This is a genomic window from Rhizobium cauense (assembly GCF_019511525.1).
GTDB lineage: Bacteria > Pseudomonadota > Alphaproteobacteria > Rhizobiales > Rhizobiaceae > Rhizobium > Rhizobium cauense.
Genome location: NZ_JAEUAT010000002.1, coordinates 447,253 through 555,320, shown reverse-complemented (window position 1 = coordinate 555,320; position 108,068 = coordinate 447,253). Strand labels below are relative to the sequence as shown.

Below are 108,068 nucleotides of genomic sequence, written 5' to 3'. Positions count from 1 at the left end.
TTCCAGAACTGGTGCTGGCGAAGCATGCCCCGCGTATCGCGGCCCGCAGAGCCCGCTTCCGAGCGGAACGACGGCGTCAGGGCCGTGAAGCGGAGAGGAAGCTTCTCCTGCTCGAGAATCTCGCCAGAGACAAGGTTGGTGAGCGTCACCTCGGCGGTCGGGATCAACCAGCGTCCATCCGTCGTCTTGAAGAGATCCTCCGCAAACTTCGGCAACTGGCCAGTACCAAACATGGCGTCGTCACGAACCATCAGAGGCGAGCTGACCTCGGTGTAGCCGTGCTCGTTCGTATGCAGGTCGATCATGAACTGGCCAAGCGCGCGCTCAAGCCGAGCCAACGGACCGGTCAGTACGGTAAAGCGCGAGCCTGAGAGCTTTGCAGCGCGCTCGAAGTCCATGTAGCCGAGTGCCTCGCCGATTTCGAAGTGCTCTTTCGGCGTGTGGTTCCAACGGGGCTTTTCACCGACGATGCGGGCCACGGTATTGTCATGCTCGTCCTTGCCGACCGGCACGTCGTCGTGCGGGACGTTCGGAATGCGCGACAACGCGTCGTTCAGTTCCTCCGTCGCCTGCCGCTCGTCCTCTTCAGCGCTCGGAAGCAACACCTTCAGGTCGGCCACCTCCGCCTTGAGCTTTTCGGCAAGCTCGCTGTTCTTCTGCGCCATCGCCGCGCCGATCTCCTTGGAGGCGCTATTGCGGCGGGACAACATGTCCTGGACCTTCTGGATGGCAGACCGGCGCTTTTCATCGATCGCAATCAGGTTCTCGGACAAAGGCTCGGCACCGCGCTTGGCAAGTGCCGCGTCGAGCGCTTCGGGATTCTCACGGATCCATTTGATATCGAGCATCGTCGTTCCAGGTCGTTGTAAAAAGGGATAGTCCGGTCAAAGCCCGGCTAGGCCTCGACCGGATATTCGGAAAGCGTTCGTTGAGAGAAGTCGCTTAGACGTTGTCCGTCTTGGCAACGTCCGTGGTTTCTTCAGCCTCTTCGACCGCCTCACGGGCACGCTGACGCTCCACGAGTCGCGCTGCGTAGATGGAGATCTCGTAGAGAAGGATGGTCGGCAGTGCAAGACCGATCTGGGACATTGGATCGGGCGGCGTCAGCACTGCGGCAACGACGAACGCAAGCACGATCGCGAACTTGCGCTTTTCCTTGAGCCAATCCGAGGTCAGCAGCCCAACGCGGGCCAGCAGCGTTGTGATGACAGGAAGCTGGAAGACCAAGCCGAACGAGAAGACCAGCGTCATGATGAGGCTGAGATATTCGGAGACCTTCGGAAGAAGCGAGATCGCGACATCGCCTTCTCCCGGCGCCTGCTGCATGGTCAGGAAGAACCACATGACCATCGGCGTGAAGAAGAAATAGACGAGCGAAGCTCCGAGCAAGAACAGGATCGGAGATGCGATCAGAAACGGCAGGAAAGCCGCGCGCTCGTTCTTGTAGAGCCCGGGCGCGACAAACTTGTAGACCTGCGCCGCAATGATCGGGAAGGCAATCACCAGGCCGCCGAACATCGCGACCTTGACCTGCGTGAAGAAGAATTCCTGCGGCGCCGTGTAGATGAGCTGAGCCTTCGACACGTCGAGGTTTGCCCATGTGACCGCCCACTTGTATGGATAGACAAGCACGTTGAAGAGATGCTTGGCGAGCGCAAAGCAGACGATGAAGGCGACGAAAAACGCGCCGATCGACCAGATCAGCCGGGTGCGCAGCTCCATCAGATGTTCGATCAACGGCTGCGGCTTGTCTTCGATCTCACCGCTCATGCATCGTCCTTCTTTTTCTTCGTTGCCGTCTTCTTCGGAACGGCTGTGGCGACGGCCGGAGCCTTCTTGGTTGCTGCGGCCTTTGCAGGCGCCCGCCTCGGCTTCCCGACCGGAACAACGGCGATGGCCGCTGCGGCATCAGCCTTGTCCGCCGCCTTGGCGCGAGGCTTGCGCGCAGCCTTTGGCTTTTCCGCAACGGCAACTCCCGGCATTTCAGCCGCCACCGCAGCTTGAGGCGTGGGAGGCGACATGACTGGAGGCGTTTCAGGCAGGCTCATTGACGGCTCCGGAGTAGCCATCGCGGTCGGCGGAACTTCGGTCTTGTTCTCGACCGTCGTCGCTTTCTGCAGATCTGCCTTGATTTCGTTGCCCATCTGCCGAAGCGGGTTCATGGCGTCGCGCAGACTGTTGACGGGGTTCAGCTTCTGGGCATCGGTCAACGTCTGACGCACCTCGTCCAGATCGGCTTCACGCAGCGCCTCGTCAAACTGAGCGCGAAAATCGCCCGCGACCTTGCGCGCGCGCTGAGTCATCTTGCCGAACGCACGCAGCATCGGCGGCAAGTCCTTGGGACCAACCACCACAATCAGTACGACCGCGATGACAAGCAGCTCGGTCCAGCCAATATCGAACATTCAAGGCTCCTGAGCGGGAAACGTGGGGGCTACGTTTGCCCGGAGGTGATTACTTCGTTTCGTCGGCCTTGTGATCGACGGTCTTGGCAGTCGTGGACTCGGGCGCGTCTTCGTCGTTCATGCCCTTCTTGAAGCTCTTGATGCCCTTGGCAACATCACCCATCAGTTCCGGAATCTTGCCGCGACCAAACAACAACAGCACGATGACCAGAACGATCAGCCAGTGCCACATGCTAAAAGAACCCATTACGCTAACTCCCTGTTACGATGTTTCCAGATGTAAGAGCTTCTTACACCAATTCCAACATCAAAGTTCCCCTTGGATTGTCGCTTAATGTCACGGTATCGGCCTCTGTGACAAGAGATTACACATTCGAAAAACCGTGATCGACATTGTTTTCGCCATGCGTGGCGGAACCATCGCAAATCCGACTAGTCTTCGGACGCGCCGCCCGGCGCTAGCAGGCCGAGTTCCTCGAGATCGAGCTGCGTTATGGGATCTTCGTCCTCGGTCAACTCGTCGTTCATGAGAGGCGATGGTATATTGAAATTGGCCGGTATGCGACCGGACAGCAGTCCCGCGCCCTTCAACTCCTCAAGCCCCGGCAGATCGCGCAATTCTTCCAGGCCAAAATGGTCCAGAAAATCACGGGTGGTGCCGAGAGTGACCGGTCGGCCCGGCGTTCGCCGGCGGCCCCGAAAACGGACCCACCCTGCCTCCATCAGAACATCAAGCGTTCCGCGCGATGTTTGTACGCCTCTGATGTCCTCAATCTCGGCGCGCGTCACCGGCTGGTGATACGCAATGATCGCCAACACTTCCAGCGCCGCTCGCGAGAGCTTTTTCGTCTCGTTCTCATCACGGCGAATGACGAAGGAAAGATCGGCCGCCGTGCGGAAGGCCCATGCGTCATCCACCTGCACGAGATTGACGCCACGGTGTGCATACTGCTCCTTCAGGCGCAGCATGATTTCGCGGACATTGTGCGCGCGAGGCAAGCGGTCTGCAATAAACCCTTCCGATACCGGCTGAGAGGACGCGAATACCAGCGCTTCGGCGATGCGCTCCGCCTCGGCTTCCGCACGGATATCGTCGTCTGAATCTTCCACCATCACGCTATCGATGTGCTCGTCTTCAAGATCGGTCACGCCGGCCGCTCCCTTTCGACCACCTGCAACGTCGCATGCTTCGGACCACGCCGCATATAGAGCGGTTCGAAAGCTCCGTCCTGCCGGATTTCGAGCTTGCCCTCGCGGACGAGCTCGAGGGAAGCCGCGAACGCACTGGCGATCGCCGTCACCCTGTCTTGGGGCGAGGCCATGTAGCGCAGGAGATAAGATTCAAGTGCAGTCCAGTCGCCGATCTCGCCGATGATGCGCGTCAGAAGCTCGCGGGCGTCCGTCAGGGACCAGACATTGCGACGAGCAATTGTCACCTGCGTCACCGCCTGACGTTGCCGAAGCGACGCATAAGCCGTCAGCAGATCGTAGAGGCTCGCGTCGTAGGCCGAGCGATGCCTGTCGGGGATGTGTTCGGGTGCACCTCGAGCAAAGACATCGCGACCCAAGCGGTTCCGGTTGATAAGACCGCTCGCGGCCTCACGCATCGCCTCGAGGCGCTTCAGGCGAAAGGCGAGCGTTGCCGCCATCTCCTCGCCCGAAGGACCATCGTCCTTGGCCTGCTGCGGGATGAGAAGGCGCGACTTCAGATAAGCGAGCCACGCCGCCATCACCAGATAGTCCGCCGCAAGCTCAATCCGGATCCGCCGCGCACTCTCGATGAACTGCAGATATTGCTCTGCCAGAGCGAGTACCGAGATACGGGACAGATCGACCTTCTGGTTGCGGGCAAGATAGAGCAGAAGGTCGAGCGGACCTTCGAAACCAGCGACGTCGATCAGCAGCGCAGGATCGGTGCTCGCACGCTCGGCACCGTTGTCCTGCCACAACCTATCCATCGGCGTTGCCGCCGATTGCGGCCATTCCGTGCCTCTGACCGTACTCACCCTGCCCTGCTCCTTTCGCGATCAGACAGTCGCAAACATCTCGTCGAATTCCGCGCGGATTGCGCTTTCATCGGCCGCATCGGCCGTTGGGAAGCCTCTCAATACCGCTTGCGTACGCTGCAGCGACTGGCCCTGCAAGAGCGGCACGTTTGCAACGACCTGCTGCATCTCGTCCATGTGGCCATTGCAATGCAACACAATATCACATCCACCGGCAATGATGTTGGCCGCGCGCTCGCCGATCGTGCCGGCAAGAGCATTCATCGATGTATCGTCGGAAAGCAACAGCCCGTTGAAGCCGATATGCTGGCGGATAATGCCGTCGATCACTTTGCGCGAGGTGGTAGCAGGACGTTCGGCATCAATGGCCGCAAACACGACATGACACGTCATGGCCATCAACTCGTCCTTCAGGGCGATAAACGGCGGAAAATCGTGCGCCTCGAGTTCCGCGCGTGAAACCGTGACAACCGGCAACTCGTGGTGGGAGTCCGCGAACCCGCGCCCGTGGCCCGGCATATGCTTCATTACGGGCAGAAGGCCACCAGCCTTCAGGCCCGCAGAAGCAGCTCGTCCCATGTCCGTCACCGTCACCGGATCGCCGCCATAGGCACGGTTGCCGATCACGTTGCTGCTACCCTCAACCGGCACATCCAGTACCGGAAGGCAATCCACGTTGATCTCAAGCTTGGAAAGATCGAATGCGTGCAGACGCGACATCAGCCAGGCCGCTCGGAGTCCCTTCTCCCGGTTCTGCCTGTAGATGTCGCCGAGCTGTTGTCCCGAGGGATAATGCTGAAAGATTGGCGGTCGAATGCGCTGGACGCGCCCGCCTTCCTGGTCGATGAGAACGGGTGCGTGCCACCCGACAGCGTCGCGCATTTCCGCAACGAGTTCGCTGATCTGCTTCGGCTCGGAAATGTTGCGCCCGAAAAGAATGAAACCCCAGGGGCGCTCGGCGTTGTAAAACGCCTTTTCTTCGGGAGTGAGGGAAAGGCCGCTACAGCCAAGGATCATTGCTTTCGATTCGGTCATACCCGAATCATAGAGGTGCCGCGCGGAAATACGAGCGGCGTCAACCAGCATTCACAAAAAAAGCGGCGGACCGTCAGGCCCGCCGCTTCGATAACGCGACCAGAAGTTACTTGGAGATAAGGCAACTACCGCCTGCGGCACGGTACTTTTCGCATACGGCCGCAGCTTCATCCTTCGATCCCACCGGGATACGAACGCGATAGAATGTTCCCTTGCCTGCAATCTCGGCCTTGCGGATCTCATAGCTGCGACCGCCAAGCACGCTTGCGAATTTCTTCGAAAGGCTTGCATAGGACTTCTTCGCCTCTTCCTCGGAGGGAAGCGATGCGATCTGGACGCCGTAGCCACCAGCTGCGGCGACCGGTTGAGCCTGTGTCGCAGCCGGCGAAACAGCAGCAACGTCCTTGGGCTTCTGGGCTGCCGGCGCCTCGACGGGCGGGGTAGCAGCTTCGGCGGCCTGCACGGTCGGCCGCTGAGCAGGAGCGGGCGCGGTGTCACTAACAGGGGAGCTCTTCACCGCCCGGACCGGCGGGTCAACGTTGGCGGGCGTCGCTGCGGCGGCCTTGGCCAGCGTGCTCTCCGAAGGAGCCTGTGCCGCCGTAGGCTTGGTTTCTTCAACCGGGGTCGACCGTATGTCTGCAGAAGCGACCTGTGCTGACGCCGGGAAGCTTGCGGCAGATCCACCCGCAGGCTTGGCGCCAGCCGTGATCTTCTGCGTTTGAACCGAAGTAGCCTTCGGCAGGCTTGGAGCAGTCGCTTCCGGAGCCGGCTCTTCCCGGGCAACGAGCGTGCCATCCGGCCGAACAATCATCGTACGAACCTTTCGGGCAGCGACCGAAGGCGCCTGGTTCGCATCGGCGTCATCAGCGGCAGCCGTATCCTGGCTCGGCAACAGGCGCGGATCCTGAGTATCACCGACCGGTGTCGACATCGGCGCTGCGATATCGCCATCATTATCCTCAGGCAGCGTCTCCGGCGTCAGCGTACGCTGCACAACGTCGACCGGCTGCTCGTCACTTGATACCAGGGCCTTCTGCTTCGGCGCTTCGGCGGCCGCACCACCGACGCTGTCGTAGACGGCCTTGTCCTGGTTGGGGACAGTCTTGCCGCCCGGATTCTCAGGCACGACCTTCACAGGGTCCTTGTCCGCGACAATCACGCGCGGCTCACCGGAGGCTATACCGAGACCTCCGTCACGCGCCAGGAACGTATAACCGGCGTAGGCGACGCCACCAAATACCACGATCGCCGCAGCGGCAGCCAGCATCCGCTTCATCGAGCGCGCACGGCTCATGTCCTCAGCTTCGCTGGCCGATTGAATCTGAACCTGCGAGACGTTCTCGCGGCGCTGGACCGGCTCATTGACGCTGCGCCGGAAGTCTTCCTCGAGAGCTCGCTCGAACTCGTCGAAACTCTGCAACGGCGCCTGCTTGGCTACCGGAGCAGCTGTCATCGTGCTCGGCGCTACGGAAATCGGCGCACGAGTACGCCATTCCTCGACGGCAGCCTTCGCCGGTGCTTCAGCCGGCTTCGCCGGAGTGAGGAGATTTGCGATCTCGGCATCAACGTCGAAATCGAAATCGGAGGTCGCAACGACCGGCTCCGGCTGCTCGACCGGCGGCAGCACAGGCACGTGCATCTCTTCGACCGCTTCCGGATGATATTCCGCATCAGAGATCATGGATGGGTCAAACGGGAGGTCATCGCCGGCGTCTGCCGAGAAGGCAGGTGTCGCCGGCTGTCTGGTGACAGCTACCTGTTCGGGGGCCTGTCGGATCACAGAGGCGGGAGCGACCGGAGCGGCTGGCTGGAAGGTAGCGATCGGGGAAGCTGACTGCGGTGCAACGCTGTCGATCTGAACCTGAGATCTTGGCGGCTCGACAGGCTGCGACTGCGCCTTGACCGGATCCGCAAAGTCAAAATCGGCCAGCTCCAGCTCGATACCTTCGAGATCGAGTTCGAAGTCATGACCGGCGAAAGGATCGTCGCCTTCGGGCTCGCTCTTGGCAACTGCGGCAGGCACAGGCTGCGCAACCGGTTTCGGCATCGGAGCAACCACGGGAGTGACCAGGCCGACAGGCTCAGGTGAACGCGGCGTCTCGGCGAGGTCCTCGCCTGGCGCGACCTGACGTTCCGGAACAGGGTATTGCGACACGTCCGCGAGGAGTTCGTCGATATCGAAAGCGATATCGTCGATTTCGGTCGGAGCCGCTTCCGTCAGCGCTGCGTCTGCCTGGACGACGCCATCTTTCGTGGCCGCGGCCAGATCGAAGGCGCTATGATCGATAAGAGGCTCGACAACCGCCGGGGTGGAGGCCGCTTCCGGCTCTTCGTGCCGATCGATCTCAGCAGGGAATCCTGCTGCGACCGGCATTTCAAACGCGGCAACACTCTCCGCCGCATCAACGGTCGGCTCGACCGCAACAGGCGCCGGAGCAACAATCGGCGGTGTCGGTTCATCGCGACGCGCGGGATGGAAGTTTGCGATCGGTAGCCGGATGCTGGCCGCTGACCACTGCGGCGCCTTGGCAGACGGAGCGTCCGGCGTGACCGGAGCCGGCGACGCGCTGATCGACATCTCAAGCTCTTCGATCAGATCGCGAGCGCCGCCTGTGACTGGCTCCGACTGACGGATGGCATTCGACGCCCAGACAGCAGATGTCAGGTTGGAGGCGGCTTCCGGCGACTGGCTAACCGGCTCGACGACAGCCTCGGGCTCGATGGGAAATTCGGGCTCAACCGAAGCAATCGGAGTGACATCGACGTCACCCCCCGGAAGCGCAACCGTTTGCTCGAATGCCGGCTCGGGCATACGATCAAAAGCTGCGACCTGAGGTTCATCGTAGCGCTCAAACTCGCGCAACAACTCATCCTCAAGATTGAACGCTGGCTCCTGCCGGGGCGCATCGTCAACGGTGTTGGCTGCTACTCTCGGTTCGAAGCCGACGATGCGGGCAAGTTCCGCCAAAGGATCATCGTCGGCAAAGAGGTCCGTATTCTTACGCGTGTCATACGCCCGCTGCTTGTCTGCCATACTCATCCCACTCGCAACTGCTAAGGTTTATGCCAGAGCATTGTGGGTAAATGGTGACGCTACCGCATCTCGTCCGGTGCAGCCGTACCCGCAATGGCAAGTCCCGACTTCAAAACCGACGCAACGGCGTACACCAGCCCTAATCTGGCTATACTCGATTCTCGGTTCTTATCGTTAATAAATCGTAAGTCTACTTGATCCTTGCCTTTATTCCAGTGCGCATGGAAAGAACTAGCCAGATCATAGAGGTAAAATACGACGCGATGCGGCTCCTGTGACTGTGCCGCCGACTCAACCAAGCGTGGAAACTCCGCGGCCTTCGCAACCATTTGCAATTCCGCGGGATCCGAGATGCCTGCAACCGCTTTCGCAAGGTCGGCGGGGGTAACATCGAGGTCAGGAAACGCCTCTTTCGCCTGACGGAAAACAGACATGCAGCGCGCATGCGCATACTGCACGTAGAACACCGGATTATCCTTCGACTGCTCCGTTACTTTGGCGAAATCGAAGTCCAGCGGTTCCGAACTTTTCCGGTAGAGCATCATGAAACGAACCGAATCGCGACCGACTTCCTCGACGACATCGCGGAGCGTCACGAAGTCACCCGAGCGCTTCGACATCTTGACCGGCTCGCCGTTGCGGAACAGCTTCACGAGCTGGCAAAGAAGAACCGTCAGCTTTGCCTTACCTTCGGAAACGCCCCGAGCGACAGCCTCCAGGCGTTTCACATAGCCGCCATGGTCGGCACCGAGAACATAGATCATCTCGTTGAAATCACGGTCAAATTTGTTCTTGAAGTAGGCGACGTCAGCAGCGAAATAGGTGTAGGAGCCGTCAGACTTGATCAGCGGCCGATCCATATCATCACCAACTTCCGTGGAGCGGAAAAGCGTCTGTTCGCGATCTTCCCAATCCTCCGGCAGCTGGCCCTTCGGCGGAGGCAGCGTGCCCTTGTAGACGTGCCCCTTGAATGTCAGGTCGTTGATTGCCGTACGGATCGCGGCTGCGCCGTTTGCATGCAGCGTGCGCTCCGAAAAGAAGACATCATGATGCACATTCAACGCATCCAGATCCTCGCGGATCATCGCCATCATCGCGTCGATAGTGCGATCCTTGACGAGCGGCATCCACTGGTCTTCCGGCATGTTGTGCAGCTTTACACCGTAGTCACGGGCCAGTGACTGCCCGACCGGAATGAGGTAGTCGCCCGGATAAAGTCCAGACGGAATCTCTCCGATCTTCTCACCAAGCGCTTCGCGATAACGCAGGAAGACAGAGCGCGCCAGGACGTCGATTTGAGAGCCGGCGTCGTTGATGTAGTATTCCTTTACGACCTCGAAGCCGGCGAAGGAAAGCAGATTGGCCAACGCGTCGCCGACAACAGCGCCGCGGCAGTGGCCGACGTGCATGGGCCCGGTCGGGTTGGCCGATACATATTCGACGTTCACGCGCTTGCCGGCGCCGAGCTCAGAGCGCCCGTAGTCCGTACCAGCCTCGATCATCGAAGCGAGCAGGCGCTGCCAGTAGCCGACGGAGAGCCTGATGTTGATGAAGCCGGGGCCAGCCACCGAGACATCAGCAACGTCGGCGTCTTCCTTCAACTTCTCCGTGATGATCTCCGCGAGAGCGCGCGGATTTGTCCCGAGCGGCTTTGCCAACACCATCGCGGCGTTCGTCGCAACATCACCGTGGCTTGGATCGCGGGGCGGCTCGATCGCGATGCGGCCGAAATCCAGCTCGGATCGCTTCTCCTTGACCAGATCGATCTGTTCAAGGGCGGTTTTAATCCTGGCGTCGAAATCGGTAAAAAGGTTCATCGCACTCTTCCATGCATAGGCTGTGCCACAAGGCATTTGTCCGGTCTTGGCCGGGCGACCGCTGCCTATCGCAAATCCGGAGTGTGGTCAAACAATCGCCTGTGGGCGCTGATCGCGTAGGTGTCGGTCATCCCCGCCAGATAATCGCCCACATGGCGCGCCCTCGCCGCTTCGGCAAGTCCAGCGATATGATCCACCCAATAGTGGCTCTGCATCTCCTGCGGATTGGCCATGTAGGCACCGAAGAGATCAGTCACGATCTGCGCGGCACCGGCACGGATGCGCATGATCTCGGGATGCCGGTAGATGCGTTTGAAAAGCATCGCCTTGATCTGCCGGTCGGTTTCCGACATTTCGTCGGAGAAAGTCGCGATCACCCGATTGGCTTGGCGAACATCCGTCGCGCTTTTCGGCTTGATCTCCGCAAGACCACGCTGGGCAACGGAAATGACGTCCTCGACCATGCGGGTAATCTGGCGGCGCATGATCTCGTGTGTAAAGCGGCTGGCCTCGAGATTTGGGTGGCGCTCCCGCACCTCGGCCATCAGCCCCGCCAGAAACGGGATCTCCTCCAGCATATCGAAGGTCAGGTAGCCGGAGCGAAGCCCGTCGTCGATATCATGCGTATTGTAGGCGATATCGTCGGCGATCGCGGCCACCTGCGCCTCAAGGCTTGCATAGGTATCCAATTCCAGATCGTGGATCTCGCAATAATCCAGGATCGGCTGAGGAACCGGCCCGCGCGTGCCAACACCATCCTTCGTCAGGAGCGGGCCGTTGTGCTTGACGAGACCTTCCAGACTTTCCCACGTCAGATTGATACCGTCGAAATCGGCATAGCGGCGCTCAAGCTTGGTGACGATACGCAACGACTGGGCGTTGTGATCGAAGCCGCCATAGGGCAGCAGAACCTCGTGCAGCGCATCCTCGCCGGTATGGCCGAAAGGCGTGTGGCCAAAATCGTGCACGAGCGCCACGCCTTCCGCGAGGTCCTCATCCAGCCTCAAAGCCCTCGCAAGCGCTCTCGCCACCTGCGCAACCTCGATCGTGTGTGTCAGCCGGGTCCGGTAGTGGTCACCATCCTGGGCGATGAAGACCTGCGTCTTGTGCTTCAATCGCCGAAATGCGGTCGTGTGAACAATGCGGTCGCGGTCACGCTGGAACTCGGAACGAGTTGGGCTGAGATCCTCGGGATAGAGCCTTCCGCGCGTCGCCCAGGGATCGGACGCATAGACCGCCGTGTCGCTGTTGCCGTATCCCAAAGCATGCCTGTCGATCGTCATTCGTCACCGTTGCCCGATATGCAGCCGCCCATTGACGCCGCGTTTCGCTCTTCATACCTATAGAGAGCATAAACGGCAAAGTGATGCTTTCGCAGTCATTTTGCCCGAACCTTCGCTTTCGTGGTATAGAGCGTAAGTAGCTTTGAAATCAGCCGTTTGAAACCAGCGGCTAACAGGTATTCTCTCCGGATCTTGACCCCGGCAGGAGCAAACATGACGGACGTAAGTGTAACCCTTTCCGATGCCGCGGCAAAACGAATCGCGGCAATCGTCGGCACCGAACCCGGGAAGAACGCGTTGCGCGTTTCCGTGGAAGGCGGCGGTTGTTCGGGCTTTTCCTATAAATTCGACCTTGCCGATGATGCGCAGGACGACGACACCATCGTTGAAAAGAACGACGCGAAGGTGCTGATCGATAGTCTCTCACTGGTCTACATGGCCGGATCAGAGATCGACTTCGTCGACAATCTCCTCGGTCAATCCTTTCAGATCAAGAATCCCAATGCGGTTGCAAGCTGCGGCTGCGGCACAAGCTTCTCGATCTAGCCCCTCTCCCAGGTATCCACATCGAACCGGCCGAAGAATTCCTTCCGGCCGGTTTATAGTCTTGTCCGCGCTAGAAAGACCGCGATACAAGAAGCCGACGAAGCGGAACAGGACACTCCATGAAGATCGCGACCTGGAACATAAACGGCGTCAAGGCGCGCATCGACAACCTGACACAGTGGTTGAAAGACTCCAATCCCGATATCGTCTGCCTGCAGGAGATCAAGACGATCGACGAGGGATTTCCGAGGCTCGAAATCGAAGCCATGGGCTATCACGTAGAGACACATGGCCAGAAAGGCTTCAATGGGGTCGCGATCCTCTCCAAGACCAAGCCCGATGAAGTAAGTCGCGGACTGCCGGGCGATCCGCTCGACGAGCAGGCCCGCTTTCTGGAAGCCGTCTTTTCGCTGCCGGGCAATCGGGTGGCGCGTGTATGCTGCCTTTACCTGCCGAACGGCAATCCTGTTGAAACGGAGAAATACACCTACAAGCTCGCCTGGATGGAGCGCTTACGCGCGTTCGCGGCCGAGCGCCTGGCCTACGAGGAAATCCTGATCCTGGCCGGTGACTACAACGTCATCCCAGAGCCGCACGATTGCTTCGATCCGAAAGTTTGGGAGAACGATGCGCTGTTCCTGCCGCAGACACGCCAGTCTTTCCGTCGACTTGAAGCGCTTGGATTGACCGATGCCGTTCGCGCGACAACGGATGCCACGCAGCTTTACTCGTTCTGGGATTATCAGGCGGGCGCATGGCAGAAGAACAACGGCATCCGCATCGACCACCTCCTGCTTTCGCCGGAAGCTGCCGACCGCATGACGTCATCGGCAATCGAGAAACATGTTCGTGCCTGGGAGAAGCCGTCGGACCACGTGCCCGTCGTGGCCTACTTCGATTTTGCGGCCTGACTCTAGTCGGTGCCGCTAGCAGCGATCTTGTGAGAAAGCGCGACAGCCGAGCGGCGGTCACTTTCCGTTGCGACCGAGAAAGCCTGTTCCTGCAGCGACTCCATCCAGCTGCAGTCCTTCGGCTTGCAGCGGTCGAGCGCAGCGGTCATCAGGGCGAGCCCGTTGGCAGCCTGCCCTTCCTGAAACAGGATGTTGCCGAAGACAGCCATGGCACCGGGATGGCCGCTCTTGCGGGCCTGATTGAGCCACTTCTTCGCCTGCTGTGTGCTGGTGCCGCCGCCCTGGCCAGCCAGCATCATCTGCGCCAGCTGGAACTGCGCCTCAGGCACGCCAAATGTCGAAGCAACCTGGAAGTAGAGCTGACGCGCCTGGCTGAGATCGGTCTTAATAGGGCTGCCGGGAATTCCGTGCTTGTAATAGTTGGCAAGCGAGAGCAACGCGTTGACGAAGAAGCCAGTATCCTCGGAGCCGGGTTCGACCCCCTGCTGTGCGATCTCGCTGTAAATCTTGAATGCCTCGAAGTCATCCTGCGCGACGCCGTCGCCGTCTGCATACATGTTCGCCAGCGCCCAGCGGGAACCAGTATGCCCCTTCTCGGCTGCATACTTATAAGCTTCGACCGCTTCTTCCTTCTGACCATTCTTGTAGGCCTTGAAGCCGAACTTGAAGAGATCGAAGGGGCCGGACTCCTTCGAAACGCCCGACTTGATGTCAAATGCGCCCGCCGGCGAAGCAACCGCCGCCGAACAGGCTATGCAAAGCCCCGCAAGCATCAATCTGAAAGGTCTGAACTCGGACGTCAGCATTTCACTCGGTTTCTTTCGCTTCCACCCGCATGGCCTTTGGCCCCACAGATGCATTCCTCCCGGCGAGCGATCCCGCGGTGAGCTCTGAGGCCCCTTTGCCCGCGTCGCATCCAGCCTTCAGTTCTCCTTCGAGAACGTCAATTCCAAGCGCATCGATCTTTTCCGCCCGCTGCCCGGCGCGGTTCATTCGCGATGCCATTTTCCTCGCTCCCACGGCCAGGCGATGCGCCTTTTGGCCGTCAAAGAAAAGGTAATCACCAATTGTGACCAAACCTGTGTCGATGTTACCGGAAGCCGATTCCGATGACGCCGGCCGATCTGAAAACGAGGGGAAAGAGAAATAGGGAAGCGCAACGTCAGAGCGAACTTCTGCGGCGGAATCGCCTTGCGGGAAAAGGAAAACGGCGAAAGCGGCGGCATCTCTGCCGTACCCTTCATCGATCCTGACTGCACCCGCCACAAACTCGCTCATCGTACTCTTTTACGCACACCCTACGCCTGTCATTCCCTCGCCCGCATATAGCGCTGCGCCTAGTTTGTGGCGGGAAATGGACAATTTCATCGTGAGATCATCTTACTCAAATGCTGGTAAAAAACTGTTGCTGAATCGTCACAAAATGAGACGCCAAAACGGCATGCTTAACGAGCCGTACATAAAGAAAAGCCCGGCAATTTTGCCGGGCTGATCTGAGGCTCATCTTTGAAACTTAGAATTTCACCTTGATGCTGGTCGAGACGGCGGCCACGAGATCGTTGCCGAAGTCGTAGGAGACGTCATTGCCGTAGGTGACGCCATCTTGAACCAGGACACCTGAGGAGCCGCTCGTCAGGACACCAAGGGCGCCGGCAAGACGCCATTCGATGTTCTGCGTCGGGTTGTAGGCAGCACCAACACCAACGGTCCAGCTGTCTGTCTGCGCACCGTAGCCATGGCTCGTGCCGCGATCCCAAGTGAGACTGACAGCACCGGTCCACTGTTCGTTGAACTTGTGACCAATGCCGCCCGTAATAGTCCAGCCATCCTGATACAGCAGGTCAAGCGACGTGAGCTTTGCGCGGCTGGAGGGCGTGCAAGCAATCAGCCCCTTCGTGGACGTCGGGCACAGTGGGATGGATTGTAGGACACTCCAATTTGTCCACTTCACGGATCCGAAGGCTAACCAATCGGGCGCAATACCGCTCTGAAGCTTCAACTCGAGGGAGTCGGGCGCCTCAGCGGAACCGTACACATCTGTCTTTCGACCGAGGAAAAGATTGGTCGGATCGACGGACCGCGGCACTTGCGTAAGGTCGACCACTCCCTGGAGATCGTCGTACTTTACCCTACTGTTGTATACGAGGCTTGCCCGCATAGCATACTCGGGTATTTCGTATGCAACGCCCGTTCTCCATCCATATCCGTCGTCATCCAAGTCGAGGCGACCAACGCCGCTAAAGAGCGTTGAAGCGGGAAACGGAATGGGAGCAATCAGCTTCTCCTGGAAGCCGTCAATACGCTGATAGAAGCCGCCGCCAATGAGGCGTAGCTGTCCCGGACCGACGTCAAACTTGTAGGAACAGGTCGCAGCGTAGTTCTCGCTGTTGACCTTCGTCTCTACGTTGTTGTTGGCACCCGCCCAGTTTACGCCAGGATTGGTGTGAGCACCGAACGGCTCGGAATAATCGAACAGGCAGTCGACGCCTTCGTATCCTGCCTTGAATCCGACGTACGGCACTGCATAATTCTCAGTGTCGTCCGCCGTATGGGATCTACCGTTCAGATCTCCGCGCTGGTTGGGATTGTCCTGCACATTCTTCAGTTCACGCTGCGGCATGACGTAGATCACGGCCGACTGTGCCGAAAACCGCGACTGGTCGAAGAGCAGATCGATATTATAACCACCGCGCTCCAGACCGCCCGCGAAGGACGGCTGCGCCAGGCTTGAAAATAGGGCAAGCGACAGAACGCCGGCCGATGTCATACGAGATGCCAATGTGTCTCCCCCACTCAGGCAATTGCGATGGCGGGACTGTGCAGGCGATGCCGACAAATGGCAACTTTGTGACCGGCCGTGATTGGAAACTGAGCTAACGTATGTTTTACGTAAATAATTGACGGGCACGTCAATATCTTGGCAAATTAGAACAAAATTCCACAGATAGCAAACCTAACCAACCAATTCAGGTCGGTCATTCCACGAGCCTCCCCTCCTGTAACACGGAAACAACACTCATATTTTTCGCCGTCAGGCGCCAGAAAACGTGTGAAATCAACGTGCGACGTCGGGAATATCGGGGAAAATCGATCCCACCTCCGCAGAGGCAGGTCCGTTCGCAACAAAAAGCGCCCGATTCGGGATCGGGCGCCTTGGAATTTATTACTACTTTTCGTTGATTTTACGCCGCTTCAGATACACGCGACAGTGCGATCCGCAAGCTAGCAATCTGTCCCTGCAGCTCCTCAAGACGATCCCGCTCGGCGGCAACAACGTCCGGGTTCGCATTGGCAACGAACTTCTCATTGGAGAGCTTGCCGTTGATGCGGGCGACCTCACCATCAGCCTTGGCTATAGCCTTCTCCAGACGCGCCTTTTCCGCAGCGAGATCGATGAGCGTGCCGAGCGGCAGGCAGGCTGTTGCTTCGGCGACCACGATCTGCGCGGCACCCTTCGGCGCTTCGCCGGCAAGCGAAATACCCTCGACGCGGGCAAGGCGCTTGATCGCTGCGTCGTGCCGGATCAGACGCTCGCGCGTCAGGCTGTTCGCACCGACGACGACCAGCGGAGCAATCGCGGACGGCGGCACGTTCATTTCGGCACGTACCGAGCGGATCCCGGAAACGAGGTCGATCAGCCAGTTGATCTCATCGGCGGCAGCATCATCGGCATAGGATGGTGCCGGCCACTCGGCATGGCAAACCAGCGTATCGCGCTCGATACCTTCGCCCGCTGTATGCGCCCAGAGTTCTTCCGTCATGAACGGCATAAAGGGGTGCAGGAGCTTGTAGATCTCCTCGAGGATGTAGGCCGCGCAGGCCTGCGCTTCCTTCTTGGCTCCCTCGTCCGCCCCACTGAAGACAGGCTTCAGCAGTTCGAGATACCAATCGCAGACCTGGTTCCAGACGAAGCGATAGAGTGCGCCCGCCGCGTCGTTGAAGCGGTAGGATTCCAAGGCTTCCGTTACGTCACGTTCCGTACGGGCAAGTTCCGTAAGAATCCAGCGATTGATCGTCAATTCAGCGGCTTCAGGCACGAAATGCGGATCGCTCTTGGCACCGTTCATTTCTGCAAAGCGCGTGGCATTCCAGAGCTTGGTACCGAAGTTGCGGTAACCGGCGATACGGGCCGGATCAAGCTTCACGTCGCGGCCCTGTGCTGCCATGATCGCCAGCGTGAACCGCAGCGCGTCGGCACCGTACTCATCGATCAGCTCCAGCGGATCGATGACATTGCCCTTAGACTTCGACATCTTCTGGCCGTTCTTGTCGCGAACCAGCGCATGAACGTAGACGGTGTGGAACGGCTCGACCGGAACGCCGTCATCATCCTTCATGAAGTGGAGGCCCATCATCATCATACGGGCGACCCAGAAAAAGATGATGTCGAAGCCCGTGACCAGAACGTTGGTCGGATAGTAGCGCTCAAGTTCCGGAGTCTTGTCAGGCCAGCCAAGTGTCGAGAACGGCCAAAGCGCGGAAGAGAACCAGGTGTCGAGTACGTCTTCGTCGCGGGTCAGGATTTCTCCCGGTTTGAAATTCTCCAGCAGATCCTCGACGTAGGCCTTCATCGGACCTTCGTGCGACAGGTAGTGCTGAATTGCGGCTTGCAGGGCTTCCTCTTCGGTCTTTTCGACGAAGACCTGGCCATCCGGGCCGTACCAGGCTGGAATCTGATGGCCCCACCAGAGCTGGCGCGACACGCACCAGGGTTGGATGTTTTCCATCCATTCGTAATAGGTCTTGTCCCAGCTACGCGGGACGAGCTGAGTGCGGCCCTCGCGAACGGAAGCGATTGCCGGTTCCGCAAGCGTCTTGGCATCGACGTACCATTGCTCGGTCAGGCGAGGCTCGATCGGCACGCCGCCACGGTCGCCATGCGGGACTGTGTGCTTGTGGGGCTCGACCTTGTCGAGCAAGCCGCCTTCTTCGAAGATGCGAACAATGATCTTGCGCGCCTCGAAGCGGTCCTTGCCTTCAAGTTCGTCCCAAGCGCCGTGCAGTGCCGCGGCATCGGGAATGCCTTCAAGGAAATCCTCGTTGTCCTTGATCGTGATTCTGGCATCGGCCGTCAACACGTTGACGATACGAAGGCCAGCGCGCTTACCGACATCGAAGTCGTTGAAATCGTGTGCCGGCGTCATCTTGACCGCACCGGTGCCTGCCGTCGGATCCGGATACTCGTCGGCGACGATCGGAATGCGGCGACCGACGATCGGCAGGATGACATTCTTGCCAACCAGTGACTTGTAGCGGTCATCCTTCGGGTTAACGGCCACGCCGGTATCGCCGAGCATCGTTTCCGGGCGGGTTGTCGCAACAACAATATAGTCGCGCGTTTCCCATTCCGTCGGCTTGCCCTCGTCGTCGAAGGCAACAGGATGCTGGTACGTGACCCCAGGCTCCAGCGGATAGCGGAAATACCAGAGGTTTCCGTTGACCTCGTGCTGCTCCACCTCGATGTCTGAAATCGCCGTTAGAAGCTTCGGATCCCAGTTGACCAGACGCTTGTCGCGATAGATCAGGCCTTCCTTGTAAAGAGTTACAAAGACTTCAAGAACGGCAGCCGAGAGACCTTCGTCCATCGTGAAGCGCTCGCGCGACCAGTCGCAGGATGCGCCGAGGCGCTTCAGCTGGTTGAAGATCAGGCCGCCTGATTCCGCCTTCCATTCCCAGACCTTCTCGATGAAGGCCTCGCGTCCCATGTCGCGGCGGCCAGGCAACTGCTTTTCCATCAGCTTGCGCTCGACAACCATCTGGGTGGCGATACCGGCGTGGTCCATGCCCGGCTGCCAGAGCACGTCCTTGCCGCGCATGCGCTCGAAGCGGACCATGATGTCCTGCAGCGTGTTGTTCAGTGCATGGCCCATGTGCAGCGAGCCGGTCACATTCGGCGGCGGGATCACGATGGTAAAGGTCTCTGCGCCCGGCTTGGCATTGGCGCCCGCGCGGAAGGCGTCTGCCTCATCCCATTTTGCAGCGATTTTCGGTTCAACGGCAGCGGAATCGTAGGTCTTGTCGAGCATTTGGGGACCAAAATCTGGAGGTTCTTAGATGCGGGTTGTAAATAGGATGGCTACGGGCAAGTCAATAAAAAAGCCGCCCCGGAGACCGGAGCGGCTTTTTGAGAAAAGGCGTTTCCGATCAGCGGCGCGGGCCGCGCGCCACGCGTTCGATCTCTTCGCGCACGAGACGTTCGACGAGGGTTGGCAGGTTGTCGTCCAGCCATTCGCGCAGCATCGGACGCAGCATGTCTTCGGCGATCTCGTCGAGAGAGCGACGCTCGGCGCCATCGATGGCAGCAGCAAGTTCCTCGAAAGAACGAGCAATCTGAAGCCCCGCGTCGGGAGACAGCAACGATGGAGGAGCAGCATCTTCGATACGGCTCGGCAGCGAGACCTCAGCAGCAGGCTCCGCAAAGAATGGAGTGGGCGCCTCTGCCTGGACGGTCACCGACTGCAGCTCCGCAAGACCTGCCTCAGGCATCTCGAATGGTACTTCCACGGGAGGGCGTACTGCGACAACCTTCGGCGCGGGGCTAGAAATCGGAGCGGTGGCGGCTTCAACAAACTGTTTCTCGATCGCGACGAGAGGAGGCGTCTCCGCGAGTTGCGGTGCATCCGCCCTGATTTCCGGAGCTCTCGCTTCCGGCTGCCGGAAGGTCGGCGGTGCTTCGCGCGACAACTGGGCAGCGTTGCGCTCGGATGCCGCGCGAACACGCGCAGCAACGTCGGCGAGCGACATGGCCCGCGGCTGCGCCTCGGGCACAGGGGCCGACCCTGCAGAGTTGGCCGCAACAAAACGGGGGTCGGGCTGGCCAGCGGGCTCGGGGAACTCCACTCCGGCGTAAGCTTCATCGACCGTCAGATGAATGCCCGAATTGCCTTCATCCTCGTCTGCGCCATAAACCGCCGGCAACGACGCTGAAAGCGCCCTTCCCGCACCGGGGTCATTGCTCTCGATGATCTGGCGGATGGACGCCAGGATCTCTTCCATGGACGGTTCACGCGCTACGCTTGGCTGAGCCATATCTATCCCCGTTATTCCGAAAAACGACCGGATTGCGTGGAGTGGGCATCCGAATCACCCATACCTTAGGATAGCCCAAGATCGAAAAAAATCATCGCGAATCAAATGAATGTGGCCATGCACAGCTTTCTGCCGCCCTTGCGGACGTGACAATTCCTTGGCCAAGAAATGAAAGCGGGCGCCGATGGCGCCCGCTGAAAAATCTTACGATACGCCAGGGATCAGAAGACGAATTCGCGTGCCTTGGTGAACCCCGGAAGTGGCTTGACGGAGGCGTTGAAGTAAACGTTTTCCGAAACCGTGCCACGCTCGTTCACGAAGACCTTCGCGCGCGCCGAACCACCGTAGCCCTGAACGGTAACAAGACGGCCACCGTCACGCAGCTGCGACAGCAGGGAGGAAGGAACCTCCTCGACCGAGCCATTTACAAAAATGAGATCATAGGGAGCGCCGGACGCATTCCCTGCACTGAGCGGCCCTGTGACGACCGTTACGTTTGCGTAGTCAGCAAGGTTGGTCTTGGCTTCCGCCGCGAGCGTCTCGTCCTCTTCTACCGCAACCACCGTGCCGGCGAGGTGCGAAAAAAGAGCCGATACGTAGCCACTACCAGCGCCAATCTCGAGTACAACGTCATCCTTTGTGACGCCCGCAAGCTGGAGCAACTTTGCAAGCGGCGACGGCTGCATCAGGTAGCGAGCCGGCTTGCCGGCAGCTGCAGGACAGATTTCGACGTCACGATCGATATATGCGAGCGCCCTGGCCTTTTCAGGAACAAACGCCTCGCGCGGGACCGTAATAAAGGCCGTCAACACGGAATGCGAGGTGACGTCCGTCGTCCGGAGCTGGTTGTCGACCATATTTGCGCGTGCTGATTCAAAATTCATCATGTCCTCTCGCCCGGTGAAAGCGGCTTTGTCTGCACGTCTCTTAATCTCAGCACTCTGGCCTTTCAAGGCTTCGCGGATGCCTGCGGCAAGAATTCAGCGCGCGAACCTCTCCTGAGAGCTCTTCCTTCATGGAACAAACGATCGACCTGTGATATTATTGCAACCGGAGGAATAGAGGAGGAGCAGGTCGTGCCTGACATCATCGCATATCTCACTTTGTTCGATTTCTTCATCATTGCAACGCTGCTTGGCATTTTCTGCTGCGGCCTGTTTGACGGCGAAACGAGGTAACGTCACTCTTTCAGGCCATTGTCAGTTTTTCGCTCGATACTGAGGTTCCCTTGGAATCGACGGAGAGGACATGGCGGTCAAACCACTCATGCTCGGCAGCTTTTTCATCTGTGCGCTGCTGGCGATCATACTCGTTATCCCCTTTGTGAGGGTCGGCGCTCCCAGTGTCGCGACAGTCGGCGTATCACCGATGCCGTCATTGCAGCGGATCAATTGAACGCAGGCATGAGCGTATGTCGTAGCAAGCTGCGCCGAAGCGGCCCCTACTGCAGCTCAGTCTCCTCTTCAATGTCAACGAGAATGCCACGGCGCAACGCATGTTCCTGGGCTTCCTTCAGGGCATCCTCGATCAGGATTACAAGCATTTCGGCGTGAAGTTCACTCTCCGCCATTTCTCGCGCCACACTTAGGGCAAAGATCAGTTGCGGCATTTTGGTCGCCGGCATCGCAGGAGCTCCTCAGAACTGAAACGAAGCCTAGCTGTCCGCCGAAACCTCAGCAATTGCCTATTTGGTTATTGAAGGTGTGCAACTGATCTAGCGCCTTGCGGATTTTCACTATGACGATGGAGAAAACGCGGCCTTAGCTACCTGAAGTATGGCGCGGCAGCTTCCCATCCACGCGCATCAAACACGCCCGCTAGCAAATCAATAGCTTATCGACTGGGAGTAAATTGGAGGCCTCGCCCGGAATTGAACCGGGGTACAAGGATTTGCAGTCCTCTGCGTCACCACTCCGCCACGAGGCCTCACGACGCTTCATGACCGAAGCGTTGGCGGGCATTTAGAATGAATAGAAATCGAGTGCAAGAGGGTTGTCGAAAAACCGGAGGAATTCGGATCGCCGTTCCACCGGTTTCTCTCGTTTCATCCTAGTACGGCGAGTTGCACTGGCGTCTCGGGCCGTAATTGGGCTGATAGGTGTTGTCATAGGCCCGATACGACCGGTAACGGCTGTAGCACCAATCGACATGCGTGTCGCCAACGGGCCTGGCCTGGGGCTGCGAGGCAATAAGCCCACCGATGATCGCACCAGCAGCAAGGCCCCCAAGCAGCGCGCCGGCATCATTGTCATTTCGACGATAATAGCCGTCGCGATAATAGCGATCTCCGCGATAGCGATCCCTGTAGTAGCTATGGCGGTTGCCGCCACAACGATAGACGTTGCACCGATTGTAGCTGCGGCTGTTTCTCACACCGGAGTCTCCAAACCCGCCACGGCTCTGAACCGAGTGCTGATCGCCGGAATTCTCGGCAAACGACGGACCGACTCCACCGAGGCTCGTCGCGATTGCCAATACCAACACCGCAAGTCTTCTCATTCCCTTACCTTTCAATTCCTGCATCTCTCGCGTCACAAGCGCTTGCTGCATTAACGTGTGGAGCAGGCGCCAAGTTCCCTGCGGCCTTTGCAATGCCTAGCCGAAAAGAATCCCGGCCTGTGCAATTGTGACACTTTTATTGCAAGTCCCGCTAATTTATGACGGGCTCCTAAAAATTCTTACAGGATGGATGGAATGCTCAGCTGGTTTCGTAAACTTCTGCCGCGGGAAGATAGGTTCTTCGACCTTTTTGCGCAGCATTCCCGAACGATCGTGGGCGCAGCGGAGTCGCTGAACGAGTTGCTGGCGGGCCACGATACCGAACGCCATTGTGATCGGATCGTCGCACTGGAAAACGACGCCGACAACATCACGCGCGAAGTGCTGCTCGCGGTTCGCCGCAGCTTCATCACGCCCTTCGACCGCGTTGATATCAAGGATCTTATCCAGTCAATGGATGACGCGATCGATATGATGCACAAGACAGTCAAGACGATCCGGCTGTTTGAGCAGACGCAATTCGATCCTCGCATGCAGGAAATGGGTATGGCAATCGTACAGGCTGCCCATCTCATCGCTGAAGCCATTCCGCTCCTGGACCGGATCAACGCCAACGCCCCGCGCCTGATGGCGATTGCCGAGGAGGTGACCCGCGTCGAAGGACGTTCCGACGACCTGCACGATCAGGGCCTGAAGGAGCTTTTCCTGCGTCATGGCGCCTCGAATGCAATGGCTTACATCATCGGCAGTGAAATCTATGGCGAGCTCGAGAAGGTCGTCGATCGTTTCGAGGACGTTGCCAACGAAATCAGCGGCATCGTGATTGAGAACGTCTGATGGACGCCACCCTCGCCTTTCCGTTGCTGATCGCCCTGATCGCCATTGCGCTGTTCTTCGATTTTTTGAACGGGCTTCACGATGCTGCGAATTCGATTGCAACGATCGTTTCGACGCGTGTGCTCAGGCCGCAATATGCAGTGGCCTGGGCGGCGTTCTTCAATTTCATCGCGTTCCTGTTTTTTGGTCTGCACGTGGCCGAAACCCTGGGAACGGGAATCATCGACCCCAACATCGTCTCGCCGCTGGTTATCTTCGCGGCGCTGATGGGAGCGATCATCTGGAACATCGTCACCTGGATCTTCGGCATCCCTTCCAGCTCCTCCCACGCGCTGGTGGGCGGTCTGGTCGGTGCGGGTCTCGCGAAGGTCGGCTTCAGTTCGATCGTCTGGGGAGGATTGCTGAAAACAGCAGGCGCGATCGTCATGTCGCCGTTGATCGGTTTCATGCTCGCGCTCTTCCTGGTGCTCGTCGTTTCCTGGATCTTCGTCCGGCAAACGCCGTTCGCCGTCGACCGGACATTTCGCGTCATGCAATTCGCTTCCGCGTCGCTCTATTCGCTCGGCCACGGCGGCAATGACGCGCAGAAGACGATGGGGATCATCGCCGTGCTTCTCTACTCGCAGGGTTATCTCGGTGGGAGTTTCCACGTACCGTTCTGGGTCGTTCTTTCCTGTCAGACGGCGATGGCGCTCGGAACACTCTTCGGCGGCTGGCGAATCGTCCACACGATGGGATCGAAGATCACGCGCCTCAATCCGATGCAGGGGTTCTGTGCTGAAACTGGCGGGGCGCTGACGCTCTTCGCAGCAACTTGGCTTGGTATCCCAGTCTCCACGACGCACACGATCACCGGCGCGATCATCGGTGTTGGTGCGGCACGCCGTGTTTCGGCCGTGCGCTGGGGCCTGGCAGGCAACATCGTCGTTGCCTGGGTCATCACCCTGCCGTCCGCTGCACTGATCTCAGCGCTCTTCTATTGGGCTGCAGGCCTATTCAGCTGATAATGTTCCAACTGGTTCAGGGGGCGGGTTTCCGCCTCTTGCTCCACCAGACGGAGAATCGCCGTCGCATCCTACGGATGGGATGCAGGTCGTGCGAAAGGACGATGAACCCCAGCGGTATCATCCAGAAGCCGAGAACCGGCAGAAACCCGAGAATCCCGCCGAAGATCAGGACAACCCCGATTGTCAGCCGGGCAAACCGTGACTGGGGGAGCGGGATGCTTACGGAGCCTAGGACAAGACGACCGGTCGTGTGGTCGATTCCAAATCGCTTGGCCTGCGGTTTTCCAGTGGTATCATGTGCTTCAGTCATCCACAGGAGATGGGGTTATACAATCCGAATACAAGCAGATGTCATTTTTTTGAAAAAACCGCTTGGCAAATCGGACAAGCATTTGTATTAGGCCACTCACACCGCGGCGAGCGGTGATCCCTGGTAGCTCAGCGGTAGAGCATTCGACTGTTAATCGACAGGTCGCCGGTTCGAATCCGGCCCGGGGAGCCAGATTCAGAAGGGCTGCGTCACAAGCGCAGCCCTTCGTTTTTCCAGCGTTAGCAAACACTTAGCACCACCCCATAAAGTCGCCCGAAGAGCAGCGATCAGGCGCCTCTTGCCGTTTTGGCTACATTTTGGGATACATTGCGGACTACATCGGGACCAAAGCGCCGAAGGAAGCCCGCCCCTCATGGCCAATGACGATATCTCGCGATACGTGGTCAAACATCCGACCAGCGGCATCTACCGGTACTACAGGCGCGTTCCGGTCGAGGTCGCGCCACACGATGGCCGGGTCCACGTCAAGCAATCCCTGAAGACGAAGAATCACAAGGAAGCGCTCAGTCGCGCAGAGAACGTTCACCAGGCGCTTGAGACGCTGTGGAAGGCTCTTCTGCATGGCGAGGGCAAGGAATCGTCTGTGGCGCGCTACGAGGCCGCGCTGAGGGCAGCACAGTCGCTAGGCTTCACCTACAAGCCGGCGGCCGACGTTGGAGAAGCTGACCTCGCCGAATTCGAGCGCCGCATCGCCGTGGCGGAAGATGCGTTCGGCCAGTCCGAGACGATTGTTGACGCGGTCATGGGGACAGCCGACGAGCCGGCCCCTACACTGAACGACGTCTGGAAGCTCTACGAAGAGCATAATGAGGCGGGGATGACTGGCATGTCTCCCGACCAGTTGCGCAAGCATAAGAACTCACGCCTGCGAGCCATCGACTACGCCAAGAGCCAACTCGGCGATGATATGGAACTCGGCCGGATCGTTCGGGCCGACATTCTGCGCTATCGCAGCTGGTGGACGCAAAAGGTGAAAACCGAGAACCTAAAGGCCTATACGGCGAATCGCAGCTTCAGCGACATGCTTGGCATGCTGACCGTGATCGATGAGGCCCTCCACACGAACTACAAGGAAGTCTGGACGAAGAGCCGGATCAAGGAAACCAACGCCAACAAGCTCGACAAACGCCGCCCGTTCTCGGTGGACTGGATACAGAGCAAGATCCTCGCCCCCGACGCGCTGCAGACCATGAACCTCGACGCGCGGTGCATCGTCTACATCATGATCGAAACCGGAATGCGACTCGGCGAGGTTTGCAACCTCCGCCCTCAGGATATCGTCCTCAATGACGAGGTTCCGCACCTGGAAGTCGCGGAGCGCACCGATCGGCGCCAGAAGACGGAATACTCAATCCGCCGTATTCCGCTCGTTGGTGTCGCCCTATGGGCAGCGAAGCAGTATCCGGAGGGCTTCTCGCGCTACCAGGACAAGGCTGACGTAGCATCTGCCCTGATCAACAAGATGATGAAGAAGGAGGAGCTGCGCCCTACCCGGCTCCACACGCTCTACTCCTTCCGCCACACGTTTCAGGATCGCATCGAGAACGCCGGTGTTTCCGATCGCATGCAAGCCGATTTGATGGGGCATGAGTTTGGCCGGCCGGTCTACGGCGATGGCTCAGAGTTGAAGCGACGCCAGGCGCTGCTGGAATCGATCAAGTTTAAGTGGGTGGGGCAATGATTTGGACGGCACTTAACAAGCTTGCGATTCTGAAATCGCACCGCAGAAGGCGCAGGCTTGAGCGCTGGCAAAGTCATGGGCGCAGAAGACAAGACCGATTCTCGTCGAGCATTGAAAAGTATGCTCTCATCGTTTCGACGTTGGTGGCATTGGTTTCCGCTGCAATTGCAGGCGTCGCCGCATATGCGACCTACCGACAAACAATATATGCAGAAGCTTCGCTAAGAGCAGAGCCTCGCAACCGCGCCTTCGAAGAGTTGGTCAAGTCCCTCGACGGCTACTGCAAACAGATGAGCACCAACTCCTTCCTCTCATTATTGCCCCCCGGCGAAGGAAAGAAATACAAACTTACTCGTATCACCTTTTTCCTAGACGATAACGACAACCCGGACGATGAAGGACTTCCAGCGGCGCGTCGGCAAGATGTGCAGCAGGACTTACTTACGAAGATCTCCGCATTCAATCTCTGGCTTTCAGACTACGAGCTTGAGACATTCAACAATCTGGAATTGGAACGCGTACTTCTTTCAACGATAAGCGGATCGTTAGAGGAAATTGGTGGCCCTTCCCGCAAGCTTGCCGCCATCGCGGACGCAACATGCCAAATAAAGGCGGTTTCGTTGGTGAAATGGAACCGCAACCCAGCGGCGTACGAGGTTCCCGAGCGCATCTCGGTGGACGATTTCGATTACGAGGAAACTAATCCGGTGACCCTCATTAAAAGCATTTCCAGGCTTTTGAAGAAATCAAGCCACTCCGTGCCGGGTGATCGTCCTTAAAAATACTGTGTCTCTTTATCTACGACCGCAAGCACGGAATAGGCCGCGTCCCACGTCCCGAACGGCGTTGCCTCCGAAGAACCCAGCAAAACCGGGGTAAGCGCATCGAGTTTGTTCGCGCCTGTTCCGCCTCTGTCCGGCGAAGCGGTCCGCAAACGGTCCGGCATCACCGATGAAAAGGACCCGACAAAGTCGAGAACCATCGTAACGCACAGTTAGCCTCTAGGGCCGAAATCAGGTCACGCGGAAGCCAATCTTCCAACCACCATCAAATAACGTGGCGAGTGCGACTAAAGATCAGCGATCTCATAAGTCATCCTACCAGTCGCTGGCTTTAGTTGTCGTAGCTTGCACGACGGGTATCGCTCGGCAACAAGCTGCTTCACTTCCTCGCGAAAATCCTCCGTCGTCCTTGAGCCGAATATGACAGCCTCCAGATCATCCACACTGAACTCAACAAACTCTCTTTCCTCGTCTGGCTTCCATCCGCAACCAGCGACAATCCTCCATTCGCGCTCGTAAGCCCAGTCTGCAGTCTTGGTGTAGACAACCTGGGAAGAGACGTCTGTATCGGCGAAGCCTCGGCGCCCTGACAACCAATCAATGAAGCCTTGATCATCGAACAATACTGGCTCGTGTTCCACGTAGTTAACCGGCCGCGCCGTCAGAAATATGCTATCGTCGGAGCGAGGTGAGAACTGCAGCGCTACGCCTTGGATGTTTTCGGCGTAGTTTCCCCACAATGGGGCAACCGTAGGAGAACTGGAGAGGCAGAGTACTTTGAATTTTGCCGCCTCGGCCGCCAGCGCATCTGAGAGCTGCTGCAGCATTTTGTTCCGATTAGCGACCAGATCTTTCACCGCCGGGCGAAGCGCTTCTTTGAATTCGCCGGGCTCAGGCTTCCATTGAAGCTGCCGCATGATGAGCAGGAGAGCGCCGAGCCGGTTACCCGGCAAAAACGACGTAGAGCCGTACGCTCCATCATACATCTGTTCCAATGCTCGCTCTATTACGATTTCCTCGTTTATATTTAAGGCGAGCGCAATTCGAAGATCGAAGCCGTCATTGAACAGTCCAGGTCGAGAAAACTGCAGTGTCCCGCTCGCCAGCGTAGCGCGAGCCGCAGCTTGGGAACAATACTTGTAAAGGCTCTGGGGAAGTTCCGGATGCGGTTCAAAGCTCATGAAGGGTCACCACTCAAATAAGGTGATCTCCTTATACATTGGCGACCTATAGGAGAAATAGTCCTCTGGTGTTTGCTTAAACTCATCTTGAGAAGCCGAGCATGAGGCGGTAGCAGTGTAAGTGGAACGTAGGCGAGTTACTGGAGGAAAAAGTGAAGGCCGAGCTACTCACTGCAGCCTTGCTGTGTCTTTCGACCGGCTTGGCCGGCGCCGATGAACTTGTTGACCTTGGAAACGACTTTACCATGTGTCTCAGGTTAGAGGCTTTAGACTATGGCCTTAAGAGCTGTTTGCCGCCATCTGAACTGATCCCGGCTGTTTACCACTCCTGCAAAAACTACCAGGATAAGGTTCAAGAGTACGTGGCGAAGGAACGCTCGGCTGCGGTTGTCCAGACAACCATGGACCAGGTAAGAGGGGCGCTCCTGCCAGAGCTCACTGGCATCATCGTTGACGCACACATCAAACGTGGATGCCCGTAGGCCCCGTCCCGAACGGAAATATAGAAATGTTACCCAGAGCCGGGCCAAGGAAATTGAACCAAAACAATATAGTTAGCGGCTAACTGGACACTCAATGTTGCTACGCAATCATTATGCTTTTCCGGAAAGTGTCCAGCCAATTTGACCCGCCGTGAGGATGATTTTGGCAGCCTAAGCAGATCGCCAGTTGATATGGATTTGCAAACGAGGTGTACTGCATCGGGCTGGAGGCAAAATGACTACAAAGAAAATCTTACTGCGCTCGATCGCTGTCGTCTTTTTTGCCCTCGCGGCTATTCAATGGTTTTCCTACAACACACTGCCGATCAACGATCAGTCGATCATAAAATCGACAGCGGGATGGCTATGGACGATAGTTATTGCCGCCCCCGGATTTTTGCTCTGGGGTTTTGCGCGAGGGGAAGGGTGAAAGTTGAGATACGCCTTGGTAAATGGGGAACGCCAAGAAGCGACACAATCTAAGCTTCGAGGAAGCTGTCCGAGCTGCGAGCAAGAAGTCGTGGCCAAGTGCGGCCCGCTCAAAATATGGCATTGGGCGCATAAGGGAAAGCGCAATTGTGATCCCTGGTGGGAACCGGAAACGCCGTGGCACAGAGCGTGGAAGGACCATTTCCCTGCCGAATGGCGTGAGGCCATTCAATGGAGCACGTCCGGCGAAAAGCATATAGCCGATGTCCGAAATGCCGCAGGACTCGTCATCGAGTTCCAGCGGTCTGCAATCTCACCACTGGAACGAATGGCGAGGGAAGCGTTCTACGAACACCTGATTTGGGTAGTCGACGGAACTCGGTTGAAAAATGACATCCCAAGATTCGAGCGAGGCGCCAAGGATCTGCGAGGTGCTATTCGATCGGGGTACTTTATGACACGCTTGCCGGAGGAATGCTTCCCCCAGACGTGGATTGCATGTTCAAAACCGGTATTCTTTGACTTCGGAGGGCATGACGGCGATCACGACAGACGATCCCCGATGGCGTCGGGAGGGAACCTCTGGTGCCTCTTGCCGGGTCGCGTGGATGGTAATGCTGTGATTGCGAGGATGTCAAAAACTCAGTTTCTCGAAGGCGCGCACCAATTTGCGCAAGCTTTCCCCAATCATTCAATCCTTGAAGAGATCGCGGCGGACATCACCGCGCGGCGCGAAGCGGAGCGTCAGGCGCAGATAGAATACGCGCGGCGGGTACGTTTTTTCAATGCGACTCGCCGGCGACCACGGTTCTAGTCCCCCGTCTCGAACGGCAGCGTCTCATTTCGTTGGCGTGGCGCTGGTGAAGGGGATTGAACTTTCACCGTGCTAATTGTTTTACTTGGGTAATTTTTGTCCCAAAACTACCGCTGGGGCTCAACGAGCGGAACGAGTTTTCCAACCCGGAAGATCACTTGGTGACAGCCGACATGAAGTGGCGACCGAAATCAGTGAGCCGGAACTCCTCTAAGACCCGCGTTCCCTTTTGTGTTCCATCAAGGTTCTTAGTAGGCTCCTCGTGCACCTTAAAGGCCGCAGCGATCCCCATCGAATACAAGTGCTGAAAATAGAGGTCGAAGTTGTCTGGATAGTGCAACTGCTCGAGGTTCAGTTCATCAAGTTCGATCTTGACGTTTTTCCAGGCAGGAGGCGGCGGAGTGTTTAAATCCATACTCGTTCGGCGCTTGGCCGGTGCTCCAGACTTTTCAAAGCTAGATATTTCGAGAAGTAGGACGGCCTCGTCACGGCTAAGTTGCCTGATAATCTGGGGGTAAGACGGGTGTGCGAGGTGGATGTACTGGCTATCCATGCCCTTGGATAAAAGCTGGGAGAACATCTCATCGAGTGGCGTGCCAGCCTCTTCATACTTCAGACCTTCAAAAACAGGCCCCGCGATTTGAGGCGGAGGGGACACCCGGCGATCTTCAGGAACACGGCGTATCGTGCGGTCGAGAAAATCACGAAAGCGATCCTGAAGTGCGGCCGTGACCTGGATGGGAGCCAGCGCCAAGCGTGCGGTTTTCGCGAGATCTTCTAGTAAGCCCCCGGCCTGCCTAAGTGAAGGAGCAACGCCGTCTGCATAGGCCTCCTTTGAAATTTCCTTAGCCACCTCCGTGGCCACAGTTAGAGCAACATCCGTCCCGTCGGCCACCGCAAACCTCCTACTCGAACTCTCCGGCTATATCATCTCCCCGAGAGGTTGGGAATGGCGCCAGATGGGGCTTCTTGAACCCCCGTCCCGAACGGCGATTGCTACCGCAAAACACTGAAAAACCGGAGAAGGCGCATTCTGTCTGTTCGCGTTCGTTCCGCTTCCGCCTTACGAAACGGTTCCGCAATCGGTCCGGACAGATTAGTACCCACGTCGATCGACCGATCAGTAATTCAAGTGAAGTCACGTCTATTTATGCTAGCAAAACGTAGCGACACAACACTATCGTTCGTTGCTCGCGATTCGAGTGACAATTCAAACGGGAAGAACGATTGATGCCTGACACCAGCCTTACCTTTGCCGAACGCCTTATACTCTCCAACCAGTTCCGGATTTTGGGACTATTGAACCCCAGTGACATTGAGCACTACCGGCAGGCCGGCGAGATCGTCGAGAGTGGTTATGAGTTTCTCTACTCGGAAATCAGCCCTGCCATGAACTTGGAGCCGATCAGCTCAGAATTTGGACAGGAAGTATACGATATTCTTGATCTCTTTCGCGCGATTGAGGGGTCGGCAATGGATCTAAATAAAACGACCTCTGACCTGCATGCTAAGTTTGAGGGCTTCGACGGCAATAACGACGACGACCATTTCGGCTTTGCAAAGTTCGTCCGCCGTGACCTTGGACGTTGGTCGGAGCTTGAAAAGTACCCGCACAACTCACACAGCTCGGCCTCTCTCCCTCGCTACAGGAAGATGCTTCAACGTTGGCAGAGCATCGGCAAGCCTTTCAAGATGACGGAAGACCAAATCGCCTCTCTCGTTGCATGATCAATAGCGAGGGGCACTCGCGAGAGTGCCTCCAGCTAAGAATAGGAGGCAACCCTTGGCGCGCATTCGTTCAAAGCCGTCCAGAAAGCCTGCAACTGCGCATACTGGATTGATTAATGACCCTCTATCTATGTGGGAAAAACTCGTCTGGGACGTGGAGGTCTTCAGAGACATCCAAGTAAGCTACCCTGAGGAGCGCCAGCCGCTCGCCTACGCGGCCATCAACGTGTGCATCGCGGCCTGGAGTTTAGCGCAATGGGTTTTTACCGCGGCGAAGAGGGCCTCGAGGGAACAAGGAGTTGCCTTTTCAGACGGTCTGTTTTGGGCGGACGTACATCGAATCGTCCCTGAACAAGCAAAGTGCGAGGCGATCGCCGACACAGCCAAGCATTCGAAGCATGAGGACAAAGATTGGCCAGGGGGCGAGGTACGGATCGACTGGATCGATGGCGATGAGGATGAACCACCAGGCTGGCATTTCCGCCACGTCCACGACGACGGGCGCGAAGGCGTATTGGCATTGAGCACTTTTCAATCTCTTTGCAATAACTGGTGGCGCTTCCTGGTGGAGCATGGCTATGCTGTCGGTAACTACCACACGCCGCGCTGGCTCAATAACAAACTAGCGAGAATGTTTGGGGACCGTCCGCCATACGTCGGCAAGTCAGAGGGATAAGATATGAACCGGCTATCGACAAGCTTAGTTCGCGGTCCCGATGGAAGAATGGCCATCAAGATCGACGCTTATCCGAACGCGTCGAAAATAGCCGAGGTTTCCGGTCAGCGTGCCAGACGGCTGTCGTCTCTTCGCCTTCACCATGCAGTCTTGGAGGAGTGTGAACGGGCCATGCAAGAATGGCTAGCCATACCGGAGACGAACGCATCTGCTCGCTCCTTATTAGTGGCTGGCGTTGCCACCAAATACTTTTCTTGCTTTGGACGGAATTCGGCCAGCGGCCCTTTGAATGCTGCAAAAATTTTTGGCTCCGACTCAAATGCAATGGAATGTTTTGATTTCTGGAAAGCGGTTAGAGATAACCATATTGCCCACGACGTCAGTACCCTGTCTCAGCCTCAAAGCCTCGTCGCAATCGGGCCGAACGGCGAGTTCGTAGACGTTGTCTCCCTTACCATTCGCGCAAACATCGCTTCCGACTCGGAAACCAACAACGTTTTGTACCAGTTGATCTGGCGCACAATGAAGTGGGTCGAGACAGCCATCGAAAAGGCAGTTGAAGGCCTCCGGGAGGAAGTCGCCGCGATGACTGACGAGCAAAGACTAGCCTTGAAGGAGGCTCGCTACACCGCACCCAGTGGTCCGCACTCCCATAGATAATGGCACCACATGCCGGAGTACTGCATGTGAGCAAAAACAAAACCTTGCAGAATTGTGAGGCAGAACGGCCGCCTACAGGATCGTTATGCTTTGATTCTAAAATGTCTCACGGTTCGTCTGGGATTTGGTAGACCGCAGCGTTGTCTTGCACCTCGCGCAATCCTTTGTACGAGGCGTGCCGTAGCTTTCCGTCATGCGTCCAGGCGCGATACTCTATCTCTGCGATCAGCGTCGGCTGCACCCAAACGAGGTTCTTGCGCCGGCCTTCGTATTTGACCGGGGGTGTCTTTCGCTTGATCCGGTCGAGCGTCTTCCGAAGATACTCAGCGCTTCGTTCGTTGAAACCGGTCCCGACCGAGCCGACATACACCCAGTCACTTCCCTTCCGCGCTGCCAGGAGCAAGCTGCCGATCCCCGACCGAGCCACCATGGAATGCTCATACCCAACAACAATGAAGCTGTCGGACTGGATGCACTTGACCTTCACCCACTCGCCAAACCGGCCAGAGCGGTAAGGCGCATCCTTGAACTTGGCAATGATGCCCTCAAGGCCATGCTCGCAGGCAGCGGTGAAAATTTCACGACCATCCCCGTCGATTGCCTCAGACAGGCGAATGGCGCCTTGCTCATTTTTCAAAAGGGACTGGAGGAAGTAGCGCCTCGCCATCAGATCGAGACTGCGAATGTCATGGCCGTCGAAATAAAGAAGGTCGAACGCATACATCATGGCTTCGCCCGCAGGCAGCTTTCCGCCCCTACCGCCAAGCGAGTTCTGCAGTCTGCCGAAATCCGACCGGCCTTCCTCGTCGAGCACGACTGCTTCGCCGTCCAGAATGGCAGAGCCCACGCCTAGGCGGCTGGCAGCGTCCTCGATCCCGGGGAAGCGATGGGTCCAGTCATGACCACCGCGAGTGAGGATGCGGACGTGGCCGTTGTTCAGGTGAATGGCTATCCGGTACCCGTCCCATTTCACCTCGTAGATCCAATCCGGCCCGATCGGCGGCCGAGGCTTGAGAAGTGCCAGGCACGGTTCGATGCGCGCCGGCATAGGGTCAAAGGGAAGGTTGGGCTGAGACGGATCACGCGGCTTTCGAGCTTTGCTGCGAAGCGGCTTCTCGTCTGCTAGAAGAGGCTTGGAACGCGGAGACTTTGCCATCACATGATTACATCAGGCAAAGCTTAAAAAGACAATTAACTAAAATGACGAAGACTGAGTATCAGCCGAAGTACAAATGGCGGGAAACGTGGCCTGGCGAAACCGGTCTCGATGGAAACCCATTACAGGACTTTCAGGGATGGGATGGCGAAACCCCGGTTGGCCGGATACGGATGGAAGAGTCAGGGCCGAAGCGCGGCTCGTGGCAATGGAGCGGCCACGGTCCGAGGGTGAGGCAACGACTGGTGCCTCACCAAGGCTTCGAGTTGACAGCCCGCGAAGCATCGAAAAAGGCGGAAGACTACTACGACCGCCTATTGGCTCACGAGACCTCCATCAAAGCGCGTGGGTAAAAAGTGCCTATCGACTCTCGATTTAAAATCATGCATCCCTTCCCCATCAAGGGAGGGGGATCATGAACGTCAGACGTGTTTTCTACATCGCCGCGATTTTCTTGGTCGGGATACCAGCGTACGCAGTTAGCTCCACGGAAACCTGCAGCGCAGTCGGGGAGACAGCTAAGAGCGTCATGGACGCCCGGCAAAAGAATACTGACATGTCAAAGCTGATGGAGATCATGGATAGAACGGGCGATGGCGACGAGGGGACCCAGGAATTCTATCGGAAAATCGTGATACTCGCCTACAAGCGGCCGGCTTGGCACACCCAAAAATTACGGGACGAAGCTGTCGCTCAGTTCTCGAATGATATCCAACTCGCGTGTTTTCAAAACGCCGAGAAGTAGTACGTCAGTCACTTGGCAAGCCGAGCGAGATCAACGCGTATATCACGGACTGCCCCCGTCAAGTCCTCCACTTCCTTGGAGAGTCCTTCAATTCGGCGGCATAGCATGTGCGCATTGTTCTTTGCCTCTTCCTGCCCGTCTGTCATCACCTCAGCGAGCTGCTTTACCGCAACTGTCGCACTCATGAGAGCGGTCGGATCGACAATAACCGAGGCAATGGTGGCGCTCGATGGTCCGGCCTTGTCTGCAGAAATAAGACCGAGATAGCGAGCGGCAAAGATAACGGCCAATGTCGCGCCGAGGGTGATGAGCGCAGGCGTTGGCAGATCAGCGAGCTTTTCCATTCCGTGCTTCCCTCTCGTCGTGCGCGGCTCGTTTGATGTTGACCAGCTCGCCTATTGCGAAGAGCGGATAGATGGCGAGCCAGGTCGAGACGACGTTCGAGGATGCGTAGCAATATGAGATGCCGACCCAGATGAGGCAGCCTATTGCAGCAGAGACCTGCCGTATGCGCGGCGTCACGTGTTTGCGTGCGCCATTCACGATCAGTCCGATAATCCTCAGTATGCCGAGGGCCACCATTAACCAGCCCAAAAGGTCCTCGCTTCGAAAAATATCCCGAAACGTTGACCAAGCCGGCTGATCAAAGAGCGGCACGGGCATCAACAAGACATATCCCCAGAGAGCCGTATGTCCTGCGAGAAACCATTCCATCATACGCGGCCCAAAGCGGTGCTGGATGCGCACCCAGAGGCCAGGACCGATATAAGGCGTACTTCCCATCACGGTCACTTCCTGCAGGCCGCGTCTTTGCGGCACTGCTGATTGTTAGAGGAAATAGCCGGGCCTGCCAAAGGATCTTGCGAAGCTGCTTTCGCGGTCTCGGCGTTCTGGAATCGAACGAATTGGTATCCGCTTCCCTCAGTCGCAGGCGCTGCCTGGCAAGCCGCTATCGCGCATGAAAACGAGGCAACGACTGCGATCCGAAAGTTTGCTGAAGCTCGCATTGTTCTTCTCCAGAGTATGAATTCGATTGAGGGCTTCCTTCGCGGCCTCGATCTCGGCAGCCTGTCGCCCTTCGTTGCGGCCAATAATTTTGGCGGGATAGAACGCCACCATGGCGCCAATCAAGGCACCGGCGACACCGATCGCCGGCAACTTGAGTTCGTCAGGTATGAGCGTGCTGAGAATCATTGCTCGACCGCCTGACGAATGTCTTTAATCGCGCCAATGATCCAGTGTCGAAGTAAGAGCGCCAGCAAGAACGTGACAAGCGCGAAGGCGCCGATCGCAACGATCGCCCGCCAGTCCATGCCACCAAGGAAGCCGATACCGGTCCCGAGGCTGGTTCCGAGACCTCCGATCCAGCCAAGCAGGTTGAACTTCTTTTTCACCTGCGTTTCGACGGCGGCCGGCACGACGGGCTTGTCAGCGACGACAGGCGCCGAGATGAAGCCTTGTGCCGGCATTGCTCCGGACATGGCCAGCAGCTCGGTATGCAGGGCTGCGCGGGTCTTTGGACCAACGTCGCCGTCCGCAACCAGACCCTTCGACGCCTGAAACTCCCGGATCGCTGTCGGCTTCAGCCCGAGCATCACCAGCGTCAAACGTGCAAGGTTCAGTACACGATCGTCAAAGCCATTCATGCCGCCGTTGACCCTCTTTGTGATGGTCTCGGTGTCGCCCTGATCAGCGAAGCGGTTGAGCTTGCGGCTGTCCCAATACCAGAGCGGCACCATGCCTTCCCATGGGTCGGTATTGACGAGATCCGGATTGGCGACGAAATCAGGCGGGTTGAAGCCCATCTCCACGCACCAATCATAGAACGCCCGGTAGTTGTTCTTGCCGGTCAACTGCATTCCGGTCCGGCCCATGTACTTCTTGCCGTCGCCGTCGATGGCAGGCGTATTGCCGAGATCCGTGCGCGTGTCATAACGCGCCTGCGCCGGCGTCGGTCCCCAGATCTCGCGATCGAAGCGGAAATCACCGCTTTCGTGCATCAGCTGCGCCAGGTACTGGATAACGCGGTGCACGCGGTTCATGCCGAAATCATCGCCATACCGATCGAGCGCGATCAGGACTGAATTCATATTCGCTTCGTTGACAGGCTTGAGAGCGGCCGCACGAATGTGCTGGGCCGTAACGCGTACGTCCATTAGAAACTCTCCAGATTTCTCGCTTAAAGGTTGGCCCGCCTACTCCTATTGGAGGAAGTGTGATCGACGGCCGGTTGTGTTCTTATGACGCCGACCGAATATTGATGCGGTCTGCTTCAGTCAGTAATGCGTTCAAGGAAGCTCGCCAGGCGCTCCGGCGAGCTTCTTGCTGTTCAGGGCCAAGCCACCGCAGAAGCGGCCGCCTCCGCGTCTTCGGCAGTTCCTGCCGCCTCGATTGCCGCTTTCGTCCCAAGGCGAACGGCTTCGATCGCGCCTCCGATGATCTGCCACTGAAGGAATGCACTATTCACCACGGCCGCGACATCCGCGAGCGTTGCTCCGGTGATCCCGACCTCAGCGTACAGAAGCGGATAATCTGATGGGGCGATAACACCACCCTCGGCAGTGGTTGCCAGATACCGCTTCGCCTCGTCCGATTTCTGTTGATAGGTCATCGCCTGCCCAGCGCCGCCGGTGATGTATTTCAGGCGTTCGAGTTCGGCCGCGACGTCGATCGCCGCCTTCAGACGAGCCTTCACGACATCGAGCGCAGGCGGCTCGACCGAGCCGTCAGCAATATTTCCCCAAACTCTCGGAGCCATGGTCTTTCCTTACAGTTGCTGGAGAACAACGCCTGAGGCGATGATCGCTTTGTTGGTGAGCGTCTTGAGACGCCATTTCATCGATGAGCCGGATGGCTGTCCTGTCAGTGACGTCTGGCCTTCGTACATTTTGACGCCCGCGAAGGCCGGCAGGGTCAGGGACATTGTCACCGCCGTCCAGGTCGTGCCGCCGTCGCGTGACACTTCCACAGTGAAGTCTGTTCCTGGTGTCAGTGTCAGACTATCGGCAAGCTGCAGGGCGATGCGACCGCTAGAAGGTACGGCGCCCGCCGGGTAAGCTGCCGATACGAGCGTCATGTTCTGGGTGGCCTGCAGATAGCTGACGCGCAACGGAAACACGCCAGCGCCGGCAGCCGCCAGCGTAAATCCAGCATTGTCGTTGCCGACCGATTGGTCGCCAATCTTGTAGGCCATTTGCGCCGCACCTGCTGGCGCAGTCGATCCGCCAGGAACGGCCGAGACAAACGCAGCCATGTACAGGATGGGAGCGGTGGACGGTAATGTGAATGGAACCGGCAAGGTGACATCCAGCCATCCGTTGCCAGGGTGCACGAAGGCAACATCATAAAGAATGTCGTATTGCGTCGTGCTGTCTGCCTGGACGAGTTTCAGCTTGCCGGTGCAAGCGACCGTCGAGTAATAGCCAATCTTCTGGATCGTAAGCCCCGGTCCGAGAGACACGTCTCGATTGACGACCGTGTAGCCCTGAGAAGGCCACGGGGCAGCGCCGACCGGGTTCACAGTCCCCCAAACGACACCTGTCACGGCGGGCGAAAAGCAGTCATTGACCGCGTCGTAGGTGTAGCCAAACGACCCGGCAGGATCGACCGAATACGGCACCGCTGCAGGCGTGAAGTTTGCCGCATATCTGCCGATCTTGGAGATGCGATATTCCTCAATGTTCCCGTTAGGATTTCCTGCGCCAGTATAGTCGCACCCAATCCAAATCGCTGTTGGCGGAGCGACGTAGTTCCCGCCATCGACGTAATCGACCCCCTCCTTGACGCCGTTGACGAACATTCGGGTCGTTCCGCTCACGCGCGAAACGGCGATGTGGTACCAGGTCCCGGCAACCAGCGCGGTCGTGCTCGTGATACGGTTGATGCCCGAGGTCAGGAAAACCATATTCTGAGCGCCATTTAAGTAGATGGCTGGGTTTCCCGGATTTGCCGCGTTGCGACTTTCATAAAAGATGCAGTTCTGTGTCGTCTGGGTGACGGCTATGCGGACCCAAAAATCAATCGTGAAATCTCCGGTTCCGAAGGCGAATTCGGACAGGTTGTCCACCGTAAAGAGATAATCGCCCGCCCCATCGAGCAGGAGGCTCGCGCCACCGAATTTTGATTGCCCGGTCCCGATCTGGGCGTCGCCGGCGCCGAGCCACGCGCGAGGCCTGACACCGCTATCTTGAAAGTATCGTGAGCCGGCAGCGCCGTCGAAGTGGAGCAATGCGTAGGCGTAGTTATCAAGGCCGTAGACATTGCTTGCAGGTGCGCCGTCGTAGATGCCAGTCGTGTCATCGAAGCTATCCGCCACGCCGCCGACCATGCCCATGCGCTGGCCCTTGAGGTCAGCAATCTCAATCGCAAATAGTGCGTCGTTCTTGCCGCCGTTGCTTGCCAACGCATTGATTGCCGCCTGCACGCTCCCAGGCGCGCCAGCGAGGTTTGCCACGCTGTTGTCAAACGACACATCAAGCGCGGTGTATGCCAGCAGCGTCTTGACCTGCGAGGGCGTGAGAGCCTTGATCAACTTGCCGGTCGTGCCGTTGTAGGCCGCGATCGCGCCATCGGTTGCACCGGCCGGACCCACAACATCGCCGGTGCCCGTTCCGTCTTGCCCCTTCTGGGCGAGAAGTTGCCACCAGGTGTTGCTCGTTGCCGGTAGCGTCGGTGGCGGGTTACCCGTCGTCGGGGCGACAGCGACGAAAGACGAGCCATTGTAGAGCACAGCATCGGTCGCCGCGTAGGCCGTCGCATTGTCGTAGTTGCCCCGAGGATTGACGCCCGTCAGGCCCGTTGCGCCACGTGTCGCCAGCACCCCCCAGGTCGCTCCCACAGCTGGAGCTACGTTGGTATTTCCAACGAGAGCGATATACGACGCGCCGTTATAGCTGACGGCATCGTCCTGACTGTAGTTGGTCGCGTTGTTCCACGTACCTCGCCAGACGAGGCCCTGCGGACCGGTGATATAGGCGGGATCACTCCAGTCACCGGAAGCTGCTGTCACCTTCGAATAGATCGCGGCGCGGCCGTCGCCGACGTCAGACACGAACACCGCGTAGCCGGGGATCTGCAGATCATAGGCAGCGCGATCCGTAAGGGTGTCCACCTGGACATCATAGCTGACGCCCTGTGTTAGATCCTGACGCGTGAGCAGGCCCATGTCGCCCGGTCCCGTGAAATATGGCACGGTATCGGGCTCGCCATTCAAGCCAGTGAAGGCGGCGATGTTGCCGTTCATCAGCTGCTGCAGCAGCTGACGCGTCGACATCGCCATGCGGGCGTTGTCACTCTGCAGCATGACCTCATAGGCAGCATCGACCTGCGTCGGGCCCGGCCACGGGTTGGCAAGCGTCAGGGCGCCATTGCCCTCAATCGAGGCAATGCGGATGGCAACACCTTTGTGAACGCCGAACCAGTCGCCTGGCAGGATCGGATTGCCCTCGCCGTTCGGGTTGCCCCAGAAGGTATTGGTGCCTGTCACCGCCGTGCTGCCATTGGCAACGGAGACGGTGCCCTCCTTGTAAGAGGACGGAAGAATTGCGGCCATCAGGAGCCCCTTAGTTTTCTGATCGTTCGACGGTGATTTCTGCCGGCGTCGGTGGCGGGTTAAGAACAAGGTAAAGCTGCCGCTCGAATTCGGCCGCGTTGGTCTCAGCCGCGAGAAGGCGCGCGGCGAGGTCCTCGACTCTCCGCGATAGCTCGGCGTTGCCTTCGTTGCGCTCATTGACATCGGCCTGCAGCGCGGCAACTTCGTCAGCCTTGTCGTGTAGGAGCTGCGACAGCATCAGCACGCGTTGCTCAAGGAACCCTTTCTGCGCCGCCACCTCGACAAGCTGGACCTGCGGCGAAATGGTAATCTTGTTCTCTTCGGACATTCCAGTTCCTAGACGAGTTCGTCGAACGCGTACCAGGTCACCACGTGGGCAAACCGGGTGGAGATCGTGATGACGAAGCTGTTGACGTTGATGGTGGCCCAGAGGTTCGGATAGCCCGGCACCACGCCAGACTGCGACTTGAGCAAAATGAAAGGCGGGTAGCTGTAGGCCTTGGTCAGGCCGACATTGGCGGAGCCAGGCCCGCCAAAGGTAATCTGCCCGCTATCCTTTGGGACCATCGGAGCCATCTGCTCGTGGATGGTCAGCTGGCTGATGTCGGCGTAACGGGAGTCGATCGTCGACAGGTTCGTCGCCCGAAACTTCATGACACCAGCGTCATTGCCGATGAAAACGCGCCGTCCCATCAGGCACTCTCGGGGTTTTTGAAGACGACGTAGTAGAGCACCATGTTGCCGTGCACCTGGTTCTGATCAATGTTGGACTGCGCACAGATCGTCGTGCGGTTCGGCATCCAGACGCCTGTGTAGAGAGGCGTGTAGGCGTTGTTGCTCTGATTAACGTAGAAGGTCACGCCAGAGGCCGGCCAGTAGGCTGAGTTGACCGGGATGCCGCCGACATTGTCAGACGCATAGACCATGTTGGCATAGAACTGCGGCTGGTACCCGAGATCCGGAATGGTCACTGTGGCGTAATAGACCGTCTCGGAGACAGCATTCATGCGGTTCATGCCCACCACACCATAGGTGAACAGGTCGAGGTTCTTGTACCGAGAGTCCAGCATGTAAGGCACGGCGACGTTATCGACGTCGACGCCAGGATGACTGATATAGACCCCGGGCTCGCCTGTCGTGACGTGCGGGCCTATCCGCGTTCGCTTGGCCATTCAGCGCACCCCGTAGATCTGCCACAGGATGTATTCACAGGCCGTCGACCCGTCTGTGTCGGACTCCAGATAGATCCGGTCCTGATACACGCGCGAATTCGCGCCCCATTGGCAGGTGTCATAATAGGCCTGATAACCGGTGATGGTCGGGAAGCTGCCATTCGCCCTGAAGAAACCGACGACGCGAGCCGCTGGCACGAAGGTGTAGGCCCGACCGAAAAAGATGGTGATCGGCGCGTTGCTTGCCCCGTTGTTTCCCGCAACGCGCCCCGCCAGCAGCATGGTGCCCGAGAAGTTCCAGTTGGAATCGAAGACCTTGTTGCGATCTCCGATCCCGTCCGGATTGCCGGCATTATAACCCGGCTTCGAAATGATCACCCGGCCGGGCGATAGTCTGATCCGTCTAGCCATCAGTCATAAATCTCGATCGTTCCGGCCGTCAGGGTAATCACCATCTTGCCATTGGGGCTCTGCAGGATGCCGGTGTTAACCGTGCCGATGTTCGCGACGTTCAACGACAGGACGCCAGACTGAAACACCAGTGGGTTGCTGACGTTGCCAAGGTCCGCCTGGTTGGCCACGACGAACTGCTCGGCGACGACGAGGAAGCGCGTCGGCTGCGACGGCGAGCTTGGCACATCGAGGTACCAGGCGGCCGCCTTGAAAGCGCCCGATCCGCCTGCCCGCGCCTCAGCGCCGATGCGCGCAGAGTATCCGGACGGGCCTGCGTTGACCGTCATCCGGAAGTTTGCGGTCGCGACATCCCCGGTGCTGGATGCGGCGGACAGCGCGGTAATGGCCGAGGCCAGCGCGTCACCCTGCTCGTCGATCTGCACCTGTAGCGAGCTGATCGCCGTCGCCACAGTCGTGTCGACATAGACCTCAAGATCCTCGAGGCGGAGCGCCAGAGCCGAATTCGGCCCGGTGGCGATCGTGATGGCATTGAGGTAGCTGGCCGTGATGCTGCCGTTCGTCAGCACCATTTCCGTACGCATCTGCTGGCGCGCCAGGAAGCTGCCGAAATCCTCATCCGCCTGCAGGCGAGAAATCCGCTGCGCCTCAAGGATGGTCTGGCGCGTCCCATCCCGTATCCACGACGTCGCGTCGTTGACCAACTCCTCGACGCCCTCGACGACACCAGGCAGATAGATGTCCATGTCCGTCAGCAGGACGTTCGGCGTGGTGACCGGTAGCCAGTCGCTCCACTCCATCAATCTGTCCGGATCGGACGGCACCAGCTGGCCGCGCACGCCATAGGCGTTATTGGGGAGCAGGTTCTGGGCGATGATGACCGAGCCGACGTCAGCACGCAGCGTATTGCCGCGATAGACGACCTCGAAGGTTGCTCCATCACGCACTTCCCACTGGACACCGATGACGCCGATCAGACCGCCTGGCGAATTGTCCCACACCATGCGGATCGCCGGCCGGCGACTGTTGTTGTCATTGTCAACAAGCGTGTACGGCTCAACAAACCAGTCAATGATGGGCTGCGGCTGAGGCACGACGGGACCAACGGCGCCATCGACAGGCGGGTGAAACTCAGTCTCCGAATCCCAGTCGTAATCGGACGGGTCGACTTCGGTGATATCGACCATGACATCGAGATTGCCGCGATCGACCGCCCCGTCGATGACAAACCACTTGTTCGCGTAGCCGTTGCGAACAGAGGTCCACTGCAGGACTTCTCCCGGCACGGCATATGGCCAGAAACTTGGCGGCAAAACGATCGTATGGCGACGAGCACGCAGCGCGGCAAGCAGCGCCGACTTCATCAGCCGCTGCACCTGCTCGGCGTAAGGCACCAGATCGAAGGAGACATCAGCCAACAGACGTCTGTTTCCGTCTACGGCTTCGAGATCCGGCCGGAGATACGGCCGCGCCGTCTGCGTCACCCAGCCGTTGGCCGGCTCCGGATAGGTCCCGTTGATTCCGTTGATCGTATCCGCCAGACCATAGAACGGCGTGAAGGTCTGCCCGTCCGTCGACAGGATATCGTCATCCGTGAAGCTGATGGTAGGCGTGCCGGGTTCGCCGACAAACAGGCGATAGACGCCACCGATCTCCGACAATGAGCCTTGGCAAGCCGTCAGCAGGTTCTCGACGGTGGCGTTGACGGGCTGATCGACCGAGATCTCGCCACCCGAACGATACTGGGTGCCGTCTCCTGAAACGGAAACGATGACCTTGCGGCATTCGTTGATGGCCGTGATCCAGTTCTGCACCGGCAAGCGGGCCGTCGTCAGGCCCTGCACCCCGTAGACCCAGCGCGTGCCATAACGAAGGCCGCGCATGATATTGTAGACCTGTACCGCTGGCAGCCGGTCGCCATCGCCGCCCCAGGTCGACGGGTCGCTGAAGCGCTGCGGGCCAGAGCCGCCAACCACGGTCGAATCTTTCGACGGGTCATACAGCGGAATGCCGTCGACAACAAAGGTGACGGCCGGAAAGCCGCTGAACATGTTCTTCGTCGCCCGAGCATGGACGATCGCGTAGGCGACACCATAGCCGACACGGTCGACGCCCCACGGCCGCTCGATACTCTGCGCATAGGTGTAGAGCGCCGGATCGGCGGCTGTCTGCTTGCCGTTGTAGAACTTCACATAGAGGTTCGGGCCGCTGTTCTCGTAGTCCGGGATCGAATAGCCGAAGGCCGTGCTGTTGTTACCGGCAGGATCATAGGTGACCTTCTTGCCGTCGACCCAGACCTCGACGAGGCCGGATATCGGCAAGTCTGAAATCGCAATGACCTGAGTGAACCAGGCGTTCGGCGTGTCGCCGTCATTGCCCCAGGTGTTCGACCAGACGAGGCTGCCGGCCGTCGCATAGCGGCCAAGGATGAAGGAGCGAGCGAGATCGCCGCCGCCCTGAATATCTCCGTTGATGGAGAAGTTGGTGTTGTCTTTCTGCTTGCCGGCCAGAGCCTGCGCCGCGAGGCTAAGACCGACGCCAACAGCTGTCCGGAGTGCAAACGTACCGAATGCGCCGAGGCTGCCAATAAACGAACTGACGGCGGAAAAAGCGCCGGCCAGAGCCGTGAAAATTGCCATCAGTCAAAGCCTCTTGATGAATGCGGTCTCGGCGGCTGCGTATCCGCTTCGCCGGTACAGTCTGGCTACTGCCTCAGGCCGCGCCGAATGCTGCGCCGTCAGCTTGACGACGGTGCACCGGCTGGATGCGGCCCACTCTTCAAATTTCGCGATCAGGCCACCAGCCAGCCCGACCGATCGAGCATCCGGCTCGACGTACATCGCCACTTCTTCGGCCATGCGCTCGCCGGTCAGGTAGTTCGCTCCAGCCCGCGCAATCAGAAATCCGCAAGGAACGTCGCCAGCAACGACAACAAAAAAATCGGGGCCTGCGACGGCTTGAGCGAGAAACGCTCGCACCCGGTCGACCTTGAAAGGATAACCGCCACCGGCTTCCGCGTGAAACCGCTCCGCCAAAGCAATGAGCGATGGCAAGTGACCGAGGCGCGCCTCATGGATTTGCATCAGAATATGCCCAGAAACTTTTTGCGCTTCTTCTGCGTGGGAACGACGCCCTTTTGCGAGCCCCACCAAATCTTCCACGTCGGTGTTGTCGCCGCGTCCTTGTAGAAGTTGTCTCCGACGTTCCGCAGGACCTGCGTCTCGTGGCTCCGCGTCTCAGCATTGGCGCGGGTCATCTCCTGCGTATGACTGGCACACGTGAGCGTAACGCTGCCGTCCTCGTTTTCGCTCGGTGTCTCGATGACGAGATTGTCAGCGAAGCCAACGAAGCGGTTTTCGGCCGGCGCCACCATCTGTCGCGTATCTGGATCAAACAGCCCACGATACACCTCGACGCGAGCCTGCCGGATATCGTAGTCGCGCACGAGCTGCTGCACGTGATCGTCGACCTGCGACATCTGGATGGAGATATTCTGCACGCTCATGTTCTTGACGAGCGGAATATCGCTCATCTGGATCAGGGTGCCGGAGCCATAGAAGTTGCGGGTTTCCGTAAGGCCTGTGTCCGGATTGATGACCTGCGCTGCGACATCGCCCCAATCGCTCCAGGTGCCATCCGGCACAAGCTCTCCGGTTGTCCGGTCACGCGCAACGATCCAAAGGAAGTCACGCGCGACCAGGCGCCGCTGCTGGAGTGCCGCTACGTTGGCGGCCGTCATATTGCGAGGCATCAGCGCGCCTCCCATGCGTCGAAGGCGATCGAGCCTCTGCCCGTCGCAAGATCGGTTTGGGTGCTGATCGAGTCCGGATCAAGGGACATGATGCAGTGAGGGCGCGTGACACTCACTTCGGCGCCGATCGCGACCGAAGGCCAAAGATGCGGCCGCACCTCCAGCTGTACGAAAACACCGGAGACATTCGCGGTCGCGTCTGCCTGCACCCAATGCAGATCCGTGTCACCGACTTGGATCATGTCGCCGGCATGAAGTTTGAAACCGGGCGGGAAGCCCTGCACGTCGAACGTCTTGCGATTAGTATCTATGCCCGTGATGCCTCCCGTCCCGTCGAAGGCGTCACCAGTGAGCCAGGAGCCGCGTGGGTAGGCGATCGGATAGCATCGGGACAGGTTGACGCCAAGGAAGGTCTGGATACCACCATCCATGCTAGCAAGAATCGCGCGCCATTTGTCGACCGTGTTCGCCCGAACGACTTTTGTGACATATGATGCCCGCCAAATTGGTGAGCCGAGATCCTTGGCGAATGTCTTACCGCCAGCTGTGCGGGACCGCTCCTGGCGATAGGCAAGCTCGAATTTCGTCGACCAGCCGGGAAAGCCAGCGAGAATGTCGCGCGGAAAGGCGATTGCCATTTAAAGACCTTTCACATTGCTCTTTCGAGCCTTCTGCACAGCGCTAACGGCGCGAGAGGAAAACTCCCGGCGGTCCTTCTCTTGCAGTTGTTCGAGCCTAGCCAAGCGCTCGTTGTCGATGCCACGGTTGTCATAGACAGGCGCATAGGTGACGGCCATGGAGGGGCCACTCGATAGGCCCGATAGCGATGGCAGGGTCGGCGCTTTTCCAACAAGGCCGCCCTCTGCATAGCCACCAAGCAGTCTCTCAAGGTTGCCGACACCAAGCTTATCGACGACTTCCTTTGGAATTACGTACTCGCCCCTGTGCACGATACCGGCGGGGTCATACTTTCCGCCAGGGCCGGTGTAGCCACCTCCGGCAAACCCGAGCAGCTTGAAGAAACTTCCCAGAATGTTCGTGCCGCTACCGCCTGTGCCGGCTTTTCCGCCAGTTCCAAAGAAGTCGTCGAAGGCAAGATCGAGGATCTTGCTTCCCACTTTGCTCAGCGCGTCGCCGAACACCTCGGCTGCGTCCTTGCCCTCTACGAAACCGTCAACGATGCCTCTGAACACCTCCTTGTTGAGGTCCTGAATTTCAGCCGCGCGTTCACGGATTTTATCCTGGCTCTCGGCAAGTTGGTTGGCAGCCACTTCAGCATTGGCGTAAGCGGTCGACTGTTTGTCGATCTCTGCCGAAAGCTCTGGCGTGACCGCCATCCCGGCCTGCTGGGCGGCATTCAGGAGATCCTGCTCGGCGCGAGCTTTCGCGACCGCGAAACCGTAGTCGTCGACAAGCGGGTTGAGCTTGGCTTGCGCCTCGGTCTCTGCACTAAGGGCTGCGGTGTGGTCCCTGAGCTGCTGCGTCTCGCGCTGATAATCGTCGAGCCTCGCCTTTTTGGACTTTCCGCTGCCCCCAGGTGGAGGCACGGCATACTGAGATTGGGTAATGTCGACCGGCTCAACAGGTACTGCCGGCTTCACTGGACCCTGATAGTTCAAGGGGCCCTGTACCGGCTTTCGGTTGATGCTGGGGCCGCTGGCCGCCGCATCATGACGGGCGGCCAGAATTGCCTCACGCTGCTGTTTCAGGTCACGGAGAATTTCGCTGTTGCCGACCGGGCTTGCTTCGAGCGCCTTGATCTGCTGCTCAATGCTGAGCTGCTCCTTCGTATTGTCCAGTGCCTGCTGCCGCTCTTTGCCGCCCTTGTAGAGATAGTCATAGATCTCCTTGTCGGTCGACGGCCCGAACTTACTGAGATCCTCAATGACTTTGGGGGTAAGCCCCGTCGCTTCGTTTGCGCGCTGAATGAACGAGCTGAACTTGGTAGCGGCATTATCGAGTGCCGTCGCTACATTGTTGATCGCTTGAATGAAGCCATCAAAGGAGACAGTGTCCAGATATGTCACCATCCTGGAAACAGCATTCTTGAAAAGATCGCTGGCTCCCGTGGCTTCGCCAAATCGACCAGCAGCATTCGTGAGCGAATTTTCAAGCAGCGTTATGGATTGCGCAGCGGTTCCTGTCGCGCCTGCGAGCATGTCGTTGATAACGGGCGCGCCAGCCTGGATGCCATCAAAAAAAGCTTTACTGGAAATCTGGCCCGATTTCACAAGCTTCGTGAGTTCTGCAACCGAACCACCTGCCTGCTTGATACCTGCAGCTGCAGCACGGAGAAGAACCGGCGCCCCATCAATGAGGGAGTTATACTCTTCGGCTTGGATCTTTCCGGCACCAAGTGCCTGAGCCAACTGGAGCAAGGCACCTTGCGCTTCGGTCGCGCTAGATCCTTGCGCCTTCAGCGCCTTTGCGACGGTATCGGTCAAGCCAACGACTTGCTGCGAGGTAACGCCCAACTCTTTCTGGTTGATCGCCACGCGGCTATAAAGGGTGGCAAGGGCATCGATCGGCGCGGCGTTCTTCTGCGCCGACGCATAGAGCTGATCATAGACGCCCGTCAGCTGCTCGCCCTGCAAACCCGTCGCCTTCAGCGCGTTCTGGATCTTGATGTAAGAATCCTGAAGGTCCGAAAAACCCTTTATGGTAAAAGCGCCGGCCAGCGCCACACCAACCCGCGCGCCCAGAGCCGTGAAAGAACTGGCAATGTTCTTGTTCATCGCGGTGGCACGCTTCTCGATCGCCGCGAACTGCTTATTGCCAACGCTGGTCGCGCGATTGATCGCACGTTCGTACTTGGTGATATCCGCAGAAAGCTGCACCACCAGGCGTTCAAGATCCGTCGCTGCTGCCACTGCTTATTCCTTCGATTTCAGCCAATCAAACAGCTCGTCGGCTTCCCTGTCGCCCATCTTGCCGTCGTCAGGAGTGTTTGCGGCGATGTAGCCTTCGATTGCGGCAGTGAACTGCCACATCGACATCTGGTTTACTTCTTGCGGCGTGTAACCGATGGCCGCGCCGGTTCCGTAGACTGCGCCAAACCGGAACTTTCCGTTTGGGAGGTCGTCAAGGCGGGTTCGCTCTGACTTGGCGCTTCTTCCTCCCCCAAGGGTTCGTCCGAAGCCCCCACGAGACCAGCGGTCAAGACAACGATAGCAATGTGCACGTTCTCAAGTGGGGGGCGCTCTTCGACGTAGCGACGGGTGAGGGTGAGTGCCTTAGCGGGCTCCAAACCACCTCCGATTAGGCCGAGCCTCACGACGCTCGAAATATCCTCGATGCGCCATTGGTTGGTCCGCAACCTGTCGAGGACGATGTAAGGGCCGGCGTCGCACTTTTCCTGCAGCTCCGCCAACTGGCCCCAGGCAAGACGGAACGAATACGTTCCGTCTCCCCAGTTCAGTTCGATCCTGGCGTCGCGGCTCACGGGCTCACCGTACGTGCAAGTTCACCGTCACTCTGCATCTGGACATTCAGCGTGACGCGACCGCCTTGCTCGGCTCCCATTTCAAGCTGGCTGATATGCATCAGACCAGTCCAGGTGATCGTCTTTGCCGGGAATTCGAGTTCGATCTTCACCGGAACGCTCTCGACATTCTCATAGGCGTCAAGCCATTTTTCAGCGGATTCGACGGCAGCAACACCTTCGCCAGAAACCGCAGCGGAAAGTGAGCTGGCATCACGCCCTACCCATGCGACCTTGTCCGGATCGTCGCAATCAGGGAGATTAACGTCGGTCAGATCCTTCGTGAGCGTCAGACTCTTCGAATTGAAGCCACACGGTGCAGTGTAGACGATCGGATCGGCTTCGTTGCCGAGGAGAACTCGGAACTTGCCGAAACGGGCGGTAGTTGGCTGTGCCATAGAAGGTCTCCTTGATGGCGGTGCAGTTACTTTGCAGCAGCGACTTCTTTCGCCGCCTTATTGATTGCGCGGGTGATCCGGCCTTTGACGCGCTTTCGACTGACGCGGAAACTCACATAGAAAAAGGGTCTGGCTGGTTGCGCCGGGATCCTGGCGCCGGCGAATTTGCCCCCAGCGATATGTGCGCTAGTGCCGAACTCGACCCAGCGGGCATAAAAGGCTTCGCTGTTACCGGCATAGATCGTGATGGTAAGGTCGCCGCCTGTGTTCTCGACTGTGGCTAGCGTCATCGCGCCTTTCGGCGCCCTACCGTAGGTCCAGCCAATGCTGTCGCGCAGCTCGCCAGTGTCATCATGGACCAGCGACTTCGCGAGAGCGACGATCTCATCCGCCCCGGCTTCCATAGCCTCGCGAATGCGCTGCTTGACCTTCTCTGGTAGCCGATCGAGCTTAGCCTGGAGACGTTTGAGGCCCTCAATTTTAGCGGTCACGAAGCGGCTTCCTCGATAAGTGCGACTATCTGCACAACCCCGTGCTGTGTCGTCGGATCGGGATCATCAAGGTTTCGCCAGAGGCGAACTTGAAGGGTTGCTGACGACATATCGGCGAGCGGCAGCTCTTTTTCGTGAAGAGCCCGGCGTACTTCCGCAATCATGTCATCCATGGACCAGCGGTTCGGCTTTCGTGACCAAATATCGATCTGCGCTGTAATCTCTTGGCCGAATATACAGTCAGCGTCATCGGCAACCCCGTAGAACGGACCACGGCTGATGTAGGCGTTTTTCGCTTTCCACGGCTCCTTTGGAGCCTTGTCATGGATGCCGTCGACCAGTGCTAGGAGCGCAGAATTCGAAATCAGAGCCTGATAAATGGCGTCCCAGAGTTCTTTCCCGGCACTCATCTATCGGCGCTCCCGGTGGACCGTTCGGAGAGAACGGCTTTGCCGGCAGCAGCGGCTTGAACGGCACAATCGCGCTTAACCGTTAGCTCCATCCCAGCCTTGTAGGCTATGGTCACCTGGCTTGTCGGCTTGTAATCGAAATCAGACGTGAATTTCACGCGGGCCATCGGCGCCTCCAATGTCGAAGAAAGGATTTCGGTCAGGGCGCCACGCCGCTTTCGACCATGATGTCGAGAAACTGGCGGTCCTCGGTCGGCGCAATCGAGCGAACAGCGTAGATTGGCCCATCCCAGTACCGATTTTCATCGGTGCCTTGCCATGAGCCGTTACGACTATCCCTCATGCGCCAATCCGGACCTATTTTCAGCGTATCGCTGTCGCGGCGCACGCGAACAATTGTCGGCTGACGCCCCTCCAGCCTGGAGGCGATGACCGTCTCGCCGCCTCGCATGTAGGTAAAACCTGCCCGGCGCTGGAATTGTTCAACAAAGGCGTCTTGGACGTTGCCATGACCGTCTTCCTGGTCGGCACGCTCATCGAACGCAACCTTCTCGTTGAGGCGGCCCGCATCACGTTTATCCATGGCGTATCAAACCCTCAGCCAGCGGTATGGATCGATCAGAAGCTGGCTCGATTTGGGTAGCCCTTCCAGTCCAGCGCGATCCTCGTAGAGAGTCGCCACGTACATCATGGCCGCGACTTTGAAGACTGCCTCTTTCCCCAAGGGGACCAAGGAGATGTTGCAATACTGAAGTACGGAGGCCTCAGCGGCATCCATATAGGTCTGGATGGTCACGTCGTCGTCGCCAGTGTCAACGCGCAAGTGCTCTTTGACTTCCTCTAGCGTGTAGAGCGGACCGAGTTGGGTGATGACGACGTTAGCCATATTTGAACCCCTACTTTTCGACGGCCTTGTTGGCGACGGTCGGCGCCTTCTTGTTACTTGCAGCCGGCGCCTTCTTCGCGTCTTCAGAATCGGCCTTACGAACTGCGCCAAACGCCTCCAGACGTGCGAAGTCCTCGGTACTGAATTCTCGTGTTGATCCTTCCGGATCTCCGTCGAGTGGCTTAATGAGAATTGCCTTGACCATGCTTGCCTCCTTCGGTTCATGAAACCGGCGCCAAATGTCAGCGCCGGTCGATATGAGCCGAAAAGAACTATGCTACGCGGCCGAGATCGCCGTAGACGATCGCCTGAGGACGGTAGATCGCCATTGCAAGCCGTTCCTCGGCGCGAATGGTGACCTTGTTCTTGATGAAGTTGTCCTGGTCCTCGGTTGAGACGTCGACGGTGGCATCCTGACGGTCGAATATCTGCGCCGCGAGATTGAAAGCACCGACGAGCGCCTTGTCGACGCCCATGGCCTGTGTTTCGACCACAGGGAGGCCCCAGAGTGTTTTCTGGATAGTGCCCTGAGGATTGCCGATAATATACCTGCCGGTATCGTCCTTCTGCATCTCGATCGCAGCCATGTCGATCGGGTTCATCACGATGCCATTGGGCGGATACTCGGCAAGAGCAGCCTGGAGGATCATCAGACGGACGGTATCAAGCTGCGTCGTCGCAGCCAGTCCGCCCGGAGCAGCGTAGGCGGTTGCGGCGGTTACCAAGCCGAGCAGGTTCTGACCGGTTCCAGAGCCATTGAGGAGCTGACTTTCCTCGACGTAGGAGAGGCCGTAGCGGAGCCGCTGGTCAATGATCGAGCGGAGACCGGGAGCGTCGGCCAAGATCTGAACGGAAGTGCGCATCCAGTGCGCAATGGTGCGAACCGTCGCGACCTTGTCTTCAAACTGCAGTTCCGACTGCGGCTTCGGAGCCCCTTCAGCCACCGGAGCGGCATTGTTGGTGAACAGTTTCTCCTGTTCGTACTCGATTGTATTGCTGGACGTCTGGCCAGGCATAAGCAGGGCACGGACGGTCATGCGACGCTGCGGCAGTTCAACCTGAACTCCGCGACGATCGACAGGAACCAAGGCGCCGGCAGAGCCGGGAGCGTCCGTCGTGAGCGAGGTGATGTCCTTGACCTCGACGAGAACGCGACCGCGGGGGCGCGTCTGCCCTGCGAAGTTTTTGAATTCGTCGCTCTCGATGAACCGCTCACCGGCAGTGCGATGATCGTTGTCATCGCCGCCACGGTGGGCCATCTTCTGGTCAAGCTCGTCGAGGCGAGCTTTCGCGTCGTTCATGCCCTTGATGGCCTGATCGGCAAGTTCCTTGGCGGTGGTCGCCAGAGGCATGCCCTTTTCGGCCTCCGCAAGCGCTTTTTCGGCGATTTCCTTCACCTTGTCATGCTTCGTCTCGAAGTCACGCTTGAATTCCGCCGCCAGCTCGGCTGCAGTCTTGTTTCCACCGCCATTCGGGCGATCCGGAGCATCGAAAACGATGCGCGGCCCGAAAGGCAGAGCGGCCATAGAAGCAATAGCGAATGCGATGGAACCGCCACAAATGACGGCCAGCTTATGTCCCTGCATGGGAACCTCCAGTTTCGGTTGAAATCGAGCGTTCAGCTCATCAGTGCGCGCAGAAATGCGACGCCATCATCAGCCGCGGCGGCAAGCTCCCCTTGCCCTTTCAGGTGGAGACGCGCGGCGCGCTCCGCCTGCGAGTTCGAAAAGCCCAGCCCCTTGAGCCAGGTCTCAAACTCTCTTTCTGAAAGCCGGTCCCCGGCTTTAAGCTTCTCGGTGAGGTCGTGAGCGGCCTTGGCCGCCTTCACGCTCTGAACTACAGCATTTTCGTTGGCACCAACGGAAACAATACTGACTTCGACGAGGTCGAGCTTTTGCAGCGTCCAGGTAAATGTTTCGGTATCGACGCTGTACTCTTTAATCCTGTAGCCGATCGACAATCCGTCGATATCCTTGGCTTTCAAGAGCGCATGCGCCTCTCTGCCGCGCTGAACGTCCATGTTCAGCTTCCCGCGCATCAGCAGGCCGTGAGAGTCCTCTGTCGCTTCGAGCCACTTTCCAATCGGCTCGTCGGATTTGTGCTGCCAAAAGAGCTTTGGCATCGTACCCTTGGCCTTGTGAAGCGCGAGGCTTTCCGAATATGCGCCGTCCGCGATGACATCGCCGTAAGCGTCCGGCTCCCCGCCGAAGGTCGAACCATAGCCTTCGAATTCGCCGGTATCCTTGAGTGATTTTATCTCAAGAACTGGAGCTGTTATTCTGTTGTCCATTTCCATCTCCGTTGATGGCATTTGCGAGTGGGATGTCCTGCATCTGCACTGTCACGACGTCCCCGCCATCAATCGGAGGGAGATTTTCTAGCGCCCGGCATTCGTTGCGTGTGGCGATCCCCATTCGGATCGCCTTTTCATATGCTTCGTAACGGCTGGCTGTATCGCCCCGCAGAAGGCCCTCGAAATTGAACTCGATCGTGATGCCTTGCGCCCGGCGCTCCGCCAACGGAACAAGCTGCTTTTCAACCGACTGCTCGATGCGCTTCAGGCGCTTGCGCAAAGTGAATTTCTGGAATCCGAGGACGTCAGCCTCTTTTCCGGTTCCCCAATTCGACGCCTTATCGCCAAAACCAACCATGGCTGGCGGCACGCCAAATATCCGGCAGATCTGCTCGCCGCTAAACTTGCGGCTTTCGAGCATCTGAGCATCTTGTGGGTCGATAGAGATCTGCTCCCAGGTCAGCCCGTTGTCGAGAAGCATGGGCCTACCGTTCCGGATCGAGCCCATGTACCGCTCCTGCAGGAGCCGCTCCAACTCACCACGCTGATCTTTCGATAACTGCGTCTCTGGCTTCGTCGACAGAACGCCACTTGGATTGACGCCATTCGCAAAGACCGACCCAGCCGCCTCCTCCGATGCCATCGCATCACCAAAGACGTTCCTGCAGACCGAGAGCGTCGATGAGCCTGAAATGCCGTCACCGAGGGGCCCGCGAATGTGAAGGACGTCAAAGGCTCGCTTGACATAGGAGCGGCCATTATCCGTCCACGCGTATTCAAGATCGCCATTCACCTTGCGGCGAACCGTCATCCGGTCCGGTCGGATCGGGTAGAGCGAAGTGATGATGCCGCCGGACCGACGCTCAATCAAAGCGTAGGCGTTTCCGTGTAGCTCGACACTTGCTGCCATCACCTCCCAGAAGTCGACGGCGGTCTGATCGAAATTCGGGCTGTCGTGCAGCACGAAATACAACGGATGATCTTTCGCCACGGTTCGAATACCGTTTTCGGTCCGGTAGATCATCAACGGTAGGGATGCGATCGTTCCAGCGATCAGCTGTACACATGCCCAAGTGGCAGAGAGGCCGACGGCCGCGCTCGCCTGGCCGTAGCGGCTATCCCGCCAATCGGCAAGTGTGACTTGATTGGTCGTAAAATTGTCGCCGTTTTCGGTCGACGCTGCGCCGCCGCGCCATGGCTCGATGTCTTTCACGCCATCACGGCGCAGCAGGCGTGTAAACCAGTTCATGCGTAGCTCGCTATCCACGCCTCGGCATCAAAAGCCGCAGCAGCTTCAGGGTTCTGGAACATCAGCATCGCGGCGTTGAAGAGCGCCATCAGCATGTCGATCTTCGCGGCGCCGGATACTTCTTTCGTCACGACGTAATTACTGCCCTTAAGGGTCTGCTTTGCATTTCCGACCGACCACGCCATGATCGGCTGGTCGCCATGAACAAACCGCCGGTCCTCAAGCTTAAGGGGCACTGATGAAATTGCGGTCTGCAACTTCCAGCCCTGCATGACAGCCGTGACAAGCGGTTGCGTCATCCCGAGATCTTCCAGCGCATCGACAAGGAGAGCGACGCCAGCGGAATCGAGGCCGATGCCATTTTGCTCCGGCAACAGGCCGGACTTAAACACCTTCAGGCAGATTGCGGCGGCCGATGCTGCCTGCTCCTCGCCGGACGTGGAAACGACCAGATCTTCATCGGCCTCAAATTGCTTCAGGTTCGGTGCGATCTTCTTTCGCTGCTCAAAAACAGTCGGTCTCGCCCATGCGCGTCCCCAACCGAGCCAGCGTTTCGAGCCCTTTTCCCGACCAAGCACGTAGATGGCAGCCAAATCGTCAGCGCCGCCCCAGTCTACGCCGATGGTGCAGACCTCGGAGCGCCGTAAAAGGGCGTCCAGACCGGTCAGTTTCTCATCGACACAGTTTTCCCAATGAATGGCTCCAGACCACCCATCACCGCCGAGTCCCACGCCGATCTCGATATTGAGATGCTGGCTTGCCCAGATCTGCTCGGCTTCGGCGTTCACCTTGCCATTGTTCTCGTAGTCGTCGACTAGAGCGTCAGGATCAATCGAGCGACCAAGGTTAGGAAGAATAAACCCCCAATTCTCCTTGTTGCGCCAGTACTCCTGATTAACCTGGTTCTCCCTCGGAAACTCGTAGAGAACCGGCAGCATGATCGGTGAAGAACCGCCTTTTCCGTCCCGGATCGCGCGGGCCTTGTCGAGCTCGGTTCGCCAGATACCGGCCGGCGCCTCGTCAGATTGGGTCGAAATCATCAAGACCTGACCGCGCTGCTTGGTAATTCCGCCGCCTCGGATCTGCTGCATGACTTTGGCGGCCTTCGCCGCCTTCCCAAGTTCATGCACCTCATCGATGATCGTAAGAACGGGAATTTCGCCGGTAACGATCGATGTGTCGAAGGTCTTTACGTCTAGCTGTGTGCCGGTTTTGTGCCGGATGATCGACTTCTTGTATTCCTCGACCTTAAAAATATCGCTCAGCTTCAGGTCGATTTCGATCATCAGCTGCGCCTGGCTGAAACATCTTTCCGAGATGTTCTGGCTTGGCGCCACGATCAGCATCTGTCGGTTTGGTGCCTCTTCCATGAAGAGAGCCGTCAGTCCCAACGCTGCAACGTAGGTGGTTTTGGAGTTCTTTTTCGGGACGAGACAGAGCAATTCCCAAACAAGACGTCTTTTGGTGTCAGGATCCTCACTGGCAAGGAAAGCGCAGAGGATATCCCTAAACCAGTCTCCGCAGGCTTCCGCCAGAGGCGGATTACCTGGAACGTCAGGGAGCCGAAGGCGATTAAAAAAGGCCAGAGCCTTTGCGGCCTTGGTCTTGTTGATGGGAACGTCGGCCATTGGCGTTTGGCCATTCTGCAGTTTCTCCCACCAATCCGGGCAAGCGAAACGGGGAAGATCATCGTCAATGATGCGCATTCTCGGAGGCTTCCCGCTCAAGTTCCGCCATCAGGTCGGCGTCTGCGTCAATCGCTCTTCGCTCGGCGATCACCTTTTTGCCAAGACGCTCAACCGGAGGCTGGGGCGAAGGCTTTTTCTCGGTGGCCAGCTCGCGCTCGATCTCCATGCGATCGTTTCTCTCCAAGAGGCGCCCAAACTCCTTGAACGCCCCGACGTTACCGCCTTCGGCAAGTTCCCAAGCCAACTCTAACCGCCGAGCGTCCAACTGATCGCGAGCAGCATCACGCGCCTTCAGCTCGTGAAAATAATTCTTCCGCAAAGTGGGCAAGGAGATCGCCAACGCATTGGCAATACGCGGGTTCGCCCAACCCAAAGCCACTAACATCTTGACTCTATTGCGTGTTCTAGAAGTCACCTCGTGGGCCGGCCGTCCAACAGCTCGTCTGGTGTCGACAACCGGGTTGCCGAAGAGGTCAATTTCCTGATGCACGAGAAAAAAATCTCCGAATGAGGGGGGCGCGGGTCCGGGCGGAGGGGTCTTTCCAGACTTTCGACCCACCCCCCTCTACCTGCGAGGGGGTGGTGGTCGGTCACTGCTGCCGGTGGTTCGAATGCGTTCGCTGACGGGCGATCGCCGAGGTTCGTCACAATCCCGCGTCTTCCAAATGATCCATGCAGCTCCGAGAACGAAGCCGCAGGCAGATGCTAGACCGAGCCGGAAGAACTCGATGAAGGCCTGCTCGCTCATGATCCTCACCAACCGGGTCGCGCCCGTTCCTGCTTCTGCTTCTCGCTATCGTGGTAAGCCTTGCTCACCGTCTGCAGATTGTTCACATCCCAGAACAGGCGCTCATCACCGCGATGCGGGATTTTGTGGTCAACCACTGGACTGTTATCTGCAGGATGCTTGCCAATGCAGAGAATACCGGTCTGCTGGCATCTGTACACGTCGCGCCTCAGCACTTCCTCCCGCAGCTTCCGCCATCGATTGCTCTTGTACCAGGCGCGCCATGGCTGGCTTTGGTCACGCTCACGACTGCGCTGCGTTTCCGCTTCCTGTCGTGTCGATGGCAATATGGGAGATAGGCGAGAGCCAAGGGTCTTAATCCGAGGCTTGAGGGATGTGAGCTTGCCCATATCCCTAAGAAACAGAAAAGGCGACCGTTAGGCCGCCTCGAACTCATAGCAGTAGCACTGGCCTTGAGTCAGCGCCTCGACAGTGAGGCGATCAAGGCTGGGGCCGGTAGCGGTGTTCCCTGAGGCCGTTGGCCTGCTCTGCCCGATATCTCAATCGGGGATCGGAGGGTCCGCTGGTCTGGCTCGTCCAGTGACCAATTGCTGTCACAGCTTTTTGAGGAATGCAAGTGGCATGCTCTCTATCTCAAATGGCTTGCCAGAGACATCGATCAGCACGCGCGCCTTGGCCTGCCTGCACCATTTCACAGCCAGCACAGTGCAGGTGAACCCGACGAAAGGACCGAAGGTGATGTCAGCCCTGTCACCGTCCGCCATGGTCTTGTCGGTCGCCACGCGTGGCAAATCAGCTTCAGACCTAAGTGCCTTCAAATGCTCAACATCCTCATCTCTGACGATGTGATATCCGTTCGGTCCACCGACGATATCGATGACATGCTTGACGTTCTTCAGACCATGAAACGCCTCACCCGAAGGTACGAAACGAACGAGCATGTATGACGGGAAGAACGGTCGCGATCCCTCGATTTTCCTCCCCTTGTGAATGCGAACGACCTTTTCCGAAGGCATAAACGCCTCGACATTCGCGTCCTGAAGAAACTTTTCCACAATGAACTCTCTGCCACTTTCGACACGCAGGCAGTACCAATTCGCCATTTTCGGCTCCCTTTCACATTTTTCCTTGGATGCCGCCCGCAGCCTGTCCGCTGCGATTCGGGCGATTCGGTTTGCTCTCGTCGAACGCTGGTAGGCCCGCAACTTTTCGAGGTGCGACAGCTCGGCCTCGATCATCGGCCGAAAATTGATCTTCGTTCCGGTGATCTTACGCTGCATTGTCATTGCCCCTGCCCTCTCTCAGTGCCGCATCAAATTCGCCCAAAGCCATGTCACACGCTTCATCGAGATCCTCGATCCCATCTGGCAGGCGTGGGAACTGCATCCATTCCAAACCTTCAGGAGCAGCCAGCCACGGCCAGCAGCGACGATGGTGCAGACGCTGCCATGCTTGCCAGACATCACCACCGACCTTCACCTTGTCGAAGCTCTGTCCGATCGCCACGATGCGCGCAGGAACGTTGAACCGCCTGCGCTGCTGCGTCGTTTCGATCAGCTTCGATGCCTCTGGCCAACCCTGCTTTTCCCGCTTGTCGCGCCAGATCAGGTCGCGCTTCTCTGGTTTGTCCTCGATGATCTTCTGTTCGATCGGATTGAGCGTGAGGTGGCGCTCTGGCTTCAACAGCTCCGCCAGCAACAGCGCACGACCTGCCCGAGAATATGCCGTGTACGGCTCGGGCGAGCTGGCTTGCGCTGCAGATCCTGTCCTTTCGCCCAATCGCTCCCAAGCCCGCTCTGAGAGGTACGTCGCCGCTGCTTTCGAAAACTTGCGACCAGAAGCCTTGGCTGCGGCCAGATACTCCGCAGTCCGATACTCGCAAGTCTTCCGCTGTTCCGCCGTCAGATCCAACCAGGCTCGGCGCGTCGTGGTTTCCGTGTCGGTCGCATAGGTTGGCCATGTCGACCACCATTTGCGGAATCGCTTTTCCAGCGCCTTGGGATTTTCTTCCCCTTCATCATTGCGATCGCGCTCTCTCTCTTCTTCGTTAAGATTGGAAGTTAGAGAACTGTCGTTAATAGGTGCCGGTCCAGATCCGGCAGGGGGTGCCGCCTCAGGCCCGGCAGGGGGTGCCGGTATACCGGCAGGGGGTGCCACCGCAGACGCCCCGGAAATAGGACCGAATTCCTTTTCGTCGTCGGCTTCCCATGCGCTAAACGCATTGCTAGAGAGCGCACGGTCAAGGATGACGCGATACCAATGAGCGCTGTCGCGGCCGTCGACGCTCTCGACCTTCCGCTTTTCAACGGCACCTATATCTGCAAGCCGGTTGAGCGAGTCCTGCACCGTTGAACGACCACAGCCAAGCTGCTCGGCCATCTTAACCTGGCTGCGGCGGCACCAGCCCTCCTTGTTCGTATGCGTCCCCAATAGGCAAAGCACCTTCAGGTCGCTTCCTTTCAGTCTGCCGTCAGTGACAATCCACGCCGGGATTATGGAGAACCGTGGATTGCTCATTCTGCCCCCGAGGCGCCAGCCCGCGCCGCTTCTCTGAGGTCGTGCGCGGCGATATGCACCGGCAAGACGATGGTTTGAGGAATTGATCCATCCGGCAGTCGCCGCGCACTGGTGAGCGAAAGCATCGCATCGAGATAGGCAACACCTTCCAGGAGCCCTGATAGCTGTAGGATACGCCGGATGTTCATATGTTCGCGATGAATGACCCAGTAAGGGCAGCGAAACAGCCAATCTGCCCGCTCCGCATGTGTCGCGGCATCAGCAAGGATATCTACGAGAGGTAGCATCGCCGTCATGCTGCCTCCCGATGGCGCATTAGCTCCGCGTAGCGCTCGTGGATGCTCTCACGATCAAGGCAAGCACATTCAATACCGAACAGCGCGCCGATCTCTGATCTTACGCTGGCAAGGATGTCCGCCTCGGCGTCCGTCAGCATGCGCGTGGGCCATCCCTTGACGTACAGCATGCCGTCAGTGATCCGCGCTTCTGCCTGCGTGCGCCAAAGAGCGGTGGATTTTGCCACCAAGAGGCGGTCACGGAGATTTCCCGTCAGGAGCTGCGGCGCCACATCGCCAAGCCATCGGGAGCCTTGGAACGCGAAGCTGCTCTCGCACTCAAGCTCAACCATCCTACGGTAAAGCTCATGGCTCTCCGGCTGAGCCGCAGCAGCCGTCAAATCCGCAATGTTCGACATGATGCAGAACATGCAAGACACCCGGCTCATGCCGCCGTCACGGTAAGCAGGATGCGGCGCCAGCCCGCTCGTATCGATCGCGCTGAATACCTCTTGCACGGTCCAATCCACGATGGGCCGCCAGTTGATGAAATTATCGTTGACGGTACCTTGGTCAGCAACTGTCGCCTTTGATCTGGCCGCGCTTTCCTCACGACGAACACCGGTCGCATTGATCACGGTCTGACCTTTGTATCGCCGCCTGAGTTCCGCCTGGATGACGTGCGTTTTCAGTTCCGACGTGCAGAACCTCATCCGCGGAGTTGACCAGCACGGAACTAAGGTAACTGTTTCAAGAGCGGCGTACCGATCGATGCTTGAGCGCCAACGTGCTTCCCACCGATCCATCAGGTCTCCGGCCTTCCGCCTCACGACCAGAAGCTCGCAACCAAGATGCGCAGCAAGCTCTTCGCATATACGCAGGCTGTCCCGCCACTCGACTACGCCGAGATCCGCGTGAACAAGTATACGAGGCCCAACGTGGCCGCATTGATCGAGATAGCGAAACGCCGCTAGCGCAGCAGCTTGACTATCCTTGCCACCGGAGACGCCAATCGCGACCGGAGATCCGTCAGCAATCGCGAGGTCAAGGAATGGCAAAGTCGCGACGGCGAACATCAAGCCACCTCGCCTTCCGCCTTCGCCTCAAAGCCCCAAGCCGTCCAGCCTGGCCGAGGTTCGCGGCAGAACATTTCGAGCCGAGGCATATCCGGGTACAGACGCTCGATCGTCTCAGCGAAGAAAGCAGGCTTGGCGCTATGGCGGCCTTTCGCCTCACGATGGACGGTCTGTGGCTGGCTCCCCGGCAACGGCGAAACTGGATTGCCGCGCCTCCCGATCAGAAGCAATTCGTGACGGTCACGGCCCCAATAGCCCGTCCCGGCGACTTCCTTGTCCCAGATCCAATGATGAACGTAGGCGAAGTCCCAGGCATCCATGACACGCAGCGCATCAGGCAGCATCGGATTTGTTGCCCAGAGAAACAGAACCGAGTCCTGCTTGGCCGGAGATCCGATCTGCTCCCAAAGCGCACAGATCTCGTGCGTCGTCATCGTCGGGTAATGGTTTTCCGGACTTTTCTCTCGTCCGGTCACTTCCGAATGGACGCCGAACTTCCATGGCGGATCGGCATAGATGACTGGAAACTTGTGTGCCACCTGCCCAGCGCTCGCCGCGCCGTTTGCAGTCACGTGCGCCATATGGGTAAGGCGAACAGCATGACGGACCTCAGAAAGCGCCCGCCGGTTTTCCTTCACCTCGGCAGCCTTGCGCTTTTCATCGTCGAGGGCTGCTTTAACATAGAGAACCTGCTTATCCTCAGCGACGGTCTTCAGCCGATCGAGGAACGCGCCACTGTTCAAGCGCGTCCCCCGCACCAAGTGCAAAGCCATTTCCGTGATACGCTCCCCACGAGATGCATCTCGCTGGATAGCGCGTTCGCTTTGTCCGGTTGCTTCAGCCGTCGCCGCGCTAAACCGTCGAGCGTTCTGCAAGTCGCCAACTTGGCGACTTGACCTGTCGCCGCCATGGGCGGTTTCCGGATGCTTTAGAAGATAGATTTCCTTGCGCCGCGCGACGAACAGTGCCCGATCGGCAGGCGTCAGCTCAGATCGAATAAGATTTTCGTCGATCTCCCAAAGCTCTCGATCTAGGTCGTCTACATCCTCATGGAAGCAGTCAATCCACTCCTCGCCAAGCTGCCGCATCGCCTCCAGGCGGTGTTTTCCTGCGCAAAGCGTCACCCGCTCATCACCGGATCTGCCCTGCACCGTGATTGGTGTCTTAAGTCCATGCTCTCGGATTGAGGGCTTGAGAGCCTCAACCGCCGCCTGATCGACGACGCGAAGCCGATCAGCGCTGTCGATGCTGTCGATACGACGACGCGTAATGGTGCGCTCCACCAACGCAGCCGCCGGCTCAGGCTCCGAAGGCAAGGAGGTAGCAGCCTTGTCAGTGGGATACCACTTATCCGCTGCCTTCGGATCGCGCGACAGCAAGCCTTTTGTGTTGAGCTTGATGCAGGACAGTCGTTCAGCCGATGTTTCGCTGACAACGAACCCATCCCGCTTTGCTCGGACCAGCAGATCGTTCTGACGATCGCGCGAGACCTGATGTGCACTTGCGTTCATGGGCGAGCCCTCCGCTCATAGCGGACGATGCCCCGCAGGATGGTTTCTGGACGACGGCCCTTGGCAATGCGCTCCGCAATTTCCCGCGGGTCGTAGGCAAAAGCTGCGCCGGAAATGACGAGCCGCAGTTGCTTCGGCAGACTATCAAATGCCTGCATGCGCTGATGAGCAGTGGATGGAGCTAGGATGTTCATCACTCGCACCTCATCATTCGGTCGAGGTGCGTGTTGCCCTTTGAGGTGAGGGTCAGTCGCGCGTGAGCGGGTCCGCAACGGCGCACATGGCCGCGCGCGATTAACGACAAGAGCAGTGACCGGTCTGCCTCGTCGGCAGCCAAGTGCTGATCGCGAAGAAGCCGGATGCGGCGCAGAAGCGCGTGTCCGTTAGGGCCGAGAGCCGGTTCCATCAAGCTCCTCCTTCTTCGAGCTTGACCAGAACCTGCTCAATAGCGCGAAGAGCTTCGCGGCCTTCCCGTGCGATCTGCTTACGCTCCAGGGCGTCGATGCGGTTGTCGAGCAAGGCATTCAGGATCGCCTTGGAGAGATCCATGCTTTCCGACAGGACGCGGTGCGCGTCATGTTCGGTGATTGGCCCATCGATGTGTTCCGCCTGGTCGGGTATGAGCCGGTAACCTAACAGCCGCGCCATGGCGCTGACGATCGCGGGACTCTTGGCACGGCGATCAGCCTCGACTGCCACGTCGCACGGGATGACGCTCTCCTTCAGGTCGTCATTGAACGACGCATACTTGGACAGCGTTGAAACGTTGACGCGTGTTAGGTCCGGAAACGCGGTGACCCCGCCACCCAACGTGTAGGACGCCTCGGTTGCAGACTTGATCGACCGGATCTCGATCTCGGAAATTGTGCGCACGACTACTCCCCTCGAAAATCAAGGAAACAAAAACGGAAATGGATTCGATGATCGGCGCGTCAGCACGCCTTATTAGTGGTTTGTCAGCAGATCACGGAGGCCCGCATGCATGGACGAACAGTCGAAGAGAAAGTGCACCGGGCCACAGAGGTCCGCCGGCCCGGTGCAAGGTGGCGCGGCGACCAGCGGCACCGCGCAGGGAACAACAAGAAATCATGCCGCCTCCTCCGCGCTCGCCGGACGCGGGATATCCGCGGGCCAGTCCACGCAGTCGGGCCAATTGCTCGAGAACCAAAGCATCGCCTTTTCGAACGTTCCAGTCGTGAGATCACTGTCACCGTAGGCAATTCGATCAAGCGTAGATCCCCTGTTCAACACAATCGTTGAGAGGCGCTGGCGACCAATGCCGCGCGCCTGAGCGAAGATATCGGAGACCGTTATGAGTTGTTCTCTAAGTGTCATGGCGTCGGAGGATGCGGAATCAGTTCCGCATTGTCAACCGAATTCATTCGGCATGACTTTTCCACAAGGCGCGGATAAAATTCCGCACATGAGCGAAACTATCCACGATCGCATTCGAGAGCGCATGGCCGAACTAGGCCTTAACCCTTCCAGCACTTCGCTGAAGGCTGGCCTTTCGCGCGAAGCAGTCCGCAAACTGCTCGGGAACGAAGAGCAGATGCCAGGCGGAAAAACGTTGACGGCCCTCGCAAGAGCACTTGATACTACCGAGCAATGGTTGCTAAGCGGCGATACCACGCGACCTGCTAAACCAGAATTGCGTTCGGCGGATGTTGAAATGCCTCTTCGCCATGAAATGCCCAAAGATGTCCCGGTAATGGGAACGGCGGCAGGATCACACCTCAGAGGGGCGTTCCAGCTGTATCCCGACCCTGTCGACTACGTAAGGCGCCCGCCCACTTTGATTAATGCCAAGAATATCTACTCGCTTTACATTGAAGGCGAATCGATGGTGCCCCAGTATCATCCGGGCGATCTGGTCTTTGTTCACCCCGACAAACCTCCCCGGTTTGGCGACCCCGTCGTTATCCAGTCCCAATTGAGCGCAGAGGGCGCGCTGGAGGCGACAATCGGGATCTTCCTGAGACGTAACACCGAGTTCGTTACCATACAAAAGCACAACCCTAGGGCGGAGATCGATATCCCGCGCGAGACCATCGCCCACATGCACAAAGTCCTTACGCCGAACGAAATTTACGGCGTCTAGCGGACAAACAATCGCCCATACGAACCCAATAGGAGGCGCGCCAAGCTAGTCTGGCGCGCCTCTTTTCGTTCGTGCTCAACAGTGGCGAATTCAAAGCGAATCAGATGCTTAACCGTCAGCTCCTTAATCATGCTATTCAGATTTAGAACATACTTTGCGTAATTTCTTTCGCACTCGGATTGACTGCGGAATTAAATCCGCATACCTTTTTACGCATCCGGTCCACTCCTCCTCCCAGTTCCGGATCGCCTAAACGGGGGCGCGCCGCTGCTCTCTCCTCCTCCCGGAGCAGCGGCGAAACCGGGAGGCGATGGAGAGCAACGTGCAGACACAGACCTATCCCGCAGTCGTAGCCCGTAGCATCGCTCACGAAATGGCTGATCTGGCCCTTGAGCGCGGTGAAGGACTGACACGCAAGGACTTCCAAGACCTTGGCTACACCGATGAGCAGATCGACGCCTACAGCCAGCAGGCGGCGCAGATCCATTCGCGCCGATCGATACGGCGCGTCGCCTGAACCTTCCGGTTTTGGCTCCCGCTCCGACCAGGAACGGAGCGGATGCCCAAACGGAAGCGAAAGGGCTCCTACCATGCAGACAATTCGGACAGTTCGTCCGGTAGCGTTGGCGCTGCCGGAGCCGGGATCGCTTTTCCTGCGCGTGACGCGGATGCCGATCGAGCACCAGCGCCGGGCAGAGTTCGCACTGCTCGCCATCATCGTCTCGGTCCTCCCGTACGCGATTATCCTGCAGGCAACGCGATGAACGACGCGACCTTTACCGTTCTCGCTGCGCTTAGCAGCACCTTGGCAGGCGGCGTGCTCTTTGGCGCCGTCATGTTTGCGATCATCGCTACCTCGAAAGCAGTCCGCCGTTTTGTCGAATGGCGGCGCCTGCGGACGCTTCGCATCGACGACACATGGGAGAACGCACCATGGAGGGACATGTGATGGCCGACATCCTCCCCTTCCCGGCAAAGCTCCGGCTCATCGCCGATGGCTTTAGCCCAAGTATCGTCGAAGAGATCGAGATCGAGATGGGCAGCGCCCGTCGTCGCCACGTGGCGCAGGCGCTGGAATACGTTGCTGGCGCCAACATCGATCTGGCTGTCGACAACCTCTGCGGCAAGTCTGGCTTTGAGGGACTGACCGACGAGACCATGATCGGTCTGGCGCACGCAATGATCCACGTCATCGATGCACTCGGCTGCCGCAATGCGGATCTGCCACTGCGGCGCACCCTCAAGGAATCGATCGAGCGAATGGAGGATGCCCATGCTGGCTAGTTCATTCCTGCGTCAATCCACAGCGAGCACCGCATTTGAGCTGGCGAATGTGACACTCCCGCTGACGCACGAGATCGACAACATCGGGACGATCGTCGACTCCACCGGCCGAGGGATCATCGTTGTCGATATGCATCGAGAGATGCCCGACGACCAGGTCACAGATATCGCCGAGCTGATCGTTGCTGCGGTCAACGCCTACACCTCCCACTCATAATCCAGGAGCTGTTTCTATGGCTGTAAAGCTTCCGAACGCCGCAGTCCTCGCTGCCCATCTGAAATCAGGCATGGACAGGAACCAGATCGCTGCTCGCTATGGCGCCCATCGCGACACGGTCCGTCTTGCGCTCATTCGTTACAATCTGCTCGACCTGGCGCCAGCCAAGAGCGAGGGACCCGCGCGCCGCGTCACGCGTCATCTGTCGCGTGAAATGATCACGGTCCATTCCGATCGCCTCGTCATCCTTCGCGAGATGGTCGCAGGAGACCACGGCGGCGTGGCGATCCGGCAATTGTCCCTGCCCCGAGTCTCGATGCATGTCGCCGCCCTACGGGAGCGCGGCGTGGATAGCGCGGTTCCCTGATGGCGACGCGCGAGGAGAAGGAGCGCATCGCGCAGATCCGGCAACGGCACGAGGAGGCTAGCACCAACTGGCAGCTCGGTAGTGGCGGCCTCGAATTGTATGCCGTTGTTATCCGACAGACGCCGCCAGCGCCGATCGTCAAGCTGCTCGACGACTGCGGATACACCGATCGCGACTTCCTGATGCATGCGCACGAAGACATCGCCTTCCTTTTGGCGATGCTGAAGCGGGCCGCGGAAAAGTTGCGGAGCGTCATTCCACCCGAAGATCCGCGAGACGTCGAACGCCGTGAACGGCAGGCTGCCGAAAGTAACTTTGCCGCTGAGTGCGCGATCAAGTGCCAGAACGACCGCGCATTCCGCCAGTTCCTAATCGAGCGGCACCAGCTGCAGGACGCAGGCGACACCGAGCGCGTCAAGACACGCGTTCGCTCCATTCTCGCCATCACGTCGATGGCCGAGCTGAACGAAGATCAGAATGCGGCCGCGCGCTGGAAGGCGCTGCGGTCCGATTTCAAAGCATGGCTAAAGGTAAGCGCATGACGGACCGCCGCGATAACATACGCGAGAAGGTTATGGCTCGTGTTCGCATCGACGAGGATACGGGCTGCTGGATCTGGACAGGCCCGACCTCAGGAACTGAGGGCCGCGGCGCCGGATACCCTCGCATGGCTTTGGCCGGGCAGACCGTCGCGGTTCACATCGTGATGTGGACCAACGAGCACGGGTACATTCCCGGCAAAAAGGAGCTGGACCACGTTTGCCGCAACCGGCTCTGCGTCCGCCCTCATCCAGATCACCTGGAAATGGTTACCCGTAAACGAAACGCCATGCGTCGCGAACAGGCAAAGCGAGCACTGATTTGCGGAGAAGCTTGATGGCCACCCGAGCCCCATCAAAGGAGATCACCCTTGATCGGCTGGCCGAGATGCTGGTCTTTGCCGCCAAGCTCGTGGACCGAAAAGGCCCAATCGCTCAACCGATCCTCGATCGCTGCGAGCGGGAATATCTAGCTGCTAAGCAGAGGCAGGAAGCAAGATCCGGCAGCCAGCTCGAGCGCGTACAAAAATTACTGGGAGCGGCAAACATCCAGGGTGTCTCAAAAGCGCCGCTAGTAGATCAGGTTGAATGTGCCAGCGAGGGTGCTTTCTCAAAAGCTGGCACCCTGCGCTATTAATCGCCGGGCCTTTTTTCCTATTGGCGCTTTATCAAATTAGTGTGTGCTAATTTATATAGGTGAAGGATGATGTTATTTTCGCTGTGCGGAAACCACTGGTTTTGGCGTCGTTCGCTTTCTTTGAATCCCTGAAGCTCTTGAGGAGATAGCATCGGAGGGTATCATCGTGCGCAAAATCTCTGCTTTGTTAATAATTACCGGGGCGCTTGCCGCCTTGGGCGGCGTGAGCATTGCCGCTAAAGACAAAAATACCGTTCAAATACCGAACGGCCTCGGGTTCGCTGACTTCGAAGGGTACGAAAGTTGGGAAGTCGTCTCGGTTGCTGCGGTTGATCCCTCAGAACAAGTGATGGGAGGAGATTCCGGCGAACGTCATCATGGCTAATCCGACAATGATCGAGGCTTATAAAAAAGGTGTGCCGGCCAACGCTACAAAATTCCCCGACGGATCGAAGATTGCAAAGATCCAGTGGAAGACAAAAAAGGACGCCGACTCGCCATTTTCAGTGAACGTGCCGGCCGCCCTTCGAAACGTTGCGTTTATCGAGAAGGACAGCAAGAGATTTGAGGCCAGTGGTGGTTGGGGGTATGCCAACTTCAATTACGACGTCGCCTCAGATTCCTTCACGCCAGACGGGGAAGGCACCGATTGCGGTTTTGCATGTCATACCGTCGTGGAAGCAAAAGACTTCATCTTCCACTCGTACCAGAAACGATAATTTGGTTCGTTCGCAATCGTAGTTCTGGACAGCTGAGCGCGGCTCCACCGACCGGTGAGAGGTGGAGGCCTCAACGCCCGCTCGACGTCCGCCGAAGAAGTAATTACTCCCGGAAGAGCCGTGATTTGATCCCCCACAAAATCTCCCCTTGGGGGGTCGTTTTGCAAAGGAATGCTGATTCCAATCCGCCCTCAAAAAGCAACTCAAAACCTGCAAAGCCCATCGGGGCCACTCAACTTTTTTCAGACTACTTTTTGGAATACTTTTTGGAATACATTTTCGGGGCCGCAAAGGCGTAGAACTCGGGCAACCCCTGCAATGCAACGAAACTCCTCGAAATTAAGAAGAGGGGCCAAGTCCGGCCCGGGGAGCCAGTTTCAAAGATAAACGCCTGCTTTTGTGATCGTCCAAAAGCAGGCGTTTTCTTTTTCGCTTTCATCCCTCTTTTGAATTCGCTGCACGACCCGAGTACTCGGGGATTCAATACCTCATGGGCACTCGTCCGCTGAGCAAGCCTGTTTAAGAAACGGCCAGTTGCTCGTCGCCCAAGACCGGGCACTCCAGCGCCGGCGTTTTTCTGGGCTAGTGCTTCCCGCTTGGCTGGTTGCCCGTGCGCGCACCGTCTCCATCATTGCGTAAGGTAAAGGAATCGAGGAGGCGCTTGCTCTCGCGCATGTGCAAAATCAGCCGCACCGCGTGGCGATCGTAGGTCGCCTTTTCGTCCGGTCGAGATCTCTGCATTCTGTCCATTGCGAACCCTCCATTAGCCCTACCTAATAGAAATGAAAAATCAGCGAGGGGCAACTGATTCGATTGGTATCGTGGGCACTATGAACTGCAAAATGAAGAAGGCTCGCCACTAGGAACAGCAGACGAGCCCTCATAACGTTGCCTGTCACGATAACCTGTCGCGACAAGAATAATGATAGCCATCCATAATTAAGGAATTACTAATTTTCATCCGTGGCGCTGTGCGTGTAGGAACGGCACGCCCCGCGACCATCGTCCAGAAGGGCATGTTGCTCAGGTGCCCGTGTCGCCGCCACCGACGCCGCGACTTTCCATGGCTCCTAGTAGCTGCAGGAACGGCCATTGCTGGGCCTGAAGCCACCCGCGCAGGCCGGATTGAGCGTGTAGTCACGATCCTTCTGATAAGCTGACGAAAAACCCCTCGATGAGGTCGTCGGACCTTCCGTGCTCGTGCAAGCTGCGCTGATCGTAAAAAGGCCTATCAGCGTCCGGCCATAACAACAGTGCGAAATCGGTTCATGTGAACATCTCCCTGGAGGACGGCATATGAGATCGATCCGGGCAGCAATCTACCATGTCATCAAGAAGCTGTGCGAGAGCCGCAGAAGATGATTGCTTTCACACTTTGCTGATTCACGGCTAGCACTGTGACCTTTGCCACGGTGCAGGACCACCAAGCAGTGCGCGGCGGGTGGACGCCCGTTGAACACAGGTCCACAGGAAAAAATCGTAACAGTGCCTGAGGAGCCGATTGCATGTGCCTCGTCGTCCCCTGAAGCGAAATCGAATTTGTCACTGGCCAGAGACTTTCATTTCCGACTAGAATACGCCGGTGACGCAAGCGTGTCCGGCTCGGCGGAGCGCTTCGAACTGGAATAAACTTGGTTGTGAAACAGGCTTCCGCGCAAAAAAGAGACGTCCGCCAGGTCGTCTGCGTGGATTGACGAGAGCGGATGGCGCCATCCGACAGATGACCTCCTGTCTCGGCGCTATCCGCCTCGTCCTTGCCTCCTGAGACAATTACTCGGCAGGATGCGGCATCGGCGGGTGCCCATGCTTTTCAAGTGGTCGCCGCCGCCATCCGGTCGAGCGATTAATCAGCCAAAAATAGAGGCCATAAGGCAGCAGGTTAACGAGCTTCATCGACCGGGTGAAGCGTGTCGGGAAGGCAATCTCGAAGTGCCGCGACTTGAGACCCACGGAAATCTTCTCCGCCGCCTCGTCTGCCGAAACGAGTGAGGGCATCGGGAATTCGTTCTTCCTCGTTGCGGGCGTATCGACGAAGCCCGGATTCACCAGCTGAATGCGGATGCCCATTTTGTCGAGATCGAACTTCAGGCTCTCGGTCATGTTGATCAATGCCGCCTTTGTGGCGCCGTAGGCTGCATTCGTCGGCAGACCGCCGTAACCTGCAACTGACGAAACGATCGTGATTTGCCCCTGCCCCTTAGCCTTCATGTGGCGAACGGCCGGGATGAGGCAATTCACGACCCCCTGCAAATTGACCGCGAAACTCTTCTCGAAGTCGGCGCGCTTCAATTCCTCCGCGTGCACGGGCAGATAGACACCCGCATTGAACACCGCCAACGCGAGCGCGCCGTGCTCATATTCAATTGAGGCGAGTGCGTGCTCCATGTCTTCGGGATTCGTGACATCGCCATCGAGCACGATGATGCTGCCCGGGAGTTCAGCAGCCTCAGCCTGGAGCTCTGCAAGCTTCTCATGGTCGCGCGCAGTCACCGCAACCTTGTATCCTTCACCGGCGAGCTTCAGTGCAAGCGCTCGCCCTATCCCCGAACTTGCACCTGTTATCCAGGCTATTCCATGTTCAGGACGAGCGACGAATGCTTGCATGGCACATCTCCTCCGGGCTGCTTTCCTCAACGTCAAGACAGGTCCGGGAGTTCCTCGCCGCCTCCCGGATTCAAGGCGATATCACGCCATTGTGGCTGCTTTCAGCCGATCAGGTCGCCGATGATTTGGCGGAAGGAGCCGGTCAGTTTGATCGGCGCGTCGAGAACCGAGAATGCGATGCAGGGGCGATCCTTTTCGGCAACCGGTCGATGGTCGAGGCTCTCGTCCGCGACAGAGATATCGCCAGGCCCGAAGCGGCCGCGACTGTCGTTGAACGCCCCGTCCAGGATCAAAGTGAGTTCCATGCCCTTGTGAGTGTGTGCAGGCAGTGCTCGCCCAGCCTTGATCCACATCAGGCTCACTTCGCAGCCATCGATGTCGGTAGAGTATTCCTTGAAGCCTGGAAGCTTCGTTTTCCAAGGCACCGTATCCACGTCATAGCCAACCAGATCGCGAATCGCCTTCGGGAAAGAGCCGTCCCTTGCCCGCAGATCCACGGCTGGGCGGCGTTCGTCAGGTGGCGCCGAGGCGAAGACAGCAGCAAGCCGCGCCCTCCGGTCGCCGATCGCAGCTTCCGGTATCTGCTCGAGGGCTTCGCCGGCCAAGGATTCGAGATCCCGCACCAGCTGGCGATGATCGGTCTTCATTTCGAGATGGGATTCCACCAGCACCCGCGCCGGCTCGGGAAGAGATCCGGCGACATAATGCGCCATCAATGCATCGACAGTGTCGATATGCTCGTGAACCATGACGGTTTCGGGTCGTTTTCCGCTTTCAGAGATTGCTTTGTCGTCATCCGTACGTTGAAAGTCAATCTCCGGATCACAACGCGCTTGGGCGGCCCCTACCAAAGGACGGTGGATCAAGATGAAGTCTAATTTTATCGCTGCGCTCAAAGGGATGGAATAGCATTTCTTGCCAACCTAGCCTTGTGAAGGGAAAAGACCGTTCCTAAACTAAGCGTTCAAAAGAGGCAGAGTCCATGACCGTCCATCCGTCCGTTCTAGAGGCAATCGGCAATACCCCCCTGATCAAGCTCAAGGGTGCGTCTGCGGCGACGGGCTGCACCATTCTCGGCAAAGCCGAATTCCTCAATCCGGGCCAGTCGGTCAAGGATCGCGCAGCGCTCTACATCATACGCGACGCAGAAAAGAAGGGCCTGCTGCGACCAGGCGGCGTTATCGTCGAAGGAACCGCCGGCAACACCGGTATCGGTTTGACGGTTGTAGCAAAGGCCCTTGGTTACAGGACGGTCATCGTCATCCCGGAGACCCAGAGCCAGGAAAAGAAGGATGCACTGAAGCTGCTCGGCGCCGAGCTCGTCGAGGTTCCGGCTGTTCCCTACAAGAACCCGAACAACTATGTGAAGGTGTCCGGAAGGCTTGCCGAGCAGTTGGCGAAAACGGATCCTAATGGAGCGATCTGGGCAAACCAGTTCGACAACGTCGCCAACCGGCAGGCGCATATCGAAACGACCGCCCGCGAGATCTGGAATGACACCAACGGCAAGGTCGATGGCTTCATTTGCTCCGTCGGCTCGGGCGGGACGCTTGCCGGCGTCGCGGCCGGCCTCAAGGCATTCAGCAAGGACGTCAAGATCGGCCTCGCCGATCCTGACGGAGCCGCCCTCTATGAATTCTTCAAGAACGGTGAACTGAAGTCCGCCGGCTCCTCGATCACCGAAGGGATTGGCCAGGGACGAATCACGGCGAATCTGGAAGGCTTTACGCCCGACTTCGCCTACAGCATTTCAGATGCGGAAGCCCTGCCCTACGTCTTCGATCTTGTCGAGCACGAAGGTCTGTGCCTCGGCGGATCGACCGCGATCAACATCGCCGGTGCTGTGCGTCTTGCCAAGGAGCTCGGTCCCGGTCATACCATCGTGACCATCCTCTGCGACTACGGCAATCGCTACCAGTCCAAGCTCTTCAACCCTGATTTCCTGACCTCGAAGGGCCTGCCCGTTCCCGCGTGGCTCGCCAAGACGCAAGACATACAAATCCCATACGAACCAGCAGCGTGAGACCCCATGCCCGTCAATGCCCTCTATCGTGACGATTTCTATCTTTCGACATGCGAGGCGATGGTAACCGCCCTTCACGAAGATGGGGGCATCGAGCTGGACCAGACCTGTTTCTATGCGACATCGGGAGGCCAGCCGGGCGATACCGGCTTTCTCGAACGCGCCGACGGCAGCAAGATCGTTCTTGGCCAGACGAAGCATGGGGCAACAAAAGATATCGTCGTCCACGTGCCGCTAGAGGGTGAGACACGTCCGAACGTCGGCGAAAAGCTGGTGCTGCACGTCGATTGGCCGCGCCGCTACAAGATGATGCGAATGCATACCGCCTGTCACCTGCTCTCCGTCGTCTGCTCCTATCCGATTACGGGCGCTGCCGTTGGCGAAGACGAGAGCCGCGTCGACTTCGACATGAGCGAAACGATTGACAAGGAAGACGTGACTGAAAAGCTCATGGAGTTGGTGCGGCAGAACCATCCGGTTTACCTGCAGTGGATCACCGATGAGGAACTTGCCGCCAATCCCGGCATCGTCAAATCCAAGAATGTTCGCCCGCCGATCGGCCTTGGCCGGGTCAGCCTTGTCTGCATCGGGGAGAACTCTGCGATTGACAGCCAGCCCTGCGGCGGCACACATGTGTCCGAAACGCAGGAAGTCGGTCAGATTCACATTGCCAAGATCGAGAAGAAGGGCAAGGAAAACCGTCGCTTCCGAATTCGCTTCGGCGCTCCCGGCGACGAAGCTTGAACTTGGGGAGAGCAGAATGAGCGAAGAGAAGAGCCGTTTCGTCGTTTCGGCCGATTGGCTGCAGGCGGAACTGGGCAAGTCGGATTTGCGCGTCCTGGATGCATCGTTTTATCTGCCGGCGCAGAAGCGCGATGCCGATGCGGAATACGCCGCTGGCCATATCCCCGGCGCCATCCGTTTCGATCAGGACAAGATCGCGGATCATTCCGTGCCGCTGCCGCACACCATCCCTTCGCCAGAGCTTTTTGCAGCCGAAGTCGGAAAGCTCGGCATCGGAGAAACCGATCGTATCGTCGTCTATGATGGCATTGGAATGTTCGCATCGCCGCGGGTCTGGTGGCTTTTTCGCGTGATGGGCGCGCGGAATGTGTACGTGCTTGACGGTGGCCTGGATGGTTGGAAATCAGAGGGCCGTCCGCTTGAGACAACCGTCCCGCGTTACGAGCCCACGGTTTTCAAGCCGACCTATGACGCCTCGAAGGTCGTTACTCTTGACGCAATGCGGGACATCGTTGCGAGCGGCGCCCTGCAGATTGCCGATGCCAGGAGCGCTGGCCGATTTGCAGCGCTCGAGCCTGAGCCGCGGGCCGGCATGCGCTCCGGCCACATGCCGGGCGCGCGGAACTTGCCATCAGGCGTCTTCGCCGCGCAAGGTCGCTTCAAGTCACTGCCGGAACTCAAGCAGACGATCGAGGACGCGGGCATAGACCTGTCGAAACCCGTCGTCACATCCTGTGGTTCCGGGATCACGGCGGCGATCATTACACTGGCGCTGGAGTCACTCGGCCATACAGATAACAAGCTCTATGACGGTTCCTGGAGCGAGTGGGGTGGCCGCGAGGACACGCCCGTCGTTACTGGCCCGCCAGAACCGGTCAAAGCCTGACACCATGGTGAAGGCCCCCTCTTCCCTGAAAGCCCATATCACGCGTCTGGAAATGACGGCACCACCGAAGGCAAGTTTGCCGGTACCGATCAACATCCAGACGGCAATCATGCGGGCTCCCGATATTCCGCTGCCTTTCTACCGCTATCTTTACCGCCAGGTCGGTGCGCGGTGGCAGTGGGTGGATCGTTTGCGGATGGCTGACGCAGATCTGGCCAAGACACTGCACGACAAGCGCAACAATATCAGCGTCCTTTACGTGAACGGTGCACCCGCCGGGTTCTACGAATACTTCGTCGAGGATGAAGACGCGATTGAACTCAGCCACTTCGGGCTGTTCGAGCACGCGCTTGGGCTGGGCATCGGCAAGTGGTTCCTGCTGCAGGCGCTCTACGCGATCTGGACGCTTAATCCGACGCGGGTGACCACGACAACCAATAACCTTGACCACCCGCGCGCCTTGCAACTCTACCAGATGTTCGGCTTTTCACCTGTTTCCACCGGCTCAGGCATCGTAAGGCCGCTCAGTGACAAGGAGCTTCTGGAGCTGAGCAAGAAGGACTGGTGAACCAGTCCCCCAACACGTCGGCAGGAATCGGGTGGCTTGCACGACAGCCAAGGTGCATCTCATGGCGATCAGCAAGGAGATCCGCCATGACCGACATCCGCTTTTCCGCCATGCCTACCATCGACGCCCGGAACCTCTGGAACGGCGGCACGGACGCCTACGGCTTCTTGCCGGAGACAATGGTCTCAGACGGCCCAGGCCATCCATGCCGTCATTGCCTGAAGAATATCGATGCAGGCGAGGCGTTGCTCGTTTTCGCCTACCGGCCGTTTCCCGAGCTTCAGCCCTACGCTGAAACAGGACCTGTCTTCCTGCACAAGGAACCGTGCGAGCGCTACGCTGCCGAAGAGGTGCTGCCACCGGTCTTGACCAGCCCGGATTTCATCGTGCGCGGCTACAATGCCGAAAACCGCATTGTCTACGGCACGGGCGCGGTAACTCTGACACCCGATATCCGCTCCTACGCCACGCAACTGCTGGAGCGACCGGAGATCGCCTACGTGCATGTGCGCTCTGCGCGCAACAATTGTTATCAGTGCCGTATCGACCGATAACAAAAGGGCCGGTCGCAGCGGGTTGCGGCCGGCCCTTCCTCACGTAACGTGATGGGGTTTACGCTACGTTCAGTATGCTTTCCGGCGCGTAGGCTTCATAACCAAGTGCTTCCGCTACTGGCTTGTTGGTCACGCGGCCCCTATGGATGTTGAGACCGTTCCTCAGATGGCGGTCTTCCGCAATGGCACGCAGTCCGCGGTCCGCAAGCGCCAGCCCATAGACGAGCGTCGCGTTGTTCAGGGCATGTGCCGACGTCACAGGCACCGCGCCCGGCATGTTGGCAACGCAGTAGTGCACCACATCATCGACGACATAGGTCGGCTCTGAATGGGTCGTCGCGTGAGAGGTTTCGAAGCAGCCGCCCTGGTCGATTGCGACGTCGACGATGACAGAGCCGCGCTTCATGCCCGACAGCATCTCGCGGGTGACAAGCTTCGGTGCGGCGGCGCCAGGGATGAGCACGGCGCCGATAACGAGGTCTGCCGAGAAGACTTCCTCTTCCAGGGCCTGAATGCTGGAATAGCGGGTATGGACACGACCGCCGAAGATATCGTCGAGCTGGCGCAGGCGCGGCAGCGACTTGTCGAGAATGCTGACGTCGGCACCGAGGCCAGCAGCCATCCTGGCGGCATGCAAGCCGACGACGCCGCCGCCGATGACGGCAACCTTGGCCGGCAGCACGCCCGGCACGCCACCGAGCAAGATGCCAAGACCACCGTTGGCCTTCTGCAGTGCGGTCGCACCTGCCTGGATCGACAGGCGCCCGGCAACCTCGGACATCGGCGCAAGGAGGGGTAGACCACCGCGATCGTCCGTGACGGTCTCATAGGCCACGGCGGTGACGCCGGAGGCAAGCAGTCCCTTGGTCTGATCGGGATCGGGCGCAAGGTGAAGATACGTATAGAGGATCTGGCCTTCGCGAAGCTGCACCCACTCGGAGGGCTGCGGCTCCTTGACCTTTACGATCATGTCGCACTTCTCGAAGATTTCCTTGGCGGAGGCTGCAATCTTTGCGCCAGCGGCCATGTAGGCGGCATCGTCGGCACCAATACCGGCGCCTGCCTTGGTTTCGACCCAGACCTCATGGCCGTGGGCGACATATTCACGAACGGATGCAGGTGTCAGTCCTACACGATATTCATGGTTTTTGATTTCCTTCGGGCAACCGACACGCATACGCGTTCCTCTCTCCTCATGTCCGCTTTTGCGGAGTGCTTTTTCACAAGGAAATCCAACCACCACAGCCGTGAAATGTCCTTGCAAAGAATGTTTGCGCTGTGGTCGATTTTCGAAGAATATTGCAAATTCCCGAGAATAATCGAAGGTTCTTCGAATGTCTGAACTCGACGCCATCGATCTTGCGATTCTGAAGGCACTTCAGTCCAATGCCCGCATTACCAATGCGGACCTTGCAGCCAAGGTCGGTCTCTCCGCCTCCGCCTGTTCCCGGCGGCTCGACATCCTGGAGAAGAGCGGTGTCGTCAGCGGCTATCACGCGCATGTCTCTCACAAGGCGCTCGACTACAAGATGATCGCGGTGGTGCACATTTCCCTATCGGGTCAGTTTGCAAAGACACTCTCGGAATTCGAGGCCGCTGTTAAGCGGTGTCCGAACGTGCTGGTCTGTTACCTCATGTCAGGCGAGTACGACTACATTCTCCGCGTCGCCGCCCGCGACCTCGAGGACTACGAGCGCATCCACCGCGACTGGCTTTCGGCGCTTCCGCACGTTGTGAAGATCAACTCCAGCTTTGCGCTGCGGGAGGTCATCGACCGCCCAAATGTCGGGCTTTGACAGAGAGGCAAAATAAGCAGAAGGCTCTTTCATCGAAGCAGCGGCATCGCCCCTGCCTGATTCCAGCAGCAAGACGAACGCATGAAATCCAAGACCCAAGGCTATATTTTCGTTCTGCTGGCAATCACCATCTTTTCGCTGCAGGACGGCATTTCGAAGCACCTGGCATCAGCCTACCCACCCGTCTTCGTCACAATGATCCGCTACTGGGCCTTTGCCGCCTTCACGGTAGCGCTTGCTTGCAGGATGAGGGGCGGCTTGAAACAGACGGCCAAAACAAAAAGGCCGCTGCTGCAAATCATCAGGGGTGTCCTCCTGGCAGCGCAGGTTGTCGTCGTCATCAACTGCTTTGCGCTGATCGGCCTTGCCCACTCGCAGGCAATCTTCTCGGCAACCCCGATTCTGATCGCGCTCCTGTCGATGCCGATCCTCGGCGAGCGCGTTGGCTGGCGGCGCTGGACCGCGATTGCCGCCGGCCTTGTCGGCGTACTGCTGATCCTCAAGCCGGAAGGTGAGTTCTTCGACGTGAAGCTGCTGCTTGCTGTCTTCTCGTGTTTCCTGTTCGCCTTCTATGTGATCGCCACGCGCCTCGTCAGCAGGGACGATTCAGCGATGACAAGCTTCTTTTACACGGGCGTCGTCGGCGGTGTCGCGATGACACTGGTAGGCCCCTTCTACTGGACCTGGATGTCGGGTTGGGACTGGGGATGGATGGCGCTTGTCTGCATGACCAGCATATCGAGCCACTATTTTCTCATCCGTGCCTACGACATGCTGGATGCTGCCGCTGTTCAGCCACTGACATATCTGCAGCTCGTCTATGCGTCGATCATCGGCGTCGCAATATACAACGAGAGGCTGAGCCTCACCATGATCGTCGGCTCCGCCATCGTCGTGGCGGCAGGCATTTTCACGGTATGGCGGGAGCACGTCGTTGCGCGCAGATCGCGTTCGCGGCCGGCTGCATCACAATTTTAGATCGTCCTATTAAAGCATTCTCAATGTTCGCACAGTAGATTTCACCCACATGTTTCTGGTGGAGCGTAAACATGCAGAACAATTTGAATATGGTAACCCGTAAGGCTGACCGCCTCTCCTGCCGGATATTTGGCAAGGTCCGCTATCTCACGAAGGAAGTGGATGCGCGCATCCTGAACATGTCGGTCACCGGCATGGCCGTCGAAATCCGCGCGCCCATTCATGCCTCGTCCGGCAGCCGCGTGCAGATCCTTGCAGACGATCTAGGTACACTTCACGGCATCATCCGCTGGAGCCACAATGGCCGCCTCGGAATTCAGTTCGATCCGAACTCCAACGCCCGTGCGCAGGTGTCGTCGTACTTCCGTTTCTTCCACAAGGAAGTGAAGCCCGTCCTCAAGCGATAATTGCCCTGTCATTTTCGGGGTTTACTCCTTCGCAAATCACCCTAGTCTCGCCTGCGGGCCGGGAAATTGGTGATTTTCGAAGGAGTTTTCATGTCTTCCGTTCTGGATCTGCCATCAGTGACCCGCCGCTCGTTGCTTGGCGGCATGGCTGCCACTTCCGCGCTCATATTGCTTCACCCCTTCAGCGCGCACGCAGCCGCCAATCAGGCGCATCTGCGCTTGATGGAAACGACTGATATTCACGTCAATGTCTTTCCCTACGACTACTATGCCGACAAGCCGAACGATACGATGGGCCTGGCGCGCACAGCGACGATCATCGACAACATCAGGGCCGAGGCTGCCAATTCGCTGCTGATTGACAATGGCGATGTGCTGCAAGGCAATCCCATGGGCGACTATATGGCCTATCAGCGAGGGATGAAGGACGGCGACGTCCATCCCGTCATCAAGGCGATGAACACGCTTGGCTACACCGTCGGCACGCTCGGCAACCATGAATTCAACTATGGCCTCGACTTCATGTTCAAGGTGCTGAACGGCGCAAATTTCCCGTTCGTCTGTGCGAACCTGACGAAAGGCCAGCTTGCCTCCGACCCGACCAAGGACGAGCTGTTTTTCAAGCCGTATCTCATCGTCGAGAAAACCATCAAGGACGGCGCCGGCAACGAGAGCCCCGTCAAGGTTGGCTTCATTGGATTCGTGCCTCCGCAGATCATGCTTTGGGACATCAAGAATCTCGAAGGGAAAGCGCAGACACGCGATATCGTTCAGGCAGCCAAGGCCTGGGTTCCCGTCATGAGGCAGGAAGGCGCAGATATCGTGATCGCACTGTCGCATTCCGGCATCGACGGTGCGGCACCGTCAGAGAAGATGGAGAATGCCTCCCTTCACCTGGCAGCCGTTGACGGGATTGATGCCATCTTCACCGGGCACCAGCATCTTGTCTTTCCCGGTCCCAAAAGCTGGGACAGCATTCAGAATGCGGATCCTGTGAAAGGTACCCTGCATGGCAAGCCGGCTGTCATGGCCGGCTTCTGGGGGTCCCATCTCGGCCTTATTGACCTCTTGCTGGAAAAGGACGGCAAAGGCTGGAGGATCGCCGACTTCACGTCCGAGGCGCGACCGATCTACCATCGCGATGACAAGAAGAAAGTCATTGCGGACGTAGCTGACAACAAGAATGTCATCGAGGCCGCGAAGGCCGAGCATGAGGCAACGCTTGCCTATGTCCGTACACCGGTCGGCAAGACGTCCGCGCCTCTGTACTCCTATTTCGCGCTGGTCGCCGATGATCCGTCGGTTCAGATCGTCAGCCAGGCGCAGACCTGGTACATCAAGCAGATGCTAGCTGATACCGAATACAAGGATCTGCCGGTGCTTTCGGCAGCTGCACCTTTCAAGGCCGGCGGTCGTGGTGGCGCTGACTACTATACTGACGTGCCTGCCGGAGACATCGCGATCAAGAACGTCGCCGACCTCTATCTCTACCCCAACACCGTTCAGGCAGTCGCCATCACCGGCGAACAGGTGAAGAACTGGCTGGAAATGTCAGCCGCCATGTTCAACGAAGTGAAGCCGGGATCCAAGGACGCGGACCTGCTCAACAATGCCTTCCCGTCCTACAATTTCGATGTGATCGACGGCGTCATCTACCAGATCGACCTGTCGCAACCACGCCGGTTCGATGACGACGGCAAGCTTATCAACGCCGATGCAAACCGCATCCAGAACCTGCAATTTGACGGCAAGCCCATTGATCTCAAGCAGAAATTCGTCGTCGTCACCAATAACTACCGTGCAGGCGGCGGCGGCAAGTTTCCGGAGATAGCCGCCGACAAGGTCATCTTCCAGGCACCCGATACGAATCGCGACGTCATCGTCCGTTTCGTCCACGAAGAGGGCACGATCAATCCCTCCGCCGACGGCAACTGGACCTTCAAACCGCTGCCGGGGACAACGGCAGTCTTCCAGAGCGGTCCGAAGGCCAAGCAGTTCCTGGCGGACCTGCAAAGCGTCAAGATCGAGGATGCCGGCGAAGGCACCGACGGCTTCGCCAAATTCCGTCTGGTACTCTAGCGTCAAGGATTGGTGGCGAGGCGGCCGCGCCTCGCCTACTCCGCCGCGACGGACAGGTCGCGCGCCGCAAATTCCGCAACCTCGGCCGTGAAGTCGGCGTGGCTGGGGCATTGCGAAAGCCTGGACCTGAACGCATCGATCATCCAGGTGGCTGCAGGTCCTGGTGGCGTTGAGATTCGCCGCATCGCATAGATCGGATACTCGCCCTGCTCATAGGCCTGCAGATCGAGGTGAACCAGCACTCCGCTTCTCAATTCGTCTCGAATGAGTGAGGCCGGCAGGCCACCCCAGCCGAGACCGCCCCGGATGAGCGAGTGTTTCGTCGCAATATCGCTCACGCGCCACGTCTTGTACGAGAGCACGTTAAAATCGCGGCCCTTCGTCAATCCCGAGGCGTCGGTCACAACAAGCTGCGTCTCTTCGCGAACGTCAGCCAGCGTCAACGGTCGGCGTATCCGAGCCAGGGGGTGAGAGCTCGAGGCCACGGGCATCATGAAGGAATGGCCAATGCGTTCGGTCACAAGCGCATCATGCTGCTGCAGGAGAGCGCCGCCTATCCCGACAGTCGCCTTTCCGTTTGAGACGAGATCCATCACCACGCCGAGTTCACCGACCGCCAGATTGAGAGCAACCGAGGGAAACTCGTCGCGGAATTCCTTCAGAACCTCGACCACGGCCTGCGACGGAACCATCACGCTAATCGCCACGGAGACCTCCGCCTCCAATCCGTCCTTCAGCCCCTTCACGCGTGCGCGCATCACCTCGAGATCCGCTACGAGGCGACGCGCATCTTCGAGAAGCGCCTTGCCCGCTTCCGTCAGTTTTGGTTGCCTTGCGCCAGAGCGCTCGAAAAGCGGCACTTCCAGTTGGGCCTCAAGGTTGGCGATCGTGTAGCTGATGACCGATTGGGCTCGGTTGAGTGAGCGTGAAGCGGCCGAAAAGCTTCCGGTTTCCGCAACCGTGAGGAAGACCTGCAACTGGTCCAATGTGGGGTTTGGAAGCATCTTCCATCCAATCTATCGATGATTTTGATCGACATTATCACAGTTTTTTCGATAAGCGGCCAGCCCTATTTTCTGCTTCGAGACGGCGGCTCGAAGCTCCCTATGAGAGCCGCAGACCCCAATTCGAGAGGAAATTCAATCATGTCGTCCATTCTGCTTCTGACTTCCAGCCCGCGCGTAGACTCGCTTTCGACCACGATCGCCGCTGACCTGGTCGAAAAGATCAAGGCTCAACAGCCCGGTAGCGCCGTTGTTCGTCGTGACCTCGCTGCAAACCCGCTTCCACACATCGACGATCTCTTCACGGCTGCCATCCGCAAGCCGGCTGATGACCGCACCGCCGACGAAGCCGCTGCAGTGAAGACGTCAGACGAACTTGTCGCTGAGCTGCTTGCTGCGGACACGATCGTGATCGGCACCGGTCTCATCAACTTCAACATCTATTCGTCGCTGAAGACCTGGATCGACAACGTCGCCCGCGCCGGCCTCACCTTCAAGTACACCGAAAGCGGCCCTGTTGGCCTTGCTACCGGCAAGAAGGTCTATGTGGTGCTTGCCTCGGGCGGCGTCTATTCGCAGGGCCCGGCAGCTGGCATGAACCACGCTGTTCCATACCTGAAGTCGGTCCTCGGCTTCCTCGGCATCACCGACATCGAAACCATCTATGTCGAAGGCCTGGCCTTTGGTCCGGAAGCTGCAGCGAAGGCAATTGGCGCCGCGAAGGCCCGCGCCGAGGAAATTGCCCTCGCCGCTTAATGCATGTCGATTTGACAATGAAACGGCCGGTTTTGACCGGCCGTTTCATTTTGTGCCGAAGTCGTTGACGAAGGCCCTTACGGTGCTAAGGATTTCGTCCGCAAGAGCTTCGTCGTTCGAGATCCGCGCCAGGCCGAGCGCACCCGTCATCAGGCAGGATGTGATAATCGCCTTGCGGCGGGCTTCCGATGCATCATCGGCATTCATCCGCGCCTGCATGTTGTGCATGTTTGCCTTCATCTGATCGGTCGCAATCGACCGACATTTCTCGCCGCCGCGCGCGATATCGGCCGTGAGGGCGGCAAACGGGCATCCACCGGCCGTATCGTCCCGGTGCTCCCCACTCAGATACGTCTCCGCGTACTCCTGCAGCGGGACGTCCTCCGGAGCCCGCCCCTCCGACCGAACCTTTGCGGACCAGGCGCCGAACGCCGATTGCATCGCCTCCGCAACCAGTTCGTCACGGGAGGCGAAATGCTTATAAAAGCCACCAACCGTCAGTCCGGCTTCCTTCATCAGATCCGCGACCCCCACGCCTTCCAGCCCCTTTTCGCGCAACCGTTTCGACGCAATTGCGACGATCCTCTCATGCGTCTTGCGCTTGTCCAGCTGCGAGTGGCCCATGAAATTTTCTCCCGACACCTGTTGACTCATTAGGATTACAATCATAATCCTTCTGGATATAGATCATAATCCAGATATCGCTCATTTCCAAGAGGAGTAAGTCAATGCGCCTGCAGAACAAGGTCGCCCTCATCACGGGTGGAAACAGCGGCATCGGCCTCGCAACAGCCAAGGTGTTTCTTGACGAGGGAGCCAAGGTAATCATTACCGGCCGCAATCCCGAGACTCTCGCCGCCGCCGAAAGAGCTCTGGGCGGAGAGGTACTCACGCTGAAGCTCGACGTGACTGACGTCGCAGCGACAGAACGGGCATTTGCGGAAGCAGCCGGCAAAGTCGGCAAGTTTGACGTGCTCTTCGCAAATGCCGGGATCGGGGGTGCCACTCCGCTGGGCGCGACGTCGTTGGAGCAGTTTAATACCATTATCAGCACGAACCTCACCGCTGTCTTCTTTACGGTGCAGTCGGCCCTGCCGCACCTCAACGATGGCAGCTCTGTCATTCTCAACGGATCGGTGCATGCGGTGCTTGGTGCACCCGGCTGGTCAGCCTATGCCGCTACGAAGGGTGCCGTACGGGCCATGACGCGCAATATGGCGTCCGAGCTTGCGCCTCGCGGCATTCGAGTCAATCAGGTGACACCGGGCGGCACGAAAACACCGATCTGGCAACCGATGGCATCAACGGCAGATGCAATGTCCGCCCTCGAGGCCCGCCTGGGCGGAATGAGCCCGCTCGGACGAATGAGCGAGGCGGAGGAAATTGCCAAGGCAGCGCTTTATTTCGCCTCAAACGATTCGAGCAATGTCACAGGGATCGAGATCGTGGTCGATGGCGGCGCTACGAGCGCACCGTCAGGCGCCAAGATATTCCGTGCCTCGTGATTGCTAGCCTACCTTCACGAGCCCGGGCTTGCCGACAACGCAATTGCGCCCGCTTTTCTTTGCCTGATAGAGCCGCTCGTCGGCGGCGGACAAAACTGTCGTGAAGCTCACACCGTCGGTATCGGCTGTCGCCACGCCGATGCTGACGGTAACAGGCTTGCCATCCGGCGTTTTGACACTGTTCGCGATGGTCCAGCGCAAGCGTTCCGCAAGACGCATTCCCTCTGCATGGTCGGTTGCCGGGCAGATCGCGACAAATTCCTCGCCACCAAAACGGAAGAGACGATCGGCCGATCGCAAAATGGTGCCGAACCGAAGTGTGAGCGCCTTCAACACCTCGTCTCCTTGCAGATGTCCAAAACGATCGTTGACGTCCTTGAAATGGTCGGCATCAAGGATGATCACGGTAACGAACTGCCCTTGCCGCAGCGCTTCGCGGACCATGACCGGGGCATCCATCTCCATGCGCGCACGATCGTAAACGCCTGTCAGGACGTCCCTGCCGGTACGATTCAGCAGGTCGTTGTAACGCTCCCGGAACGTCAGATCGCTAAAGACATCGCCGACCGGTCGCGCACTGGCGGGAACGCCTCCACGACGTATCCAGATCTCGTAGACTGCAAAGAGCATCGTATAGATGCAGACAGCAAATATCTTCGCTTTCCATCCGTCCCAAAACGCGGAGGCCGGAATGTCGAGGAAATAGTGCAGCGCACTGAAAAACCCGATCTGATCGAAGGTCAGGAGGACGAAACCGCAGATCATGAAGCGCAAGATGATCCTGCGCTTGAGATAGCGGCCCAAGCGCTCATAAAGCAGGATGATACCGATGGAATCGAGATAGAGCAGCGTTGTGCCCCAGACCATGAGCCAGCCCATCTCCTTGAGAAAGCCGAAGTTTGCCCCGTCCCCACCGGGGAGATCGATGGGCGTATGCAACTGTAGCAACCACGCTATGGCAACTGTCAGGATATTGCCCAGAAACAAGCCATAGATCGGCTGGCGAACGGTAGCGGCATCCTCCTGCAGATACAGCATCAGGATCATCATCAGCTTGCCGGTGAAAAACACCGACGAGCCTGGAGACGCAACGCCAAACGGAAGCGCGACATAGAATACCGCCGCAAGATAGGTTTCCATGAAGTGCATCACGCCAAGCGCGGTGAGGAACATGCCCAGACCGAGCCGATGGCGGAAATGCAACAGCGTCACCATCAGCGCGAAGTATCCGACCGCCTGAATGACGAACAACAGCAGATTGACGGCTTCCATCAGGCCCTCCGCTCATTGTGCGCCACGCCGGATGGGATGAAAACCCTCCATCTGCACACAAATGCAGCGGCTGCAAACATGGCTGTCGGTTCTGCGGTAGCGTCGGGCACGAGGCGGTCCTGAAAAGGCTGCGGACGCCAAGATTCGCCGCAATCCTTTAAGATTGCGTGAGCAGACACCCCGCCTCGCGAGACGAAATCGAACAGCGGCCCCTTGCGAGGATCAGACCTGGCGAACTTTTGCACCATCGCTGAAAAGCGACGGACCGTTCTGATCGATGATCTGCTGCGCCTTGCGCACAGTGCACTCGATCGCATCATCGGAAGAACTGAACATGTCAGCGCGGATGAAATTGCGGACGAGAATTTCGCCATCGACTGTTTTCTCGATCCGGCCCGCAAGGCGGTATTGACCGCCTTCCTTCTGCGGCTCGGCATAGATGGTGCAGTCACCATAAGGCTGCGGCTCCGAGGAGACACCCGCAGGAGCGCTAGCCGACTTGCCGCCGCCTGAAAACATTGAGAAAATGCTGGAGAAAATCGAAGCCATAGATCGCCTTTATCACGCCGGCTCGTGCCGGAAAAGCTAAATGATGAGGTTCGCGAGGATCTCATTTTCAGAGATGTCCTCGAAGCCGATCGCGGCGTTCTCGAAGTTCGCGAGAAGCTGGGCAAAATTCTCGGGCGCCTTGGTTTCGATGCCGATCAGCACGGAGCCGAAATTGCGAGCCGTCTTTTTCAGATATTCGAAACGGGCGATATCGTCATCCGGGCCGAGCAGGTTCAGGAAATCACGCAATGCGCCCGGCCGTTGCGGCATCCTCACGATGAAATACTTCTTCAGGCCGGCGTAGCGCATTGCGCGTTCCTTGACGTCAGGAAGGCGCTCGAAGTCGAAATTGCCTCCGGAGACGACCGCTACGACAGTCTTGCCTCTCAACGTTTCCGGATCCATCGCCGCGATCGCGGTCAGCGACAGGGCACCCGCAGGCTCGAGTACGACGCCTTCGACATTCAGCATCTCGCCGATCGTCACGCAGATCGCGTTCTCCGGCATCAGCATTACCTGTTCGGTCGGGAATGCCTTCAGGGCGGCAAAGTTGAGGTCTCCGATCCTCGCTACTGCCGCGCCGTCGACGAAGTTGTCTACCTTTGTGAGCGTCACAACGCTGCCGGCCTCGATGCTTCGCTTCAGGCTCGGTGCCCCGGCGGGCTCCGTGAAGATAAAGCCGGACTTCGGCACGACGCCGTCGAGATAGCCGGTGATCCCGGCCGCAAGCCCGCCGCCACCGACCGGCATGACGACCATATCGGGCATCGTACCATCGGGCAGCTGCTGCAGAATTTCCGCGGCAACCGTCGCCTGCCCCTCGATGATATCGACGTGATCGAAAGGCGGCACCATGACGCCATCGATCGCCTCGACGTGATCACGCGCCGCCTGGTAGCATTGATCGAAGAAGTCGCCCGTAAGCTTTATGGTGATGAACTCGGCGCCGAACATGCGAGTCTTGTCGATTTTCTGCTGAGGTGTCGTCACCGGCATGAAGACAACGCCCGGCACCCCAAAATGCCGGCAGACAAAGGCGAACCCCTGCGCATGATTGCCGGCCGAGGCGCATACGAACGTCTTGCCGCCTGCCCCCTCGGCGATCGCCTTGCGAAAGAAGTTGAAGGCGCCGCGAATCTTGTAGGAGCGCACCGGTGACAGATCTTCGCGCTTCAGCCAGATGTCGGCACCATAGCGCGCCGACAGATGCTCGTTTAACTGCAGCGGCGTTGCCGGAAAGAGGTTTCGTAAGGCCGCCTCGGCGCTCTCTACATCCTGTCTGGTCACGGTCATCAGTCCATTCCTGTTTCGCTTTCGCTATCGCACAAGTGAGCGGTGCGCAAAAGCCCATATCCGCCATTATTCTTTACTTAAAAACTCATATTTTTATCCCACCTCTGGAGCCGGTTTAATAACGCAATTGTGCGCTATCAATTTGCTGGCGATGAGGCTAAATCGCGCCGATGATCTCAAGTAAATTTGCAAAGCCCGCTGCCTGGCTGCTTCTCGCGGCTATCGTTTTTGTCACGGTATCGCCGATCGGGCTACGGCCACATACTATGACCTCGGTCAACCTCGACCGCGCACTGGCCTATTCGTTGGTCGGCTTCATGTTCGCGGTCGCCTATCCCAGGCATTGGCTCGCAGTCGCCGTCCTCCTGATCCTGAGCCCATTGGCGATTGAGTATCTGCAATATCTGTCGCCGACGCGTCATGCGCGCCTGCACGATGCTGCCGTCAAGATCGTCGGGTCATCTGCGGGAGTGCTTGCCGGTTGCCTATTGAACAAGATTCGCATGGCCAAGCCGGCGGCAAGCCCGTCGCGAGCACGACAAGTCGACCTCGCTCTTGACTGAATCGCCTCAGTCGTTGAAGGAGAACCTGCGCGAGCGTGGCGAAACTGGTAGACGCAAGGGACTTAAAATCCCTCGGCCTTAGGCTGTACGGGTTCGATCCCCGTCGCTCGCACCATCGAACCACGCTGCCGATGCTAAGGCAACGAGCAACCTCCCTTTATCATCGCTTGCGAATGTGCTTGTATGCGCCCGCCAGAAGGACCGCGGTTGGGGCGGCGCATAGTTTGTAAGCTTGTCTTGTGGGAGTAAGGCGATGGTTTACGATTGGGATGGCACAAGGACGCGACGTCTTAAAGTATTCCGGGCGGGAACGGCGTTCCTGGTCGCAATAGCGGTTGTCGGGATACCGCTCCTTTTCTACGCAGCAAAGCTGCACGGGACTTTCTTTTAGTCATGCACACTAGGCGCGACCGTGTGATCGCGCCTAGTGTTGACGAAAACCGATCAGCCGAGCTTCGCAGCGATCTTGGCGACGTGGGCACCCTGATATTTGGCAGCTTCCAGTTCGATCGCGGAAGGCTGACGAGAACCGTCACCGTCCGTAATCGTAGACGCGCCATAGGGCGATCCGCCCTTGATTTCATCCACGCCCATCTGCCCCTGGAAAGCATAGGGAAGCCCGGCAACGATCATGCCCTGATGCAGGAAGGTAGGAATGAAGCCGAGAATGGTGGATTCCTGCCCGCCGTGCTGCGTCGCCGAGGATGTGAACACCGAGCCCACCTTGCCGACAAGCTTGCCGCTAAACCAGAGGCCGCCCGTCTGATCCCAGAAATTGCGCATCTGTGAGGCAACTGTGCCGAAGCGCGTGCCGGCACCGACGATGATCGCATCATAATCGGCGAGTTCGTCGACGGTGGCCACGGGTGCCTGCTGGTCGATCTTGTAGTACGACGCCTTGGCGACTTCAGGTGGAACGAGTTCCGGAACACGCTTGACGGTGACCTCGGCACCAGTCGATTTCGCGCCTTCAGCAACGGCGTAAGCCATGGTTTCGATATGGCCATAAGCCGAATAATAGAGCACGAGTACCTTAGCCATTTACATATCTCCATCAGGGGATTGCGGTGAATTCGTTAAGCGGCCGGAAGATTAGCAGCGTGATCTTGCGAACATAGCCCCGCTCGGCAGAACGCACTGTTCAACGGCTATAGACGAAACCTGGCCGCTGCTTTGTGCGAGCTAGCGGCAGCGATACGGTTTGCAAGGTCGGCAAAGGACGCTACCTATGTCGAGGACCAATGTTCGGAATCTTTCAATGACCAATGAGACAATTGTCACCGCCGCCATGCTTGCCATCGGCGACGAACTCCTATCCGGCCGCACCAAGGATAAGAACATCGGCCATCTTGCCGATATGCTGACGCTTTGCGGCATCGACCTCAAGGAAGTTCGAATTGTGGGCGATGAGGAGCAGGCGATCGTCGAGGCGCTGAATGCCCTGCGCACAAAGTACGATTACGTTTTCACGTCAGGAGGTATCGGGCCGACCCACGATGACATCACGGCGGATGCGGTATCCGCAGCGTTCGGGCTGCCTTGCGAATACGACACGGATGCCATGAGCCTCCTCGGCGAGATGTATGCGCGCCGCGGGCTCGACTTCACCGATGCCAGAAAGAGGATGGCGCGGATGCCGAAAGGCGCGCATCACATCCCTAATCCGGTCTCGACGGCCCCTGGCTTCGTCATCGGCAACGTTCACGTCATGGCTGGCGTCCCGCAGGTTTTTCAGGCCATGGTCGACGCCGTCATTCCAACGCTGCGGACCGGCACAAGGGTACTGTCGCTCGGCATTTCGTGCCCCTATGGGGAGGGCGACATCGGCACACCGCTGGCTGCGATCCAAAAGAGCCATCCGGATACCAGCATCGGCTCGTACCCGCGCTATGTCGGTCAGGCATTCTCAACCGAAATCGTCATCCGCGGCCGTTCCCAGGACGCAGTTGACGCTGCAGGAACTGACGTGCGCGCCATGATCGAAACCATCCGACAGGCAAAGGAGATCGCTGAAAACCGTTCGGCAGAGGCTTAACAAGGAGAACAGTCCGGCTCGCCGTTGATATGCATCAAGGAACCGGTACCCCGGCCGAGGCATTCTCGTTGAAGATTAGCGGATTTCATCCACGTAAGGAGAATTGTTTATGTCTTACAAAACGATACTTGCCATTCTCGACACCGCCGACAACGCCACGGCCGTGGCCGATTTTGCTTTCGCTATTGCCGCGCAGACCAATGCCCACGTAATCGGCCTTCATGCCGAAACCGTCGCCGTGGTGCCTCTGGTGGCACCGATGGAGATACCAGATCCCGTCGCCGTTCAGGCCCTTCAGGACATGGCGCATGCAGAAACGGTCGAAGTCGAACGCATCTTCAGAAGGAAAGCCGCAGCGGAAGGCGGTTCCTTTGAATGGCGCAGCTTCGCCTCATCCACCGGCTACGGTACGGCGCCATTGATCGAAAGCGCCCGAAGCGCTGATTTGCTCATCGCGTCACAAGCCGACCCATCAAAGCCGTCGGACAGTCACGTCGACATCGACAACTTTCTCTTCGAAAGCGGTCGTCCAGTCATGATGATTCCCTTTGTCCTGCGCCAACAGAAGCCGATCAAGCGCGTTCTCATTGCGTGGAACGGCTCAAGGGAGGCCGCCCGCGCGACTTTCGATGCGTTGCCGATCCTGCAAGCCGCTGACGAGGTCGAGGTATTCTCGGTCGATCCCGTCGACAACGCGCTCCAGTCTGCGGCGGTGGCCGGCGCGGAAATCGCCGGCACGCTGGCACGCCATGGTGTCAAGGTGACCCTGGCGACTGCGCAAAGCGTTGATAAGTCTGCGTCGGCCGTCATTGAAAATCGCCTCTCCGACAGCAGCATCGACTTGCTGGTCATGGGCGCCTACACCCATTCACGTCTTTGGCAGATGATCTTTGGCGGCACCACGAAGTCACTGCTGCAATCGATGACGGCATTGACTCTGCTGTCGCGATAAGAATCACAGGGGGCTTGCGTTTTACCCCCGGATTCCGCTAATTGCGACGACCGATGACGAGCTCCGGCCTCGGTCCTCCTATCGCGCAGTTTCGGCTGCGCGATTTGCGTTTGGCCGATCGCGGAATGTCTTGTCCGGCCGCCGTAAACGGCGTGTCATCATCCATGCCGCGGAGCAAACCATGTCCCTTCCCGATAAAGCCTTTCCTGTTTCCTGGGATCAGTTCCACCGTGACGCGCGCGCGCTCGCCTGGCGCCTCGCCGGTTTGAAGCGCGATTTCAAGGCGATCGTCTGCATTACGCGCGGCGGCCTCGTGCCGGCCGCCATCATCTCGCGTGAGCTCAACATCCGGCTCATCGAGACGGTTTGCGTTGCCTCCTACCACGACTATGTGAACCAGGGAGAAATGATGCTCCTGAAAGGTATCGCGCCAGAACTGACCGTCGACGGCGGCGAATCCGTTCTTGTTGTCGACGACCTGACCGATACCGGCAAGACTGCCTCGGAAGTTCGCTCGATCCTGCCCAAGGCGCACTTTGCCTGTGTCTACGCGAAGCCCCAGGGCGTGCCGACGATCGACACCTTTGTCACGGAAGTGAGCCAGGACACCTGGATCTATTTCCCCTGGGACATGGGCTTCACCTATCAGGAACCGATCTCCAAGGGTGGCCGCGGCTAAGGGTCGGCACCGCGCATTGCGGCGGAGCATTTGACAATCCTAAATTGTGCCAATCTTTGTTTAACTAACGCATCGGATTTAGCTATCGCGCTAGCCGCTCAAACCGTATTCTCCCAAGCAAGAGTTTCGCGCGGCAACGGCGCCGCGTGAAGGCTCACATTAGAGGCATAGTCGCACAGCGCGACGTTGGAACGAATATGATGCGTTGGGGCTACGTCGGGACGGTCGCGACTTTCGGGCTCGGCCTCTGTCTTTCGCCTACAGCCGTTTGGGCGGAGCCGGCCTATGTTTCCGTCGTACGGGAATACGTCGAGACGATCGTCAAACCCATGGTGAATATGCCGATCGTCCGGAAGGCGATCGAGGATCAGAACGCCAAGTTCGGCAATATCAGCGACGCGAACATCCAGGTCCTTGATAATACATATCGCGCTGAGGTGCAGAGCGGCGGCTGGGAGATGGTCAGGCGGCTACTCAACAAACCGGTGTCGCGCTACCTCAAGACCAAGCAGGATGATTCGCAGGGCGCCATTCTCGAATTCTTCGTAACCGATCGTCATGGACTTAACGTCGGCCAAGGGACGATGACCACGGACTATTGGCAAGGTGACGAAGACAAGTTCCTGAAAACATTTGCTAAAAGCTCAGACGACATATTCATCGACCGCGCCGAGCGCGACGAGCAGACACAATTGCTGGAAACACAGGCGAGTTTTGTCATCAAGGATGAGAACGCAAAGCCTATAGGTATCGCGACGGTGACGATCGCGATCGATGCATTGTGATCGAAATTACCCGCAACGAATCGGCTGCCGCATTTGGTCGGCAAAAGCTGCAACCAAATCAACACGGTCGCAACTTTTCTTAGATTTTTTACGCTCTGGAGCCGCCAAATCCCGCAAGCCATTGAATTCTTTGGGCGACTTTCTTTTCCCCATTCTCCACAGGGCGATCCACAATATGTTGTGGTGAACGGTTCATTAAAAACAACCCCTTGACGGAATCGCCTGTTTCAAACTTAATGAGTTCCGATGTTGCTGCGGCAGTTGGACCGGAATTAACGAGGCCGGTTCTTTTCAAAAATCGAGCGTAGAATCAGGGTGTTGCGTCCATGATGGATGACCGCCATGAGGGGCTTTGTGCGCGATTTTTTTACTTCCGAAAAGTGACATCGGGGGCTGGCGATAATAAGCTGTTAATACTATATTTAGTGTTTGCAGTCACCATCACCACAAGATACAGGACAAGCATCTCCGGATGACACTCCTGTGACGATACGGAAACGAGAACTGGCTGCGCTCCTCACGGCGCTGCCGGAGGTGGAAACTTGCGCCTTGGTCAACGGGGACGGGGCGCGCAAGCTAGAGGTTAGAGAAATGCGCATAGAACGCCGTTTCACGAAGGCAGGACAGAGCGCTTACGCGGACATCGAATTCCGCAAGGCGACGAGCGAGATCAAGAACCCAGATGGGTCGATCGTATTCCGCCTCGAGAACATCGACGTTCCGGCGCAGTTTTCCCAGGTTGCGGCCGACATTCTGGCGCAGAAGTATTTCCGCAAGGCCGGCGTCCCCGCCAAGCTGAAGCAGGTCGAGGAAAACGATGTTCCTTCCTTCCTGTGGCGTTCGGTTGCCGATGACGCTGCCCTGAAGGATGTTGCCAAGGACCAGCAGTACGGTTCCGAAACCGATGCGCGCCAGGTCTTCGACCGTCTCGCCGGCACCTGGACCTACTGGGGCTGGAAGGGCGGCTATTTCTCCTCCGAGGAAGACGCCCTCACCTTCAAGGACGAACTTGCCTACATGCTTGCCACACAGCGCGTTGCCCCGAACTCGCCGCAGTGGTTCAACACCGGCATGCACTGGGCCTACGGCATCGACGGCCCCGGCCAGGGCCACTTCTATGTGGACCCATTCACCGGCAAGCTGGTGAAGTCGAAGTCCGCTTACGAGCATCCGCAGCCGCATGCCTGCTTCATCCAGTCCGTTGAAGACGATCTCGTCAACGAAGGCGGCATCATGGACCTGTGGGTCCGCGAAGCCCGCCTCTTCAAGTACGGCTCCGGCACCGGTTCCAACTTTTCCTACCTCCGTGGCGAAGGCGAAAAGCTTTCCGGCGGCGGTCGTTCCTCCGGCCTGATGAGCTTCTTGAAGATCGGCGACCGCGCAGCAGGCGCGATCAAGTCCGGCGGCACCACCCGCCGTGCGGCGAAGATGGTGGTTGTCGATATCGATCACCCGGATATTGAAGAATATATCAACTGGAAGGTGAAGGAAGAGCAGAAGGTTGCTGCCCTCGTCACCGGCTCCAAGGTTGTCTCCAAGCACCTCAAGGCAATCATGAAGGCCTGCGTCAATTGCGAAGGCGATAACGGCGATTGCTTCGATCCGAACAAGAACCCTGCCCTGAAGCGCGAAATCCGCGCTGCGAAGAAGGACCAGGTTCCGGAAAACTATATCGGCCGCGTCATCCAGTTCGCCAAGCAGGGTTACAAGGACCTCGAGTTCAAGACCTACGACACCGACTGGGATTCGGAAGCTTACCTCACGGTTTCGGGCCAGAACTCCAACAACTCGGTCTCGATCAAGGACGACTTCCTGCGCGCAGTCGAAAACGACGGCGACTGGAACCTGACCGCCCGCAAGGACGGCAAGGTCATGAAGACCTTGAAGGCGCGCGACCTGTGGGAATCGATCTCCTACGCCGCATGGGCCTCGGCCGATCCGGGCCTGCACTTCAACACGACGATGAACGACTGGCACACAAGCCCGGCTGCCGGCCCGATCCGTGCATCCAACCCGTGCTCGGAATACATGTTCCTCGACGACACGGCCTGCAACCTTGCCTCGCTGAACCTCATGCAGTTCAAGGATGCGGCCACCAAGCGCATCAACATCGCAGACTACGAACATGCCGTTCGCCTGTGGAGCGTCGTTCTCGAAATCTCCGTGATGATGGCGCAGTTCCCGTCGAAGCGGATTGCCGAACTTTCCTACGAATACCGCACGATCGGTCTCGGCTACGCCAATATCGGCGGCCTCTTGATGTCGTCGGGCATTCCCTATGACAGCGACGAAGCCCGCGCCATCGCAGGCTCGCTGACCGCGATCATGACCGGCATTTCCTACGCCACCTCGGCGGAAATCGCTTCCGAGCTCGGACCGTTCCCGATGTTCGCGCCGAACCGCGAGAACATGCTGCGCGTCATCCGCAATCACCGCCGCGCCGCTTACGGCGAGACGTCGGGCTATGAAGGACTGTCGATCAACCCGGTCGCGCTCATCCACTCCGAGAATCCGGATCAGGATCTGGCGGCTCACGCCAAGAGCGCCTGGGACAAGGCGCTCGAGCTCGGCGAAAAGCACGGCTACCGCAACGCCCAGGCAACCGTCATCGCGCCGACCGGCACGATCGGTCTCGTCATGGACTGCGACACGACCGGCATCGAGCCCGACTTCGCACTGGTGAAATTCAAGAAGCTCGCCGGTGGTGGCTACTTCAAGATCATCAATCGCGCCGTTCCTGAAGCGCTGCGCACGCTCGGCTACTCCGAGAGCCAGATCGCCGAGATCGAAGCTTATGCTGTCGGCCACGGCAACCTGAACCAGGCTCCCGGCGTCAACCCCGGCTCGCTGAAGGCCAAGGGCTTTACCGACGAGAAAGTGGAAGCCGTCAACGCTGCGCTGAAGTCGGCCTTCGACGTCAAGTTCGTGTTCAACCAGTGGACGCTCGGCGCCGACTTCCTGAAGACGACGCTGAAGGTAACCGACGAACAGCTCGGCGACATGAGCTTCAACCTGCTCGAGCACATCGGCTTCTCGAAGAAGGAGATCGAGGCTGCCAACGTTCACGTCTGCGGTGCGATGACGCTGGAAGGCGCGCCGTTCCTGAAGAACGAGCACCTCGCCGTCTTCGATTGCGCCAACCCCTGCGGCAAGATCGGCAAGCGTTATCTCTCGGTCGACAGCCACATCCGCATGATGGCCGCCGCCCAGCCGTTCATCTCGGGTGCGATCTCCAAGACCATCAACATGCCCAACGACGCGACGGTCGACGATTGCAAGAGCGCCTACATGCTCTCCTGGAAGCTCGGCCTGAAGGCAAATGCGCTCTATCGCGACGGCTCCAAGCTGTCGCAGCCGCTGAACGCCTCGCTGATCGAAGACGAGAACGATGAGGACGCGCTGGAAGATCTGCTGCAGCAGCCGGTCGCCGCCCAGGCCGTCACCATCACCGAAAAGATCATCGAGCGTGTGGTCGAGCGCGTCACCCGCGAACGCGAAAAGCTGCCGAACCGCCGCCAGGGCTACACCCAGAAGGCCGCCGTCGGCGGACACAAGGTGTACCTGCGCACCGGCGAATTCGGTGACGGCCGCCTCGGCGAGATCTTCATCGACATGCACAAGGAAGGTGCCGCCTTCCGTGCGATGATGAACAACTTCGCCATCGCCATCTCGCTCGGTCTGCAGTACGGCGTGCCGCTTGAAGAATATGTGGAGGCCTTCACCTTCACCAAGTTCGAACCAGCGGGCATGGTTATCGGCAACGACGCGATCAAGAACGCGACGTCGATCCTCGACTACGTGTTCCGCGAACTCGCCGTCTCCTACCTCGGCCGCCACGACCTGGCGCATGTCGATACGTCCGACTTCTCGAACACGGCCCTCGGCAAGGGCATCCAGGAAGGCAAGACGAACCTCGTTTCGACCGGCTGGACTCGCGGCTACAAACCGACGCTGGTAACGGGAAATGAACGTCAGGCTGGCGGCGAGCCGAAGGGTGCCGCAACGGCAGCGCCGGCGCGTGCCTCATCGGGGGCCACGGTGACGTCCTTTGCGGGTGCTGCGGCCCGCAAGATCGAACCGACGCTCGCCGTCTCCTCCTCCGAAATCGTCGCGTTCAAGCGCGACTACGAGGAGCGGGCAAAGGAGCTGGCCGAAGAGATCGCCGAGGAAGTGCTCGAAGAAGTCACGACCGAGGCCCAGCAGCAGGCAACCGCCCTCTTCTCCGACAAGGCAGCCGCCGACGCGGCTTCGGCCAAGACGGAAGCCAAGAAGGTCGAGGCCGAACGCCGCGCTCGCTCCATCATGCAGGGCTACACGGGCAACATGTGCTCCGAGTGCCAGAACTTCACGATGGTCCGCAACGGCACCTGCGAGAAGTGCGACACATGTGGCGCGACCAGCGGCTGCAGCTGATAGCTCATGTTTGACGACGGACGGAGGAGGAAGACGGTCCCGGGATCGGTCCACCTTCTCAGCCTCGCACATAGAGAAAAGTCAAAGAGCGGCCGTTTGGCCGCTCTTTTTGCATGTGTGAGTAACGTTCAAGGTTTCTCGAGCATGGGCAATCCGAGGCGGGCACAGTGAGCGACATCGATACCAAAGAGCTTTTCTTTGCTGACGTTGGCGGCACGCGGCCCAGAACGGTAGCATCGTAGGGCATCTTCACTGGGCTACGCTAACCGCAGCGACTGCATTGACAGCGCCGGGCGCAACCGCGCGCACGATCCCGCGCAATAGCTCTCAATCGGAGGTTTTCGCCGCAACCGGCAGCTGACGCGCGCCACCGGCAACCTTTGCACCCAGTCGGATACGGCACAGCATCACTTCTCCACTCGCCATTCTCCAAACGCCCTCTTCCCTTCTCGATGATTTGCGTCAAATTACCGTTGGCTCGCAGCGCCGCTAAATCCCCGTCACGAGAATGACGTAGTACGACAGCGCGCTGAGCCAGCTCTGGCCGGATGCTCCCGAATAGGAGCGCCGGAGGGATGCGCGCGTGCCTTTACCGCCATGAAAGCAATCACATCCAGAAAGAGGGAATGTATCATGCCATTCATCAAGACCACGGACGGAACCGAAATCTTCTACAAGGATTGGGGTCCGACCACCGCCCAGCCTATTGTTTTCCACCACGGCTGGCCGCTCAGCGCCGACGACTGGGATGCGCAGATGATGTTCTTTCTGGACAAGGGTTATCGGGTGATCGCCCATGACCGCCGTGGCCATGGCCGCTCCAGCCAGACCTGGCAGGGCAACGAGATGGACACCTATGCGGCCGACGTCGCAGCCCTTACCGACGCTCTCGATCTCAAGAATGCGATCCATGTCGGCCATTCAACCGGTGGCGGCGAAGTTGCTCACTATGTCGCGCGGGCAAAGCCCGGCCGCGTAGCCAAGGCGGTATTGATCGGCGCCGTGCCTCCCATCATGGTCAAATCGGACAAGAACCCGGGCGGCCTGCCGCTCGAGGTCTTCGACGGCTTTCGTGCCGCGCTTGTCGCCAATCGCGCGCAGTTCTTCCTCGATGTACCGGCAGGCCCGTTCTACGGCTTCAACCGACCCGGCGCCAAGGTCAGCCAGGGTGTGATCGAGAACTGGTGGCGGCAGGGGATGATGGGCGGCGCAAAGGCCCACTACGATTGCATCAAGGCGTTTTCCGAGACCGATTTCACCGAGGATCTGAAGCAGATATCGGTGCCGACGCTGGTGATGCACGGCGACGACGACCAGATCGTTCCCTACGCCGACTCGGCACCGCTTTCCGTAAAGCTCCTGAAACAGGGAACGCTGAAGACCTATGCCGGCTTCCCGCACGGCATGTGCACGACGCATCCTGACGTGATCAACGCCGATCTGCTGGAATTCTTCCTGGACTAGGGCGCAGGCCGGGGCGCTTGCAGCTCCGGCGCGTCCATCCGACACGGCGCAGGCAGGCTTTACAGGCCTGCCTGCCTTGCATCCGACCTCAACCACAAGAGGAACCGCCAGTGACCATGCAAGATGACATTCGGACCGGCTTGTCCCGACGCGATCTCATGAAGCTGACTGCCGCAGCAGCGGCGATGCTTGCCGCGCGCAATGCGGTCGCGGCCGACATCCCCCGCTTCCAGCACGGTGCATTCGACATCACCGTCGTCAGCGACGGCTTCCTCACGCTTCCGGTGGAAGTCCTGCTGCCCGACGCGACCGCCGAGGAGCGCAAGGCGATCATGCCGCGGCTCGGCGGCAGTTCGGCCAATGCGCCCGTTCAGGCCAACATACCGCTGATCCGCCACGGCGAAGACCTGATCCTTATCGACACCGGATCTGGCACGCGTTTCCAGGCAAGCGCCGGCAAGCTGGCGGCGAACCTTCAAACGCTCGGGATCGCGCCGGAGGCGATCACCAAGGTCGTTTTCACCCACGCCCACCCGGATCACTCGGGTGCGACGACAACGGCCGACGGAAAGGTGCTTTATCCGAACGCCCAGTATTTCGTCAGCGAGGCGGAATGGGCGTTCTGGACCGACAAGGACTACGAGACCCATATGCCATCCGCGCTTCATGATTTTGCACGCGGTGCACAGCGAGACCTCTTTGCCGTGAAAGACAGGATGACGCTTGTGCAGCCCGAACAGGAGATCATTCCAGGCATGCGGATCGTGCAAACCCGCGGACATACACCTGGCCACATATCGGTCGAACTCGCAGGCGACGACGGCCTGCTGATCACGGGCGACGCCTGCACCAACGACGTGATCTTCTTCGAGCATCCCGCCTGGCATTTCGGCTTCGACACCGAGCCCGAGGTCGCGCTGAAGACCCGTCAGATGTTGCTCGATCGCGCCGCAGCCGACAAGCTCAAGCTGCTCGGCTATCACTGGAGCTATCCGGGTGTCGGCTATGCGGAACGCAAGGATGCTTCCTACCGGTTTGTCCCGGCGTAGGGTCGGGCAGCTTACCGCTGGTCTGCGACTTCCTCGGCAGCGGAGGGCGGCTGCGGCAACTCTTCCGCAATTTCCTCGGCTACGGCTGAGAGATCGAGATTCCCCCAGATCGAAGTGGACTGACGCCGCTCCGCACGGCGGGACGATTTGACTTCGACGATGAACGGCTTCGACTGAGCGCGCATGAGCTTCCTATTAAGAGGCGTTGAACGAATCCATCAACGCTTCGAGCCTATGAAGCGTTCCGCCTTAGCGCAAGCTCGCACCGCACTGGAAATCCAGCCTCACACAGGCCAGGCCGCATCGAAACAAGCATTGGGCGAGCTGCGTTTCAGCTTTTCAATCTGCGCAGCGCCTTCGTGCAAATTCCTGCGAAAATGTCTTGAAGCAAAGGTCGATGTCGACTACCTAGCACGTCGCCGAACATGATGGCGCCTGGGCCGACCGCCTGGACGATGTCTGGTCGGAAACTTCCCAACTCGCGAAGAAGCACTGGCAGCGGCCCAACACGCCGCAGAGCGACACAGCTCGGTGGCCAGGATGCGGACATTACATATCAGCGTGCAGACGGCAGCTGGACAACGGAACGGTCGAACGGAGGCGACCGCCCCGAGGCTGATGTCGTCAATACGCCAAGGAAAAAGACTAGGAATGACTATCAAAGAACGCTTCCTGAAGCAGCAGCATGCGTGGATGCTCGGCGCATGCTATTCCCGCAAACATCCTGACTTCCATCGTTTTGGCGGCGTCGATGTTTCGATCTCGCCTCGCTGGAAAGACAGCCTTGAAACCTTCGTCAATGATATGATCGACACCTTGCCGCGCAGCCTCTCCGAGCGCCGGATGGCGCTGAGAAACCCCCGCCGCCCTTTCGAGCCCGGCAATGTGGAATGGGTGTTCACAAGCAAGCACTTCGGCCTTCGCGCGCCTGATGGCACACGGCCTGATATGGCGGAATCTCGCTCGCGCAGAGCCTAAGCCATCTTTTCGTAGTTCAATGTTCGCCGGCGGCGGAGGCTCATCCAAGTGCCTTGTCGCCGGCGAATGCGTTCTAGGCAGCCGCAACTGGCGCCCGAAAGTCACCGACAAGAGACATCGGCAATATGACTCTGGGAGTGAGAGCGTCCATACTGGGCTAGGCTTGGAGTACAATGACCGCTCCACCGGGCGGGTGGGCCGCAGATCAGCTGGGAGTCGCAGCCTTCAGCGGGGCCGATTCCGGCTTCTTCGCATCACCACAATCACAACGATCCCGGCGACCGCCATCAGTGCGCCCCAATAGATCCAGCGTGTCTGGTCGATCATGAAGCTTTCGGCAGGATAGGGAAAGTAACCGCTGCCCTGCCCCATCCAAACGAGCCCAACTAGGATGAGCAGGCCAGCGACAATGTAGGCAATCTTCGCCATTCGATGTTCCTTCACGATACCAACTGTGCAATACGGCATTCGCAAGCACAAGGCGACATCGAAACGGCTGAGATCCGGTAAGTCTGCGCATCTCGCGGACGCGCAGACTGTCGGAAGCCTATTGCAGTGTACGCGTCTGCATGTCCTGACCGAGCGCCACGCCTTGGCGAGGCTGTGTCCCGGCGCTTGCGCCGTCAAGACCCGTTGCCACGACCGAAACGCGGAACTTGCCGTCGAGGTTGCGGTCAAAGATCGCTCCGACAACGATGTCCGCCTCGTCCTGCACTTCGTCACGAATACGGCTGGCCGCCTCGTCAACCTCGAAAAGCGTCATGTCCGACCCACCCGAGATGGAAATAAGAACGCCCCGCGCGCCCTTCATGGAGATATCGTCAAGCAGCGGGTTGGCGATCGCAGCCTCCGCCGCTTTCATCGCGCGTCCCTCGCCCGAAGCTTCACCCGTCCCCATCATCGCCCGCCCCATGCCGCGCATGACGGATTTCACGTCCGCGAAGTCGAGGTTGATGAGACCTTCCTTGACGATCAGATCGGTGATGCAGCCGACACCGGCATACAGCACGCGGTCTGCAGTCATGAAGGCATCCGCGAAGGTCGTCTTTGCATCGGCGATACGGAAGAGGTTCTGGTTCGGGATGACGATCACCGTATCGGCTGCTTCGCGGAGCGCCTCGATGCCGAGATCGGCCATCTTCATGCGGCGATTGCCTTCGAAGGTGAAGGGCTTCGTCACGACGCCGACCGTCAGGATGCCGGCGTTGCGGGCAGCCTGAGCAATAACAGGTGCCGCGCCCGTACCGGTTCCCCCACCCATGCCTGCCGTGACAAAGCACATATGCGAGCCCGCCAGATGATCCATGATCTCATCGATGGATTCTTCGGCGGCCGCGCGCCCCACTTCCGGCAGTGAACCGGCGCCCAGTCCCTCGGTCACATGTGCGCCAAGCTGGATACGGCGCGATGCCTTAGATGTCGCAAGCACCTGCGCGTCGGTATTGGCCGCGATAAAATCGACGCCTTCAAGATTTTCCGCAATCATGTTGTTGATGGCATTGCCACCGCCGCCGCCGACACCAATTACTGTAATTCTGGGCCGCATTTCGGAAATCCCGTTCTTGGCGTTCGTCATCGCAATCTCCTTCGTGCGTTTGTCATGGCTCCGCCGCGTACCGGGAACCGAATCGTGCATCAGCCTAGTCGCGCAACAAGGCAGAGGCGGGGCGAAAGAACAAGATGAAGCGTTCTTGAAACTTTATCCGGAACCTTTTTTGCGCTCGTGCATTTTTAGGAATCATCCCCTGCCAGAGAGAGGAGTACCGCGCAGATGCCTACGCTCGCCACCCGCCCGTCAGTTACCCCTCCCAACGACCATATCCTTACGGCCCAAGAGGCGCTGGAGCCGCTATTCTTAAAGATAGAAGAGGAGGCCGAGGTCCGGATGATCGCCGCAGCAATCCGCGCGGGTTGGTCAGCGGAAGATGCGGTCGCAGCAATCGACGAGCTTCGTCGCAACGAGCTCGTTCCGCGCTCCAGTCATTAACGCTCTGGCCGGTTTCAAAAATATCACTCGCCTTAAGGGACGGATGACCTAAGTTCAGCGCGACCACCAATCGCGGAAAGATCATCGTATGCCCTTCAAGAACATCTGCATCTTTGGCGCCGGCGCACTCGGCGGCGCCATTGCGACCAAGCTTGCGTCGTCACTCGGAGCAGAAGCCAAGGTCTCCGTCGTGGCGCGTGGCGCTCATCTCGCTGCGATCAGAAGCGATGGGTTGCGCCTTGTTGAAGCGGGTGCCGCCGCTCCTCTCCACGTGTCCGTAGCAGCCACGGACGATCCGAGCGAACTGCCCCCACAGGACCTCGTCATCACCGGACTGAAGGGCCATCAGCTTGGCGCAGCAGCAGAAGGAATTGGCCATCTATTGAAGGATGGCACACGTGTCCTGATGATTCTGAACGGAATTCCGTGGTGGTATTTCCATCGCGATCGCGACAGTGGACATGCAGAGCTGCAATTCGACGAACTCGACGAGGGTGGTCGACTTTGGCGCCTTGTCGGCCCGCAGCGCGTGATCGGATGCGTCGCCCATCAGGGTGCCGAAGTCAGCAAGCCAGGTGAAATCAAGCTCAGCAACAAGGGCCATTTTATCCTCGGCGAGCCCTCCGGCGAGATCAGTGCCGACTTGCGAAGCATCGAAGCATTGCTGCAGCGCGCCGATATCGGCGTGAAGCTCTCCAGCCGCATCCGCGACGACATCTGGAGCAAGCTGATGGGCAACGCGTCCTTTAACCCGATCAGCGCGCTGACGCGCTCACTGATGTCGGATCTCATGGCGGATGCAGCGATAACCGATCAGATCGGCAAGGTCATGAAGGAGGTAAAGGCTGTCGGAGAGGCACTCGGCGCAAATGTCGGCATGTCGGTCGAACAGCGCCTCGAGCAGGCACAGCAGATCGGGCCGGTTCGTACGTCGATGCTGCAGGACCTTCTCGCAGGCAAGTCGCTGGAAATCACGCCGCTGGTGGGAATGGTGGTTTCGCTGGGTCGACTAACGGCAACGCCGACGCCGGTTTCCGAAACAATCCTGTCGCTGGTCTCACAGCTTGACCGGGAGAATTGCAGACCGGTGCAGTAAGTACTCAAGGTCGAGCGACTTGCGAGCGCCGGAAAACTGCTAAGAAGTTGATTTAGAAAATCCCCGCAAGCTTCTCTTGCGACGTGGACTTATTTCAGCCATCCCGCGATGCGCTCGACCGCTTCGACGATCTCCGCTTGCGAGCCGGCGTAAGACATGCGCATCGACCGGTGGCCTTCCTGTGGGTCGAAATCCAGGCCCGGCGTCGCGGCGACGTTAATCTCCGCCAGCATCCGCTTGGCGAACGACATACTGTCGTTGGTAAAGCGAGTAACATCGACATAGGCATAGAAGGCGCCATCCATCGGCGAGGCGATGGACAGACCGATCTCGGGCAGGCGCTTCAGCAAAAACTCACGGTTTGCCGCGTAGCTTGCCTTGTAGACATCGAGTTCCGCTGCGGCGCCGAGCGCTGCCGTCGCGGCGATCTGCGAGAGTTCAGGGGGCGAGATGTAGAGGCTTTGCGCAACACGCTCGATCGGGCGCACCAGCCGCTCGGGCAGCACCATCCAACCGATGCGCCAGCCGGTCATGCAATAGTATTTGGAGAAGGAGTTGATGACGATCGCCTCGTCGGTCAATTCAAGAACGCTCGTCTCCTCTCCGGCAAAGGTCAGTCCGTGATAGATCTCGTCTGAAATGAACGCGATCGAATTGGCCGCGCAATAGTCTGCCAATACCTTCAAGCCTTGGCGCCCTGTCACTGTGCCTGTCGGGTTGGCGGGGCTCGCGAGGAGAACGCCCTTCAGCCTCACGTTGTTTGCCGTTTGGGCAGCCTCAAGGCTCTCGGGCGTCAACGTGAAATGCGTCTCGGCCGTTACCGGTACCTCGATCACCTTCAGCCCTAGCGCGCCAAGGATGTTGCGGTAGGCGGGATATCCCGGCCGGGCGATAGCAACCGCGTCACCTGCATCGAACAGCGAGAGAAAAGCGAGATTGAAGCCGGCCGAAGAACCAGTGGTTATCGCGATACGCGTGGGATCGATTTCCAGCCCGTGACGGTCGCGATAATGCCCGGCAAGCGCATTCCTCAGCCGCACAGTTCCAAGCGCGTCCGTGTAGCCGATCTTGCCGTGCACAAGCGCCGCCTGCGCTGCATCCAACGCTGCCCGCGGTGCGGGGTGAGATGGCTGTCCGACCGCCATCGAGATGACGGGATGACCGCTCGCTCGCCGCTTCGTCGCCTCAGCCAGGACGTCCATGGCGTGGAACGGTTCGACTTCGCTGCGCTGGGAAATGGAAAACAAGTTCGCTTCTCTCTAACTTTGACTGCGGACAGACAATTGCCGCAATAATCCGATCATCACAATCCCGCGATTCAACAGCGGATACGAAAATTCCTGTTTGAAGACGACCGGGCGCACCGTAATTTGGCGACATGGGAGTGCCGCCGTTAACCGAGCAGTGTTACCTGGCGGCCGACACCGAGCTTAAAACTGCTGATGATGAGGATATAATGGCCATACTTCCGAAAATCTTCACGGCGCTAGCGCTGACCGCCTCCGTCGCGACAGCCTCTCCGGCCGCGGCGCTTGATGACGCGCAGAAGAAGGAGTTCGGCGAGTTCATCAAGCAGTACTTGATCGAAAATCCGGAGATCATGCTGGATGTTCAGGACGCCCTGCAGAAGAAGCAGGAGCAGGCGCGACTCGTCAAAGCCAACGCAGTCATTGCTGACAACAAGTCGACGATCTTCGATTCGAAGTATGACGTGACGATCGGCAACCCCAAGGGTGACATTACGATCGTCGAGTTCTTCGACTACAATTGCGGCTATTGCCGGCACGCGCTTTCCGACATGCAGACCATGCTCGAAAAGGACAAGAATGTCCGCTTCGTACTCAAGGAATTCCCGATCCTTGGGCCGGAATCGGTTGCTGCGCACAAGGTCTCCGACGCATTCCGCAAGCTGGCGCCGCAGAAATACAGCGAGTTCCATATCGCGCTTCTCAGCAGCGACGGCCGCGCCGACGAAGCGAGCGCCATTGAAGTCGCAGAGACGCTTGGCGTCAGCGAAAAGCAGATCCGTGAGGAGATGGCAAAGAGCTCCAGCGATGCCTCCGTTAAGGAGACATATCAGCTTGCCCAGAGCCTAGGCATCACCGGCACGCCGTCCTATGTGATTGGCAATGAGCTTGTTCAAGGTGCGGTTGGTTTCGATGACCTTGAGGCCAAGGTCAAGAACATGCGCGCCTGCGGCAAGACAAGCTGCTGATACGGCGCCCATCAAATCGCCAAAATCGAAGTGTTTCAGCCATGTGGACAAATATGGCGCGATTCGGGCTGCACTTCCCAAAGGGCTTTCATTAGGCCGGCTGGGAGTCTATAGGTTGCCGTCTCGCATCTATTGGAACATTCGATGACGCAAACGATTTTCGTCCTGAACGGGCCCAACCTCAACATGCTCGGCAAAAGAGAGCCCGGCATCTATGGCGGCAAGACGCTTCAGGATATCGAGGCAGACTGCAAGACCGCAGGGCGAGAGCTCGGCTTCGACATCGATTTTCGCCAGAGCAATCACGAAGGCACGCTCGTCGACTGGTTTCATGAGGCGAACGACAAGGCGGTTGGCGTTGCGATCAACGCTGGCGCCTACACGCATACGTCGGTCGCGCTCCACGATGCAATTCGCGCTATTTCCATTCCGGTGATAGAGCTCCATATCTCCAACGTTCACGCGCGGGAAGAATTCCGCCACAAGTCGATGATTGCGCCAGCGGTGAAGGGCGTCATCTGCGGCTTCGGGCCTTACAGCTATATTCTGGCGCTGCAGGCGCTGAAGAATCTTACGGCATAAAAAGAAGACAGGGCAAACACTCATGGCTGAGAAGAAAAACGGTATCGACCAGGCGCTGATCCGCGACCTCGCGAACATCCTCAACGACACGGATCTCACGGAAATCGAAGTCGAGCAGGACGATCTGCGCATCCGCGTTTCGCGCGCCGGCAACACCCAGTACATTCAGGCTCCGATGGCTGCGCCCGCATTTGCAGCCGCGCAGGCCCCGATCGCTGCAGCAGCGCCGGCCGCAGCAGCGCCTGCGGCTCCCGCGCGTAACCCTGCGAACACTGTCAGCGCTCCGATGGTCGGCACGGTCTACATGGCGCCGGCTCCGGGTGCGCGTCCCTTCATCGAACTCGGCGCCACGGTCAAGGAAGGCCAGACGCTGATCATCATCGAAGCGATGAAGACCATGAACCAGATCCCTTCGCCGAAATCCGGCAAGGTCACCGAAATCCTCGTCGAGGACGGAAGCCCCGTCGAATACGGCCAAGCCCTCGTCGTCATCGAATAAGGCGAGCGTCATGGTCTCGAAAATCCTCATCGCCAATCGCGGGGAAATTGCGCTTCGCGTTCTGCGTGCCTGCAAGGAACTCGGCATTCCCTGCGTCGTGGTCCACTCGACCGCCGATGCCGATGCCATGCATGTGCGCCTGGCCGACGAAAGCGTCTGCATTGGCCCTCCGCCCTCGCGCGAAAGCTATCTGAACATTCATCAGATCGTGGCCGCCTGCGAGATCACCGGCGCCGATGCGGTGCATCCGGGTTACGGCTTCCTCTCCGAAAACGCCAAGTTCGCGGAGATCCTCGAAGCGCACGGCATCACCTTCATCGGACCGACTGCGGAACACATCCGCATCATGGGTGACAAGATCACCGCCAAGACGACGGCGCAGGAACTCGGCATCCCCGTCGTTCCGGGCTCGGATGGCGAAGTGAAGACCGAGGAAGACGCGCTGCGGACCGCAGCCGAAATCGGCTATCCGGTGCTGATCAAAGCCACCGCCGGCGGCGGCGGACGCGGTATGAAGGTCGCCAAGAGCGCTGACGATCTGATCGAAGCGTGGTCGACGGCCCGTACCGAAGCGGCAGCCGCTTTCGGCAACGATGCCGTCTACATGGAAAAGTATCTCGGCAAGCCGCGCCACATCGAAATCCAGGTGTTCGGCGATGGCGAGGGCAACGCAATCCATCTCGGTGAACGCGACTGCTCGCTGCAGCGTCGCCACCAGAAGGTATGGGAAGAAGCGAACTCCCCTGCCCTCAACGTCGAACAGCGCATGAAGATCGGCCAAGTCTGCGCCGACGCGATGAAGAAGCTGAAGTACCGTGGTGCCGGCACCATCGAATTCCTGTACGAGAACGGCGAGTTCTATTTCATCGAAATGAACACCCGCCTGCAGGTCGAGCACCCGATCACC

Annotated in this window: 126 protein-coding genes, 3 tRNA genes and 1 pseudogene (2 of these 130 only partly in view); 57 read left to right on the top strand and 73 right to left on the bottom strand. The window is 58.5% G+C overall.

From position 1 onward, the window contains the following. The 10 genes from serS to JNB88_RS05980 form a co-directional block, all read right to left on the bottom strand. Positions 1 to 848 carry the 5' portion of a serine--tRNA ligase gene (gene serS / locus JNB88_RS06025; RefSeq protein WP_220354656.1) on the bottom strand. Its footprint begins 436 nt before the window's first position, so only the first 848 of its 1,284 coding nucleotides appear in the window; the start codon lies at positions 846 to 848; its stop codon lies off the left edge, out of view. A gap of 94 nt (positions 849 to 942) precedes the next feature. Beyond that, positions 943 to 1,770: a twin-arginine translocase subunit TatC gene (gene tatC, locus JNB88_RS06020; protein ID WP_037127551.1), complete on the bottom strand. Its 828-nt coding sequence runs from the start codon at positions 1,768 to 1,770 to the stop codon at positions 943 to 945. Next, on the bottom strand, positions 1,767 to 2,405 hold the full coding sequence (gene tatB, locus JNB88_RS06015) for a Sec-independent protein translocase protein TatB (RefSeq protein ID WP_220354655.1): 639 nt from the start codon (positions 2,403 to 2,405) through the stop codon (positions 1,767 to 1,769). The genes tatC and tatB overlap by 4 nt, the downstream gene beginning before the upstream one ends. Positions 2,406 to 2,454: 49 nt before the next feature. After that, positions 2,455 to 2,652 carry a twin-arginine translocase TatA/TatE family subunit gene (locus JNB88_RS06010; protein ID WP_007532194.1) on the bottom strand — a complete coding sequence of 66 codons (198 nt, stop codon included), beginning with the start codon at positions 2,650 to 2,652 and terminating at the stop codon, positions 2,455 to 2,457. A 185-nt stretch (positions 2,653 to 2,837) separates the two neighbouring features. Beyond that, positions 2,838 to 3,518, bottom strand: coding sequence for an SMC-Scp complex subunit ScpB (scpB, locus tag JNB88_RS06005; protein WP_220354705.1), 681 nt, complete (start codon positions 3,516 to 3,518; stop codon positions 2,838 to 2,840). 32 nt (positions 3,519 to 3,550) lie between these two features. Continuing rightward, complete coding sequence (locus JNB88_RS06000) at positions 3,551 to 4,411, bottom strand: segregation and condensation protein A (protein ID WP_220354654.1); 861 nt, start codon at positions 4,409 to 4,411, stop codon at positions 3,551 to 3,553. Between the two features lie 21 nt (positions 4,412 to 4,432). Continuing rightward, a complete protein-coding gene (gene nagZ / locus JNB88_RS05995; protein ID WP_220354653.1) occupies positions 4,433 to 5,446 on the bottom strand; it encodes a beta-N-acetylhexosaminidase in 1,014 nt (337 codons plus the stop codon). Between the two features lie 106 nt (positions 5,447 to 5,552). Then, positions 5,553 to 8,480 (bottom strand): SPOR domain-containing protein, encoded by a 2,928-nt coding sequence (locus tag JNB88_RS05990; RefSeq protein ID WP_220354652.1) that lies wholly within the window; start codon positions 8,478 to 8,480, stop codon positions 5,553 to 5,555. A gap of 59 nt (positions 8,481 to 8,539) precedes the next feature. Further along, positions 8,540 to 10,297, bottom strand: a complete 1,758-nt coding sequence (gene argS / locus JNB88_RS05985; protein ID WP_220354651.1) for an arginine--tRNA ligase — start codon at positions 10,295 to 10,297, stop codon at positions 8,540 to 8,542. Between the two features lie 65 nt (positions 10,298 to 10,362). Further along, positions 10,363 to 11,580: a deoxyguanosinetriphosphate triphosphohydrolase gene (locus JNB88_RS05980; RefSeq protein WP_220354650.1), complete on the bottom strand. Its 1,218-nt coding sequence runs from the start codon at positions 11,578 to 11,580 to the stop codon at positions 10,363 to 10,365. Positions 11,581 to 11,793: 213 nt separating this feature from the next. On the opposite strand from JNB88_RS05980, the gene erpA reads away from it, so the two are divergent. Together erpA and xth are read left to right on the top strand one after the other, a co-directional pair. Continuing rightward, positions 11,794 to 12,126 carry an iron-sulfur cluster insertion protein ErpA gene (erpA, locus tag JNB88_RS05975; RefSeq protein ID WP_220354649.1) on the top strand — a complete coding sequence of 111 codons (333 nt, stop codon included), beginning with the start codon at positions 11,794 to 11,796 and terminating at the stop codon, positions 12,124 to 12,126. Between the two features lie 119 nt (positions 12,127 to 12,245). Next, a complete protein-coding gene (gene xth / locus JNB88_RS05970; RefSeq protein ID WP_037127534.1) occupies positions 12,246 to 13,037 on the top strand; it encodes an exodeoxyribonuclease III in 792 nt (263 codons plus the stop codon). A 2-nt stretch (positions 13,038 to 13,039) separates the two neighbouring features. Here xth and exoR read toward each other — a convergent pair whose 3' ends face one another. The 6 genes from exoR to JNB88_RS05940 form a co-directional block, all read right to left on the bottom strand. Continuing rightward, positions 13,040 to 13,843, bottom strand: coding sequence for an exopolysaccharide production regulator ExoR (gene exoR, locus JNB88_RS05965; protein ID WP_220354648.1), 804 nt, complete (start codon positions 13,841 to 13,843; stop codon positions 13,040 to 13,042). 1 nt (position 13,844) lies between these two features. Beyond that, positions 13,845 to 14,315 carry a hypothetical protein gene (locus JNB88_RS05960; RefSeq protein WP_220354647.1) on the bottom strand — a complete coding sequence of 157 codons (471 nt, stop codon included), beginning with the start codon at positions 14,313 to 14,315 and terminating at the stop codon, positions 13,845 to 13,847. Between the two features lie 235 nt (positions 14,316 to 14,550). Then, the gene (locus tag JNB88_RS05955; RefSeq protein ID WP_220354646.1) at positions 14,551 to 15,816 is read right to left on the bottom strand and encodes an OmpP1/FadL family transporter; all 1,266 of its coding nucleotides are present in this window, start codon (positions 15,814 to 15,816) and stop codon (positions 14,551 to 14,553) included. A 403-nt stretch (positions 15,817 to 16,219) separates the two neighbouring features. Further along, positions 16,220 to 19,063: a valine--tRNA ligase gene (locus JNB88_RS05950; protein WP_220354645.1), complete on the bottom strand. Its 2,844-nt coding sequence runs from the start codon at positions 19,061 to 19,063 to the stop codon at positions 16,220 to 16,222. Between the two features lie 118 nt (positions 19,064 to 19,181). Further along, a complete protein-coding gene (locus JNB88_RS05945; protein ID WP_220354644.1) occupies positions 19,182 to 20,066 on the bottom strand; it encodes a DUF2497 domain-containing protein in 885 nt (294 codons plus the stop codon). Between the two features lie 221 nt (positions 20,067 to 20,287). Beyond that, a complete protein-coding gene (locus JNB88_RS05940; RefSeq protein ID WP_220354643.1) occupies positions 20,288 to 20,953 on the bottom strand; it encodes a protein-L-isoaspartate O-methyltransferase family protein in 666 nt (221 codons plus the stop codon). 361 nt (positions 20,954 to 21,314) lie between these two features. On the opposite strand from JNB88_RS05940, the gene JNB88_RS05935 reads away from it, so the two are divergent. After that, a complete protein-coding gene (locus JNB88_RS05935) occupies positions 21,315 to 21,461 on the top strand; it encodes a hypothetical protein (RefSeq protein ID WP_220354642.1) in 147 nt (48 codons plus the stop codon). A gap of 46 nt (positions 21,462 to 21,507) precedes the next feature. Here the strand turns inward: JNB88_RS05935 and JNB88_RS05930 are convergent, their stop codons facing one another. The 3 genes from JNB88_RS05930 to JNB88_RS05920 all read right to left on the bottom strand — a co-directional run bounded on the left by JNB88_RS05930 (position 21,508) and on the right by JNB88_RS05920 (position 22,565). Further along, positions 21,508 to 21,690: a hypothetical protein gene (locus JNB88_RS05930; RefSeq protein ID WP_220354641.1), complete on the bottom strand. Its 183-nt coding sequence runs from the start codon at positions 21,688 to 21,690 to the stop codon at positions 21,508 to 21,510. Positions 21,691 to 21,918: 228 nt separating this feature from the next. After that, positions 21,919 to 21,992: transfer RNA gene (locus JNB88_RS05925), tRNA-Cys, on the bottom strand. Between the two features lie 123 nt (positions 21,993 to 22,115). Next, on the bottom strand, positions 22,116 to 22,565 hold the full coding sequence (locus JNB88_RS05920; protein ID WP_220354640.1) for a BA14K family protein: 450 nt from the start codon (positions 22,563 to 22,565) through the stop codon (positions 22,116 to 22,118). A 195-nt stretch (positions 22,566 to 22,760) separates the two neighbouring features. On the opposite strand from JNB88_RS05920, the gene JNB88_RS05915 reads away from it, so the two are divergent. Then, the gene (locus JNB88_RS05915; RefSeq protein WP_037127521.1) at positions 22,761 to 23,402 is read left to right on the top strand and encodes a DUF47 family protein; all 642 of its coding nucleotides are present in this window, start codon (positions 22,761 to 22,763) and stop codon (positions 23,400 to 23,402) included. After that, a complete protein-coding gene (locus JNB88_RS05910) occupies positions 23,402 to 24,406 on the top strand; it encodes an inorganic phosphate transporter (protein WP_037127515.1) in 1,005 nt (334 codons plus the stop codon). Before JNB88_RS05915 ends, JNB88_RS05910 begins: the two co-directional genes overlap by 1 nt. A gap of 16 nt (positions 24,407 to 24,422) precedes the next feature. Here the strand turns inward: JNB88_RS05910 and JNB88_RS33430 are convergent, their stop codons facing one another. Beyond that, positions 24,423 to 24,719, bottom strand: coding sequence for a hypothetical protein (locus JNB88_RS33430; protein ID WP_223217082.1), 297 nt, complete (start codon positions 24,717 to 24,719; stop codon positions 24,423 to 24,425). Positions 24,720 to 24,836: 117 nt separating this feature from the next. On the opposite strand from JNB88_RS33430, the gene JNB88_RS05905 reads away from it, so the two are divergent. From JNB88_RS05905 to JNB88_RS05895, 3 genes are all read left to right on the top strand, one after another. Further along, positions 24,837 to 24,911 (top strand) — tRNA-Asn (locus JNB88_RS05905). A gap of 181 nt (positions 24,912 to 25,092) precedes the next feature. After that, positions 25,093 to 26,421, top strand: coding sequence for a site-specific integrase (locus JNB88_RS05900; protein ID WP_220354639.1), 1,329 nt, complete (start codon positions 25,093 to 25,095; stop codon positions 26,419 to 26,421). Then, the gene (locus tag JNB88_RS05895) at positions 26,418 to 27,200 is read left to right on the top strand and encodes a hypothetical protein (protein WP_220354638.1); all 783 of its coding nucleotides are present in this window, start codon (positions 26,418 to 26,420) and stop codon (positions 27,198 to 27,200) included. Before JNB88_RS05900 ends, JNB88_RS05895 begins: the two co-directional genes overlap by 4 nt. Before the next feature lie 290 nt (positions 27,201 to 27,490). On the opposite strand, the gene JNB88_RS05890 is transcribed toward JNB88_RS05895, so the two are convergent. Further along, complete coding sequence (locus JNB88_RS05890; protein ID WP_220354637.1) at positions 27,491 to 28,384, bottom strand: DUF2971 domain-containing protein; 894 nt, start codon at positions 28,382 to 28,384, stop codon at positions 27,491 to 27,493. 152 nt (positions 28,385 to 28,536) lie between these two features. On the opposite strand from JNB88_RS05890, the gene JNB88_RS05885 reads away from it, so the two are divergent. The 3 genes from JNB88_RS05885 (at position 28,537) to JNB88_RS05875 (ending at position 30,109) form a co-directional block, all read left to right on the top strand. Continuing rightward, positions 28,537 to 28,866: a hypothetical protein gene (locus JNB88_RS05885; RefSeq protein WP_220354636.1), complete on the top strand. Its 330-nt coding sequence runs from the start codon at positions 28,537 to 28,539 to the stop codon at positions 28,864 to 28,866. Between the two features lie 235 nt (positions 28,867 to 29,101). Then, positions 29,102 to 29,296 (top strand): hypothetical protein, encoded by a 195-nt coding sequence (locus JNB88_RS05880; RefSeq protein ID WP_220354635.1) that lies wholly within the window; start codon positions 29,102 to 29,104, stop codon positions 29,294 to 29,296. Positions 29,297 to 29,299: 3 nt separating this feature from the next. Beyond that, on the top strand, positions 29,300 to 30,109 hold the full coding sequence (locus JNB88_RS05875) for a competence protein CoiA (RefSeq protein WP_220354634.1): 810 nt from the start codon (positions 29,300 to 29,302) through the stop codon (positions 30,107 to 30,109). A gap of 154 nt (positions 30,110 to 30,263) precedes the next feature. Here JNB88_RS05875 and JNB88_RS05870 read toward each other — a convergent pair whose 3' ends face one another. Next, positions 30,264 to 31,004: a DUF4393 domain-containing protein gene (locus JNB88_RS05870; RefSeq protein WP_220354633.1), complete on the bottom strand. Its 741-nt coding sequence runs from the start codon at positions 31,002 to 31,004 to the stop codon at positions 30,264 to 30,266. Between the two features lie 335 nt (positions 31,005 to 31,339). On the opposite strand from JNB88_RS05870, the gene JNB88_RS05865 reads away from it, so the two are divergent. The 3 genes from JNB88_RS05865 to JNB88_RS05855 are packed head-to-tail and all read left to right on the top strand — an operon-like array spanning position 31,340 to position 33,173. Then, positions 31,340 to 31,837, top strand: coding sequence for a YfbU family protein (locus JNB88_RS05865; protein WP_220354632.1), 498 nt, complete (start codon positions 31,340 to 31,342; stop codon positions 31,835 to 31,837). 55 nt (positions 31,838 to 31,892) lie between these two features. Continuing rightward, on the top strand, positions 31,893 to 32,513 hold the full coding sequence (locus tag JNB88_RS05860; RefSeq protein ID WP_220354631.1) for a hypothetical protein: 621 nt from the start codon (positions 31,893 to 31,895) through the stop codon (positions 32,511 to 32,513). A 48-nt stretch (positions 32,514 to 32,561) separates the two neighbouring features. Then, complete coding sequence (locus JNB88_RS05855; protein ID WP_220354630.1) at positions 32,562 to 33,173, top strand: hypothetical protein; 612 nt, start codon at positions 32,562 to 32,564, stop codon at positions 33,171 to 33,173. A gap of 106 nt (positions 33,174 to 33,279) precedes the next feature. On the opposite strand, the gene ligD is transcribed toward JNB88_RS05855, so the two are convergent. Further along, the gene (gene ligD, locus JNB88_RS05850; RefSeq protein WP_220354629.1) at positions 33,280 to 34,329 is read right to left on the bottom strand and encodes a non-homologous end-joining DNA ligase; all 1,050 of its coding nucleotides are present in this window, start codon (positions 34,327 to 34,329) and stop codon (positions 33,280 to 33,282) included. Positions 34,330 to 34,373: 44 nt separating this feature from the next. Between ligD and JNB88_RS05845 the strand changes: the two genes are divergently transcribed. Next, on the top strand, positions 34,374 to 34,682 hold the full coding sequence (locus JNB88_RS05845; RefSeq protein ID WP_220354628.1) for a hypothetical protein: 309 nt from the start codon (positions 34,374 to 34,376) through the stop codon (positions 34,680 to 34,682). Between the two features lie 62 nt (positions 34,683 to 34,744). Beyond that, positions 34,745 to 35,074, top strand: a complete 330-nt coding sequence (locus tag JNB88_RS05840) for a hypothetical protein (RefSeq protein WP_220354627.1) — start codon at positions 34,745 to 34,747, stop codon at positions 35,072 to 35,074. An 8-nt stretch (positions 35,075 to 35,082) separates the two neighbouring features. Here JNB88_RS05840 and JNB88_RS05835 read toward each other — a convergent pair whose 3' ends face one another. From JNB88_RS05835 to JNB88_RS05705, 28 genes are all read right to left on the bottom strand, one after another. Beyond that, on the bottom strand, positions 35,083 to 35,418 hold the full coding sequence (locus tag JNB88_RS05835; RefSeq protein WP_220354626.1) for a hypothetical protein: 336 nt from the start codon (positions 35,416 to 35,418) through the stop codon (positions 35,083 to 35,085). Next, positions 35,402 to 35,860 (bottom strand): hypothetical protein, encoded by a 459-nt coding sequence (locus JNB88_RS05830; RefSeq protein WP_220354625.1) that lies wholly within the window; start codon positions 35,858 to 35,860, stop codon positions 35,402 to 35,404. Before JNB88_RS05830 ends, JNB88_RS05835 begins: the two co-directional genes overlap by 17 nt. Positions 35,861 to 35,995: 135 nt before the next feature. After that, on the bottom strand, positions 35,996 to 36,268 hold the full coding sequence (locus JNB88_RS05825; RefSeq protein WP_222857925.1) for a hypothetical protein: 273 nt from the start codon (positions 36,266 to 36,268) through the stop codon (positions 35,996 to 35,998). Continuing rightward, entirely contained in the window at positions 36,265 to 37,230 is a 966-nt protein-coding gene (locus tag JNB88_RS05820) for a peptidoglycan-binding protein (protein ID WP_220354624.1), read from the bottom strand. Before JNB88_RS05820 ends, JNB88_RS05825 begins: the two co-directional genes overlap by 4 nt. 173 nt (positions 37,231 to 37,403) lie before the next feature. Beyond that, a complete protein-coding gene (locus JNB88_RS05815) occupies positions 37,404 to 37,832 on the bottom strand; it encodes a hypothetical protein (protein WP_220354623.1) in 429 nt (142 codons plus the stop codon). A gap of 9 nt (positions 37,833 to 37,841) precedes the next feature. Beyond that, complete coding sequence (locus JNB88_RS05810; protein ID WP_220354622.1) at positions 37,842 to 40,625, bottom strand: LamG domain-containing protein; 2,784 nt, start codon at positions 40,623 to 40,625, stop codon at positions 37,842 to 37,844. A gap of 10 nt (positions 40,626 to 40,635) precedes the next feature. After that, a complete protein-coding gene (locus JNB88_RS05805) occupies positions 40,636 to 40,953 on the bottom strand; it encodes a hypothetical protein (protein WP_220354621.1) in 318 nt (105 codons plus the stop codon). A gap of 8 nt (positions 40,954 to 40,961) precedes the next feature. Next, entirely contained in the window at positions 40,962 to 41,318 is a 357-nt protein-coding gene (locus JNB88_RS05800) for a hypothetical protein (protein WP_220354620.1), read from the bottom strand. Next, on the bottom strand, positions 41,318 to 41,797 hold the full coding sequence (locus JNB88_RS05795) for a hypothetical protein (protein WP_220354619.1): 480 nt from the start codon (positions 41,795 to 41,797) through the stop codon (positions 41,318 to 41,320). The genes JNB88_RS05800 and JNB88_RS05795 overlap by 1 nt, the downstream gene beginning before the upstream one ends. Continuing rightward, the gene (locus tag JNB88_RS05790) at positions 41,798 to 42,208 is read right to left on the bottom strand and encodes a hypothetical protein (RefSeq protein ID WP_220354618.1); all 411 of its coding nucleotides are present in this window, start codon (positions 42,206 to 42,208) and stop codon (positions 41,798 to 41,800) included. Further along, a complete protein-coding gene (locus JNB88_RS05785; RefSeq protein ID WP_220354617.1) occupies positions 42,208 to 44,847 on the bottom strand; it encodes a phage tail protein in 2,640 nt (879 codons plus the stop codon). Before JNB88_RS05785 ends, JNB88_RS05790 begins: the two co-directional genes overlap by 1 nt. A gap of 3 nt (positions 44,848 to 44,850) precedes the next feature. Continuing rightward, positions 44,851 to 45,291, bottom strand: coding sequence for a GNAT family N-acetyltransferase (locus JNB88_RS05780; RefSeq protein ID WP_220354616.1), 441 nt, complete (start codon positions 45,289 to 45,291; stop codon positions 44,851 to 44,853). Further along, positions 45,291 to 45,959 carry a hypothetical protein gene (locus JNB88_RS05775; protein WP_220354615.1) on the bottom strand — a complete coding sequence of 223 codons (669 nt, stop codon included), beginning with the start codon at positions 45,957 to 45,959 and terminating at the stop codon, positions 45,291 to 45,293. Before JNB88_RS05775 ends, JNB88_RS05780 begins: the two co-directional genes overlap by 1 nt. Next, positions 45,959 to 46,597 carry a hypothetical protein gene (locus JNB88_RS05770; protein ID WP_220354614.1) on the bottom strand — a complete coding sequence of 213 codons (639 nt, stop codon included), beginning with the start codon at positions 46,595 to 46,597 and terminating at the stop codon, positions 45,959 to 45,961. Before JNB88_RS05770 ends, JNB88_RS05775 begins: the two co-directional genes overlap by 1 nt. Further along, the gene (locus tag JNB88_RS05765; RefSeq protein ID WP_220354612.1) at positions 46,598 to 48,829 is read right to left on the bottom strand and encodes a tape measure protein; all 2,232 of its coding nucleotides are present in this window, start codon (positions 48,827 to 48,829) and stop codon (positions 46,598 to 46,600) included. Positions 48,830 to 48,832: 3 nt separating this feature from the next. Then, positions 48,833 to 48,955, bottom strand: a complete 123-nt coding sequence (locus JNB88_RS34115; RefSeq protein WP_262928064.1) for a hypothetical protein — start codon at positions 48,953 to 48,955, stop codon at positions 48,833 to 48,835. Positions 48,956 to 48,960: 5 nt separating this feature from the next. Then, positions 48,961 to 49,401, bottom strand: coding sequence for a gene transfer agent family protein (locus JNB88_RS05760; protein WP_220354611.1), 441 nt, complete (start codon positions 49,399 to 49,401; stop codon positions 48,961 to 48,963). Then, positions 49,398 to 49,838 (bottom strand): phage tail tube protein, encoded by a 441-nt coding sequence (locus tag JNB88_RS05755; RefSeq protein WP_220354610.1) that lies wholly within the window; start codon positions 49,836 to 49,838, stop codon positions 49,398 to 49,400. Before JNB88_RS05755 ends, JNB88_RS05760 begins: the two co-directional genes overlap by 4 nt. Positions 49,839 to 49,864: 26 nt before the next feature. Next, positions 49,865 to 50,329 carry an HK97-gp10 family putative phage morphogenesis protein gene (locus JNB88_RS05750; protein ID WP_220354609.1) on the bottom strand — a complete coding sequence of 155 codons (465 nt, stop codon included), beginning with the start codon at positions 50,327 to 50,329 and terminating at the stop codon, positions 49,865 to 49,867. Further along, complete coding sequence (locus tag JNB88_RS05745; RefSeq protein ID WP_220354608.1) at positions 50,326 to 50,739, bottom strand: DUF3168 domain-containing protein; 414 nt, start codon at positions 50,737 to 50,739, stop codon at positions 50,326 to 50,328. Before JNB88_RS05745 ends, JNB88_RS05750 begins: the two co-directional genes overlap by 4 nt. Further along, complete coding sequence (locus JNB88_RS05740) at positions 50,736 to 50,906, bottom strand: hypothetical protein (protein ID WP_220354607.1); 171 nt, start codon at positions 50,904 to 50,906, stop codon at positions 50,736 to 50,738. Before JNB88_RS05740 ends, JNB88_RS05745 begins: the two co-directional genes overlap by 4 nt. Positions 50,907 to 50,938: 32 nt before the next feature. After that, positions 50,939 to 51,322, bottom strand: a complete 384-nt coding sequence (locus JNB88_RS05735; protein WP_220354606.1) for a phage head completion protein — start codon at positions 51,320 to 51,322, stop codon at positions 50,939 to 50,941. A gap of 6 nt (positions 51,323 to 51,328) precedes the next feature. Beyond that, complete coding sequence (locus JNB88_RS05730; RefSeq protein ID WP_220354605.1) at positions 51,329 to 51,625, bottom strand: head-tail connector protein; 297 nt, start codon at positions 51,623 to 51,625, stop codon at positions 51,329 to 51,331. A 10-nt stretch (positions 51,626 to 51,635) separates the two neighbouring features. Further along, positions 51,636 to 51,830: a hypothetical protein gene (locus tag JNB88_RS05725; RefSeq protein WP_220354604.1), complete on the bottom strand. Its 195-nt coding sequence runs from the start codon at positions 51,828 to 51,830 to the stop codon at positions 51,636 to 51,638. A gap of 67 nt (positions 51,831 to 51,897) precedes the next feature. Further along, positions 51,898 to 53,211 (bottom strand): phage major capsid protein, encoded by a 1,314-nt coding sequence (locus JNB88_RS05720; RefSeq protein ID WP_220354603.1) that lies wholly within the window; start codon positions 53,209 to 53,211, stop codon positions 51,898 to 51,900. Between the two features lie 32 nt (positions 53,212 to 53,243). Further along, on the bottom strand, positions 53,244 to 53,915 hold the full coding sequence (locus JNB88_RS05715) for an HK97 family phage prohead protease (RefSeq protein WP_220354602.1): 672 nt from the start codon (positions 53,913 to 53,915) through the stop codon (positions 53,244 to 53,246). Beyond that, entirely contained in the window at positions 53,884 to 55,167 is a 1,284-nt protein-coding gene (locus JNB88_RS05710) for a phage portal protein (protein ID WP_220354601.1), read from the bottom strand. The genes JNB88_RS05715 and JNB88_RS05710 overlap by 32 nt, the downstream gene beginning before the upstream one ends. Beyond that, entirely contained in the window at positions 55,164 to 56,873 is a 1,710-nt protein-coding gene (locus JNB88_RS05705) for a terminase TerL endonuclease subunit (RefSeq protein ID WP_220354600.1), read from the bottom strand. The genes JNB88_RS05710 and JNB88_RS05705 overlap by 4 nt, the downstream gene beginning before the upstream one ends. Between JNB88_RS05705 and JNB88_RS05700 the strand changes: the two genes are divergently transcribed. Next, positions 56,863 to 57,105: a hypothetical protein gene (locus tag JNB88_RS05700; RefSeq protein ID WP_220354599.1), complete on the top strand. Its 243-nt coding sequence runs from the start codon at positions 56,863 to 56,865 to the stop codon at positions 57,103 to 57,105. The two genes, JNB88_RS05705 and JNB88_RS05700, sit on opposite strands and share 11 nt — an antisense overlap. A 503-nt stretch (positions 57,106 to 57,608) precedes the next feature. On the opposite strand, the gene JNB88_RS34110 is transcribed toward JNB88_RS05700, so the two are convergent. From JNB88_RS34110 to JNB88_RS05660, 8 genes are all read right to left on the bottom strand, one after another. Continuing rightward, positions 57,609 to 57,740 carry a hypothetical protein gene (locus JNB88_RS34110; protein ID WP_262928063.1) on the bottom strand — a complete coding sequence of 44 codons (132 nt, stop codon included), beginning with the start codon at positions 57,738 to 57,740 and terminating at the stop codon, positions 57,609 to 57,611. Between the two features lie 456 nt (positions 57,741 to 58,196). Further along, positions 58,197 to 58,889 (bottom strand): transcription termination/antitermination protein NusG, encoded by a 693-nt coding sequence (gene nusG / locus JNB88_RS05690; protein WP_223217081.1) that lies wholly within the window; start codon positions 58,887 to 58,889, stop codon positions 58,197 to 58,199. Next, on the bottom strand, positions 58,873 to 60,120 hold the full coding sequence (locus JNB88_RS05685; protein ID WP_220354597.1) for a helix-turn-helix domain-containing protein: 1,248 nt from the start codon (positions 60,118 to 60,120) through the stop codon (positions 58,873 to 58,875). The genes nusG and JNB88_RS05685 overlap by 17 nt, the downstream gene beginning before the upstream one ends. Further along, positions 60,117 to 60,416 (bottom strand): hypothetical protein, encoded by a 300-nt coding sequence (locus JNB88_RS05680; RefSeq protein WP_220354596.1) that lies wholly within the window; start codon positions 60,414 to 60,416, stop codon positions 60,117 to 60,119. The genes JNB88_RS05685 and JNB88_RS05680 overlap by 4 nt, the downstream gene beginning before the upstream one ends. Further along, positions 60,413 to 61,471 (bottom strand): phosphoadenosine phosphosulfate reductase domain-containing protein, encoded by a 1,059-nt coding sequence (locus tag JNB88_RS05675; protein ID WP_220354595.1) that lies wholly within the window; start codon positions 61,469 to 61,471, stop codon positions 60,413 to 60,415. The genes JNB88_RS05680 and JNB88_RS05675 overlap by 4 nt, the downstream gene beginning before the upstream one ends. Continuing rightward, positions 61,471 to 62,982, bottom strand: a complete 1,512-nt coding sequence (locus tag JNB88_RS05670; RefSeq protein ID WP_220354594.1) for an MT-A70 family methyltransferase — start codon at positions 62,980 to 62,982, stop codon at positions 61,471 to 61,473. Before JNB88_RS05670 ends, JNB88_RS05675 begins: the two co-directional genes overlap by 1 nt. Then, the gene (locus JNB88_RS05665) at positions 62,979 to 63,176 is read right to left on the bottom strand and encodes a DUF6525 family protein (RefSeq protein WP_220354593.1); all 198 of its coding nucleotides are present in this window, start codon (positions 63,174 to 63,176) and stop codon (positions 62,979 to 62,981) included. Before JNB88_RS05665 ends, JNB88_RS05670 begins: the two co-directional genes overlap by 4 nt. Positions 63,177 to 63,387: 211 nt before the next feature. Continuing rightward, positions 63,388 to 63,855 (bottom strand): phage regulatory CII family protein, encoded by a 468-nt coding sequence (locus JNB88_RS05660; RefSeq protein ID WP_220354592.1) that lies wholly within the window; start codon positions 63,853 to 63,855, stop codon positions 63,388 to 63,390. Between the two features lie 439 nt (positions 63,856 to 64,294). Between JNB88_RS05660 and JNB88_RS05655 the strand changes: the two genes are divergently transcribed. The 12 genes from JNB88_RS05655 (at position 64,295) to JNB88_RS05600 (ending at position 68,846) form a co-directional block, all read left to right on the top strand. Next, on the top strand, positions 64,295 to 65,083 hold the full coding sequence (locus JNB88_RS05655) for a LexA family transcriptional regulator (RefSeq protein ID WP_223217080.1): 789 nt from the start codon (positions 64,295 to 64,297) through the stop codon (positions 65,081 to 65,083). A 322-nt stretch (positions 65,084 to 65,405) separates the two neighbouring features. Next, entirely contained in the window at positions 65,406 to 65,600 is a 195-nt protein-coding gene (locus tag JNB88_RS05650) for a hypothetical protein (RefSeq protein WP_220354591.1), read from the top strand. A gap of 73 nt (positions 65,601 to 65,673) precedes the next feature. Next, entirely contained in the window at positions 65,674 to 65,847 is a 174-nt protein-coding gene (locus tag JNB88_RS05645; RefSeq protein WP_220354590.1) for a hypothetical protein, read from the top strand. Further along, positions 65,844 to 66,032 carry a hypothetical protein gene (locus tag JNB88_RS05640; RefSeq protein ID WP_220354589.1) on the top strand — a complete coding sequence of 63 codons (189 nt, stop codon included), beginning with the start codon at positions 65,844 to 65,846 and terminating at the stop codon, positions 66,030 to 66,032. Before JNB88_RS05645 ends, JNB88_RS05640 begins: the two co-directional genes overlap by 4 nt. Beyond that, positions 66,032 to 66,367, top strand: a complete 336-nt coding sequence (locus JNB88_RS05635) for a hypothetical protein (protein WP_220354588.1) — start codon at positions 66,032 to 66,034, stop codon at positions 66,365 to 66,367. The genes JNB88_RS05640 and JNB88_RS05635 overlap by 1 nt, the downstream gene beginning before the upstream one ends. Continuing rightward, the gene (locus tag JNB88_RS05630) at positions 66,357 to 66,584 is read left to right on the top strand and encodes a hypothetical protein (protein ID WP_220354587.1); all 228 of its coding nucleotides are present in this window, start codon (positions 66,357 to 66,359) and stop codon (positions 66,582 to 66,584) included. Before JNB88_RS05635 ends, JNB88_RS05630 begins: the two co-directional genes overlap by 11 nt. Before the next feature lie 16 nt (positions 66,585 to 66,600). Next, on the top strand, positions 66,601 to 66,951 hold the full coding sequence (locus JNB88_RS05625) for a hypothetical protein (RefSeq protein WP_220354586.1): 351 nt from the start codon (positions 66,601 to 66,603) through the stop codon (positions 66,949 to 66,951). Continuing rightward, a complete protein-coding gene (locus JNB88_RS05620; protein WP_220354585.1) occupies positions 66,951 to 67,493 on the top strand; it encodes a hypothetical protein in 543 nt (180 codons plus the stop codon). The genes JNB88_RS05625 and JNB88_RS05620 overlap by 1 nt, the downstream gene beginning before the upstream one ends. Continuing rightward, entirely contained in the window at positions 67,490 to 67,828 is a 339-nt protein-coding gene (locus JNB88_RS05615; RefSeq protein ID WP_220354584.1) for an HNH endonuclease signature motif containing protein, read from the top strand. The genes JNB88_RS05620 and JNB88_RS05615 overlap by 4 nt, the downstream gene beginning before the upstream one ends. Further along, positions 67,828 to 68,127 carry a hypothetical protein gene (locus tag JNB88_RS05610; RefSeq protein WP_223217079.1) on the top strand — a complete coding sequence of 100 codons (300 nt, stop codon included), beginning with the start codon at positions 67,828 to 67,830 and terminating at the stop codon, positions 68,125 to 68,127. The genes JNB88_RS05615 and JNB88_RS05610 overlap by 1 nt, the downstream gene beginning before the upstream one ends. Before the next feature lie 166 nt (positions 68,128 to 68,293). Next, complete coding sequence (locus JNB88_RS05605) at positions 68,294 to 68,512, top strand: cytochrome P460 family protein (RefSeq protein WP_220354583.1); 219 nt, start codon at positions 68,294 to 68,296, stop codon at positions 68,510 to 68,512. Further along, positions 68,505 to 68,846 carry a cytochrome P460 family protein gene (locus tag JNB88_RS05600; RefSeq protein WP_220354582.1) on the top strand — a complete coding sequence of 114 codons (342 nt, stop codon included), beginning with the start codon at positions 68,505 to 68,507 and terminating at the stop codon, positions 68,844 to 68,846. Before JNB88_RS05605 ends, JNB88_RS05600 begins: the two co-directional genes overlap by 8 nt. A gap of 582 nt (positions 68,847 to 69,428) precedes the next feature. On the opposite strand, the gene JNB88_RS05595 is transcribed toward JNB88_RS05600, so the two are convergent. From JNB88_RS05595 to JNB88_RS05585, 3 genes are all read right to left on the bottom strand, one after another. Further along, positions 69,429 to 69,596, bottom strand: coding sequence for a hypothetical protein (locus JNB88_RS05595; RefSeq protein WP_220354581.1), 168 nt, complete (start codon positions 69,594 to 69,596; stop codon positions 69,429 to 69,431). Between the two features lie 1,020 nt (positions 69,597 to 70,616). Beyond that, positions 70,617 to 71,450, bottom strand: a complete 834-nt coding sequence (locus JNB88_RS05590; protein ID WP_220354580.1) for an SDR family NAD(P)-dependent oxidoreductase — start codon at positions 71,448 to 71,450, stop codon at positions 70,617 to 70,619. 101 nt (positions 71,451 to 71,551) lie between these two features. Beyond that, complete coding sequence (locus JNB88_RS05585; protein ID WP_220354579.1) at positions 71,552 to 72,199, bottom strand: ChrR family anti-sigma-E factor; 648 nt, start codon at positions 72,197 to 72,199, stop codon at positions 71,552 to 71,554. 233 nt (positions 72,200 to 72,432) lie between these two features. Here JNB88_RS05585 and JNB88_RS05580 point away from each other — a divergent pair, with 233 nt between their 5' ends. The 5 genes from JNB88_RS05580 (at position 72,433) to JNB88_RS05560 (ending at position 76,225) form a co-directional block, all read left to right on the top strand. Continuing rightward, positions 72,433 to 73,473 (top strand): cysteine synthase A, encoded by a 1,041-nt coding sequence (locus tag JNB88_RS05580; protein ID WP_220354578.1) that lies wholly within the window; start codon positions 72,433 to 72,435, stop codon positions 73,471 to 73,473. Positions 73,474 to 73,479: 6 nt separating this feature from the next. Continuing rightward, positions 73,480 to 74,217, top strand: a complete 738-nt coding sequence (locus tag JNB88_RS05575) for an alanyl-tRNA editing protein (protein WP_220354577.1) — start codon at positions 73,480 to 73,482, stop codon at positions 74,215 to 74,217. Between the two features lie 16 nt (positions 74,218 to 74,233). Further along, on the top strand, positions 74,234 to 75,103 hold the full coding sequence (gene sseA, locus JNB88_RS05570) for a 3-mercaptopyruvate sulfurtransferase (protein ID WP_220354576.1): 870 nt from the start codon (positions 74,234 to 74,236) through the stop codon (positions 75,101 to 75,103). A gap of 4 nt (positions 75,104 to 75,107) precedes the next feature. Then, positions 75,108 to 75,671: a GNAT family N-acetyltransferase gene (locus JNB88_RS05565; protein WP_037127500.1), complete on the top strand. Its 564-nt coding sequence runs from the start codon at positions 75,108 to 75,110 to the stop codon at positions 75,669 to 75,671. 86 nt (positions 75,672 to 75,757) lie between these two features. After that, on the top strand, positions 75,758 to 76,225 hold the full coding sequence (locus JNB88_RS05560; RefSeq protein ID WP_220354575.1) for a DUF1203 domain-containing protein: 468 nt from the start codon (positions 75,758 to 75,760) through the stop codon (positions 76,223 to 76,225). A gap of 58 nt (positions 76,226 to 76,283) precedes the next feature. Here the strand turns inward: JNB88_RS05560 and ald are convergent, their stop codons facing one another. After that, positions 76,284 to 77,402: an alanine dehydrogenase gene (gene ald / locus JNB88_RS05555; protein WP_220354574.1), complete on the bottom strand. Its 1,119-nt coding sequence runs from the start codon at positions 77,400 to 77,402 to the stop codon at positions 76,284 to 76,286. Between the two features lie 157 nt (positions 77,403 to 77,559). On the opposite strand from ald, the gene JNB88_RS05550 reads away from it, so the two are divergent. The 4 genes from JNB88_RS05550 to JNB88_RS05535 all read left to right on the top strand — a co-directional run bounded on the left by JNB88_RS05550 (position 77,560) and on the right by JNB88_RS05535 (position 81,485). After that, positions 77,560 to 78,021: an Lrp/AsnC family transcriptional regulator gene (locus tag JNB88_RS05550; RefSeq protein ID WP_220354573.1), complete on the top strand. Its 462-nt coding sequence runs from the start codon at positions 77,560 to 77,562 to the stop codon at positions 78,019 to 78,021. A gap of 81 nt (positions 78,022 to 78,102) precedes the next feature. After that, positions 78,103 to 78,999, top strand: a complete 897-nt coding sequence (locus tag JNB88_RS05545) for a DMT family transporter (protein ID WP_220354572.1) — start codon at positions 78,103 to 78,105, stop codon at positions 78,997 to 78,999. A 71-nt stretch (positions 79,000 to 79,070) separates the two neighbouring features. Next, a complete protein-coding gene (locus tag JNB88_RS05540) occupies positions 79,071 to 79,406 on the top strand; it encodes a PilZ domain-containing protein (protein WP_037127489.1) in 336 nt (111 codons plus the stop codon). Between the two features lie 90 nt (positions 79,407 to 79,496). Next, a complete protein-coding gene (locus tag JNB88_RS05535) occupies positions 79,497 to 81,485 on the top strand; it encodes a bifunctional 2',3'-cyclic-nucleotide 2'-phosphodiesterase/3'-nucleotidase (RefSeq protein ID WP_220354571.1) in 1,989 nt (662 codons plus the stop codon). A gap of 35 nt (positions 81,486 to 81,520) precedes the next feature. On the opposite strand, the gene JNB88_RS05530 is transcribed toward JNB88_RS05535, so the two are convergent. Continuing rightward, entirely contained in the window at positions 81,521 to 82,489 is a 969-nt protein-coding gene (locus tag JNB88_RS05530) for a LysR family transcriptional regulator (protein WP_220354570.1), read from the bottom strand. A gap of 141 nt (positions 82,490 to 82,630) precedes the next feature. Here JNB88_RS05530 and JNB88_RS05525 point away from each other — a divergent pair, with 141 nt between their 5' ends. Further along, positions 82,631 to 83,245 (top strand): FMN-dependent NADH-azoreductase, encoded by a 615-nt coding sequence (locus JNB88_RS05525; RefSeq protein ID WP_220354569.1) that lies wholly within the window; start codon positions 82,631 to 82,633, stop codon positions 83,243 to 83,245. A gap of 45 nt (positions 83,246 to 83,290) precedes the next feature. Here JNB88_RS05525 and JNB88_RS05520 read toward each other — a convergent pair whose 3' ends face one another. After that, complete coding sequence (locus JNB88_RS05520; protein WP_220354568.1) at positions 83,291 to 83,869, bottom strand: TetR/AcrR family transcriptional regulator; 579 nt, start codon at positions 83,867 to 83,869, stop codon at positions 83,291 to 83,293. A gap of 104 nt (positions 83,870 to 83,973) precedes the next feature. On the opposite strand from JNB88_RS05520, the gene JNB88_RS05515 reads away from it, so the two are divergent. Continuing rightward, entirely contained in the window at positions 83,974 to 84,750 is a 777-nt protein-coding gene (locus JNB88_RS05515) for an SDR family NAD(P)-dependent oxidoreductase (RefSeq protein WP_037127478.1), read from the top strand. 3 nt (positions 84,751 to 84,753) lie between these two features. On the opposite strand, the gene JNB88_RS05510 is transcribed toward JNB88_RS05515, so the two are convergent. From JNB88_RS05510 to ilvA, 3 genes are all read right to left on the bottom strand, one after another. After that, positions 84,754 to 86,025 carry a GGDEF domain-containing protein gene (locus JNB88_RS05510; RefSeq protein WP_220354701.1) on the bottom strand — a complete coding sequence of 424 codons (1,272 nt, stop codon included), beginning with the start codon at positions 86,023 to 86,025 and terminating at the stop codon, positions 84,754 to 84,756. 219 nt (positions 86,026 to 86,244) lie between these two features. Further along, entirely contained in the window at positions 86,245 to 86,571 is a 327-nt protein-coding gene (locus tag JNB88_RS05505) for an HlyU family transcriptional regulator (protein WP_220354567.1), read from the bottom strand. 36 nt (positions 86,572 to 86,607) lie between these two features. Continuing rightward, positions 86,608 to 87,858, bottom strand: coding sequence for a threonine ammonia-lyase (gene ilvA, locus JNB88_RS05500; protein WP_220354700.1), 1,251 nt, complete (start codon positions 87,856 to 87,858; stop codon positions 86,608 to 86,610). A gap of 176 nt (positions 87,859 to 88,034) precedes the next feature. Here ilvA and JNB88_RS05495 point away from each other — a divergent pair, with 176 nt between their 5' ends. After that, complete coding sequence (locus JNB88_RS05495) at positions 88,035 to 88,427, top strand: VanZ family protein (RefSeq protein WP_220354566.1); 393 nt, start codon at positions 88,035 to 88,037, stop codon at positions 88,425 to 88,427. A 29-nt stretch (positions 88,428 to 88,456) separates the two neighbouring features. Beyond that, positions 88,457 to 88,542: transfer RNA gene (locus JNB88_RS05490), tRNA-Leu, on the top strand. A gap of 329 nt (positions 88,543 to 88,871) precedes the next feature. Here JNB88_RS05490 and wrbA read toward each other — a convergent pair. After that, positions 88,872 to 89,468, bottom strand: coding sequence for an NAD(P)H:quinone oxidoreductase type IV (wrbA, locus tag JNB88_RS05485; protein ID WP_037127471.1), 597 nt, complete (start codon positions 89,466 to 89,468; stop codon positions 88,872 to 88,874). Positions 89,469 to 89,685: 217 nt separating this feature from the next. Between wrbA and JNB88_RS05480 the strand changes: the two genes are divergently transcribed. From JNB88_RS05480 to JNB88_RS05450, 7 genes are all read left to right on the top strand, one after another. Beyond that, positions 89,686 to 90,462 (top strand): competence/damage-inducible protein A, encoded by a 777-nt coding sequence (locus tag JNB88_RS05480; RefSeq protein ID WP_037127469.1) that lies wholly within the window; start codon positions 89,686 to 89,688, stop codon positions 90,460 to 90,462. 109 nt (positions 90,463 to 90,571) lie between these two features. Then, a complete protein-coding gene (locus JNB88_RS05475; RefSeq protein WP_220354565.1) occupies positions 90,572 to 91,414 on the top strand; it encodes a universal stress protein in 843 nt (280 codons plus the stop codon). 181 nt (positions 91,415 to 91,595) lie between these two features. Next, on the top strand, positions 91,596 to 92,093 hold the full coding sequence (gene gpt / locus JNB88_RS05470; RefSeq protein ID WP_037127465.1) for a xanthine phosphoribosyltransferase: 498 nt from the start codon (positions 91,596 to 91,598) through the stop codon (positions 92,091 to 92,093). 197 nt (positions 92,094 to 92,290) lie between these two features. After that, positions 92,291 to 92,878 (top strand): hypothetical protein, encoded by a 588-nt coding sequence (locus tag JNB88_RS05465; RefSeq protein WP_220354564.1) that lies wholly within the window; start codon positions 92,291 to 92,293, stop codon positions 92,876 to 92,878. A 591-nt stretch (positions 92,879 to 93,469) separates the two neighbouring features. Beyond that, on the top strand, positions 93,470 to 97,291 hold the full coding sequence (locus tag JNB88_RS05460) for a vitamin B12-dependent ribonucleotide reductase (RefSeq protein ID WP_220354699.1): 3,822 nt from the start codon (positions 93,470 to 93,472) through the stop codon (positions 97,289 to 97,291). A 633-nt stretch (positions 97,292 to 97,924) separates the two neighbouring features. Next, positions 97,925 to 98,755, top strand: coding sequence for an alpha/beta fold hydrolase (locus tag JNB88_RS05455; RefSeq protein WP_220354563.1), 831 nt, complete (start codon positions 97,925 to 97,927; stop codon positions 98,753 to 98,755). Positions 98,756 to 98,871: 116 nt separating this feature from the next. After that, positions 98,872 to 99,804, top strand: a complete 933-nt coding sequence (locus tag JNB88_RS05450) for an MBL fold metallo-hydrolase (protein WP_220354698.1) — start codon at positions 98,872 to 98,874, stop codon at positions 99,802 to 99,804. A gap of 11 nt (positions 99,805 to 99,815) precedes the next feature. Here JNB88_RS05450 and JNB88_RS05445 read toward each other — a convergent pair whose 3' ends face one another. After that, complete coding sequence (locus JNB88_RS05445; RefSeq protein WP_220354562.1) at positions 99,816 to 99,989, bottom strand: hypothetical protein; 174 nt, start codon at positions 99,987 to 99,989, stop codon at positions 99,816 to 99,818. A 263-nt stretch (positions 99,990 to 100,252) separates the two neighbouring features. On the opposite strand from JNB88_RS05445, the pseudogene JNB88_RS33420 reads away from it, so the two are divergent. Both JNB88_RS33420 and JNB88_RS05440 read left to right on the top strand, forming a co-directional pair. Beyond that, positions 100,253 to 100,433: pseudogene (locus tag JNB88_RS33420) on the top strand (DUF2188 domain-containing protein); the annotation flags it as partial. 22 nt (positions 100,434 to 100,455) lie between these two features. Then, entirely contained in the window at positions 100,456 to 100,782 is a 327-nt protein-coding gene (locus tag JNB88_RS05440; protein ID WP_037127454.1) for a hypothetical protein, read from the top strand. A gap of 225 nt (positions 100,783 to 101,007) precedes the next feature. On the opposite strand, the gene JNB88_RS05435 is transcribed toward JNB88_RS05440, so the two are convergent. Both JNB88_RS05435 and ftsZ read right to left on the bottom strand, forming a co-directional pair. Next, complete coding sequence (locus JNB88_RS05435) at positions 101,008 to 101,211, bottom strand: hypothetical protein (RefSeq protein WP_220354561.1); 204 nt, start codon at positions 101,209 to 101,211, stop codon at positions 101,008 to 101,010. A gap of 118 nt (positions 101,212 to 101,329) precedes the next feature. Then, positions 101,330 to 102,358, bottom strand: a complete 1,029-nt coding sequence (ftsZ, locus tag JNB88_RS05430) for a cell division protein FtsZ (RefSeq protein ID WP_037127450.1) — start codon at positions 102,356 to 102,358, stop codon at positions 101,330 to 101,332. A 195-nt stretch (positions 102,359 to 102,553) separates the two neighbouring features. Between ftsZ and JNB88_RS05425 the strand changes: the two genes are divergently transcribed. Both JNB88_RS05425 and JNB88_RS05420 read left to right on the top strand, forming a co-directional pair. Next, positions 102,554 to 102,769 carry a hypothetical protein gene (locus JNB88_RS05425; RefSeq protein ID WP_220354560.1) on the top strand — a complete coding sequence of 72 codons (216 nt, stop codon included), beginning with the start codon at positions 102,554 to 102,556 and terminating at the stop codon, positions 102,767 to 102,769. A gap of 88 nt (positions 102,770 to 102,857) precedes the next feature. After that, positions 102,858 to 103,865 (top strand): ketopantoate reductase family protein, encoded by a 1,008-nt coding sequence (locus JNB88_RS05420; RefSeq protein ID WP_220354559.1) that lies wholly within the window; start codon positions 102,858 to 102,860, stop codon positions 103,863 to 103,865. An 89-nt stretch (positions 103,866 to 103,954) separates the two neighbouring features. On the opposite strand, the gene JNB88_RS05415 is transcribed toward JNB88_RS05420, so the two are convergent. Further along, on the bottom strand, positions 103,955 to 105,112 hold the full coding sequence (locus JNB88_RS05415; RefSeq protein WP_220354558.1) for a pyridoxal phosphate-dependent aminotransferase: 1,158 nt from the start codon (positions 105,110 to 105,112) through the stop codon (positions 103,955 to 103,957). 209 nt (positions 105,113 to 105,321) lie between these two features. Here JNB88_RS05415 and JNB88_RS05410 point away from each other — a divergent pair, with 209 nt between their 5' ends. From JNB88_RS05410 to accC, 4 genes are all read left to right on the top strand, one after another. Further along, positions 105,322 to 106,080 (top strand): DsbA family protein, encoded by a 759-nt coding sequence (locus tag JNB88_RS05410; protein ID WP_220354557.1) that lies wholly within the window; start codon positions 105,322 to 105,324, stop codon positions 106,078 to 106,080. Between the two features lie 144 nt (positions 106,081 to 106,224). Then, positions 106,225 to 106,662, top strand: coding sequence for a type II 3-dehydroquinate dehydratase (gene aroQ / locus JNB88_RS05405; protein ID WP_220354556.1), 438 nt, complete (start codon positions 106,225 to 106,227; stop codon positions 106,660 to 106,662). Between the two features lie 22 nt (positions 106,663 to 106,684). Further along, entirely contained in the window at positions 106,685 to 107,161 is a 477-nt protein-coding gene (accB, locus tag JNB88_RS05400) for an acetyl-CoA carboxylase biotin carboxyl carrier protein (RefSeq protein WP_037127443.1), read from the top strand. A gap of 10 nt (positions 107,162 to 107,171) precedes the next feature. Further along, positions 107,172 to 108,068, top strand: partial view of an acetyl-CoA carboxylase biotin carboxylase subunit gene (gene accC / locus JNB88_RS05395; RefSeq protein ID WP_037127442.1) — the 5' portion only. It continues 450 nt past the right edge of the window; only the first 897 of its 1,347 coding nucleotides appear in the window; its start codon is at positions 107,172 to 107,174; its stop codon lies beyond the right edge, outside the window.

What these genes read in the sequence shown, in the direction of transcription:
- tatC (WP_037127551.1), bottom strand. Translation starts at nt 1,770, where the DNA reads ATGAGCGGTGAGATCGAAGACAAGCCGCAGCCGTTGATCGAACATCTG.
- tatB (WP_220354655.1), bottom strand. Translation starts at nt 2,405, where the DNA reads ATGTTCGATATTGGCTGGACCGAGCTGCTTGTCATCGCGGTCGTACTG.
- JNB88_RS06010 (WP_007532194.1), bottom strand. Translation starts at nt 2,652, where the DNA reads ATGGGTTCTTTTAGCATGTGGCACTGGCTGATCGTTCTGGTCATCGTG.
- scpB (WP_220354705.1), bottom strand. Translation starts at nt 3,518, where the DNA reads ATGGTGGAAGATTCAGACGACGATATCCGTGCGGAAGCCGAGGCGGAG.
- nagZ (WP_220354653.1), bottom strand. Translation starts at nt 5,446, where the DNA reads ATGACCGAATCGAAAGCAATGATCCTTGGCTGTAGCGGCCTTTCCCTC.
- JNB88_RS05990 (WP_220354652.1), bottom strand. Translation starts at nt 8,480, where the DNA reads ATGGCAGACAAGCAGCGGGCGTATGACACGCGTAAGAATACGGACCTC.
- argS (WP_220354651.1), bottom strand. Translation starts at nt 10,297, where the DNA reads ATGAACCTTTTTACCGATTTCGACGCCAGGATTAAAACCGCCCTTGAA.
- JNB88_RS05980 (WP_220354650.1), bottom strand. Translation starts at nt 11,580, where the DNA reads ATGACGATCGACAGGCATGCTTTGGGATACGGCAACAGCGACACGGCG.
- erpA (WP_220354649.1), top strand. Translation starts at nt 11,794, where the DNA reads ATGACGGACGTAAGTGTAACCCTTTCCGATGCCGCGGCAAAACGAATC.
- xth (WP_037127534.1), top strand. Translation starts at nt 12,246, where the DNA reads ATGAAGATCGCGACCTGGAACATAAACGGCGTCAAGGCGCGCATCGAC.
- exoR (WP_220354648.1), bottom strand. Translation starts at nt 13,843, where the DNA reads ATGCTGACGTCCGAGTTCAGACCTTTCAGATTGATGCTTGCGGGGCTT.
- JNB88_RS05960 (WP_220354647.1), bottom strand. Translation starts at nt 14,315, where the DNA reads ATGAGCGAGTTTGTGGCGGGTGCAGTCAGGATCGATGAAGGGTACGGC.
- JNB88_RS05950 (WP_220354645.1), bottom strand. Translation starts at nt 19,063, where the DNA reads ATGCTCGACAAGACCTACGATTCCGCTGCCGTTGAACCGAAAATCGCT.
- JNB88_RS05945 (WP_220354644.1), bottom strand. Translation starts at nt 20,066, where the DNA reads ATGGCTCAGCCAAGCGTAGCGCGTGAACCGTCCATGGAAGAGATCCTG.
- JNB88_RS05940 (WP_220354643.1), bottom strand. Translation starts at nt 20,953, where the DNA reads ATGATGAATTTTGAATCAGCACGCGCAAATATGGTCGACAACCAGCTC.
- JNB88_RS05935 (WP_220354642.1), top strand. Translation starts at nt 21,315, where the DNA reads ATGGCGGTCAAACCACTCATGCTCGGCAGCTTTTTCATCTGTGCGCTG.
- JNB88_RS05930 (WP_220354641.1), bottom strand. Translation starts at nt 21,690, where the DNA reads ATGCCGGCGACCAAAATGCCGCAACTGATCTTTGCCCTAAGTGTGGCG.
- JNB88_RS05920 (WP_220354640.1), bottom strand. Translation starts at nt 22,565, where the DNA reads ATGAGAAGACTTGCGGTGTTGGTATTGGCAATCGCGACGAGCCTCGGT.
- JNB88_RS05915 (WP_037127521.1), top strand. Translation starts at nt 22,761, where the DNA reads ATGCTCAGCTGGTTTCGTAAACTTCTGCCGCGGGAAGATAGGTTCTTC.
- JNB88_RS05910 (WP_037127515.1), top strand. Translation starts at nt 23,402, where the DNA reads ATGGACGCCACCCTCGCCTTTCCGTTGCTGATCGCCCTGATCGCCATT.
- JNB88_RS33430 (WP_223217082.1), bottom strand. Translation starts at nt 24,719, where the DNA reads ATGACTGAAGCACATGATACCACTGGAAAACCGCAGGCCAAGCGATTT.
- JNB88_RS05900 (WP_220354639.1), top strand. Translation starts at nt 25,093, where the DNA reads ATGGCCAATGACGATATCTCGCGATACGTGGTCAAACATCCGACCAGC.
- JNB88_RS05895 (WP_220354638.1), top strand. Translation starts at nt 26,418, where the DNA reads ATGATTTGGACGGCACTTAACAAGCTTGCGATTCTGAAATCGCACCGC.
- JNB88_RS05890 (WP_220354637.1), bottom strand. Translation starts at nt 28,384, where the DNA reads ATGAGCTTTGAACCGCATCCGGAACTTCCCCAGAGCCTTTACAAGTAT.
- JNB88_RS05880 (WP_220354635.1), top strand. Translation starts at nt 29,102, where the DNA reads ATGACTACAAAGAAAATCTTACTGCGCTCGATCGCTGTCGTCTTTTTT.
- JNB88_RS05865 (WP_220354632.1), top strand. Translation starts at nt 31,340, where the DNA reads ATGCCTGACACCAGCCTTACCTTTGCCGAACGCCTTATACTCTCCAAC.
- JNB88_RS05855 (WP_220354630.1), top strand. Translation starts at nt 32,562, where the DNA reads ATGGCCATCAAGATCGACGCTTATCCGAACGCGTCGAAAATAGCCGAG.
- ligD (WP_220354629.1), bottom strand. Translation starts at nt 34,329, where the DNA reads ATGGCAAAGTCTCCGCGTTCCAAGCCTCTTCTAGCAGACGAGAAGCCG.
- JNB88_RS05845 (WP_220354628.1), top strand. Translation starts at nt 34,374, where the DNA reads ATGACGAAGACTGAGTATCAGCCGAAGTACAAATGGCGGGAAACGTGG.
- JNB88_RS05840 (WP_220354627.1), top strand. Translation starts at nt 34,745, where the DNA reads ATGAACGTCAGACGTGTTTTCTACATCGCCGCGATTTTCTTGGTCGGG.
- JNB88_RS05835 (WP_220354626.1), bottom strand. Translation starts at nt 35,418, where the DNA reads ATGGAAAAGCTCGCTGATCTGCCAACGCCTGCGCTCATCACCCTCGGC.
- JNB88_RS05825 (WP_222857925.1), bottom strand. Translation starts at nt 36,268, where the DNA reads ATGATTCTCAGCACGCTCATACCTGACGAACTCAAGTTGCCGGCGATC.
- JNB88_RS05820 (WP_220354624.1), bottom strand. Translation starts at nt 37,230, where the DNA reads ATGGACGTACGCGTTACGGCCCAGCACATTCGTGCGGCCGCTCTCAAG.
- JNB88_RS05815 (WP_220354623.1), bottom strand. Translation starts at nt 37,832, where the DNA reads ATGGCTCCGAGAGTTTGGGGAAATATTGCTGACGGCTCGGTCGAGCCG.
- JNB88_RS05810 (WP_220354622.1), bottom strand. Translation starts at nt 40,625, where the DNA reads ATGGCCGCAATTCTTCCGTCCTCTTACAAGGAGGGCACCGTCTCCGTT.
- JNB88_RS05805 (WP_220354621.1), bottom strand. Translation starts at nt 40,953, where the DNA reads ATGTCCGAAGAGAACAAGATTACCATTTCGCCGCAGGTCCAGCTTGTC.
- JNB88_RS05800 (WP_220354620.1), bottom strand. Translation starts at nt 41,318, where the DNA reads ATGGGACGGCGCGTTTTCATCGGCAATGACGCTGGTGTCATGAAGTTT.
- JNB88_RS05795 (WP_220354619.1), bottom strand. Translation starts at nt 41,797, where the DNA reads ATGGCCAAGCGAACGCGGATAGGCCCGCACGTCACGACAGGCGAGCCC.
- JNB88_RS05790 (WP_220354618.1), bottom strand. Translation starts at nt 42,208, where the DNA reads ATGGCTAGACGGATCAGACTATCGCCCGGCCGGGTGATCATTTCGAAG.
- JNB88_RS05785 (WP_220354617.1), bottom strand. Translation starts at nt 44,847, where the DNA reads ATGGCAATTTTCACGGCTCTGGCCGGCGCTTTTTCCGCCGTCAGTTCG.
- JNB88_RS05780 (WP_220354616.1), bottom strand. Translation starts at nt 45,291, where the DNA reads ATGCAAATCCATGAGGCGCGCCTCGGTCACTTGCCATCGCTCATTGCT.
- JNB88_RS05775 (WP_220354615.1), bottom strand. Translation starts at nt 45,959, where the DNA reads ATGCCTCGCAATATGACGGCCGCCAACGTAGCGGCACTCCAGCAGCGG.
- JNB88_RS05770 (WP_220354614.1), bottom strand. Translation starts at nt 46,597, where the DNA reads ATGGCAATCGCCTTTCCGCGCGACATTCTCGCTGGCTTTCCCGGCTGG.
- JNB88_RS34115 (WP_262928064.1), bottom strand. Translation starts at nt 48,955, where the DNA reads ATGTCGATGTGGCAGTTCACTGCCGCAATCGAAGGCTACATCGCCGCA.
- JNB88_RS05755 (WP_220354610.1), bottom strand. Translation starts at nt 49,838, where the DNA reads ATGGCACAGCCAACTACCGCCCGTTTCGGCAAGTTCCGAGTTCTCCTC.
- JNB88_RS05745 (WP_220354608.1), bottom strand. Translation starts at nt 50,739, where the DNA reads ATGAGTGCCGGGAAAGAACTCTGGGACGCCATTTATCAGGCTCTGATT.
- JNB88_RS05740 (WP_220354607.1), bottom strand. Translation starts at nt 50,906, where the DNA reads ATGGCCCGCGTGAAATTCACGTCTGATTTCGATTACAAGCCGACAAGC.
- JNB88_RS05735 (WP_220354606.1), bottom strand. Translation starts at nt 51,322, where the DNA reads ATGGATAAACGTGATGCGGGCCGCCTCAACGAGAAGGTTGCGTTCGAT.
- JNB88_RS05730 (WP_220354605.1), bottom strand. Translation starts at nt 51,625, where the DNA reads ATGGCTAACGTCGTCATCACCCAACTCGGTCCGCTCTACACGCTAGAG.
- JNB88_RS05725 (WP_220354604.1), bottom strand. Translation starts at nt 51,830, where the DNA reads ATGGTCAAGGCAATTCTCATTAAGCCACTCGACGGAGATCCGGAAGGA.
- JNB88_RS05720 (WP_220354603.1), bottom strand. Translation starts at nt 53,211, where the DNA reads ATGCAGGGACATAAGCTGGCCGTCATTTGTGGCGGTTCCATCGCATTC.
- JNB88_RS05715 (WP_220354602.1), bottom strand. Translation starts at nt 53,915, where the DNA reads ATGGACAACAGAATAACAGCTCCAGTTCTTGAGATAAAATCACTCAAG.
- JNB88_RS05710 (WP_220354601.1), bottom strand. Translation starts at nt 55,167, where the DNA reads ATGAACTGGTTTACACGCCTGCTGCGCCGTGATGGCGTGAAAGACATC.
- JNB88_RS05700 (WP_220354599.1), top strand. Translation starts at nt 56,863, where the DNA reads ATGATGCGCATTCTCGGAGGCTTCCCGCTCAAGTTCCGCCATCAGGTC.
- JNB88_RS05705 (WP_220354600.1), bottom strand. Translation starts at nt 56,873, where the DNA reads ATGCGCATCATTGACGATGATCTTCCCCGTTTCGCTTGCCCGGATTGG.
- nusG (WP_223217081.1), bottom strand. Translation starts at nt 58,889, where the DNA reads ATGACAATGCAGCGTAAGATCACCGGAACGAAGATCAATTTTCGGCCG.
- JNB88_RS05685 (WP_220354597.1), bottom strand. Translation starts at nt 60,120, where the DNA reads ATGAGCAATCCACGGTTCTCCATAATCCCGGCGTGGATTGTCACTGAC.
- JNB88_RS05680 (WP_220354596.1), bottom strand. Translation starts at nt 60,416, where the DNA reads ATGACGGCGATGCTACCTCTCGTAGATATCCTTGCTGATGCCGCGACA.
- JNB88_RS05675 (WP_220354595.1), bottom strand. Translation starts at nt 61,471, where the DNA reads ATGTTCGCCGTCGCGACTTTGCCATTCCTTGACCTCGCGATTGCTGAC.
- JNB88_RS05670 (WP_220354594.1), bottom strand. Translation starts at nt 62,982, where the DNA reads ATGAACGCAAGTGCACATCAGGTCTCGCGCGATCGTCAGAACGATCTG.
- JNB88_RS05665 (WP_220354593.1), bottom strand. Translation starts at nt 63,176, where the DNA reads ATGAACATCCTAGCTCCATCCACTGCTCATCAGCGCATGCAGGCATTT.
- JNB88_RS05655 (WP_223217080.1), top strand. Translation starts at nt 64,295, where the DNA reads ATGAGTTGTTCTCTAAGTGTCATGGCGTCGGAGGATGCGGAATCAGTT.
- JNB88_RS05645 (WP_220354590.1), top strand. Translation starts at nt 65,674, where the DNA reads ATGCAGACAATTCGGACAGTTCGTCCGGTAGCGTTGGCGCTGCCGGAG.
- JNB88_RS05640 (WP_220354589.1), top strand. Translation starts at nt 65,844, where the DNA reads ATGAACGACGCGACCTTTACCGTTCTCGCTGCGCTTAGCAGCACCTTG.
- JNB88_RS05635 (WP_220354588.1), top strand. Translation starts at nt 66,032, where the DNA reads ATGGCCGACATCCTCCCCTTCCCGGCAAAGCTCCGGCTCATCGCCGAT.
- JNB88_RS05630 (WP_220354587.1), top strand. Translation starts at nt 66,357, where the DNA reads ATGCTGGCTAGTTCATTCCTGCGTCAATCCACAGCGAGCACCGCATTT.
- JNB88_RS05625 (WP_220354586.1), top strand. Translation starts at nt 66,601, where the DNA reads ATGGCTGTAAAGCTTCCGAACGCCGCAGTCCTCGCTGCCCATCTGAAA.
- JNB88_RS05620 (WP_220354585.1), top strand. Translation starts at nt 66,951, where the DNA reads ATGGCGACGCGCGAGGAGAAGGAGCGCATCGCGCAGATCCGGCAACGG.
- JNB88_RS05615 (WP_220354584.1), top strand. Translation starts at nt 67,490, where the DNA reads ATGACGGACCGCCGCGATAACATACGCGAGAAGGTTATGGCTCGTGTT.
- JNB88_RS05610 (WP_223217079.1), top strand. Translation starts at nt 67,828, where the DNA reads ATGGCCACCCGAGCCCCATCAAAGGAGATCACCCTTGATCGGCTGGCC.
- JNB88_RS05600 (WP_220354582.1), top strand. Translation starts at nt 68,505, where the DNA reads ATGGCTAATCCGACAATGATCGAGGCTTATAAAAAAGGTGTGCCGGCC.
- JNB88_RS05595 (WP_220354581.1), bottom strand. Translation starts at nt 69,596, where the DNA reads ATGGACAGAATGCAGAGATCTCGACCGGACGAAAAGGCGACCTACGAT.
- JNB88_RS05590 (WP_220354580.1), bottom strand. Translation starts at nt 71,450, where the DNA reads ATGCAAGCATTCGTCGCTCGTCCTGAACATGGAATAGCCTGGATAACA.
- JNB88_RS05585 (WP_220354579.1), bottom strand. Translation starts at nt 72,199, where the DNA reads ATGGTTCACGAGCATATCGACACTGTCGATGCATTGATGGCGCATTAT.
- JNB88_RS05580 (WP_220354578.1), top strand. Translation starts at nt 72,433, where the DNA reads ATGACCGTCCATCCGTCCGTTCTAGAGGCAATCGGCAATACCCCCCTG.
- JNB88_RS05575 (WP_220354577.1), top strand. Translation starts at nt 73,480, where the DNA reads ATGCCCGTCAATGCCCTCTATCGTGACGATTTCTATCTTTCGACATGC.
- sseA (WP_220354576.1), top strand. Translation starts at nt 74,234, where the DNA reads ATGAGCGAAGAGAAGAGCCGTTTCGTCGTTTCGGCCGATTGGCTGCAG.
- JNB88_RS05565 (WP_037127500.1), top strand. Translation starts at nt 75,108, where the DNA reads ATGGTGAAGGCCCCCTCTTCCCTGAAAGCCCATATCACGCGTCTGGAA.
- JNB88_RS05560 (WP_220354575.1), top strand. Translation starts at nt 75,758, where the DNA reads ATGACCGACATCCGCTTTTCCGCCATGCCTACCATCGACGCCCGGAAC.
- ald (WP_220354574.1), bottom strand. Translation starts at nt 77,402, where the DNA reads ATGCGTGTCGGTTGCCCGAAGGAAATCAAAAACCATGAATATCGTGTA.
- JNB88_RS05550 (WP_220354573.1), top strand. Translation starts at nt 77,560, where the DNA reads ATGTCTGAACTCGACGCCATCGATCTTGCGATTCTGAAGGCACTTCAG.
- JNB88_RS05545 (WP_220354572.1), top strand. Translation starts at nt 78,103, where the DNA reads ATGAAATCCAAGACCCAAGGCTATATTTTCGTTCTGCTGGCAATCACC.
- JNB88_RS05540 (WP_037127489.1), top strand. Translation starts at nt 79,071, where the DNA reads ATGCAGAACAATTTGAATATGGTAACCCGTAAGGCTGACCGCCTCTCC.
- JNB88_RS05535 (WP_220354571.1), top strand. Translation starts at nt 79,497, where the DNA reads ATGTCTTCCGTTCTGGATCTGCCATCAGTGACCCGCCGCTCGTTGCTT.
- JNB88_RS05530 (WP_220354570.1), bottom strand. Translation starts at nt 82,489, where the DNA reads ATGCTTCCAAACCCCACATTGGACCAGTTGCAGGTCTTCCTCACGGTT.
- JNB88_RS05525 (WP_220354569.1), top strand. Translation starts at nt 82,631, where the DNA reads ATGTCGTCCATTCTGCTTCTGACTTCCAGCCCGCGCGTAGACTCGCTT.
- JNB88_RS05520 (WP_220354568.1), bottom strand. Translation starts at nt 83,869, where the DNA reads ATGGGCCACTCGCAGCTGGACAAGCGCAAGACGCATGAGAGGATCGTC.
- JNB88_RS05515 (WP_037127478.1), top strand. Translation starts at nt 83,974, where the DNA reads ATGCGCCTGCAGAACAAGGTCGCCCTCATCACGGGTGGAAACAGCGGC.
- JNB88_RS05505 (WP_220354567.1), bottom strand. Translation starts at nt 86,571, where the DNA reads ATGGCTTCGATTTTCTCCAGCATTTTCTCAATGTTTTCAGGCGGCGGC.
- JNB88_RS05495 (WP_220354566.1), top strand. Translation starts at nt 88,035, where the DNA reads ATGATCTCAAGTAAATTTGCAAAGCCCGCTGCCTGGCTGCTTCTCGCG.
- wrbA (WP_037127471.1), bottom strand. Translation starts at nt 89,468, where the DNA reads ATGGCTAAGGTACTCGTGCTCTATTATTCGGCTTATGGCCATATCGAA.
- JNB88_RS05480 (WP_037127469.1), top strand. Translation starts at nt 89,686, where the DNA reads ATGACCAATGAGACAATTGTCACCGCCGCCATGCTTGCCATCGGCGAC.
- JNB88_RS05475 (WP_220354565.1), top strand. Translation starts at nt 90,572, where the DNA reads ATGTCTTACAAAACGATACTTGCCATTCTCGACACCGCCGACAACGCC.
- gpt (WP_037127465.1), top strand. Translation starts at nt 91,596, where the DNA reads ATGTCCCTTCCCGATAAAGCCTTTCCTGTTTCCTGGGATCAGTTCCAC.
- JNB88_RS05465 (WP_220354564.1), top strand. Translation starts at nt 92,291, where the DNA reads ATGATGCGTTGGGGCTACGTCGGGACGGTCGCGACTTTCGGGCTCGGC.
- JNB88_RS05460 (WP_220354699.1), top strand. Translation starts at nt 93,470, where the DNA reads ATGCGCATAGAACGCCGTTTCACGAAGGCAGGACAGAGCGCTTACGCG.
- JNB88_RS05455 (WP_220354563.1), top strand. Translation starts at nt 97,925, where the DNA reads ATGCCATTCATCAAGACCACGGACGGAACCGAAATCTTCTACAAGGAT.
- JNB88_RS05450 (WP_220354698.1), top strand. Translation starts at nt 98,872, where the DNA reads ATGCAAGATGACATTCGGACCGGCTTGTCCCGACGCGATCTCATGAAG.
- JNB88_RS05445 (WP_220354562.1), bottom strand. Translation starts at nt 99,989, where the DNA reads ATGCGCGCTCAGTCGAAGCCGTTCATCGTCGAAGTCAAATCGTCCCGC.
- JNB88_RS05440 (WP_037127454.1), top strand. Translation starts at nt 100,456, where the DNA reads ATGACTATCAAAGAACGCTTCCTGAAGCAGCAGCATGCGTGGATGCTC.
- JNB88_RS05435 (WP_220354561.1), bottom strand. Translation starts at nt 101,211, where the DNA reads ATGGCGAAGATTGCCTACATTGTCGCTGGCCTGCTCATCCTAGTTGGG.
- ftsZ (WP_037127450.1), bottom strand. Translation starts at nt 102,358, where the DNA reads ATGACGAACGCCAAGAACGGGATTTCCGAAATGCGGCCCAGAATTACA.
- JNB88_RS05425 (WP_220354560.1), top strand. Translation starts at nt 102,554, where the DNA reads ATGCCTACGCTCGCCACCCGCCCGTCAGTTACCCCTCCCAACGACCAT.
- JNB88_RS05420 (WP_220354559.1), top strand. Translation starts at nt 102,858, where the DNA reads ATGCCCTTCAAGAACATCTGCATCTTTGGCGCCGGCGCACTCGGCGGC.
- JNB88_RS05410 (WP_220354557.1), top strand. Translation starts at nt 105,322, where the DNA reads ATGGCCATACTTCCGAAAATCTTCACGGCGCTAGCGCTGACCGCCTCC.
- aroQ (WP_220354556.1), top strand. Translation starts at nt 106,225, where the DNA reads ATGACGCAAACGATTTTCGTCCTGAACGGGCCCAACCTCAACATGCTC.
- accB (WP_037127443.1), top strand. Translation starts at nt 106,685, where the DNA reads ATGGCTGAGAAGAAAAACGGTATCGACCAGGCGCTGATCCGCGACCTC.